General features: G+C 71.5%; 97 protein-coding genes, 1 tRNA gene and 1 pseudogene (1 of these 99 running past the window's edge). 54 read left to right on the forward strand and 45 right to left on the reverse strand.

The genetic code is table 11. The annotated features are described in order from the left end of the window. Window positions 1-81 precede the first annotated feature (81 nt). The 5 genes from ABZ624_RS13350 (at window position 82) to ABZ624_RS13370 (ending at window position 7,874) form a co-directional block, all read left to right on the forward strand. On the forward strand, window positions 82-1,137 hold the full coding sequence (locus ABZ624_RS13350) for a YncE family protein (RefSeq protein WP_360086498.1): 1,056 nt from the start codon (window positions 82-84) through the stop codon (window positions 1,135-1,137). Between the two features lie 402 nt (window positions 1,138-1,539). Then, window positions 1,540-2,463 (forward strand): serine hydrolase, encoded by a 924-nt coding sequence (locus tag ABZ624_RS13355; RefSeq protein WP_360086501.1) that lies wholly within the window; start codon window positions 1,540-1,542, stop codon window positions 2,461-2,463. 65 nt (window positions 2,464-2,528) lie between these two features. After that, entirely contained in the window at window positions 2,529-3,575 is a 1,047-nt protein-coding gene (locus ABZ624_RS13360) for an esterase-like activity of phytase family protein (protein ID WP_360086504.1), read from the forward strand. A gap of 60 nt (window positions 3,576-3,635) precedes the next feature. Further along, complete coding sequence (locus tag ABZ624_RS13365; protein WP_360086507.1) at window positions 3,636-7,355, forward strand: ABC transporter ATP-binding protein; 3,720 nt, start codon at window positions 3,636-3,638, stop codon at window positions 7,353-7,355. Between the two features lie 123 nt (window positions 7,356-7,478). Beyond that, a complete protein-coding gene (locus ABZ624_RS13370; protein WP_360086510.1) occupies window positions 7,479-7,874 on the forward strand; it encodes a hypothetical protein in 396 nt (131 codons plus the stop codon). 53 nt (window positions 7,875-7,927) lie between these two features. On the opposite strand, the gene ABZ624_RS13375 is transcribed toward ABZ624_RS13370, so the two are convergent. Beyond that, a complete protein-coding gene (locus ABZ624_RS13375; protein WP_360086513.1) occupies window positions 7,928-10,237 on the reverse strand; it encodes a DUF3376 domain-containing protein in 2,310 nt (769 codons plus the stop codon). A gap of 255 nt (window positions 10,238-10,492) precedes the next feature. Between ABZ624_RS13375 and ABZ624_RS13380 the strand changes: the two genes are divergently transcribed. Together ABZ624_RS13380 and ABZ624_RS13385 are read left to right on the forward strand one after the other, a co-directional pair. Continuing rightward, on the forward strand, window positions 10,493-12,343 hold the full coding sequence (locus tag ABZ624_RS13380; RefSeq protein WP_360086515.1) for a glycoside hydrolase family 3 protein: 1,851 nt from the start codon (window positions 10,493-10,495) through the stop codon (window positions 12,341-12,343). A gap of 111 nt (window positions 12,344-12,454) precedes the next feature. Continuing rightward, window positions 12,455-13,063, forward strand: coding sequence for a hypothetical protein (locus ABZ624_RS13385; RefSeq protein ID WP_360086517.1), 609 nt, complete (start codon window positions 12,455-12,457; stop codon window positions 13,061-13,063). A gap of 7 nt (window positions 13,064-13,070) precedes the next feature. Here ABZ624_RS13385 and ABZ624_RS13390 read toward each other — a convergent pair whose 3' ends face one another. From ABZ624_RS13390 to ABZ624_RS13405, 4 genes are all read right to left on the reverse strand, one after another. Beyond that, window positions 13,071-14,489, reverse strand: coding sequence for an aminopeptidase (locus ABZ624_RS13390; protein WP_360086520.1), 1,419 nt, complete (start codon window positions 14,487-14,489; stop codon window positions 13,071-13,073). Between the two features lie 127 nt (window positions 14,490-14,616). After that, window positions 14,617-15,861 (reverse strand): MFS transporter, encoded by a 1,245-nt coding sequence (locus tag ABZ624_RS13395; protein ID WP_360086946.1) that lies wholly within the window; start codon window positions 15,859-15,861, stop codon window positions 14,617-14,619. A 71-nt stretch (window positions 15,862-15,932) separates the two neighbouring features. Continuing rightward, a complete protein-coding gene (locus ABZ624_RS13400; protein WP_360086523.1) occupies window positions 15,933-16,733 on the reverse strand; it encodes a sugar phosphate isomerase/epimerase family protein in 801 nt (266 codons plus the stop codon). A gap of 17 nt (window positions 16,734-16,750) precedes the next feature. Beyond that, window positions 16,751-17,680, reverse strand: a complete 930-nt coding sequence (locus ABZ624_RS13405; protein WP_360086526.1) for a helix-turn-helix domain-containing GNAT family N-acetyltransferase — start codon at window positions 17,678-17,680, stop codon at window positions 16,751-16,753. Window positions 17,681-18,027: 347 nt separating this feature from the next. Here ABZ624_RS13405 and ABZ624_RS13410 point away from each other — a divergent pair, with 347 nt between their 5' ends. Continuing rightward, a complete protein-coding gene (locus ABZ624_RS13410) occupies window positions 18,028-18,357 on the forward strand; it encodes a hypothetical protein (protein ID WP_360086529.1) in 330 nt (109 codons plus the stop codon). 206 nt (window positions 18,358-18,563) lie between these two features. Here the strand turns inward: ABZ624_RS13410 and ABZ624_RS13415 are convergent, their stop codons facing one another. After that, the gene (locus ABZ624_RS13415) at window positions 18,564-19,622 is read right to left on the reverse strand and encodes a LacI family DNA-binding transcriptional regulator (RefSeq protein WP_360086532.1); all 1,059 of its coding nucleotides are present in this window, start codon (window positions 19,620-19,622) and stop codon (window positions 18,564-18,566) included. Window positions 19,623-19,855: 233 nt separating this feature from the next. On the opposite strand from ABZ624_RS13415, the gene ABZ624_RS13420 reads away from it, so the two are divergent. From ABZ624_RS13420 to ABZ624_RS13430, 3 genes are read left to right on the forward strand one after another with little or no spacing between them, the layout of a single operon-like run. Then, window positions 19,856-21,007: a Gfo/Idh/MocA family oxidoreductase gene (locus ABZ624_RS13420; RefSeq protein WP_360086536.1), complete on the forward strand. Its 1,152-nt coding sequence runs from the start codon at window positions 19,856-19,858 to the stop codon at window positions 21,005-21,007. Beyond that, a complete protein-coding gene (locus ABZ624_RS13425; RefSeq protein ID WP_360086539.1) occupies window positions 21,004-22,155 on the forward strand; it encodes a dihydrodipicolinate synthase family protein in 1,152 nt (383 codons plus the stop codon). The genes ABZ624_RS13420 and ABZ624_RS13425 overlap by 4 nt, the downstream gene beginning before the upstream one ends. Beyond that, window positions 22,152-22,994 (forward strand): sugar phosphate isomerase/epimerase family protein, encoded by an 843-nt coding sequence (locus ABZ624_RS13430; RefSeq protein ID WP_360086542.1) that lies wholly within the window; start codon window positions 22,152-22,154, stop codon window positions 22,992-22,994. The genes ABZ624_RS13425 and ABZ624_RS13430 overlap by 4 nt, the downstream gene beginning before the upstream one ends. Before the next feature lie 161 nt (window positions 22,995-23,155). Here ABZ624_RS13430 and ABZ624_RS13435 read toward each other — a convergent pair whose 3' ends face one another. Further along, window positions 23,156-24,058 (reverse strand): ribokinase, encoded by a 903-nt coding sequence (locus tag ABZ624_RS13435; protein WP_360086949.1) that lies wholly within the window; start codon window positions 24,056-24,058, stop codon window positions 23,156-23,158. A gap of 247 nt (window positions 24,059-24,305) precedes the next feature. Here ABZ624_RS13435 and ABZ624_RS13440 point away from each other — a divergent pair, with 247 nt between their 5' ends. Next, complete coding sequence (locus ABZ624_RS13440) at window positions 24,306-26,558, forward strand: ATP-dependent RecD-like DNA helicase (protein WP_360086545.1); 2,253 nt, start codon at window positions 24,306-24,308, stop codon at window positions 26,556-26,558. 235 nt (window positions 26,559-26,793) lie between these two features. After that, entirely contained in the window at window positions 26,794-28,083 is a 1,290-nt protein-coding gene (locus ABZ624_RS13445) for a citrate synthase (RefSeq protein ID WP_360086548.1), read from the forward strand. Window positions 28,084-28,867: 784 nt separating this feature from the next. Here the strand turns inward: ABZ624_RS13445 and ABZ624_RS13450 are convergent. The 4 genes from ABZ624_RS13450 to ABZ624_RS13465 all read right to left on the reverse strand — a co-directional run bounded on the left by ABZ624_RS13450 (window position 28,868) and on the right by ABZ624_RS13465 (window position 33,293). Beyond that, the gene (locus ABZ624_RS13450) at window positions 28,868-31,120 is read right to left on the reverse strand and encodes a heavy metal translocating P-type ATPase (RefSeq protein ID WP_360086551.1); all 2,253 of its coding nucleotides are present in this window, start codon (window positions 31,118-31,120) and stop codon (window positions 28,868-28,870) included. 82 nt (window positions 31,121-31,202) lie between these two features. After that, complete coding sequence (locus ABZ624_RS13455; RefSeq protein ID WP_360086554.1) at window positions 31,203-31,442, reverse strand: heavy-metal-associated domain-containing protein; 240 nt, start codon at window positions 31,440-31,442, stop codon at window positions 31,203-31,205. Window positions 31,443-31,516: 74 nt separating this feature from the next. Next, the gene (locus ABZ624_RS13460; protein ID WP_360086557.1) at window positions 31,517-32,467 is read right to left on the reverse strand and encodes a PrsW family intramembrane metalloprotease; all 951 of its coding nucleotides are present in this window, start codon (window positions 32,465-32,467) and stop codon (window positions 31,517-31,519) included. Between the two features lie 151 nt (window positions 32,468-32,618). Then, window positions 32,619-33,293: a TetR family transcriptional regulator gene (locus ABZ624_RS13465; RefSeq protein WP_360086560.1), complete on the reverse strand. Its 675-nt coding sequence runs from the start codon at window positions 33,291-33,293 to the stop codon at window positions 32,619-32,621. A 160-nt stretch (window positions 33,294-33,453) separates the two neighbouring features. Between ABZ624_RS13465 and ABZ624_RS13470 the strand changes: the two genes are divergently transcribed. Both ABZ624_RS13470 and ABZ624_RS13475 read left to right on the forward strand, forming a co-directional pair. After that, complete coding sequence (locus ABZ624_RS13470; RefSeq protein WP_360086563.1) at window positions 33,454-35,649, forward strand: MMPL family transporter; 2,196 nt, start codon at window positions 33,454-33,456, stop codon at window positions 35,647-35,649. Window positions 35,650-35,679: 30 nt separating this feature from the next. Next, window positions 35,680-36,756, forward strand: coding sequence for a zinc-dependent alcohol dehydrogenase family protein (locus tag ABZ624_RS13475; RefSeq protein WP_360086566.1), 1,077 nt, complete (start codon window positions 35,680-35,682; stop codon window positions 36,754-36,756). Here ABZ624_RS13475 and ABZ624_RS13480 read toward each other — a convergent pair. Next, window positions 36,704-37,267 carry a GNAT family protein gene (locus tag ABZ624_RS13480; RefSeq protein WP_360086569.1) on the reverse strand — a complete coding sequence of 188 codons (564 nt, stop codon included), beginning with the start codon at window positions 37,265-37,267 and terminating at the stop codon, window positions 36,704-36,706. The two genes, ABZ624_RS13475 and ABZ624_RS13480, sit on opposite strands and share 53 nt — an antisense overlap. Window positions 37,268-37,318: 51 nt before the next feature. After that, a complete protein-coding gene (locus ABZ624_RS13485; RefSeq protein WP_360086572.1) occupies window positions 37,319-37,519 on the reverse strand; it encodes a MerR family transcriptional regulator in 201 nt (66 codons plus the stop codon). Window positions 37,520-37,876: 357 nt separating this feature from the next. Between ABZ624_RS13485 and iolC the strand changes: the two genes are divergently transcribed. The 12 genes from iolC to ABZ624_RS13545 all read left to right on the forward strand — a co-directional run bounded on the left by iolC (window position 37,877) and on the right by ABZ624_RS13545 (window position 51,424). Continuing rightward, window positions 37,877-38,827, forward strand: coding sequence for a 5-dehydro-2-deoxygluconokinase (iolC, locus tag ABZ624_RS13490; RefSeq protein WP_360086575.1), 951 nt, complete (start codon window positions 37,877-37,879; stop codon window positions 38,825-38,827). Window positions 38,828-38,934: 107 nt separating this feature from the next. Beyond that, on the forward strand, window positions 38,935-39,804 hold the full coding sequence (locus tag ABZ624_RS13495; RefSeq protein ID WP_360086952.1) for a deoxyribose-phosphate aldolase: 870 nt from the start codon (window positions 38,935-38,937) through the stop codon (window positions 39,802-39,804). 7 nt (window positions 39,805-39,811) lie between these two features. Further along, the gene (gene iolB / locus ABZ624_RS13500) at window positions 39,812-40,636 is read left to right on the forward strand and encodes a 5-deoxy-glucuronate isomerase (protein ID WP_360086578.1); all 825 of its coding nucleotides are present in this window, start codon (window positions 39,812-39,814) and stop codon (window positions 40,634-40,636) included. Further along, window positions 40,633-42,510 (forward strand): 3D-(3,5/4)-trihydroxycyclohexane-1,2-dione acylhydrolase (decyclizing), encoded by a 1,878-nt coding sequence (gene iolD / locus ABZ624_RS13505; protein WP_360086581.1) that lies wholly within the window; start codon window positions 40,633-40,635, stop codon window positions 42,508-42,510. Before iolB ends, iolD begins: the two co-directional genes overlap by 4 nt. A gap of 16 nt (window positions 42,511-42,526) precedes the next feature. Continuing rightward, window positions 42,527-44,029, forward strand: coding sequence for a CoA-acylating methylmalonate-semialdehyde dehydrogenase (gene mmsA / locus ABZ624_RS13510; RefSeq protein WP_360086584.1), 1,503 nt, complete (start codon window positions 42,527-42,529; stop codon window positions 44,027-44,029). A 303-nt stretch (window positions 44,030-44,332) separates the two neighbouring features. Next, entirely contained in the window at window positions 44,333-45,745 is a 1,413-nt protein-coding gene (locus tag ABZ624_RS13515; RefSeq protein WP_360086587.1) for an APC family permease, read from the forward strand. A 115-nt stretch (window positions 45,746-45,860) separates the two neighbouring features. After that, window positions 45,861-48,509, forward strand: a complete 2,649-nt coding sequence (locus ABZ624_RS13520; RefSeq protein WP_360086590.1) for a CocE/NonD family hydrolase — start codon at window positions 45,861-45,863, stop codon at window positions 48,507-48,509. Beyond that, entirely contained in the window at window positions 48,506-49,360 is an 855-nt protein-coding gene (locus ABZ624_RS13525) for an ABC transporter permease (RefSeq protein WP_360086593.1), read from the forward strand. The genes ABZ624_RS13520 and ABZ624_RS13525 overlap by 4 nt, the downstream gene beginning before the upstream one ends. 206 nt (window positions 49,361-49,566) lie before the next feature. Beyond that, a complete protein-coding gene (locus ABZ624_RS13530) occupies window positions 49,567-49,986 on the forward strand; it encodes a hypothetical protein (protein WP_360086596.1) in 420 nt (139 codons plus the stop codon). A 346-nt stretch (window positions 49,987-50,332) separates the two neighbouring features. Next, window positions 50,333-50,653: a hypothetical protein gene (locus tag ABZ624_RS13535; RefSeq protein WP_360086599.1), complete on the forward strand. Its 321-nt coding sequence runs from the start codon at window positions 50,333-50,335 to the stop codon at window positions 50,651-50,653. A gap of 63 nt (window positions 50,654-50,716) precedes the next feature. Continuing rightward, on the forward strand, window positions 50,717-51,034 hold the full coding sequence (locus ABZ624_RS13540) for a hypothetical protein (RefSeq protein ID WP_360086602.1): 318 nt from the start codon (window positions 50,717-50,719) through the stop codon (window positions 51,032-51,034). Window positions 51,035-51,106: 72 nt separating this feature from the next. After that, entirely contained in the window at window positions 51,107-51,424 is a 318-nt protein-coding gene (locus tag ABZ624_RS13545; RefSeq protein WP_360086605.1) for a hypothetical protein, read from the forward strand. A 149-nt stretch (window positions 51,425-51,573) separates the two neighbouring features. On the opposite strand, the gene ABZ624_RS13550 is transcribed toward ABZ624_RS13545, so the two are convergent. Beyond that, the gene (locus tag ABZ624_RS13550) at window positions 51,574-51,903 is read right to left on the reverse strand and encodes a hypothetical protein (RefSeq protein ID WP_360086608.1); all 330 of its coding nucleotides are present in this window, start codon (window positions 51,901-51,903) and stop codon (window positions 51,574-51,576) included. Window positions 51,904-52,159: 256 nt separating this feature from the next. On the opposite strand from ABZ624_RS13550, the gene ABZ624_RS13555 reads away from it, so the two are divergent. Next, window positions 52,160-53,302, forward strand: coding sequence for a glycosyltransferase (locus ABZ624_RS13555; RefSeq protein ID WP_360086611.1), 1,143 nt, complete (start codon window positions 52,160-52,162; stop codon window positions 53,300-53,302). A 46-nt stretch (window positions 53,303-53,348) separates the two neighbouring features. Here the strand turns inward: ABZ624_RS13555 and ABZ624_RS13560 are convergent, their stop codons facing one another. Continuing rightward, window positions 53,349-54,866, reverse strand: coding sequence for a fibronectin type III domain-containing protein (locus tag ABZ624_RS13560; RefSeq protein WP_360086614.1), 1,518 nt, complete (start codon window positions 54,864-54,866; stop codon window positions 53,349-53,351). A gap of 628 nt (window positions 54,867-55,494) precedes the next feature. On the opposite strand from ABZ624_RS13560, the gene ABZ624_RS13565 reads away from it, so the two are divergent. Continuing rightward, window positions 55,495-55,797: a hypothetical protein gene (locus tag ABZ624_RS13565; RefSeq protein WP_360086617.1), complete on the forward strand. Its 303-nt coding sequence runs from the start codon at window positions 55,495-55,497 to the stop codon at window positions 55,795-55,797. A 113-nt stretch (window positions 55,798-55,910) separates the two neighbouring features. Here ABZ624_RS13565 and ABZ624_RS13570 read toward each other — a convergent pair whose 3' ends face one another. Next, window positions 55,911-57,278 (reverse strand): glycosyl hydrolase family 28-related protein, encoded by a 1,368-nt coding sequence (locus ABZ624_RS13570; protein ID WP_360086620.1) that lies wholly within the window; start codon window positions 57,276-57,278, stop codon window positions 55,911-55,913. Window positions 57,279-57,320: 42 nt separating this feature from the next. Between ABZ624_RS13570 and ABZ624_RS13575 the strand changes: the two are divergent. After that, window positions 57,321-58,025, forward strand: a pseudogene (locus ABZ624_RS13575) (CDP-alcohol phosphatidyltransferase family protein); the annotation flags it as partial. Here ABZ624_RS13575 and ABZ624_RS13580 read toward each other — a convergent pair. The 5 genes from ABZ624_RS13580 to ABZ624_RS13600 are packed head-to-tail and all read right to left on the reverse strand — an operon-like array spanning window position 57,912 to window position 64,635. Beyond that, window positions 57,912-58,433: an adenylyltransferase/cytidyltransferase family protein gene (locus ABZ624_RS13580; RefSeq protein ID WP_360086623.1), complete on the reverse strand. Its 522-nt coding sequence runs from the start codon at window positions 58,431-58,433 to the stop codon at window positions 57,912-57,914. The pseudogene ABZ624_RS13575 and the gene ABZ624_RS13580 overlap by 114 nt on opposite strands. A gap of 3 nt (window positions 58,434-58,436) precedes the next feature. Next, window positions 58,437-59,993, reverse strand: a complete 1,557-nt coding sequence (locus ABZ624_RS13585; protein WP_360086626.1) for a fibronectin type III domain-containing protein — start codon at window positions 59,991-59,993, stop codon at window positions 58,437-58,439. A 45-nt stretch (window positions 59,994-60,038) separates the two neighbouring features. Next, a complete protein-coding gene (locus ABZ624_RS13590) occupies window positions 60,039-61,580 on the reverse strand; it encodes an oligosaccharide flippase family protein (protein WP_360086629.1) in 1,542 nt (513 codons plus the stop codon). Beyond that, window positions 61,577-63,160, reverse strand: coding sequence for a hypothetical protein (locus ABZ624_RS13595; protein WP_360086632.1), 1,584 nt, complete (start codon window positions 63,158-63,160; stop codon window positions 61,577-61,579). The genes ABZ624_RS13590 and ABZ624_RS13595 overlap by 4 nt, the downstream gene beginning before the upstream one ends. Beyond that, complete coding sequence (locus tag ABZ624_RS13600; RefSeq protein WP_360086635.1) at window positions 63,157-64,635, reverse strand: hypothetical protein; 1,479 nt, start codon at window positions 64,633-64,635, stop codon at window positions 63,157-63,159. Before ABZ624_RS13600 ends, ABZ624_RS13595 begins: the two co-directional genes overlap by 4 nt. Before the next feature lie 194 nt (window positions 64,636-64,829). On the opposite strand from ABZ624_RS13600, the gene ABZ624_RS13605 reads away from it, so the two are divergent. Next, window positions 64,830-65,810 (forward strand): NAD-dependent epimerase/dehydratase family protein, encoded by a 981-nt coding sequence (locus ABZ624_RS13605; protein ID WP_360086638.1) that lies wholly within the window; start codon window positions 64,830-64,832, stop codon window positions 65,808-65,810. A 28-nt stretch (window positions 65,811-65,838) separates the two neighbouring features. Next, window positions 65,839-67,074, forward strand: coding sequence for a glycosyltransferase family 4 protein (locus ABZ624_RS13610; protein WP_360086641.1), 1,236 nt, complete (start codon window positions 65,839-65,841; stop codon window positions 67,072-67,074). Between the two features lie 171 nt (window positions 67,075-67,245). Here the strand turns inward: ABZ624_RS13610 and ABZ624_RS13615 are convergent, their stop codons facing one another. From ABZ624_RS13615 to ABZ624_RS13625, 3 genes are read right to left on the reverse strand one after another with little or no spacing between them, the layout of a single operon-like run. Then, on the reverse strand, window positions 67,246-68,367 hold the full coding sequence (locus tag ABZ624_RS13615) for a glycosyltransferase (protein WP_360086644.1): 1,122 nt from the start codon (window positions 68,365-68,367) through the stop codon (window positions 67,246-67,248). Further along, window positions 68,364-68,930 (reverse strand): DapH/DapD/GlmU-related protein, encoded by a 567-nt coding sequence (locus ABZ624_RS13620; protein WP_360086647.1) that lies wholly within the window; start codon window positions 68,928-68,930, stop codon window positions 68,364-68,366. Before ABZ624_RS13620 ends, ABZ624_RS13615 begins: the two co-directional genes overlap by 4 nt. Before the next feature lie 13 nt (window positions 68,931-68,943). Further along, complete coding sequence (locus ABZ624_RS13625; protein ID WP_360086650.1) at window positions 68,944-70,416, reverse strand: sugar transferase; 1,473 nt, start codon at window positions 70,414-70,416, stop codon at window positions 68,944-68,946. A gap of 201 nt (window positions 70,417-70,617) precedes the next feature. Between ABZ624_RS13625 and ABZ624_RS13630 the strand changes: the two genes are divergently transcribed. Continuing rightward, a complete protein-coding gene (locus ABZ624_RS13630; RefSeq protein ID WP_360086653.1) occupies window positions 70,618-71,238 on the forward strand; it encodes a PIG-L deacetylase family protein in 621 nt (206 codons plus the stop codon). A gap of 169 nt (window positions 71,239-71,407) precedes the next feature. Next, entirely contained in the window at window positions 71,408-72,280 is an 873-nt protein-coding gene (locus tag ABZ624_RS13635; protein WP_360086656.1) for a beta-1,6-N-acetylglucosaminyltransferase, read from the forward strand. A gap of 124 nt (window positions 72,281-72,404) precedes the next feature. On the opposite strand, the gene ABZ624_RS13640 is transcribed toward ABZ624_RS13635, so the two are convergent. Next, window positions 72,405-73,088, reverse strand: a complete 684-nt coding sequence (locus ABZ624_RS13640; RefSeq protein ID WP_360086659.1) for an LPXTG cell wall anchor domain-containing protein — start codon at window positions 73,086-73,088, stop codon at window positions 72,405-72,407. Window positions 73,089-74,021: 933 nt separating this feature from the next. Between ABZ624_RS13640 and ABZ624_RS13645 the strand changes: the two genes are divergently transcribed. The 7 genes from ABZ624_RS13645 to ABZ624_RS13675 all read left to right on the forward strand — a co-directional run bounded on the left by ABZ624_RS13645 (window position 74,022) and on the right by ABZ624_RS13675 (window position 79,120). Further along, complete coding sequence (locus tag ABZ624_RS13645) at window positions 74,022-74,519, forward strand: tyrosinase family oxidase copper chaperone (RefSeq protein WP_360086662.1); 498 nt, start codon at window positions 74,022-74,024, stop codon at window positions 74,517-74,519. After that, window positions 74,503-75,369: a tyrosinase family protein gene (locus tag ABZ624_RS13650; RefSeq protein ID WP_360086665.1), complete on the forward strand. Its 867-nt coding sequence runs from the start codon at window positions 74,503-74,505 to the stop codon at window positions 75,367-75,369. The genes ABZ624_RS13645 and ABZ624_RS13650 overlap by 17 nt, the downstream gene beginning before the upstream one ends. A gap of 225 nt (window positions 75,370-75,594) precedes the next feature. Next, complete coding sequence (locus tag ABZ624_RS13655; RefSeq protein WP_360086668.1) at window positions 75,595-77,007, forward strand: condensation domain-containing protein; 1,413 nt, start codon at window positions 75,595-75,597, stop codon at window positions 77,005-77,007. Window positions 77,008-77,225: 218 nt separating this feature from the next. After that, the gene (locus tag ABZ624_RS13660; protein WP_360086671.1) at window positions 77,226-77,471 is read left to right on the forward strand and encodes a hypothetical protein; all 246 of its coding nucleotides are present in this window, start codon (window positions 77,226-77,228) and stop codon (window positions 77,469-77,471) included. A gap of 172 nt (window positions 77,472-77,643) precedes the next feature. Beyond that, the gene (locus ABZ624_RS13665; protein ID WP_360086674.1) at window positions 77,644-77,973 is read left to right on the forward strand and encodes a hypothetical protein; all 330 of its coding nucleotides are present in this window, start codon (window positions 77,644-77,646) and stop codon (window positions 77,971-77,973) included. A gap of 149 nt (window positions 77,974-78,122) precedes the next feature. Then, window positions 78,123-78,389, forward strand: a complete 267-nt coding sequence (locus ABZ624_RS13670; protein ID WP_360086677.1) for a hypothetical protein — start codon at window positions 78,123-78,125, stop codon at window positions 78,387-78,389. 341 nt (window positions 78,390-78,730) lie between these two features. Beyond that, complete coding sequence (locus ABZ624_RS13675; protein WP_360086680.1) at window positions 78,731-79,120, forward strand: hypothetical protein; 390 nt, start codon at window positions 78,731-78,733, stop codon at window positions 79,118-79,120. 168 nt (window positions 79,121-79,288) lie between these two features. Here ABZ624_RS13675 and ABZ624_RS13680 read toward each other — a convergent pair whose 3' ends face one another. The 3 genes from ABZ624_RS13680 to ABZ624_RS13690 all read right to left on the reverse strand — a co-directional run bounded on the left by ABZ624_RS13680 (window position 79,289) and on the right by ABZ624_RS13690 (window position 80,846). After that, window positions 79,289-79,582 (reverse strand): hypothetical protein, encoded by a 294-nt coding sequence (locus ABZ624_RS13680; RefSeq protein WP_360086683.1) that lies wholly within the window; start codon window positions 79,580-79,582, stop codon window positions 79,289-79,291. A 222-nt stretch (window positions 79,583-79,804) separates the two neighbouring features. Then, window positions 79,805-80,104 (reverse strand): hypothetical protein, encoded by a 300-nt coding sequence (locus ABZ624_RS13685; protein WP_360086686.1) that lies wholly within the window; start codon window positions 80,102-80,104, stop codon window positions 79,805-79,807. 268 nt (window positions 80,105-80,372) lie between these two features. After that, entirely contained in the window at window positions 80,373-80,846 is a 474-nt protein-coding gene (locus tag ABZ624_RS13690) for a hypothetical protein (RefSeq protein WP_360086689.1), read from the reverse strand. Window positions 80,847-81,357: 511 nt separating this feature from the next. Between ABZ624_RS13690 and ABZ624_RS13695 the strand changes: the two genes are divergently transcribed. Continuing rightward, a complete protein-coding gene (locus ABZ624_RS13695; RefSeq protein ID WP_360086692.1) occupies window positions 81,358-82,128 on the forward strand; it encodes a hypothetical protein in 771 nt (256 codons plus the stop codon). Between the two features lie 71 nt (window positions 82,129-82,199). Continuing rightward, window positions 82,200-82,475, forward strand: coding sequence for a hypothetical protein (locus tag ABZ624_RS13700; protein ID WP_351245773.1), 276 nt, complete (start codon window positions 82,200-82,202; stop codon window positions 82,473-82,475). A gap of 186 nt (window positions 82,476-82,661) precedes the next feature. Here ABZ624_RS13700 and ABZ624_RS13705 read toward each other — a convergent pair. Further along, window positions 82,662-82,734, reverse strand: a tRNA-Arg gene (locus ABZ624_RS13705). Window positions 82,735-83,053: 319 nt separating this feature from the next. Between ABZ624_RS13705 and ABZ624_RS13710 the strand changes: the two genes are divergently transcribed. The 7 genes from ABZ624_RS13710 (at window position 83,054) to ABZ624_RS13740 (ending at window position 92,987) form a co-directional block, all read left to right on the forward strand. Beyond that, window positions 83,054-84,664 carry a dynamin family protein gene (locus tag ABZ624_RS13710; RefSeq protein WP_360086695.1) on the forward strand — a complete coding sequence of 537 codons (1,611 nt, stop codon included), beginning with the start codon at window positions 83,054-83,056 and terminating at the stop codon, window positions 84,662-84,664. 708 nt (window positions 84,665-85,372) lie between these two features. Beyond that, window positions 85,373-87,415: a YfjP family GTPase gene (locus tag ABZ624_RS13715; RefSeq protein WP_360086955.1), complete on the forward strand. Its 2,043-nt coding sequence runs from the start codon at window positions 85,373-85,375 to the stop codon at window positions 87,413-87,415. 345 nt (window positions 87,416-87,760) lie between these two features. After that, on the forward strand, window positions 87,761-88,240 hold the full coding sequence (locus tag ABZ624_RS13720) for a single-stranded DNA-binding protein (RefSeq protein WP_360086698.1): 480 nt from the start codon (window positions 87,761-87,763) through the stop codon (window positions 88,238-88,240). Window positions 88,241-88,555: 315 nt separating this feature from the next. Continuing rightward, window positions 88,556-89,914, forward strand: a complete 1,359-nt coding sequence (locus ABZ624_RS13725; RefSeq protein WP_360086701.1) for a Cys-Gln thioester bond-forming surface protein — start codon at window positions 88,556-88,558, stop codon at window positions 89,912-89,914. Window positions 89,915-90,228: 314 nt separating this feature from the next. Further along, window positions 90,229-91,893, forward strand: coding sequence for an energy-dependent translational throttle protein EttA (gene ettA, locus ABZ624_RS13730; protein WP_360086704.1), 1,665 nt, complete (start codon window positions 90,229-90,231; stop codon window positions 91,891-91,893). Between the two features lie 6 nt (window positions 91,894-91,899). Beyond that, window positions 91,900-92,313 carry a thioesterase family protein gene (locus ABZ624_RS13735; RefSeq protein WP_360086707.1) on the forward strand — a complete coding sequence of 138 codons (414 nt, stop codon included), beginning with the start codon at window positions 91,900-91,902 and terminating at the stop codon, window positions 92,311-92,313. After that, window positions 92,310-92,987 carry a hypothetical protein gene (locus tag ABZ624_RS13740; RefSeq protein WP_360086710.1) on the forward strand — a complete coding sequence of 226 codons (678 nt, stop codon included), beginning with the start codon at window positions 92,310-92,312 and terminating at the stop codon, window positions 92,985-92,987. The genes ABZ624_RS13735 and ABZ624_RS13740 overlap by 4 nt, the downstream gene beginning before the upstream one ends. Here ABZ624_RS13740 and ABZ624_RS13745 read toward each other — a convergent pair. Both ABZ624_RS13745 and ABZ624_RS13750 read right to left on the reverse strand, forming a co-directional pair. Next, entirely contained in the window at window positions 92,974-93,099 is a 126-nt protein-coding gene (locus tag ABZ624_RS13745) for a hypothetical protein (protein WP_360086713.1), read from the reverse strand. The two genes, ABZ624_RS13740 and ABZ624_RS13745, sit on opposite strands and share 14 nt — an antisense overlap. Window positions 93,100-93,238: 139 nt before the next feature. Then, window positions 93,239-93,643: a globin gene (locus tag ABZ624_RS13750; protein WP_360086716.1), complete on the reverse strand. Its 405-nt coding sequence runs from the start codon at window positions 93,641-93,643 to the stop codon at window positions 93,239-93,241. 79 nt (window positions 93,644-93,722) lie between these two features. Between ABZ624_RS13750 and ABZ624_RS13755 the strand changes: the two genes are divergently transcribed. Then, a complete protein-coding gene (locus ABZ624_RS13755; protein WP_360086719.1) occupies window positions 93,723-94,700 on the forward strand; it encodes a methyltransferase domain-containing protein in 978 nt (325 codons plus the stop codon). Window positions 94,701-94,730: 30 nt separating this feature from the next. Here ABZ624_RS13755 and ABZ624_RS13760 read toward each other — a convergent pair whose 3' ends face one another. From ABZ624_RS13760 to ABZ624_RS13825, 14 genes are all read right to left on the reverse strand, one after another. Next, the gene (locus ABZ624_RS13760) at window positions 94,731-96,275 is read right to left on the reverse strand and encodes an FHA domain-containing protein (RefSeq protein ID WP_360086722.1); all 1,545 of its coding nucleotides are present in this window, start codon (window positions 96,273-96,275) and stop codon (window positions 94,731-94,733) included. A 35-nt stretch (window positions 96,276-96,310) separates the two neighbouring features. Then, on the reverse strand, window positions 96,311-97,651 hold the full coding sequence (locus tag ABZ624_RS13765) for a VWA domain-containing protein (protein WP_360086725.1): 1,341 nt from the start codon (window positions 97,649-97,651) through the stop codon (window positions 96,311-96,313). Window positions 97,652-97,751: 100 nt separating this feature from the next. After that, a complete protein-coding gene (locus tag ABZ624_RS13770; protein WP_360086728.1) occupies window positions 97,752-99,113 on the reverse strand; it encodes a PP2C family serine/threonine-protein phosphatase in 1,362 nt (453 codons plus the stop codon). Window positions 99,114-99,116: 3 nt separating this feature from the next. Continuing rightward, window positions 99,117-101,858 carry a tetratricopeptide repeat protein gene (locus ABZ624_RS13775; RefSeq protein WP_360086731.1) on the reverse strand — a complete coding sequence of 914 codons (2,742 nt, stop codon included), beginning with the start codon at window positions 101,856-101,858 and terminating at the stop codon, window positions 99,117-99,119. Next, on the reverse strand, window positions 101,855-103,129 hold the full coding sequence (locus ABZ624_RS13780; protein ID WP_360086734.1) for a hypothetical protein: 1,275 nt from the start codon (window positions 103,127-103,129) through the stop codon (window positions 101,855-101,857). Before ABZ624_RS13780 ends, ABZ624_RS13775 begins: the two co-directional genes overlap by 4 nt. A gap of 51 nt (window positions 103,130-103,180) precedes the next feature. Next, the gene (locus ABZ624_RS13785) at window positions 103,181-104,212 is read right to left on the reverse strand and encodes a glutamate ABC transporter substrate-binding protein (RefSeq protein ID WP_360086737.1); all 1,032 of its coding nucleotides are present in this window, start codon (window positions 104,210-104,212) and stop codon (window positions 103,181-103,183) included. Between the two features lie 14 nt (window positions 104,213-104,226). Further along, the gene (locus ABZ624_RS13790; protein ID WP_360086740.1) at window positions 104,227-105,657 is read right to left on the reverse strand and encodes a hypothetical protein; all 1,431 of its coding nucleotides are present in this window, start codon (window positions 105,655-105,657) and stop codon (window positions 104,227-104,229) included. Window positions 105,658-105,876: 219 nt separating this feature from the next. Continuing rightward, window positions 105,877-106,872, reverse strand: a complete 996-nt coding sequence (locus ABZ624_RS13795) for a BadF/BadG/BcrA/BcrD ATPase family protein (RefSeq protein ID WP_360086743.1) — start codon at window positions 106,870-106,872, stop codon at window positions 105,877-105,879. After that, entirely contained in the window at window positions 106,863-108,128 is a 1,266-nt protein-coding gene (locus ABZ624_RS13800; RefSeq protein ID WP_360086746.1) for a 6-phospho-beta-glucosidase, read from the reverse strand. Before ABZ624_RS13800 ends, ABZ624_RS13795 begins: the two co-directional genes overlap by 10 nt. Before the next feature lie 7 nt (window positions 108,129-108,135). Next, window positions 108,136-108,969, reverse strand: a complete 834-nt coding sequence (locus ABZ624_RS13805; RefSeq protein ID WP_360086753.1) for a carbohydrate ABC transporter permease — start codon at window positions 108,967-108,969, stop codon at window positions 108,136-108,138. A gap of 3 nt (window positions 108,970-108,972) precedes the next feature. Then, window positions 108,973-109,914: a sugar ABC transporter permease gene (locus tag ABZ624_RS13810; protein ID WP_360086756.1), complete on the reverse strand. Its 942-nt coding sequence runs from the start codon at window positions 109,912-109,914 to the stop codon at window positions 108,973-108,975. Window positions 109,915-109,917: 3 nt separating this feature from the next. Then, window positions 109,918-111,261: an ABC transporter substrate-binding protein gene (locus ABZ624_RS13815; RefSeq protein ID WP_360086759.1), complete on the reverse strand. Its 1,344-nt coding sequence runs from the start codon at window positions 111,259-111,261 to the stop codon at window positions 109,918-109,920. Window positions 111,262-111,305: 44 nt separating this feature from the next. Continuing rightward, window positions 111,306-112,517 carry an ROK family transcriptional regulator gene (locus ABZ624_RS13820; RefSeq protein WP_360086762.1) on the reverse strand — a complete coding sequence of 404 codons (1,212 nt, stop codon included), beginning with the start codon at window positions 112,515-112,517 and terminating at the stop codon, window positions 111,306-111,308. A gap of 262 nt (window positions 112,518-112,779) precedes the next feature. Continuing rightward, window positions 112,780-113,892 carry a mechanosensitive ion channel family protein gene (locus tag ABZ624_RS13825; protein WP_360086765.1) on the reverse strand — a complete coding sequence of 371 codons (1,113 nt, stop codon included), beginning with the start codon at window positions 113,890-113,892 and terminating at the stop codon, window positions 112,780-112,782. Between the two features lie 325 nt (window positions 113,893-114,217). On the opposite strand from ABZ624_RS13825, the gene ABZ624_RS13830 reads away from it, so the two are divergent. The 3 genes from ABZ624_RS13830 to malQ all read left to right on the forward strand — a co-directional run. Continuing rightward, entirely contained in the window at window positions 114,218-114,754 is a 537-nt protein-coding gene (locus ABZ624_RS13830; RefSeq protein WP_360086768.1) for an HNH endonuclease, read from the forward strand. A 302-nt stretch (window positions 114,755-115,056) separates the two neighbouring features. Beyond that, window positions 115,057-115,302 (forward strand): hypothetical protein, encoded by a 246-nt coding sequence (locus ABZ624_RS13835; protein WP_360086771.1) that lies wholly within the window; start codon window positions 115,057-115,059, stop codon window positions 115,300-115,302. Next, window positions 115,303-115,343 carry the 5' end (the start) of a 4-alpha-glucanotransferase gene (gene malQ / locus ABZ624_RS13840; RefSeq protein WP_360086774.1) on the forward strand. The gene runs 2,056 nt beyond the window's last position, so only the first 41 of its 2,097 coding nucleotides appear in the window; its start codon is at window positions 115,303-115,305; the stop codon falls past the right edge of the window. It abuts the gene before it with no gap.

The raw sequence follows: 115,343 nt of genomic DNA on the forward strand, positions 1-115,343 counted from the left end.
TTGCATTGCCGCGGAACTCCCTGGTGCGGAGGGTGGGAGTGTCCACGAAAACCGGATGAGCCCAGTGACGAGGAGTCACCTGTGCATCAGCAGTCACCCCGTGCCGGTCGAGAAGGCGATGTGCTGGCCGTGGTCAGCCAGAGCGGCCCGGCGGTCGCGTTCTACGACGCCTCCTGCGACCGGCACCTCGGTACGACCGAAGTCCCGGCCGAGCCCCATGAGTTGTGCTTCGACCCGGCGCAGCGGCTGCTGTGGTGCAGCAGCACGTACCGCTCGGGCTACTACCACGCCAACACCGGCCGCAGCACCGAGCTGACCGCCATCGACCCCGGCACCCGCCGGATCGTGGAGGTCGTCGACCTCGCTCCCGAACACGCCCCGCACGGGCTGGCCCTGGACGCGGCACGCGGCCGTCTCTACGTCAGTGTGGAGGGCGGGGCGGACCGGCCCGGCGGCGTCGTGGTGATCGACACCGCCACCCGCCGGCCCCTGGGCAGGATCGACACCGGCGCGCCCGGACCCCACTGGTTCGCCGTCGATCCGACGGGGCGGACGGGCTACGCGGCCAACAAGGAGGCACCGTTCGTGTCGGTGGTCGACCTCGAACGCGGCGTACTCACGGGGAAGGTGGAGGTGCCGGGCAGCGAAGGGCTCGCCGTCTCCGCCGACGGGGCGCACGTCTTCGTCGCCGCCCCGTACGCCGGTGCCGCCGAGGGACAGACCCCCGGCATCCGGGTGGTCGACACCGGCACGCTGTCCGTGACCGCCACCCTGCCGACGGAGCACGTCGTCATGCCGGTGCACCTGACCTCGACGGGCAAACTGCTCACCGGCGAGGTACGCACACAGCCCGCCCCTGACTCCGGCCCTGACTCCGGCACCGGCCGCCAGATGCCGGGGCGCCTCACCGTGTTCTCGGCCGCCACCCACGAGCGCCTCGGTGAACTGGAGGTCGGAGTGATGCCGTTGACCGTCCGATCCTCCCCTGACGGCCGGCTCGCCTATGTGGCCTGCGTCGTCTCCTCCACCGTCCATGTGATCGACCTGGATACCCTGAGCACCCTGACCCGGCTCGACATCGCCAAGCGCGGCGTACCGGGAGCACACGGGCTGGCGTACATCCCGCGCCCGGCCTGAAGACGGCGTTCCCTCGTCCGCCGCCCGGAGATGCCCCGCAGCCTCGACGCCCGTCCCGACCGCCGGCCGCGTCCACGGGCTCATGGTCGACCTCGGCCCCACGCACGTGCCCCAAGAGCGACGACCTCCGGGGTCTGGACAACTTGTTGTTGCGGAGGGCAGGGCGCGAGTCCGAAGGGGTCGGGGGTGAGATACCGGGCGGCTTCGGGGTCGTAGTGACGGAAGTAGTTGCGGTATTACCGGTATTGCCCACCCCGGTTCCGGACGGAACCAATCATCGGCCCCCGCCGGACACGTGGAACTTGCGCCCTGGGAACATGCGTACAACTTCCGGCCGCCCCGGTGAGTCCACCCCACAGGCGCCGGTATCGCGCCCACACGACGTTCCCAGGGGGACCTTCCATGACCCACCGCATGACCCGACGCGCCAGAGTGCTGACGGCATTCCTCGGCGCGGGCGTGCTCATACCCACCGTGGCCGCCGCCACCCCGGCCGCCGCGACCACGCCCACCGTCAGCTGTACGTCCGCCAAGGCGGGCCTCGCCGCCAAGCTGCAGAAGGACATCACGGCCGCCCTCGCGAACCGCAAGGGCACGGTCGCCATCGGCCTGTACGACCGCAGCACCAGCACCACCTGCACCCTGCGCGCCACCAGCTCCTACGACTCGGCCAGCACCGTCAAGGTCACCGTGCTCGCCACGCTGCTGTGGGACGCCAAGAAGCACAACCGGTACCTGACCGACCGTGAGACCTCGCTCGCCAAGGCCATGATCACCCAGTCGGACAACGACGCGACGACCGCGCTGTGGAAGCAGCTGGGCGTGACGAAGATCAAGGGCTTCCTGGCCGCCGCCGGGATGACCAGGACCGTGCCGGGCGCGGACGGCTACTGGGGCCTGACCCAGGAGAACGTCACCGACGAGCAGAAGCTGCTGGGGCTCATCACCGCCAGGAACAGCGTGCTGAGCGACAACGCCCGCGCCTACATCCTGAAGCTGATGAGCCAGGTCGTCTCCGACCAGCGCTGGGGCACCCCGGCCGGCGCGCCGTCCACGGTCTCCGTGCACGTCAAGAACGGCTGGCTGCAGCGCGCGACGCACGGCTGGCGGGTGCACAGCCTCGGCACCTTCAACGGCGCCGGCCACGACTACATGATCTCGGTGCTCACGCAGGACGACAGCACCATGGACTACGGCGTCACCACCATCCAGAACGTCGCCAAGGCCATTCACAGGGACCTGGTGCCGACCACGTCCGGCACGGCCGTCTACACCCCGACCAGCAGGCCCAGCGAGGCGTTCGTCGCGGTGCCGCCGCAGGGCTGACGCCGCACGAGGTGGTTCACGGGGCGGAGTCCCGCAGGACACCCGTCCGCCCTACGGTGACCGGCATGCGCCTGAGAACCGTACTCGCCACCCTCACCGCCGGCCTGGCGGCGGCCACCTCCCTGACCGCCGCCGGGCCCGCGACCGCCGCCAACTCCGCGAGCGGGCATGCCTGTTCACCGGCCGTCTCCATCGACCACTTCTCCGACGCGCTCGACAAGACGACGTACGACGGCACCTTCGTCGGCAACTTCTCCGCCCTCGCGGTGGACCGGGACGGATCGCTCGCGGCCCTGGAGGACCGCTCGTCCCTGTTCGGCCTGGACCCGACGACCCTTCAGCCGAAGGCGGCCGTCCACCTCGCCGACGAGAAGGGCGCCGACCTCGACTCCGAGGGCCTGGCCGTCGACGGGGACGGCACCCGGCTGATCACCTCCGAGACGGAGCCGTCCGTCCGGCGGTACTCCGTCGACGGCAGGATCCTGGACCGGCTCCCGGTCCCCTCCTCCCTCCTCGTCGCCCCGGCCGGCCGTGCCACCCCCAACCAGACCTTCGAGGGCCTGACCCTGCTGCCCGGCGGCCACACCCTGCTGGCCTCCATGGAGGACGCGATCTCGGGCGACGCCGCCGGGATCGTCCGCTTCCAGACCTGGACCCGCCACCACGGCCGTTTCCGCCTCGCCGCCCAGTACGCCTACCGCACCGACGCCGGCCTCGGCGTCCCCGAGGTCCAGGCCACCCCCGACGGCCGCCTCCTCGTCCTGGAGCGCGGCTTCACCGCCGGCGTCGGCAACACCGTCCGCCTCTACCTGGCCGACCTGCGCCACGCGACCGACACCAGCGGTGTCGAGCACCTGACCGGCCGGCCGGACGTCCACCTGATCAGGAAGACCCTCCTGGCCGACATCGCCGCTTGCCCGAGCCTCGGCGCCACGGCCAGGCAGCCCCAGCCGAACCCGCTGCTGGACAACATCGAGGGCATGACGATCACCGGACGTGATCACTCCGGTCGCCTGAAGGTGCTGCTGGTGAGCGACGACAACCAGAACGCGGCCCAGACGACCCGCTTCTACTACCTGCGTGTACGCGTGCCCTTTGTTGCGGAGGGATGAAATCCGCATCCGCTGACGTTGGTGCCTTCCGGTAGAGCAGGTCGACAGGAAGGCACCGGCGTGACAGCGCAACGGGGATGGGCACGACGTCTGGCGGCATACGCCTGGCGGTATCCGAGGGACGTCGTCCTCGCCCTCGGCTCGTCCCTCGCCGGTATGGCGGTCATGGCCATGGTCCCGCTGATCACCAAGGTGATCATCGATGACGTCATCGGGAACCACACCCGCTCGATGGGCCCCTGGGCCGGCGCCCTCATAGCCGCCGCCCTGCTCGTCTACGTCCTCGCCTACATCCGCCGCTACTACGGCGGCCGGCTCGCCCTCGACGTCCAGCACGACCTGCGGACCGAGATGTACGGCACGATCACCCGCCTCGACGGCCGCCGCCAGGACGAGCTGTCCACGGGACAGGTGGTCGGCCGGGCCACCAGCGACCTGCAGCTGATCCAGGGCCTGCTCTTCATGCTCCCGATGACGCTCGGGAACGTCCTGCTCTTCCTGATCTCCCTGGTGATCATGGCGTGGCTGTCGCTGCCGCTGACCCTGGTCGCCCTCGCCGTGGCACCGGCCCTGTACGGGATCGCCAAGCGCAGCCGCAGCAGGCTCCACCCCGCCACCTGGTACGCCCAGGCCCAGGCCGCCGCCGTCGCGGGCGTGGTCGACGGCGCCGTCAGCGGCGTACGCGTGGTGAAGGGCTTCGGGCAGGAGGAGCAGGAGACCGGGAAGCTCCGGGAGGTCGGCCGCCGCCTCTTCGCGGGCCGCCTGCGCACCATCCGGCTGAACAGCAGGTACACCCCCGCCCTGCAGGCCGTCCCCGCCCTCGGCCAGGTCGCCATGCTGGCCCTCGGCGGCTGGCTGGCCGTACGCGGGCACATCACGCTCGGCACGTTCGTCGCCTTCTCCAGCTATCTCGCCCAGCTGGTCGGCCCGGTGCGCATGCTCGCGGTGGTCCTCACCGTCGGCCAGCAGGCCCGGGCCGGCACCGAGCGCGTCCTGGAGCTGATCGACACCGAGCCGACGATGCGGGACGGCACGAAGACGCTGCCCGCCGACGCGCCGGCGGCCGTCGAGTTCGACGACGTGGCCTTCGGGTACGACGACGGGTCCAAGGTCCTGGACGGGCTGAGCTTCGAGATCCGGCCGGGCGAGACCCTGGCCGTCGTCGGCTCCTCCGGCTCCGGCAAGTCCACCCTCTCCCTGCTGCTCCCGCGCTTCTACGACGTCACCCACGGCGCCGTCCTGATCGGCGGCCACGACGTCCGCGAGCTGACCCTGGACTCCCTGCGGGCCGCGATCGGGCTGGTGCCGGAGGACTCCTTCCTCTTCTCGGACACCGTCCGCGCCAACATCGCCTACGGCCGCCCGGACGCCACCCGGGAGGAGATCGAGGCCGCCGCCCGCGCCGCCCAGGCGGACCGTTTCATCGCCGAGCTTCCCGAGGGCTACGACACCAAGGTCGGCGAGCAGGGCCTGACCCTCTCCGGCGGCCAGCGCCAGCGCATCGCGCTCGCCCGCGCCCTGCTCACCGACCCGCGCCTGCTCGTCCTGGACGACGCCACCTCGGCCGTGGACGCCCGTGTCGAGCACGAGATCCACGAGGCGCTGAAGCACGTCATGGCGGGCCGTACGACCCTGCTCATCGCGCACCGCCGCTCCACCCTCAACCTCGCCGACCGCATCGCCGTACTCGACGGCGGCCGGCTCGCCGACCTCGGCACCCACGAGGAACTCCAGCAGCGGTCCGCGCTGTACCGGCGGCTGCTCACCGACCCGGACGAGCTGGGCGGGGTCTCCCCGGGCCACGCCGAGCCCGCCCTGCCACGCGAGGACACCTCCGTCCGCGAGGAGCTGGACGCCGAGTTCGACGCCGAGCGGGGCGTGACCCCCAGGCTGTGGACCGGTGACCGCACACCCAAGGACCAGGCGCTCAGCGGCACCCCCGCCACCCCGGAACTCCTCGCCCAGGTGGAGGCGCTGCCGCCGGCCACCGACACCCCGGACGTCGACGAGGCCCAGGCGGTGCGCCGCGAGGACTCCTACGGCCTGCGCCGCCTGCTGCACGGCTTCGGCGCGCCCCTCCTGGTCAGCCTGCTGCTGGTCGCCGTGGACGCGGGCGCGGGCCTGCTGCTGCCGGTGCTGATCCGGCACGGCATCGACTCGGGCGTCAGCAAGATGGCGCTCGGCGCGGTCTGGGCGGCCTCGCTGCTCGCGCTGCTGACCGTGGCGGTGCAGTGGACCGCGCAGATCGGCGAGACCCGGATGACCGGCCGTACCGGCGAGCGGGTGCTGTACACGCTGCGGCTGAAGATCTTCGCGCAGCTGCAGCGGCTGGGGCTCGACTACTACGAGCGCGAGCTGACCGGCCGGATCATGACACGGATGACGACGGACGTCGACGCCCTGTCGACCTTCCTGCAGACCGGGCTGGTCACGGCGTTCGTCTCGGTCGTCACCTTCTTCGGCATCATGGCCGTCCTGCTGGTCCTCGACCTGCGGCTCGCCCTCGTGGTCTTCGCGACGCTGCCCCCGCTGATCGTCGCGACCTTCTTCTTCCGCCGGGCCAGCGTGAAGGCGTACGAACTCGCCCGGGAACGCGTCTCGTCGGTCAACGCCGACCTGCAGGAGTCGGTCGCCGGGCTGCGGATCGTGCAGGCCTTCCGGCGCGAACGGGACGGCGGGCGGCGGTTCACCGAGCGCAGCGACAGCTACCGGCGCGCCCGCGTCCGCGGCCAGTGGCTGATATCCGTCTACTTCCCGTTCGTCCAGCTGCTGTCCTCGGTGGCGGCGGCGAGCGTGCTGATCGCCGGCGCGCACCGCATCGAGGCGGCCACGCTGACGACCGGCGCCCTGGTCGCGTACCTGCTCTACATCGACCTGTTCTTCGCCCCGGTCCAGCAGCTCTCCCAGGTCTTCGACGGCTACCAGCAGGCCACGGTGTCCCTGGGCCGCATCCAGGAGCTGCTGCGCGAGCCGACGTCGACGAAGCCGGCGGTCGAGCCCCTGGAGGTGCTGTCCCTGCGCGGTGACATCGCCTTCGAGGACGTGCACTTCGCCTACGGGGGCGAGGAAGAGGCGCTGACCGGCATAGACCTGACGATCCCCGCCGGCCAGACGGTGGCCTTCGTCGGCGAGACCGGCGCCGGCAAGTCGACCCTCGTCAAGCTGGTCGCGCGCTTCTACGACCCCACCGCGGGGCGGGTCACGGTCGACGGCACGGATCTGCGCGCCCTGGACCTGACCTCGTACCGGCACCGCCTCGGGGTCGTCCCGCAGGAGGCCTACCTCTTCCCGGGCACGATCAGGGACGCCATCGCCTACGGCCGTCCCGACGCCACCGACGCCGAGGTGGAGGCGGCGGCGCGGGCGGTCGGCGCGCACGACATGATCGCCACGCTGGACGGCGGCTATCTGCACGAGGTCGCCGAGCGCGGCCGCAACCTCTCGGCCGGCCAGCGCCAGCTGATCGCGCTCGCCCGCGCCGAACTGGTCGACCCCGACGTCCTGCTGCTGGACGAGGCCACGGCTGCCCTGGACCTGGCCACCGAGGCCCAGGTCAGCCAGGCCACCGACCGCCTGGCCGGCCGCCGTACGACGCTGGTGGTCGCCCACCGCCTGACCACGGCGGCCCGCGCGGACCGGGTGGTGGTGATGGACCACGGCCGGGTCGTGGAGGACGGCACCCACGACGAACTCCTCGCCCGCAACGGCCGGTACGCCGCACTGTGGCGCACCTTCGTCGGCCGCCCCGAACCGGAGGAGCCGGTCACCGCGTCCCGCTGAGGACATTCCCGGGACCCTGTCGACGCGTGGTGCTGACGGTCGTGCAACCATCCGACATACGTCGTGCGTCCGTACATCAGTACGGCATTCGGGGGTGCACGACCGCATGCGGGGAGGACGACAGTGGACAGTGGTGGGATACGCCGGCGTCTGGCGCTCGGCGCGGCAGTGCTGGCCGCGGCCGGAGTGCTCGGTTTCGTGGCATCCGGTACCGCCGAGGCGGGCACGGTCAGTGGCTGCGCCGGGAGCGAGGTGTGGACGCGGCAGTTCAGCAGCGGGGTCACACACGTCTACCGGCGCGACGGCTACATCTGTGCCGTCACCGTCGCCCGGCACTCCGGCCCTGCCCGGACGATGTCCGTCAGCGTCCAGGTCCGTGGCGGCCGCCCGGTCGTCGACAAGGGGCGCTACCAGCAGCTCGCGGGCCCGGTGACGGTCCACGCCGGCCACCGCTGCGTGTGGGTCAAGGGCTCGGTGGGATCGAGCGGATCGGTCGACTCGGGCTGGATCCTGTGCTGACGGCCGGCCCGCCGGGGTCGTCGTAGCCGGGGCCCGGGGTGCGCGGGCCCGTCTCAGCGGTGGCGGCACCGCCTTCTCACGTGCCACAGGTATCCCCGGGCCAGCACCTTGCCTGGGAGCCGCCAGCGGCCCAGCGGGCGCAGCAGGTTACGCACCGTCCTGGCGGGCAGGCCGTGCACCAGGATCTCGTCGTCGGTCATGTTCACGAGCTCCCTCAGGCGAGCCCTCATGTACTCGACGGGATCACCCTTCCCGGGCGGGGTCTCCGCCCGCAGGATCGCCTCCTGGAGCCGTCGTTCGGTCTCACCGCCGTCCGGCTGCCCGCCCAGGAGGCCGAGCAGGTGATGCGCGGCGTCGAGGCGGCCCCAGGTGAAGTCGTAATGGCGCCATTTCCTGCTCATGAACGCGGCGAAGTGGTAGCAGCGCAGCCCGTACAGCTTCCTGCCGCCCAGGTCCGCCGACCAGTCCTCGTCGAACAGGGGACCCATGTCGTCCGGGCCGAGCCGCAGGAACCGGAACGCGGGGGAGAGTTTCTCCATGGCCCGCGCGGGAGGGGCGAAGGCCTGGGTGAGGACCTCCACCGCCAGCATGGCGGCCACCACGTCCTCCGGCCGCTCCCATCGCCCGTAACGGCCCTCGGCGTGCGCCGTCTCCAGGAAGCAGCCCGCGGCCTCCCGCACCAGCCTCCCGGTCTGTGCCGGGACCGAGAGATCCGTGTACACCTTGTCGAGCCGCTGCGCCTCCTCCCAGGGGCCCGGCGGGCACCCGTCCCATCGCGTCCTCTCGCGTACGGCCTCGTTGACGGCGATGACCTTCAGCAGGCTGTCGTTGACGAGGCGGATCGCGGCGGCGGCCCTGTCCTCCTTCGTCCGCTCCCCGGCCCCGCGTGCCGCGTCGAGCAGCCGATGGAGCTGGAACAGCAGGCCCTGCAGCAGGCGTTCCGCGGGGGTGAGGCCCCAGCGCCACTCGTGGAGGCCGGGCTCGGTGAGGCTCGTCGCGTCGGCGGGCGGCAGCCACAGCAGGTTCTCCGCGAGGATGTCGCGCAGGGTGCGCTCGTCGGGAACCTCGGCGGTTCTCAGTGACGTCACCCGCGCATTGGTGACGGCGAGCCGTTTCCGCACGGCCATGACCCGGCCCCTGCGGTACTCGGCGTACAGCGCCTGTGCCGCCTCCCGCATGCCGCGCTCCTCCTCATGGCCCCGGCCGGGGTCGAGAAGCCGCTCCAGCAGTTCGTCCTGGGATCTCGGGCCGCTGAGCTCCAGCCGGAGCCGCACGTCGTCGATCCCCGAACGGAAGTCGACCTCCTGGGGGTAGTTGAGCGCACTCCAGGCCGCCGTCACGATGCCGGTGTCGGGGCACCGCTGGTTCTTGACCGCCTCGTCGGCCAGTGCTCCGCCGGAGGGGACCACGAACATGAGGACACGCTCGGCCGGGCCGCCGCGACGTTCGGTGATCTCGTCGAGCACGGGGGTGAACGGCGCGTTGTCGAGGACACCACCGTCCATCACACAGCTCGCGGGGACGTCGAGCCGTTTGTCCGGGTGGACCCGGTAGTCGAGGAGGGGATGTTCGCTGACCGGCTGGAAGGCGACCGGATAGCCCGCCGTGGCGCGCGCCGCCCTGGCCAGGACCTCGACGTTGGTGTCGGCGAAGTCGTCGAAGGCGGACTTCACGACCTTCCACGCGGTCCCCTTCTCCGCATAGGCGAACGTCTCGCGCTCGCTGCGGAACCGGTACATGCGGCGGTGGTCGCGCACGCCGAAGGCATTGCCGGCACTGTCCTCGTAGGCGCGGTGACGGCCGTCCAGCGCGGTGGCGGTGACGAAGAGAGTGACGCGTTCCGAGAGCGTCTGCCGTCCCGGAAGCAGGCCGGCGAGGGCCTCCGTCACCTTCTTCTCGAACCAGCTTCCGTCGAGCAGGGTCTTCCTGGGCGCCCGGCGCCCGGTCCGGCACAGCTTGTCCAGCGAGGCGGCCTCGAGCCACAGGTCGCGGAGGTTCACGAGCCGGGATCCACGGGCGATGGCCGTGGCCAGCAGCAGACCGTTGAGGCCGCCCGCCGACGTGCCGGAGATGATGTCGACCTTCACCTCGGCCCCGGCGTTCCTCGCCACCTCCCGCCAGATCCGGAAGACCTCGCGTTCCTCCGGCGGGACACTGCTCGCGGGGTCCCGCCCGGACGCCCGCCGGAGCAGGTCCAGTTCATGGGTGACGCCGCCCATCCACACGGCGAGACTGACGCCGCCGTTCATCACGAGGGCGATGCGGTGTTCGGTGCTCGGCGGGCCGGCGGAGCCGCGCCGTATCACCAGGGCGTGAGCGCGGTGCAGCCGCTCGGAGATCGGCGTGCGCTTCCGGTCGTGCATGCGACCTCCTCCAGCGGGCCGGACGCCCGGACCGGGCCGAGCCTCGCTCGGTGCCATGACGGCCCCAGCCTCACCCTCCCCCCGGGCAGGTGCCACCGAGGCGGTCCGTCCGGGCTACGGCGCGCCCCCCTGCGCGTGCGCCGGTGACGGCCCCTTCTGCGGTTACTGTGCATTCCCTTGACGGAAAGAAACTTCCTGGATATTGGTGACTCCTCGGAAGTTTCCTTCAGCGGTTCTCCTCCGGAAGGAGCGCACGTGCCCGACACCAGCACGGGAAGCGACACCACGGGAAGCACGGGAAACACCGCACGGCCGTCCAGACGCGCCGTCCTCACCGCCACCGCGGGCCTCACCGCCGCGCTGACCGTACCGACGGCCGCCCGCGCCGCCGCACCCGGCGAGGACCGCCGGCTGCGCGCCCTGATCTCCCGGATGACCCTGGAGGAGAAGGTCGGCCAGCTCTTCGTGATGCGGGTCTACGGCCACTCCGCCACCGCCCCCGACCAGGCCGACATCGACGCCAACCTCAAGGAGATCGGCGTCCGCACGGCCGCCGAGCTGATCGCGAAGTACCGCGTCGGCGGGATCATCTACTTCACCTGGGCCCACAACACCCGTGACCCGCACCAGATCGCGGACCTCTCCGCCGGCATCCAGCAGGCCTGTCTGGACCAGCCGCGCGGCCTGCCGGTGCTCATCGCCACCGACCAGGAGCACGGCGCGGTCTGCCGGGTCGGCAAGCCCGCCACCCTCTTCCCCGGCGCGATGGCCATCGGGGCCGGCCGCTCCCGCTCCGACGCGCACACCCTCGGCAGGATCTCCGGCGCCGAGCTGCGCGCGATGGGCATCAACCAGGACTACTCCCCGGACGCCGACGTCAACGTCAACCCGCTCAACCCCATCATCGGCGTACGGTCGTTCGGCGCCGACCCGGACGCGGTTGCCGCGCTGGTGGCCGCCGAGGTGAGGGGCTATCAGGAGTCCCGGGTCGCGGCCACCGCCAAGCACTTCCCGGGCCACGGCGACACCGCCGTCGACAGCCACACCGGCTTCCCGGTCATCACCCACAGCCGGGACCTGTGGGAGAAGCTGGACGCCGTACCGTTCCGGAGCGCGATCGACGCCGGCATCGACTCCGTCATGACCGCGCACATCCAGTTCCCGGCCCTCGACGACTCCGGCGACCCGGCCACCCTGTCCCGCCCGATCCTCAGCGGCATCCTGCGCGGTGAACTCGGCTACGACGGGGTCGTGATCACCGACTCCCTCGGCATGGAGGGCGTCCGCACCAAGTACGGCGACGACCGGGTGCCGGTGCTCGCGCTGAAGGCCGGCGTCGACCAGTTGCTCAACCCGCCGTACCTCGACGTGGCCTGGAACGCCGTACTGAAGGCCGTCCACGACGGCGAGCTGACCGAGTCCCGCCTGGACGAATCGATCCTGCGCATCCTGCGCCTCAAGGCCCGGCTCGGCCTCCTCGACGACCCGTACCCCGACCGGACCCGCATCGAGCGCACGGTGGGCACCAAGGCGCACCTGGCCGCCGCCGACCGGATCGCCGAGCGCACCACCACCCTGCTGGTCAACGAGGACCGCACGCTCCCCTTCGCCCCCCGGACCGAGCCCCGCCTCCTCGTCGTCGGCGCGGACCCCGCCTCTCCCTCCGGCACCACCGGCCCGCCCACCGCCGTGCTGGCGGCCGCCCTCACCGAGCTGGGCTTCACCGCCACGGCCCTGTCCACCGGCACCTCGCCCTCCGCCGCGACCATCGCCCAGGCGGTCGCGGCCGCGCAGGACGCGGACGCGGTGATCGTGGCGACGTACAACGTGACGGCAGGCAGTGCCCAGCAGACGCTGGTGGACCACCTGCTGGCCACCGGCAGCCCCCTGGTGGCCCTCGCCGTCCGCAACCCCTACGACGTGGCCCAACTCCCCGCCGTGAAGGCCTGCCTGGCGTCCTACGGCTGGACGGACGTCGAGGTGCGCGCCGCCGCACGCGTGATCGCCGGACGCGTGGCGCCGCGCGGCAGGCTGCCGGTGCCGGTGCAACGGGCCGACGATCCCACGCAGGTGCTGTACCCGATCGGGCACGGGCTGACGTACTAGCCGTACGCCACACACCGGGCGCAATACACCCAATGGGCGGAAACCCGCCCGCATGGCTGGCGTGGCCACGCCGCCAGGGGCCACGCTGGACCGGGGTGTCAGGGGGGTGCCATGCCTGGGAAGGGTGCTTCAGGACTCGCGTGCCTGCTGCTGGCCGCCCTGCTGGCCGGCTGCCGGGGCCCGGCGGGCGCCCCCGTCGGCGACGCCCGCCCCACCCCCGCCGCGACCAGCGGCTACGGCGCCGAGTTCCTCGCGGTCGGCGAGTGCAGCTCCTTCGGCACGACCAGCTTCACCGAGGTGCCCTGCACCAGCGAGCGGGCGGCGGCGAGGGTCGTCGCCCGCTACGACGGCGCGGCGAGCGACGGCCCCTCGTGCCCGGCGACGACCGACTTCGTGCTGCACATCAGCGCCCAGGCCGCGCCCGGCGACGAGGACGGCGACGGCACCGTCCCCCAGGGCTACGCCTGCATGCGCGACCTGGAGCCCCCGCACCCCGGCGACCCCGGCGGCGGGGGCGGCCCGCGCACGATCCCCGGCGACTGCGTGTACACCTCCGGCGAGGGCCAGGTCCGCGAGACGCCCTGCGACGGCTCCGGCGGACACCGGCCCCAGTACCGGATCACCAGGGCGGCGCCGGACCGCGAGGACTGCCCGGCGTCGACGGCGTTGTACGTCCAGCTGGGCGGGACCAGGCCGGTGGGTTGCGCCAGACGGGTGTGACCGCCCCCTACGGCCTCAACATGGGCTCGCGCTCGGCATCCCGGCCGTCCAGCTCGGCGTCGAACTTCGCCAACGGCCTGGCCCGGGCCACGTCGGCGGAGGAGACCCCGGCCCACTGCAGGACGCGCTCCGTGGCCAGGGACTTCTGATCCGGGACCAGGCCCGCCACGTTCGCGCCGTGGTTCATGCCGGGCGCCGTGAAGACATACGAGTCGCGCGCACCCGAGCCGAGCCGGAACCGCTCCGCACCCCAGGGGTCGTTCTGGCCGTATACGAAGAGCGTGTGCGCGGCGTGGTGCCGGACCCATGTGTCCACGTCCCGCATCGCGTGCGGCTGGAAGCGCATCGGGATGGAGCGGGGCACGAGGTTGCGCGGCGGCTGGTAGCCGTAGCGGATCAACTTCCGCTCGATGTACGGGAAGTGGATGGTCGGCGCGCCGAGCTGGGTGCCCGCCTGGTAGTAGTACGGCGTGAACTGCGCGAGGCCCTGGTCGGTGTAGGCGGAGAAACCGGAGATGGTGTCGACCGAGTTCCAGATCTGCTCGTCGCCCGCCTTGGCCGCGTCCGCCGGGACGGTGTCGCAGTCCTTCAGCAGGCTGTACTGCCAGAAGCCCCACACATAGTCCAGGACGACCGCCTCGTACGCCTTGTCCAGCCCGCCGATGGTGTCGAAGGTGTAGCCCTTGTCGGCGGCGAACCGCGCGTACCGCTGCTCCAGCGGCTCACGGCGCACCAGCGCCTCCCGCTGGACGGCGTCCAGCCGGTCCCGGCACTCCTTGGTGCCGACGTGCGCGAAGAAGCGGTCGTAGGCGGAGTCCTCGTCGTTGACGACGTCGTCGGGGGCGACGTAGGCCACCACGCCGTCCATGTCACGCGGATAGAACCGCTCGTAGTACGTCGCCGTCATACCGCCCTTGGAGCCGCCGGTGGCGAGCCAGTTGCCGCCGTAGACCGGCTTCAGCGCCTCATAGACCCGGTGCTGGTCGCCGGCGGCCTGCCAGATGTCCAGCTTGGACCAGTCGGCGGGATCGGGGCGGGACGGAGTGAAGAAGCGGTACTCCAGGGAGACCTGGTTGCCGTCCACGATCTGGGTGGGCTCGCGGCGCGAGGGGGTCGTGGAGACGTTGTAGCCGCTGGTGTAGAAGACCGTCGGGCGGCTGGTGTCCTTGTGCAGCACGGTGATCCGCTGCTGGAAGGTGCCGCGGTCCGGATGCCGGTGGTCGATCGGCTGGGTGTAGTTCAGGACGAAGAACCGGTAGCCGGGGTACGGCTTCTCCTCGATCAGGCTCATGCCCGGTATGGACAGCAGCCGGTCCTTGATGTCGGTGGGCTCGGACCGTGCGGCGGTGGCCGCGCCGGCCGCTGTGCCGCTCAGCGTTCCTATGAACACCGTGAGCGCCAGCAGCCATCTGAGCACCTTGCGCATGCGCACTCTCCCCTGTGTGACTGTTGTGAGACACATGTGCGCCGGAAGCTATCGGAGCAACTGGCGTCACGCCAGGCGGAATTGCGCGAGGAACCGGGAGGGTGGGTGCCCCGGCGGCTGCCGGTGGTCAGTCAGCTGCTGTCAGCCCCCTCGGGGACGCCGACCGCTCCCGCAGCTCGGGTGTCGTCGCGGCGACCGCCGCCACCGCCAGCAGGCACAGCAGACCGCCCGAGATCAGCGAGGCCGCGCCCGAGGTCCAGCCCGCGACCAGGCCGCCGCGCACATCGCCGAGGCTGGGGCCCGCCTGGCCGACGATCTGCTCGGCCGCGGTGACCCGGCCGAGCAGCGCGTCCGGGGTGCGGGTCTGCACGATCGTGGACCGGGACACGACCGAGAGGCTGTCTCCGGCGCCCGCGAGGACGAGCAGGGCGAGGCCGGTCCACGGGTTTGTCGTCAGCCCGAAGAGGACCAGCGCGGCGCCCCAGCCGGCCGCCGCGCCCAGCATGACCGCGCCCGGCCGGCCGAGCCGGGTCACGGCCCCCGACAGCGCCGTCGCCGCGATGCCGCCCACCGCCAGAGCCGACAGGAACAGGCCGAGGGTACGCGGGTCGTTGCCGAACCGTTCGGCGTTGACCAGCGGGAACACGCTGACCGGGAAGGACAGCGCGGTCGCGGCGAGGTCGGTGATCAGCGCGCCGCGCACCACCCGGTGCCCGGCCAGGAACCGCAGCCCGTCCAGCACCCCGTGCACGCCCGCACGCGAGGGCTCGCCCTGCGGCGGGAGCGCGGGCAGCCCGAAAGCGCCGTAGAAGGCGAGGCCGACGCTGAGGGCGTCCAGCAGATAGCAGGTGCCGAGACCCAGCCGGCCCAGCAGCACACCGGCCAGTGCCGGGCCGAGGAGCATCATCGACTGGCCGGCGATCTGGTGGAGGGCCAGACCTGCGGCCACCTGGTCCTTGGGCAGCAGCCGCGGCACGAAGACCCCGGCCGCCGGGGCACCCAGTGCGCCGAACGCCGACCGCGCGGCGACCAGCGCGAGGACGGCCACCACCGGGACATGCCCGGTGAAACCCTGCAGGGCCAGCAGCAGGGAACAGGCCACCTGGCCCACGGTCGCCGTCAGAAAGACCCGCCGCCGGTCCGCCCGGTCCACCCAGGCCCCCGCGAACAGCCCGAGCCCCACCAGCGGCAGCGCCTGCGCGAGCTCGACCGCGCCGGTCCAGGCGGTGCTGTGGGTCACGTCCCACACCTGGTACATGACCGTCACCACGGTCATGAACCCGCCCAGCGTGGACAGGGTCCGCCCGATCAGCAACCGCCGGAAGACGGGCGAGGTGCGCAGCGGCCGTACGTCGATGAGCGCGCCCTGAATCACCGCTGGAGGCTAACGGGGCACCCACACCCCGGCCACCGAATTACCAGCAGCCCGAGCTCGTAGCCGGACTACGCCGCCTCGTCCAGCAAGCGCAGCAAGTGCTCCCGACCCGCCCCCAACAAGCCCGCAAGCGGCGCAGCCGACTCGTACCACCGCTTCTCGTACTCCCAGCACAACCATCCGTCCCAGCCGTGCCGCAAGAGCACATCCACGCACTCGGTGAGCGGCAGCACCCCCGAGCCCAGCGGCAGCGGCACCGTGTCGTCGGCCGACGCGATGTCCTTGACCTGCACATACCCCAGGTGCGGAGCGAGCGCCGCGTATGTGTCGGAGGGCTGTTCGCCGCCCAGCCAGGTATGCATCACGTCCCACAGCGCGCCGACCTGCCGGTGTCCGACCGGTCCGAGGACCCGGATCGCGGCGGCGCCGGTGCGGTGCGAGTCGTGCGTCTCCAGCAGGATCCGGACCCCGAGCGCGGCGGCGTCCTCGGCCGCGGTGCCCAGCCGCCGGGCGGCGAGCGCGTCGGACTCCTCAGCGGGACGCTCGGGGTCGGCGCCGGGGAAGACCCGGACGAAGGGCGCGCCCAGGTCGTGGGCGAGGTGGAGGAGGTCCCGGATCTCCGCCAGTACGGGTGCGTCCGCACCGGGCGCGGCGACGCGCGCGTATCCGGCGAGGCCCAGCACCTCGACCCCGGCCGCCTTGAACAGGGCGGCCGTCTCGGCGCGTTCGGCGGGGGAGAGACCGGGATGCACCGGCTCCTCCGGGTGGGCGCGCAGTTCGACGCCGTGGTAGCCGTGCGCGGTCGCGAGCGCGAGGACCTCCGGGACGGGCAGGCCGGGGACACCGAGAGTGGAGAACGCCAGCTTCATGGGGCGGACCTTACTCGTCACGAGCCCGGTCCGCGCAGATCCAGTCGCCAGTCCTGGCCGATCAGGTCCTTGCCGAAGGAGCGGTGGGGTTTCTCGGTGGTGAGGGTGAAGCCGTGTCGCTGGTAGATGCGGCGGGCGCCGTGCAGCACGTCGTTGGTCCACAGCACCAGGTCGCGGTAGCCGGCCCCGCGCGCGAAGTCGATCACGGCCCGCACCAGCCGGTCCCCGATGCCGCGCCCGCGCGCCCCGGGCTCGACGAGCAGCAGCCGCAGCCGCGCGGTACCGGGCGCGTCGTCCCGTACGCACATCACACAGCCCACCGGCCGCCCGCCCTCCTCGGCGATCCACACCCGCTCCAGATGCGGGTCGTGATCCTCGGCGAAGTCGGCGACGATCCGGGCGACCAGCCCTTCGTAGCCGGCGTTCCAGCCGAACTCGGCCGCGTACAGCGCGGCGTTGCGCTGCACGATCCAGCCGAGGTCCCCCGGGAGCGGCTCACGCAGCTCCACCTCGCCGGACCGGGCGCGCCCCTCGCCGAGGAGGTCCCGGATGGTCCGCATGGCCTCCGCGAGCCGCGGCCGGTCGGCCGGGGCCACGGTGGCGAGCATGGCCCCGACCGTCTCCCGGGCCCGCTCGTCCAGCAGCCCGGCGGCCTCCCGCCCCCGCGCGGTGAGCCGCACCCGCCGCCGGCGCGGATCGCTCTCGGAGGGCCCGCGCTCGATCAGCCCGGCCTCCTCGAACCTGTTCAGGATCCGGCTCAGATACCCGGCGTCCAGGCCGAGCAGAGTGCGCAGGTCGGCCGCGTCCAGGTACGGGACCTGGGCGAGTTCGTACAGCACCCGGGATTCGGTGAGGGTGTACGGGGCGTAGAGATGGCGGCCGTGGTCGAGGGCGCCGATGACGCCCGTGTAGAAGCGGTTGAAGGCGCGGACGTCCTGGACGGTCATGATGCCCCCGGATGCTTGACTCCGTCAGAGATGCCGTCCCTCCGAGCGTAGGCCCCCGGCCCGCCCGCGTCCACGGCTGTGGAAACGGCTTGTCGGCACGGGAAGTTGAGCCTTCCTGCTGCTCTTTTCCCGCGCCGCCGCTTCTTTTGACTTCGTCGCATTCTCGTCGTAGTTTAAGAACAAACGTCACATTTATCCGTTTCGCACCGGAAGTGACGGTCCGCCGCCCGGGAGCGCATCGTGAGCGGCGAGACGACGCACGGAGCTATGCACAGGTTCCGCAGCGCAGACTGACGGCTCGTCACGGCCGCCGGAAATCAATCACACCCTCTTGAGAGGGGCTCATCATGCGCGCGCACACCACTCGCATCAAGAGAGTGGCCGTCGCGGTCTGCTCGGCACCGCTCCTGGCCATCGCCGCCGGAGCCGGAGCCGCCACCGCGGCCACCACCGCTGCCGCCCCCGTCCATGTCGCAGCCTCCGACCACGGTGGTGGTGGGGGCGGCGACCACGGCGGTGGGGGCGGCGACCACGGTGGTGGTGGGGGCGGCGACCACGGTGGCAACCGGGGCGGAGACGACCACGGCGGCAACCGGGGCGGAGACGACCATGGCGACAACGGAGGAGGGCACGACCACGGTGGCTGGGGCTGGGGCGATGACGACGACGAGTACTGAGTCGACAGTCGCGCTCGCCGCCCTCTGACAGCGACCGCGGGCCCGGGTGCCCCCGACCATGGGGCGCCCGGATCCATGTCAGGACATCTGCGGTGCCCGGCGGGCCCACGACACCGGGCAGCGCTGGTACCGGGACCGCCGCAGGGGCGAGGCCCCGCTGCCGCTGCTGGGCCGGTCACTTCCCGGCCGGCGGTGAACGGGACGTCTTACGGCACGTCAGAGCGGGGCACCCCGGAGGACCCCCGCACCATCAACTCCCCCTGGACGGCCGCGACACCCCCGGGCGGCGGCTCCTCCCGCCCCATGGCGATACGCCCGGCCCGCGCCCCCGCCTCGGCGAGAGGCAACCGCACCGTCGTCAGCGAAGGCACCGCGTCGATGCTGAACGGCAGGTCGTCGAACCCGGCCACCGACACGTCCTCCGGGATCCGCAGCCCCGACTCCCGCAACGCCGCACACGCCCCCAGCGCGACGGAGTCGTTCGCGGCCACGACCGCCGTCAGCGACGGATCCCGGCGCAACAGCTCCATCGTGGCCTCGTAACCGGACTGGCGGTCGTAGCGCCCGTGCACCGTCCGGCGCGGGTCCTCCTCGATGCCCGCCGCGGCCAGCGCCGCCCGGTGGCCCTCCAGGCGGTGCCGGGTGGTCGTACGCTCCTCGGGGCCCGCGATGTAGCCGAGGCGGCGGTGGCCGAGGCCGAGGAGGTGCTCGGTGAGCCGGCGGGCACCGCCCCGGTTGTCGAAGGTGAGCGCGACGGCGCCGGTGTCGGGCGCCGGCGGCCGCCCGCACAGCACCACCCGGGTCCCGGCCTCCGTGAGCTTGCGCAGCTTCGCCGCGACCGCCGCCGCGTGCGGCGCGTCCTCCACGGCCCCGCCGGTCAGCACCACGGCCGCCGCCCGCTGCCGCTGCAGCAGGGTCAGGTACGTCAGCTCCCGCTCGGGCGAGCCGCCGGTGTTGCAGACCACCGCGAGCCGTTCCCCGCCCGCCCGGCCGCCCCCGACGCCCCCGATCTCGGCCTGGATCGCGCTCGCCATGATGCCGAAGAACGGGTCGGCGATGTCGTTGACGAGAATGCCGACCAGATCGGAGGTGGCGGCGGCGAGGGAGCTCGCCGGGCCGTTGAGGACGTAGTCCAGCTCGTCCACCGCCCGCAGTACCCGTTCGCGCGTGGAGGCGGCCACCGGGTAGTTGCCGTTCAGCACGCGCGACACCGTCGCTGGGGAGACCTGGGCGCGGGCCGCCACATCCGCCAGGGTCACCGTCATGTCGTCGTCCTCCGGTCGCGCAGTGTGTCGTACGCCCTCGTAGACAGCCAGGTCCTGCTCCTGGTTCCGAGCGGACTTCCAGCAGACCTTAAAGCCGAGGACCGTTTTTGTTCGCCCCCTCGAACAACTCGAAGGGGACACGGCCTTGTACAGACACGGCCCAGAGGCTAGCTTCTCACCATGTAGAAAGCGCTTGCTGCATGGTGTGTCGATGCTGTGCGAAGGGAAGAGACGTGACACGCAAGACGGTGCGTATCGCCATGAACGGCGTGACCGGGCGCATGGGCCACCGCCAGCACCTCGTCCGGTCGGTCCTCGCCCTGCGTGATCAGGGCGGCCTCCATCTCGGCGACGGCACCGTGCTGTGGCCGGAGCCGGTCCTGCTCGGCCGCCGCGAGCACGCCCTGCGGGAGATCGCCGACCGGCACGGCCTGGAGCACGTGTCCACCGACGTGGACGCCGTCCTCTCGGACCCGGCCGTCGACATCTACTTCGACTCCCAGGTCACCTCCGCCCGCGAGGAGTCGATCAAGAAGGCGATCGCCGCGGGCAAGCACATCTACACCGAGAAGCCGACGGCGACGGGACTGGCGGGCGCCCTCGAACTCGCCCGCCTCGCCCACGGGAAGGGCATCAGGCACGGTGTCGTCCAGGACAAGATCTTCCTGCCGGGCCTGCTGAAGCTGAAGCGGCTGATCGACGGCGGCTTCTTCGGCCGGATCCTCTCCGTCCGCGGCGAGTTCGGCTACTGGGTGTTCGAGGGCGACTGGCAGCCCGCCCAGCGCCCCTCCTGGAACTACCGCGCCGAGGACGGCGGTGGCATCGTTGTCGACATGTTCCCGCACTGGGAATACGTCCTGCACGAGCTGTTCGGCCGGGTGACCGCCGTCCAGGCCCTGGCCACCACCCACATCCCGAAGCGCTGGGACGAGGACGGCAAGCCGTACGACGCGACGGCGGACGACGCGGCCTACGGCATATTCGAGCTGGAGGACGGCGTCATCGCCCAGATCAACTCCTCCTGGGCCGTGCGGGTCGACCGCGACGAACTGGTCGAGTTCCAGGTCGACGGCACCGAGGGCTCCGCGGTGGCGGGCCTGCGCACGTGCCGTGTCCAGCACCGCTCGGCGACCCCCAAGCCGGTCTGGAACCCGGACGTCCCCGCCACGGACGTCTTCCGTGACCAGTGGCAGGAGGTGCCGGACAACGGGGACTTCGACAACGGCTTCAAGGCCCAGTGGGAGCTGTTCCTCAAGCACGTCTACGCCGACGCCCCGTACCACTGGGACCTGCTGGCCGGCGCCCGCGGCGTGCAACTCGCCGAACTGGGCCTGAAGTCCTCGGCGGAGGGCCGCCGCATCGACGTACCGGAGATCGGACTGTGACGATCCAACTCCCCGGCTTCCAAGGGGGTCTTCGCGCCTACGAGCCCCGCACCGAACCCCTGACGGTGACACCGGGCACCCCCTTCACCTCCCGTACGGTGTTCTCGGCGGCCCACGTCGTGGCCGACCCGTACGCGGACACGACCCCCGACTCGCCGGCAGCCGTCGACTGGGACGCCACCCTCGCCTTCCGCCGCCACCTGTGGTCCCACGGACTCGGCGTCGCCGAGGCGATGGACACCGCCCAGCGCGGCATGGGCCTGGACTGGGCGGGCGCGGCCGAGCTGATCCGCCGGTCGGCGGCGGAGGCGAGGTCGGCCGGCGGCCGGATCGCCTGCGGAGCCGGCACCGACCAGCTCACGAGCGGTTCGCCGGCGGAGATCCGCGCGGCCTACGAGGAGCAGCTGTCCGTGGTGGAGGAGTCCGGCGCCCAGGCGATCCTGATGGCGTCACGGGCGCTCGCATCGGCGGCGAAAGGCCCCGAGGACTACCAGGAGATCTACGGCCATCTGCTCCGCCAGGCGGCCGGGCCGGTGATCCTGCACTGGCTGGGCCCGATGTTCGACCCGGCGCTGGAGGGCTACTGGGGCTCGTCCGACCTCGACGCGGCGACGGACACCTTCCTGGAGGTCATCGCCGCCCACCCCGACAAGGTCGACGGCATCAAGGTGTCCCTGCTGGACGCGCGGCGCGAGATCGACCTGCGCCGCCGCCTCCCGCAGGGCGTGCGCTGCTACACCGGCGACGACTTCGACTACCCCGAGCTGATCGCGGGCGACGACAAGGGCTTCAGCCACGCCCTGCTCGGCATCTTCGACCCGCTGGGCCCGCTGGCCGCGCAGGCGGTACGGGTCCTGGACACGGGCGACACGGCCGGCTTCCGGAACATGATGGACCCCACGGTGGAGCTGTCCCGCCACCTCTTCCAGCCGCCCACCCGCTTCTACAAGGCGGGTGTCGTCTTCCTGGCCTGGCTCGCGGGCCACCAGTCGCACTTCACCATGGTCGGCGGCCTCCAGTCGGCCCGCTCCCTCCCGCACTTCGTCCGGGCCTACGAACTCGCCGACGGACTGGGCCTGTTCCCGGACCCGGAACTCGCCGAGGAACGGATGAAGAACCTGCTGTCGCTGTACGGGGTGAACCAGTGAGCAACCCGGATCTGAGCCGCTTCTCCCTCAACCAGATGACGGTGAGGCAGCTGTCGATGCCCGAACTGGCCGACGCCTGCGTGGATTTCGGCATTCCGGGTGTGGGCCTGTGGCGCGAGCCGGTCCAGGCATATGGCGTGGAGGAGACGGCCAAGCTGGTCCGCGGGGCGGGCCTGACGGTGACGACACTGTGCCGGGGCGGCTTCCTCACGGCGATCGACCCGCACGAGCGTGCCCGGGCCCTGGCCGACAACCGCCGGGCGATCGAGGAAGCGGCCACGCTCGGCACCGACACACTGGTCCTGGTCTCGGGCGGCCTCCCGGCCGGCTCGAAGGACCTGCACGGCGCCCGGGAGCGGATCGCGGACGCGCTGGGCGAGCTGGGCCCGCACGCCGAATCCCACGGCGTACGCCTCGCCATCGAGGCGCTGCACCCCATGTACGCCTCCGACCGTTGCGTGGTCTCCACGCTGGCCCAGGCACTGGACCTCGCCGAGCGCTTCCCCGCGCACCAGGTGGGCGTCACCGTGGACACGTACCACATCTGGTGGGACGACCAGGCGCCCGCGCAGATCGCCCGCGCGGGCGCGACCGGCCGTATCCACAGCTTCCAGCTCGCGGACTGGGCGACTCCGTTGCCGGAGGGCGTATTGACCGGCCGTGCCCAGATCGGCGACGGCGTGATCGACATGCGGGAGTGGCGGGGTCACGTGGAGGCGGCCGGCTACACCGGCCCGATCGAGGTCGAGCTCTTCAACGACGGACTATGGGCCAGGGACGGCCGGGAGGTGCTGGCGGAGACGGCGGCGCGGTTCGTGGAGCAGGTGATCCGCCGGTAGTCCATCACCGTTGTGCTGCCCTTGCCGGTGACCTGCCGCGTCACGGTGCGGGTGGCCTTGTCGGCTGTGTTGGCCGCTGCCTCGGACGCCGCCGATCCGCCCCCGTGCCCCAACTGGGCCGGCGCCCCGGCGCGGCCGGCGGTTGAGGATCCCCGCCTTCTTCACAGGGCGCCGACCTCCTCCGCCGTGGGATACGACTCCTGCGCGCCCCGCTTCGTCACGGCCGCCGCGCCGACCCGCGCCGCATAGGCCGCCGCCTCGGCGAGAGGGAATCCCGACCCCAGCCTCCAGGCCAGCGCGGCCGTGAACGCGTCCCCGGCACCCGTGGTGTCCACAGCGTCCACCTTCACCGACTCGACCCGCGTCACCCCGGAGTCGTCGCACACCAGCGCCCCCCGCGCGCCCAGCGTCACCACCACCGAGCGCGGGCCCTTGGCCAGCAGCAGCCGCGCCCAGTGCGCCGGATCCTCGCTCACACAGGCCTCGCCGAGGACCACCCGCGCCTCGTGCTCGTTGACGATCAGTGGATCGCAGGCCGCGAGCACCTCCGTGGGCAGGGGCCGGGGCGGGGACGGGTTCAGTACGAAACGGCTGTCCGGGGACAGGTGCCGTACGACCTCCACGACCGTCTCCAGCGGAATCTCCAGCTGCGCCGACACCACCCGCGAGGCCAGGAACAGGCTCACCGCCGCCCGGACGTCCGCCGGGGCGAGCCGGGCGTTGGCACCCGGCGACACCACGATGCTGTTGTCCCCGGAAGGGTCCACGGTGATCAGCGCCACGCCGGTCGGCGCCCCGCCCACCAGCACACCGACCGTGTCGACGCCGGCCGCGCGCAGGGAGTCCAGGAGCAGCCGGCCGTGGCCGTCGTCACCGACCCGGGCCAGCAGGGCCGTACCGGCGCCGAGCCGGGCCGCGGCAACCGCCTGGTTGGCGCCCTTGCCGCCCGGGTGCACGGCCAGGTCGCCGCCGAGCACCGTCTCTCCGGCGGCCGGCCGCCGCTCGACGTCGATCACCAGGTCGGCGTTGGCCGAACCCACCACCAGCAGGTCGTAGCCGTACATCTCGTGACTCCCCATGACTCCCCCAGACTTCCTGGACAGCTGACCGGATGACCGGATCGGACCGGATGACGGAGGTGCCAATCGGCAGATCTGGACCACCTCCGGGGCCCATCCCAGCCTCCCACCCCGGGGTTTGCTCCCGCCGGACGGCTCGAATCTGCCGATCGTTCGCTTGCGGCCTCGGCCTTCAGGCCGCTCCTCATGTGGTCCAGGAGCCCTTGTCAGACGCCGCCGGTACTGTCGGATCATGGCTCAACAGGCGGAGACCCAGACCGGCGAGCGGCGGCTTGCCGTTGTCGACGGCGTGCTGGAGAGGATCACGTACGCCAATGAGGAGAACGGCTACACGGTCGCCCGGGTCGACACCGGAAGAGGCGCCGGCGATCTCCTCACGGTCGTCGGCGCGCTGCTCGGTGCCCAGGTCGGGGAGTCCCTGCGGATGGAGGGCCGCTGGGGGTCGCATCCGCAGTACGGCAAGCAGTTCCATGTCGAGAACTACACGACCGTCCTGCCCGCCACCGTCCAGGGCATCCGGCGCTATCTGGGCTCCGGGCTGGTCAAGGGGATCGGGCCGGTCTTCGCCGACCGGATCACGCAGCACTTCGGGCTGGACACGCTGCGGATCATCGAGGAGGAGCCCAAGCGGCTGATCGAGGTGCCCGGCCTCGGGCCCAAGCGGACCAAGAAGATCGCCGACGCCTGGGAGGAGCAGAAGGCGATCAAGGAGGTCATGCTCTTCCTCCAGACCGTCGAGGTGTCCACGTCCATCGCCGTGCGGATCTACAAGAAGTACGGCGACGCGTCGATCCAAGTCGTGAGGGAACAGCCGTACCGCCTGGCCGCCGACGTCTGGGGCATCGGCTTCCTGACCGCCGACAAGATCGCCCAGTCCGTCGGCATCCCGCACGACAGCCCGGAGCGGGTGAAAGCCGGGCTGCAGTACGCCCTGTCCCAGTCCGCCGACCAGGGGCACTGCTTCCTTCCCGAGGAGCGGCTGATCTCGGATGCGGTGAAGCTGCTCGCCGTCGACACCGGGCTTGTCATCGAGTGCCTCGCCGAGCTGGCCGAACCCCCGGAGGACGGCGGCGATCCCGGTGTCGTACGGGAGAAGGTGCCCGGACCGGACGGTGCCGCCGACGAGCCCGTCACCGCCGTCTACCTCGTCCCTTTCCACCGCGCCGAGCTGTCCCTCTCCGCCCAGCTGCTGCGCCTGCTGCGCACCGGCCAGGACCGGATGCCCGCCTTCCGGGAGGTGGACTGGGAGAAGGCCCTCGGCTGGCTGAAGGGCCGTACCGGCACGGATCTCGCCCCCGAGCAGGAAGCCGCCGTCAAGCTCGCGCTCAGCGAGAAGGTCGCCGTGCTCACCGGCGGGCCGGGCTGCGGCAAGTCCTTCACCGTCCGCTCGATCGTGGAGCTGGCCCGGGCCAAGCGGGCCAAGGTGCTGCTGGCCGCCCCGACCGGGCGTGCCGCCAAGCGGCTGGCCGAGCTGACCGGAGCCGAGGCCTCCACCGTGCACCGGCTGCTGGAGCTGAAACCGGGAGGGGATGCGGCGTACGACCGGGACCGGCCGCTCGACGCCGACCTCGTCGTCGTGGACGAGGCCTCCATGCTGGACCTCCTTCTCGCCAACAAGCTGGTCAAGGCCGTGCCGCCGGGTGCTCATCTGCTCTTCGTCGGGGATGTGGACCAGCTGCCCAGCGTCGGCGCCGGTGAAGTCCTCAGAGACCTCCTTGCCGACGGCAGCCCCGTCCCCGCCGTTCGGCTCACCCGGGTCTTCCGGCAGGCCCAGCAGTCCGGTGTCGTCACCAACGCGCACCGGATCAACGCCGGGCAGCATCCGCTCACCGACGGGATGAAGGACTTCTTCCTCTTCGTCGAGGACGACACCGAGGAGGCTGGGCGGCTCACCGTCGACGTGGCCGCGCGGCGGATTCCGGCCAGGTTCGGGCTGGACCCGCGCCGTGATGTGCAGGTGCTCGCGCCGATGCACCGGGGGCCGGCCGGGGCCGGTGTGCTCAACGGGCTGCTGCAGCAGGCCATCACGCCCGGGCGGCCCGATGTGCCGGAGAAGCGGTTCGGGGGCCGGGTGTTCCGCGTCGGCGACAAGGTGACCCAGATTCGCAACAATTACGAGAAAGGGAAGAACGGTGTCTTCAACGGCACCGTCGGCGTCGTCACCTCGCTCGACCCGGTCGACCAGCGCCTGACGGTGCTGACGGACGAGGACGAGGAGGTTCCGTATGAATTCGACGAACTGGACGAACTGGCACATGCGTACGCGGTGACCATCCACCGTTCGCAGGGGAGTGAATATCCCGCTGTGGTGATTCCCGTCACGACCGGAGCATGGATGATGCTGCAGCGGAATCTGCTCTACACGGCGGTCACCCGGGCCAAGCGGCTGGCCGTCCTCGTCGGCTCGCGCAAGGCGATCGGACAGGCGGTGCGCACGGTGTCGGCCGGACGGCGCTGCACGGCCCTGGACTTCAGGCTGGTGTAACCGGCCGTACGGACGGCGGACGGCATCACAAAAAATGATCGATCAAATGAGTCGTGAAGGTCACAGAGCACTTCCAGATGCCGTTCGGAGGGGGCAGGATGAGCAGGTTGGCGGCACTGAGTGCCGCCGATAGGCCCAATGGTCGACCCCGAGTGCACTCTCCTGAGCCAAATGGGGGATGGTAGAGACAGTCAGGGCACCTCGAAGATGAGGCACTACGTCGGTGAGGGAAGACGTGAGCGACAACTCTGTAGTACTGCGGTACGGCGACGGCGAGTACACCTACCCGGTGGTCGACAGCACCGTCGGCGACAAGGGCTTCGACATCGGGAAGCTCCGCGCCCAGACCGGTCTGGTGACTCTGGACAGCGGTTACGGCAACACGGCCGCCTATAAATCCGCGGTCACCTACCTCGACGGCGAGGCGGGCATCCTCCGCTACCGCGGCTACCCCATCGAGCAGCTGGCCGAGCGCTCCACCTTCCTCGAGGTGGCGTACCTGCTGATCAACGGCGAGCTGCCCACCGTCGACGAGCTGACGACGTTCAAGAACGACATCACGCGGCACACCCTGCTGCACGAGGACGTCAAGAACTTCTACAAGGGCTTCCCGCGCGACGCCCACCCGATGGCCATGCTGTCCTCGGTCGTCTCGGCGCTGTCCACCTTCTACCAGGACAGCCACAACCCGTTCGACGAGAAGCAGCGCGACCTCTCCACGATCCGGCTGCTCGCGAAGCTGCCGACGATCGCGGCGTACGCGTACAAGAAGTCGATCGGTCACCCGTTCGTCTACCCGCGCAACGACCTCGGCTACGTCGAGAACTTCCTGCGCATGACCTTCTCCGTCCCGGCGCAGGAGTTCGAGCTGGACCCGGTCGTCGTCTCGGCGCTGGACAAGCTGCTGATCCTGCACGCCGACCACGAGCAGAACTGTTCCACGTCGACGGTCCGCCTGGTCGGTTCCTCGCAGGCCAACATGTTCGCGTCGATCTCGGCCGGCATCAGCGCACTGTGGGGCCCGCTGCACGGCGGTGCCAACCAGTCCGTGCTGGAGATGCTGGAGGGCATCCGCGACTCCGGGTCCGACGTCGACACCTTCATCCGCAAGGTGAAGAACAAGGAGGACGGCGTCCGCCTGATGGGCTTCGGCCACCGGGTCTACAAGAACTTCGACCCGCGCGCCAAGATCATCAAGGCCGCCGCGCACGACGTGCTCTCCGCGCTGGGCAAGGAGGACGAGCTCCTCGACATCGCCCTGAAGCTGGAGGAGCACGCGCTGTCCGACGACTACTTCGTCGAGCGCAAGCTGTACCCGAACGTCGACTTCTACACCGGTCTGATCTACCGGGCCATGGGCTTCCCGACCGAGATGTTCACGGTCCTGTTCGCCCTCGGCCGCCTGCCGGGCTGGATCGCCCAGTGGACCGAGATGATCAAGGAGCCGGGTTCGCGCATCGGCCGCCCGCGCCAGATCTACACGGGCGTGGAGCTGCGCGACTTCGTACCGGTCGAGGAACGCTGACACCTGCCGGTGAGGGGCGCCATTTCGCTGGTGCCCCTTGTGGGCAGCTTGCCGTCGGCTCGGGGGTGCCGGCTGGTTTCCCGGGTGTCGCCGACGGCTGCGGGTGCGGCCCGGAGCCCGGGTGTCCCCCGGTCGGCACGGCCCCGGGCGTGGTCGAGCGTGACTTCGTACCGGTCGAGGAGCGCTGACACCTGCCGGTGAGGGGCGCCGTGTCCCGGCGCCCCGTTGCTGGAGTTGTTCGACGCACAAGCGGAAGGCGCCCTGGCGCCGGTCCCCCCACGGGCCGACGACCAGGGCGCCTTCCCATGTCCCGGTGCGGATTCCCCCCACGGGATCCGGCCGGGCGCTCGGAGAGGACAGCGCCTGAATCGCTGTCTGTGAGCAGAACGAGCAAAACTCGTCCTGCCCCAGTGATGCGGTGCGATCTGCCGGGACAACGCACGCGGGGAGGGCCGCTCAAAGCTTCCCGGTGTGCGTGCCCCGGCAACGCATCTCTGAGGAAGTCCCCCAAGACATCCTCAGATGCCGGCTGACGCCCCCCAAGACGCCGAACCGACATCGCCAACTTAGACCTTCGAACCCCTTCGATGGTTACGTTCGCATCACTGTGATCTGCGTCTCTTGCATATGTCCCTTAGGTACGCAAGAGCCCCGATACGGCGATCGAGGCTCAAGCGTAAGGATGATGCGCGAGCCTTGTGAAGAGCTTATGTGAGGCTCGCGCCGGACTCTAGAGGGTCTCTTACTTCGGCTATGGGCGAACCGCCGGTAACCCCGCGGTACTTCAGTGGAACCGGCGCAGTCGCAGACTGTTGGTCACCACGAAGACCGAGGAGAAGGCCATCGCCGCACCGGCGATCATCGGATTGAGCAGCCCGGCGGCAGCCAGCGGCAGCGCGGCCACGTTGTAGCCGAAGGCCCACACCAGGTTTCCCTTGATGGTGGCCAGCGTCCGCCGGGACAGCCGGATGGCGTCGGCGGCCACCCGCAGGTCCCCGCGCACCAGCGTCAGATCGCCGGCCTCGATCGCCGCGTCCGTGCCCGTACCCATGGCCAGTCCCAGGTCGGCGGTGGCGAGCGCGGCCGCGTCGTTGACGCCGTCGCCGACCATCGCCACGGTCCGCCCCTCGCGCTGCAGCCGCCGTACGACGTCCACCTTGTCCTCGGGCAGCACCTCGGCGAACACGTCCTCGGAGCCGATGCCGACGGTGCGCGCGACCGCCTCGGCGACCGTACGGTTGTCCCCGGTGAGCAGCACCGGCCGCAGACCCAGCGCGCGCAGCTGCCGTACCGCCTCGGCGCTGGTCTCCTTGACCGCGTCCGCGACGGCGAGCACCCCGCGGGCCCGTCCGTCCCAGCCGGCCACGACGGCCGTAAGGCCCTCCTGCTCGGCCTCGTGTGCCGCGCGGGCCAGCTCCTCGGGCAGCTCGTCGTACAGGCGCCCCACGGCCACCTGACGGCCGTCCACGCGCCCGCGTACGCCCCGCCCCGGGACGTTCTCGAAGTGCTCGACCTCGGGGAGTCGCCCGGCCCGCTCCTCGGCGCCCGCGGCGATCGCGCGGGCGACGGGGTGCTCGGAGGCGTGTTCGAGGGCGCCCGCGAGCCGCAGCAGTTCCTTCTCGCCCTCGCCGTCCGCGACGTACACCGCCTGCAGGGTCATCCGGCCGGTGGTGACGGTGCCGGTCTTGTCGAGGACGACCGTGTCGACGCGGCGCGTGGACTCCAGGACCTCGGGGCCCTTGATGAGGATGCCGAGCTGGGCGCCGCGGCCGGTGCCGACCATCAGCGCGGTCGGCGTGGCGAGGCCCAGCGCGCAGGGGCAGGCGATGATCAGGACGGCGACGGCTGCGGTGAACGCGGCGACCGTGTCACCGGTGACGCCCAGCCAGACGCCGAAGGTGGCGAGCGCGACGAGGATGACCACGGGCACGAAGACGGCGGAGATCCGGTCGGCGAGCCGCTGCACCTCGGCCTTGCCGTTCTGTGCGTCCTCGACCAGCTTCGCCATTCGCGCGAGCTGGGTGTCGGCGCCGACCCGGGTGGCCTCGACGACCAGCCGGCCGCCCGCGTTGACCGTGGCGCCGGTGACCCGGTCGCCGGGTGCCACGTCCACCGGCACCGACTCGCCGGTCAGCATGGACGCGTCGACGGCGGAGAGGCCCTCGACCACCGTGCCGTCGGTGGCGATCTTCTCGCCGGGCCGTACGACGAACCGGTCGCCGACGGCCAGGGACGACACCGGGACGCGCACCTCGCGGCCGTCCCGCAGTACCGCCACGTCCTTGGCGCCCAGCTCCATCAGCGCCTTCAGGGCCGCCCCGGCGCGCCGCTTGGAGCGGGTCTCCAGATAGCGGCCGAGCAGGATCAGCGCGACGACTCCGGCGGCGACCTCCAGGTAGATGGTGGAGGTCCCGTCCATCCGCGAGACGGTGAAGCGGAACTCGTCGTGCATGCCGGGCAGGCCCGCGTCGCCGAAGAACAGCGCCCACAGCGACCAGCCGAACGCGGCCAGCGTGCCGACCGAGACCAGGGTGTCCATGGTGGCGGCGCCGTGCCGGGCGTTGGTCCAGGCGGCCCGGTGGAAGGGCGCGCCGCCCCAGACGACGGCGGGTGCGGCGAGGGTCAGGGAGAGCCACTGCCAGTTCTCGAACTGCAGCGCCGGGATCATCGCGAGCAGGACCACGGGCGCGGCGAGCAGCGCGGAGACGAGCAGGCGGTGGCGCAGGGCGCCGAGTTCGCGGTCCTGCCCGGGGGTTTCCGGTGCCGCCTCGGGTTCGGGCTCGGGCGGCGCGGGCTCCTCGGCGGTGTAGCCCGTCTTCTCCACGGTGGCGATCAGGTCGGCCACCTGGACACCCTCGCCGAAGGCGATCTTCGCCTTCTCGGTGGCGAAGTTGACGGTGGCGCTGACGCCCTCCATCCGGTTGAGCTTCCTCTCCACCCGGGCGGCACAGGAGGCGCAGGTCATCCCGCCGATGAGCAGCTCGACCTCGGCGGCCGTACCCGTGGTTATGGCTGTCTCTGCGGTGGTGCTGGTCATGTCCGGACTCCAGACATCGGACCGGGCCGTACGGATCCAGTATCAGCTGGTCGGCGCGGCCCGGTCGGGGAAGGGGCGGTGTTCAGGCCTTGCCTGCCAGCTCGAAGCCGGCCTCGTCCACGGCGGCGCGTACGGCCTCGTCGTCCAGCGGGGCGTCGGAGACGACGGTCACCTCGCCGGTCGATGCGACGGCCTTCACCGAGCTGACGCCGGGGATCTGGGAGATCTCACCGGAGACGGAGCCCTCGCAGTGGCCGCAGCTCATGCCGGTCACCTTGTAGACGGCGGTGACGGAGCCCGGGGTGTCGGTGTGGGCGGTCATGTCGTTACTCCTCGTCGAGGCGTGTGGGGCCGGTGGGGTCCAGGGGGGAGCCCCACGCTTTCCACACTATACCCCTAGGGGGTATTTCTCCAAGGTGTGTCCCGGCGAACCAGTGAGCGCGCCCACCCGACGCCCGCCAGGGCCACCAGGGCCAGTCCGCCGACCGAGAACAGCGTGAAGAGGTGCCCTTGCTCGGGGCTCGGCCGGACGAGGTACCCCTGGGTGAACAGCCGTCCCTGTATGCCGGTGCCCGTCAGCCGGGCGACCATCCAGATCGCGATGCCCTGCGTGGAGTCCCACAGCGCGTGCAGCAGGGAGACGCCCAGGCCGGTGCCGACCATCGGCGCGGCGAACCGGAAGTGTCCGTTCAGGCGGCGCCGGGACAGCAGCACGCCCCCGGCGATCGCGGTCCACAGGCCGTGCCCGAAGGGGGCGAGCACCCCGCGCAGGAACTCCGTCTCCAGCAGTGCGCGCAGCTCGATGCCTTCGGCGGAGACGGCCGCGGTGAAGGCGTACCCGACGCTCTCCAGGGCCGCGAAGCCGAAGCCGACGGCCGCGCCGAGCACGAGCCCCGCCCGCAGTCCGCGGATGCCCGGCTGCCGGCGCAGCACGAACACCAGCGCCGCGACCTTGGCTCCCTCCTCGATCGGACCGGCCCCGGCGAACATCCCGAGGGAGGGGCGCAGCAGATACGACCCCGTCAGCGATGCTCCGAGCGCGCCGAGGGCCCCGCCGGCCAGGAAACAGCCGAGGATCGCGCTGACGCCCAGGTCACGGCCGTGCCGCTCGTATGCCCACAGCACGAAGGCGACCGGTACGAGAAAACCGCCGAGCAGGATCAGCGTCGGCAACAGCGTGCCGTTCCGCGTCTCGTACGTGACCCACGCGGTCAGCGCCCACAGGGCGAACCCGCCGCCGAGACAGCGCCGCCACAGGCCGGCGGGAATGCGCGGGTACGGCGGTGGCGGTTGCTGCGGGCCAGGTATGCGGGCCTTGGGTGTGCCGGGAGGCGGGGAGTGGCTCACGGGGGTCCCCTCGGGCAGCGGCTGGGCGATTTATCCGCACTCTAGGCAGATGTGCCGAGGGTTGCAGTCCGGGTGATTCCCGGGATCACCCCTCCGGGAGGGCACTCGGATCGCCCCTACGGCATCGCGTCCGGCTGCATCGCATCCGGCGTCATGTGCGGCCCGGCCGGTCGCCCACCAGCGGTTCCAGATAGCGGATCAGGACATCCTTGATCTCCTGCACATAGGCCGCCCGCTCGGCGCCCCCATGGGCGAGGACCAGCTCCAGACCGGCCTTGTAGACACCGAGGCAGACATGCGCCGTGCGGGTGACGTCGGCCGGGGCGGCGCCGGGCATGAGCGAGGCGAGCAGGCCCTCGATCCGGCCGAGCACGGTCGCGTGCAACTGGTCGTGCTGCTCGGCCATCCGGCCCGGGATGTCGGGGCCGTGCATCAGCGCGAAGAAGACCGGGTGCTCGGTGTTGAAGGTCATGAACCGGTCGATGGCGGACCCGATGGCCTGCTCCAGCGGGGTGGCCGGGTCGACGGGGCCCAGCGCCTCGCCGTAGGCCGCCCGCATCTCGTGCACGAGCCGGTCGCCCAGCTCGATCGCGATCGCCTCCTTGTTCGGGAAGAACTGGTAGAGCGTGCCCGGCGAGACGCCGGCCTCACGGGCGATGGCGTTGGTGCTGGCGGCGGTGTAGCCGGTGGTGCAGAAGACCCGGGCGGCAGCTTCGAGCAGCTGGGCGATACGGCGCTCCCCGCGGGCCTGCCGGCGGCGGGGCTGCTCCTTCTCCTGCGGCTGCCCTGTCTGCTGCGGTTGCTCCTTCTCCGAGGTGTCGGACACGCGTTATCCCCAGCTCTCCCAAGGTCATTGACAAACGCGAGCGGTCGCTCGCATTCTTGAGGAACGCGAGCGATGTCTCGTGTTTGCCAGTTTATGGCAACGACTCCTCCGTGCCGCCTGTCCGTGCGGGCACGGTTCGTGGTGAAGGGGACACCGCAAGATGACCGAAGTCAACACGCCACCGCGGACAGCGCAGGGGGCGCCGGAGGAGGCGCCGCCCCGCACCGGCCGCTACACCCGCCTGGTCACCGCGCGGCCACGCCTGTCGCTGCTGGTGGCCCTGCTGCTCACGGCGCTCGCCGTGCTGGCCGGCGGCGGGGTCGCGGACCGCCTCGGCAGTGGAGGCTGGGAGGACCCGGCCGCCGAGTCGACGTACGCGACCAAGGCGCTGGAGCGCGAGTTCCCCGCCTCCCAGCCGAATCTGCTGCTCCTGGTCGACTCGGGCCGCGCCTCGGTCGACGATCCGGCGGTCGCCGCCGAGGCCCGCGACCTGGCCGGCCGGCTGGCGGGGGAGAAGGGTGTGACCGGCGTCGGCTCCTACTGGCAGAGCAGGTCACCGGCCCTGCGCGCCAAGGACGGCCATGAGGCGCTGATCGCCGCGCACATCACCGGCGACGAGACCGCGATGGGCAGAACGCTCGACCGCATCGCACCCCACTACCGGGGCACGCACGGCCCGGTCCAGGTGAAGCTCGGCGGCATCGTCGCCGTCCGGCACGAGATGCAGACGATCATCAAGGAGGACCTGACCCGCGCCGAGCTGATCGCCCTGCCGATCACCCTCGTCCTGCTCGTGATGGTCTTCGGCAGCGCCGTCGCCGCCCTGCTGCCGCTCGGCATCGGCATCGTCGCCATTGTCGGCACCAATGCCGTCCTGCGCGGCATGACGGCCTTCACCGACGTCTCCGTCTTCGCGCTCAACCTCACCACGGCCCTCGGCCTCGGCCTGGCCATCGACTACGCCCTCTTCATCGTCCGCCGCTACCGCGAGGAACTGTCCACGGGCGCAGACCCGTTGACCGCGGTCGGTGCCACCCTGCGCACGGCCGGGCGCACGGTGCTCTTCTCCGCCCTCACCGTGGCGGTGTCCCTGGCCGCCATGATGGTCTTCCCGCAGTACTTCCTGCGGTCCTTCGCCTACGCCGGCATCGCCGTGGTCCTGCTCGCCGCGGCCGCCGCCCTGATCCTGCTCCCGGCCGCACTGGTCCTGCTGGGCCACCGGGTCAACTCCCTGGATCTGCGCCGCCTCCTGCGCCGACGCCGCGATCCGAAGCCCGCCGAGGGGACGGCCTGGGCACGGACCGCCGGTCTGGTGATGCGCCGCGCCCCGCTCTTCGCCCTCGGCACCACCGTCCTGCTGGTCACCCTCGGACTGCCCTTCCTGGGAGTGAGGTTCGGCACCGCCGACGACCGCCAGCTTCCCTCGACCGCCGAGTCCCACGTGGTGCAGGAGCACATCAGGGAAGGCTTCCCCGGCAGCCCCGGCGGCGGCCTGGAGGTCCTCGCTGAGGGCAGGGCCACCGAGTCCCAGTACGCCGCGTACAAGCAGCGGATGGCCGCCCTGCCCGAGGTGGCCCGGGTCGACGGCCCGCTGGTCAAGGGGAACTCCGCCTACTTCGCGGTGCGGCCGAAGGGAGAGGCCGTGGACGAGGCGGCCCAGCGCCTGGTCGGCGACCTGCGCGCCCTGCACGCCCCCTTCAAGGCCGAAGTGACCGGCACGGCTGCCGTCCTCGTCGACACCAGGCACGCGATAGCCCAGCGCCTGCCCTGGGCGGCGGCGTTCATCGCCGTCGTCACCCTCCTGCTGGTCTTCCTGCTCACCGGAAGCGTGCTGATACCCGTGCAGGCCGTGGTGCTCAACGCGCTCAGCCTGACCGCGATGTTCGGCGCCGTGGTCTGGGTCTTCCAGGACGGCCATCTGTCCGACGCCCTAGGCTTCACCAGCTCCGGCTCCATCGAGACCACCCTGCCCGTGCTGATGTTCTGCGTGGCCTTCGGGCTCTCCATGGACTACGGCGTGTTCCTGCTCTCCCGCATCAAGGAGGAGTACGACCGCACGGGCGACCACGACGCGGCGGTACGGCACGGACTCCAGCGCACCGGCGGGCTGATCACCGCGGCGGCGGTCATCCTCGCGGTGGTGATGGTCGCGATCGGCACGTCCCGGGTGACCAACACGAAGATGCTCGGCCTGGGCATCGCGCTCGCCGTTCTGATGGACGCGATGGTCGTCCGGAGTCTGCTGGTACCGGCGATCATGCGGCTCACGGGGAGGGCCACTTGGTGGGCGCCGGCGCCGTTGCGGCGCTTCCACGAGCGGTTCGGTGTCAGCGAGGGTGACCCTCGAAGGACCTAGTCTTCGCGGAGGTTCCCGAAAGGAGCGCGCATGCGAGCCGTCGTCTTCGAACGACACGGCGCCCCCGCCGAGGTGCGAGAGGTGCCCGACCCCCGACCGGCCGACCACGGAGTTGTCGTGCGGGTCGAGGCGACGGGCCTCTGCCGAAGCGACTGGCACGGCTGGATGGGCCACGACCCCGACATCACGCTGCCGCACGTGCCGGGGCATGAACTTGCCGGTGTCATCGAGGCGGTGGGCTCCCGGGTGACCGGATGGCGGCCCGGCGACCGGGTCACCGTACCGTTCGTCTGCGCCTGCGGCACCTGCCCGGCCTGCGCCGCGGGCGACCAGCAGGTGTGCGAACGCCAGACCCAGCCCGGCTTCCACCACTGGGGCTCCTTCGCCGAGTACGTCGCGCTCGACCACGCCGACGTCAATCTGGTGGCGATCCCGGACGGCATGGCGTACTCCACCGCCGCCGCCCTCGGCTGCCGCTTCGCCACCGCCTTCCGTGCGGTGGTGCAGCAGGGCCGGGTGGCGGCGGGGGAGTGGGTCGCGGTGTACGGCTGCGGCGGGGTCGGGCTGTCGGCCGTGATGATCGCGGCGGCGTCGGGGGCACACGTGGCCGCCGTCGACGTGTCACCCGAAGCCCTCGCCCTGGCGCGGAGGTTCGGCGCCGCGGAGTGCGTGGACGCGACCGATGCCGCCGACCCGGCCGCCGCCGTCCGCGAGCTGACCGAGGGCGGTGCCCATCTCTCCCTGGACGCCCTCGGCTCGGTCGCCACCTGCGCGGCCTCCGTGAACGGCCTGCGCAGACGCGGCCGGCACGTCCAGGTGGGGCTGCTGCCCTCGGCCGACGGCACCACCCCCGTTCCGCTGGCCCGCGCCATCGCCCTGGAGCTGGAACTGCTCGGCAGTCACGGCATGGCCGCCCACACCTACCCCGGCATGCTCGGTCTGGTCCGCTCCGGCGTCCTGCGCCCCGACCTCCTGGTGACGTCCACCATCACGCTCGACGCGACACCCGCGGCCCTCGCCGCGATGGGTACGGCACCGGGAGCGGGGGTCACGGTCATCGCCCCGTGGAACCGAGAGCGGCCCACTCCCGGTCCAGGATCGACATGATCACCTCGTCGGCCCAGGCGCCGTCCCGCTGCTGGACCTCCCGCCGTACGCCCTCGACCACGAAACCGGCCTTCTCGTAGACCCGCCGGGCCCGCGCGTTGTGGCCGTACACGTCCAACTGGACACGGTGCAGGCCGAGTTGCTCGAAGCCGTACCCGACGATCAGCCGGGTCGCCTCGGTGCCGATGCCCCGGCCGCGGCCCCGGGGGCCTATGAGGGTGCGGAAGGTGCAGTTCCGGGCGGCCGGATCGTAGTCGTACAGGACGACCTCGCCCAGGACCTCGCCGGTCTCGGGGTCGGTGACGGCCAGGTCGAGACGGTCGGGGGCGGTGGCCCGGGAGCCGTACCAGGACTGCAGCCGCTCCCGGGTGAGTTCGGTGGACGGCTCGAAGGTGAAGCGGATGACCTCGGGGTCGGCGATGATCTCCCACATGATGTCGGCATCGGCCTCGGCGAAGGGCCGCAGGACGGTCTTCCGGCCGGTCAGGGTGGGTTTGACGGAGAAGCTCATGGCATGACTGTGCCCCACCCGGCAGATGGGGCGCAGTCGAATGACGAGCAGTCAGTCCGGCCGGCGGCCGCGGTTGCGGGGCCGGGAGGCGACCCAGGCGCGGACGGTGTCGGCGTACCAGTAGGGCTTGCCGCCCTCCACATGGTCGGGCGGGGGCAGCAGCCCGTGCTTGCGATAGGACCGTACGGTGTCCGGCTGCACTCTGATGTGCGCCGCGATCTCCTTGTAGGACCAGAGCCTTTGGTCGGTCATGAGTTGCACCTCCCTGCGCGCGCCGCAGCGGCGACCGGGAGCGGTCGTCGGGGGAGCCGGGCACTGCGCTGGCGATCACCAAGCCTGTGTCCGGTGAACGACGCAGAGTGACCGGAGGACAGTGCCTGTCGAGAAGGTGTGACGCACAACCGGCGTACATGTGACATGTGTGACGCGGACGGGGTGTTTGTGACACAGCCGCCGCAAAGGCGTACGCCGGGGGCACTGGCCGCGCCGATGCGGGACAGCGAGGAGGAGGGTGACAATGACATCTGGTCCGAATGTCTGGACAAAACATTGACAGGGCTCGGCGTGCGGGACTAGAAAGCCGGGGAGAGCCACGACGAAGGGAAGCCGATGGCCTACGACCTGATCACCATGGGGCGGATCGGAGTTGACCTCTACCCGCTGCAGACCGGTGTCCCGCTCGCCCAGGTGTCGTCCTTCGGCAAGTTCCTCGGCGGGTCGGCGACGAACGTCGCGGTCGCCGCGGCCCGGCTCGGCCGGCACACGGCCGTGATCACCCGTACCGGCGACGACCCGTTCGGCGCCTATCTGCACGAGGCGCTGCGCGGCTTCGGCGTCGACGACCGCTGGGTGACCCCGGTCCCCGGGCTGCCGACCCCGGTCACCTTCTGCGAGGTCTTCCCGCCGGACGACTTCCCGCTCTACTTCTACCGGCAGCCCAAGGCGCCCGACCTGGAGATCGACGCCCATGAGCTGGACCTCGACGCCATCCGTGCGGCCCGTATCTTCTGGGTCACCGGTACCGGCCTGAGCGAGGAGCCCAGTCGTACGGCCACCCTCGCGGCGCTCGCCCACCGGGCGAAGGCGGGCACGACGGTCTTCGATCTCGACTGGCGGCCCATGTTCTGGACCCACCCCGACGAGGCCCGCCCCTTCTACGCCGAGGCCCTGAAGCACACGACCGTCGCCGTCGGAAACCTGGACGAGGTGGAGGTCGCGACCGGCGTGCGCGACCCGCATGCGGCGGCCCGGGCGCTCCTCCAGGCCGGCGTCGAGATCGCCGTCGTCAAACAGGGGCCGAAGGGTGTGCTCGCCGTCAGCCGCGACGGCGACTCGGCCGAGGTACCGCCCCTGCCCGTCCATGTCCTCAACGGCCTCGGCGCCGGGGACGCCTTCGGCGGCTCCCTCTGCCACGGCCTCCTCGAAGGCCGGGACCTGGAGACGATCATGCGGCACGCCAACGCGGCCGGTGCCATCGTCGCCTCCCGCCTGGAGTGCTCCTCCGCGATGCCCACCCCGGACGAGGTGGCCGCCGCGCTCGACGCCGGAGCGGTGCTGTGAGGGCCGGCCGGGTCGCGGGCACGCACACCGAGGGCGGAGCGGGCACCGACGCTCCCACGGCCCCCCGCCGCGAGGGCGCCGCCGGCTCCTCGCGCTTCCGGGTCGACGTGGCCGAACTCGTCCGCGTCCGCACCCACCACCCGGAGGCGATCGCCGAGGCCGCCGTCCGCCGCGCCCGGCGCCCGCTGCTGAACGACCGCGGCCGGCTGATGATCGTCGCCGCCGACCACCCGGCCCGCGGCGCGCTCGGCGTCGGCGACCGCAAACTCGCCATGGCCAACCGTGCCGACCTGCTGGAACGGCTCTGCCTGGCACTGTCCCGGCCCGGCGTCGACGGGGTGCTCGCCACCGCCGACATCCTGGACGACCTGCTGCTGCTCGGCGCCCTCGACCACAAGGTGGTCATGGGCTCCATGAACCGCGGCGGACTGCAGGGGGCCAGCTTCGAGCTGGACGACCGTTTCACCGGGCACCGCCCCGAGGACCTCCAGCGGCTCGGCTTCGACGCGGGCAAGCTGCTGCTGCGCATCGACTACGACGACCCCGGCTCACTGACCACCCTGGAGTCCACCGCCCGCGCCATCGACGAGATGGCCGCGCGCCGGCTGCCGGTCTTCGTCGAGCCGTTCATAAGCCGCCGCACCCCCGAGGGAAAGGTGCGCAACGACCTGTCCGCCGACGCGGTCACCAAGTCCATCGCCATCGCCTCCGGCCTCGGCGGGTCCTCCGCCTACACCTGGCTGAAGGTCCCTGTCACCGAGAACCCCGACGACATGGCCCGCGTGATGGAGACCTCCACCCTCCCGGCCGTGCTCCTCGGAGGCGATGTCGCAGACGACCAGGAGAAGGCGTACGAGAAGTGGCGCGGCGCGCTGCAACTTCCCACTGTGCGCGGCCTGGTGGTCGGCCGCTCACTGCTGTACCCGGCGGACGGCGACGTGGCCGCCGCCGTGGACACCGCCGTAGGACTGCTGTGAGGGCCGTATGACCAGCACCGACCTGCACCTGCCCCGGGGTGCCACCGCGAACGCCCAGTACGCCGTCGACATCGACCCCAAGGCGGCCGGCTGGACGCACAGCAGCCTGCGCGTCGTCGAGTTGGCGCCCGGCGGCAGCCATACGTTCACCACCGGGGACAGCGAGTGGATCGTGCTTCCGCTGCAAGGCGGATGTACCGTACAAATTGAGCAGAGCGAGTTCCAACTCCTGGGACGGGGCAGCGTGTTCGCGGACGTGACCGACTTCGCGTACGCGCCCCGGGACACCCGGGTCCAGATCGCCTCCGGCGCGGGAGGCCGCTTCGCCCTGGCAGGAGCGAAGTGCGAGCGACGACTCCCCGCCCGCTACGGCCCCGCGCCGGAGGTCCCCGTCGAGGAGCGCGGCAGCGGCACGTGCGCCCGCCGGGTGCGCAACTTCGCCTCCGCCGACTCCTTCGACTGCGACAAGCTGATCGCCGTCGAGGTGATCACGCCGGGCGGCAACTGGTCCTCGTACCCGCCGCACAAGCACGACGAGCACCGGCCCGGCGAGGAGTCCGAGCTGGAGGAGATCTACTACTTCGAGATCGACGGCCCGAACGGTCTCGGCTATCAGCGCGTGTTCCCCTCGCGCGAGGGCGGCGCGGACGTCCTCGCCGAGGTCCGCTCCGGCGACGCCGTCCTCGTCCCCGACGGATGGCACGGCCCGTCCATCGCCCAGCCCGGCCACGACATGTACTACCTGAACGTCATGGCGGGTCCGGGCGAGACCCGGGAGTGGCGGATCTGCTTCCACCCCGACCACGTAGAAAGCACAGGGGGCTACCGATGACGATCAGGCTGACCGTCGCCCAGGCACTCGTCCGTTTCCTCGCCGCCCAGTACACCGAACGCGACGGCGAACGGCGGCGGCTGATCGGCGCGACCTGGGGCATCTTCGGCCACGGCAATGTCGCGGGGATCGGCCAGGCACTGATCGAGTACGCCGATGTGATGCCGTACCACCAGGGCCGCAACGAGCAGTCCATGGTGCACGCGGCCGTCGGCTACGCCCGCCAGTCGAACCGCCTGTCCACGCACGCGGTGACCACGTCGATCGGCCCGGGTGCGACCAACCTGGTCACGGGCGCCGCCCTGGCCACCGTCAACCACCTCCCGGTGCTGCTCCTGCCCGGCGACGTCTTCGCCACCCGCCCCGCCGACCCGGTCCTGCAGCAGCTGGAGGTGCCGTACGCGGGTGATGTGTCGGTCAACGACACCCTGCGCCCGGTGTCGAAGTACTTCGACCGCATCGCCCGGCCGGAGGCGCTGATCCCGTCGGCCCTCCAGGCGATGCGGGTCCTGACCGACCCGGTGGAGACGGGCGCGGTCACGCTCGCGATGCCGCAGGACGTGCAGGCGGAGGCCTTCGACTGGCCGGAGGCGTTCTTCGCCGAGCGCGTGTGGACCGTACGACGGCCGGGCGCGGACCCGACCGAGCTGGCCGAGGCGGTCCGCGCGATCCGCACGTCGAGCAGGCCGCTGGTCATCGCGGGCGGCGGCGTCCACCACAGCCGCGCCGAGGCGGCCCTCGCCGAGTTCGCCGCCGCCACCCGCATCCCGGTCGCCTCCACCCAGGCCGGCAAGGGCTCCCTGCGCTACGACCATCCGCAGGACGTCGGCGGCATCGGTCACACCGGCACCGCGACCGCCGACGAACTGGCCCGTACCACGGACCTGGTGATCGGCGTCGGCACCCGGTACACCGACTTCACCACGGCCTCCGGCACCCTCTTCGAGAACCCGGACGTCCGCTTCCTCAACCTCAACATCGCGCCCTTCGACGGCCACAAGCTGGCCGGACTCCCGCTGATCGCGGACGCCCGCAGCGGCCTGGGCGAGCTGACCGAGGCGCTGGCGATGCACGGGCACAAGGTGCCGGACGCGTACGTCGCCGAGTACAGCGAGGACAAGGAGCGCTGGGAGCAGCGCGTCGACGCCTGCTTCGAGGCCGAGGAGATCGACGTACGGCCGACCCAGCCGCAGGTCGTCGGCGCCCTGGACGCCCTGGTGGACGAGTCCGACATCATCATCAACGCGGCCGGCTCGCTCCCGGGTGACCTGCACAAGCTGTGGCGGGCGCGGTCGGCGGACCAGTACCACCTGGAGTACGGCTACTCCTGCATGGGCTACGAGATCCCGGCCGCGCTCGGCGTGAAGCTCGCCGCGCCCGAGCGGAACGTATGGGCGCTGGTCGGCGACGGCACGTATCTGATGATGCCGACGGAGATCGTGACCGCCGTGCAGGAGGGGATCGCGATCAAGGTCCTGCTGGTGCAGAACCACGGGTACGCGTCCATCGGCGGGCTGTCGGAGGCGGTGGGCGGCGAGCGGTTCGGCACCGCCTACCGCTACACCTCGGACGACGGCACCTTCACCGGCGCCCCGCTGCCCGTGGACCTGGCCGCGAACGCGGCCAGCCTGGGCATGCGGGTGCTGCGCGCGAAGACCGTACGCGACCTGCGCGAGGCGCTCGCCGAGGCGCGGGCCGCCGACACTCCCACATGTGTCTACGTGGAGACCGAAACGTCCGACACTGTGTCGGGCGCGCCTCCGGCGCAGGCCTGGTGGGATGTTCCTGTGGCCGAGACCGCGACCCGACCGTCCGCGGTCAAGGCACGTGAGCTGTACGAACGGCACGTCTCGACCCGACGCCGCCATCTGTGAGAAGGAGTCTCTGGGCATGACGAAGATCGTCAACCACTGGATCGGCGGGAAGACCGTCGAAGGCGCGTCGGGCACGTACGGGCCGGTCACCGACCCGGCGACCGGCGCGGTCACCACGAAGGTCGCGTTCGCGTCGGTCGAGGAGGTGGACGCGGCGGTAGCGGCCGCCAAGGACGCCTTCACGACCTGGGGTCAGTCCTCGCTGGCCCAGCGGACCAACATCCTCTTCACGTTCCGCGCGCTGCTCGACGCCCACCGCGACGAGATCGCCGAGCTGATCACCGCCGAGCACGGCAAGGTGCATTCGGACGCGCTCGGCGAGGTGGCGCGCGGCCTGGAGATCGTGGACCTGGCCTGCGGTATCAACGTCCAGCTGAAGGGCGAGCTGTCGATGCAGGTCGCGAGCCGCGTGGACGTCTCCTCCCTCCGCCAGCCGCTCGGTGTCGTCGCCGGCATCACGCCGTTCAACTTCCCGGCGATGGTCCCGATGTGGATGTTCCCGATCGCCATCGCGTGCGGCAACACGTTCGTGCTGAAGCCGAGCGAGAAGGACCCGTCGGCGTCGGTCCGGATCGCCGAGCTGCTGGCCGAGGCCGGGCTGCCGGACGGCGTGTTCAACGTCGTGCACGGCGACAAGGTGGCCGTCGACCGCCTCCTGGAGCACCCGGACGTCAAGGCCGTCTCCTTCGTCGGCTCGACCCCGATCGCCCGCTACATCCACACCACGGCCTCCGCCGCCGGCAAGCGCGTGCAGGCCCTCGGCGGCGCCAAGAACCACATGCTGGTGCTGCCCGACGCCGACCTGGACGCGGCGGCGGCCGCGGCGGTCTCGGCGGCGTACGGCTCGGCGGGCGAGCGCTGCATGGCCATCTCGGCCGTCGTGGCGGTCGGCGCGATCGGCGACACGCTGGTGGAGAAGATCCGCGAGCGCGCCGAGAAGATCAAGATCGGTCCGGGCAACGACCCGGCGTCCGAGATGGGCCCGCTGATCACCAAGGCGCACCGCGACAAGGTGGCGTCGTACGTCTCCGGGGCCGCGGACGAGGGTGCCGAGGTGGTCCTGGACGGTACCGGCCACACCGTCGAGGGCTTCGAGGACGGCCACTGGATCGGCATCTCGCTGCTGGACAAGGTGCCGACCAGCGCCAAGGCCTACCAGGACGAGATCTTCGGCCCGGTGCTGTGCGTCCTGCGCGTCGACACGTACGAGGAGGGCGTGGCCCTCATCAACGCCTCGCCGTTCGGCAACGGCACCGCGATCTTCACCCGGGACGGCGGCGCGGCCCGGCGCTTCCAGCTGGAGATCGAGGCGGGCATGGTCGGCGTGAACGTCCCGATCCCGGTCCCCGTCGGCTACCACTCCTTCGGTGGCTGGAAGGACTCGCTCTTCGGCGACCACCACATCTACGGCAACGACGGCACGCACTTCTACACCCGCGGCAAGGTCGTCACCACCCGCTGGCCCGACCCGGCCGACGCCCCGGCGGGCGTGGACCTGGGCTTCCCGCGCAACCACTGAGTGGCGTCGCGAGCGCCGCCGAGGCCGTCCGTTATACGGACGGCCTCATTTTTTTACGGCGGGGTGCTGCGGTTCCCGTACGCCCGGAAAAGGCACGGCACCCGGAGCAATTGGCGCGTGATTCGGTTTGTAGATCGCGATTTTGCTGCGGATTCCGTAGGTGAACACCCATTGACGCGGCGGTTTTCGTGGGGGTTCTCTATTCAGCGCCGGGAGCGGACGAGTGAGCGTACGACGATCCGCCGGAGGCGATAGCGCTCCCGGGCCCCACCCTCAGTCACACGAGTCGATCGGAACCGCCGCATGACCGACACGCTCCGCCCTGTCGACACAGCCGTCGTAGACGCTTCTGACAGCCCACAGAAGCTCAAGCGTTCGATCGGCATCGTCGGCGGCACCCTGCTCACGCTCTCGTGCGTCACGCCCGCCTCCACGCTCTTCGTGATCGTGCCCGACCTGTTCTCCAGCCTGGGCACCGCGACGGCGCTCTGTATCGCCATCGGCGCGCTGCTCTGTATCCCCGTGGCGTTCTGCTATTCGGAGCTGGGCACCCTCATCCCCAGCGCGGGCGGCGAGTACGCCATCGTCTCCACCCTGGCCGGGCGGCTCGCCGGCTGGCTGGCCTTCGTGATGTCACTGCTCGTCGTGATGATCGTCCCTCCGGTCATCGCGATGGGCACCGCGGACTACCTCGCCCCGGTCATCCACCTCGACCCGTCCTGGACGGGCGCCGGCGTGATGATCGCGGCCACCCTCGCCGGCCTGCTGGACCTGCGCGCCAACGCCTGGATCACCGGCATCTTCCTGGTGCTGGAGGTCGTCGCCGCCGGTGTGGTGGCCGTGCTCGGCTTCAGTCACCCGCACCGCGGGGTGAGCAGCCTCGGCTCGCTGCAGGTCGCCGGTGAGCACGCGCACGTCAACCCCGTCACGGCCATGATGGTCGTCTCCGGGCTCGCCATCGCCCTCTTCGTCACCCAGGGCTTCTCCACCGCCGTCTACCTCTCCGAGGAACTGGAGAACCCGCGCCGCAACGTCGCCCGTACCGTCCTCGCGACGCTCGCCATCTCCAGTGTGGTCATCCTGGTGCCGGTCGCCGCGATCACCGTGGGCGCCGGTGACCTGAAGAGCCTGACCGGCGGCGACATCAGCAGCATGGTCATCGCCTGGAGCAACTCGGCCGTCGGCACCTTCGTCAGCCTGTGCGTCGCCCTCGCGATCATCAACGCGGGCATCGTCATGGTCATCCAGAACTCCCGCGTCCTGTTCGCCTCCGCCCGCGACAAGGCCTGGCCCGCGCCGGTCAACAAGGCCCTTTCCAAGCTGGGCCGGTTCGGCTCCCCGTGGGTCGCCACCCTCGTCGTCGGCGTCCCCGGCGCCTTCCTCTGCTTCGTCAACCTCGACACGCTCTACGGCGTCACCGGGGTCGCCGTCACCGGCCTGTACCTGCTGGTCGCGGTGGCGGCGCTGCTCGCCCGGCGCGGGGCGCACGGCGGCAGGCAGGCGTGGCGGATGCCGCTGTGGCCGGCCATGCCGGTCCTGCTGATCGCGGTCCTCGTCTACATCCTGGCCGAGCAGGACCCGTCGTACCTGTGGTGGACCGGCGGCATCACCGCCGTCGCCACCCTCTACTGGGCCTTCTACCTCCGCCCGCGCCGCGAGACCCGCTGGCTGGTGTCCCTGCCGGAGGACATGCAGACAGAGGAGGCGGTGGCGTAAGGCTGCCGTACCGCGCCTGCTGTACGCCGGGCCCGCCCCGTAGTCCCCGGGGAGGGCCCGGCATTCAGCCCACCGGCTGCCCCGGTTGTCGGTGGCCGCCCGTACCGTTGAGTGCATGGATCTTCGGGTGCCTTCCGTGCGGGGGCTGCTCAAGGGGCCGCGCCGGCTGTTCGCCGCCGCGGCCGCCGTCGTGGTGCTCGCCGGTGCCGGCACCTGGACGGCCGCCGCATCCGGTGACGCGCCCCCGGTGCACAGGACCGACCAGCTCATGGCGGTGGACGGCGTCCGCCTGGACACGTCGTTCTTCACCCCGGCCACCGCCGGCCGGCACCCCGCGGTCCTGCTGGCGCACGGCTTCGGCGGCAGCAAGGACGACCTGCGCGAGCAGGCCGAGGACCTCGCCCGGGACGGCTACGCGGTCCTGACCTGGTCCGCGCGCGGCTTCGGCAGGTCCACCGGAAGGATCGGGCTCAACGACCCGAAGGGCGAGGTCGCCGACGTCTCCCGGCTCATCGACTGGCTGGCGAAGCAGCCCCAGGTCCGGCTCGACAAGCCGGGCGACCCGCGCGTGGGCATGGCCGGCGGCTCCTACGGCGGCGCGGTCTCGCTGCTCGCCGCGGGATACGACCACCGGGTCGACGCCATCGCCCCGGCCATCACCTACTGGAACCTCGCCGACGCCCTGTTCCCGAACGGCGTCTTCAAGAAGCTGTGGGCCGGTGTCTTCGTCAACACCGGCGGCGGCTGCGACCGCTTCGAGCCGGCGCTGTGCCGGATGTACGACAGGGTCGCCGAGTCCGGCACCCCGGACGCGGCGGCCCGCCAGATACTCGAGGCCCGCTCACCGTCCGCCGTCGGCTCCCGCATCAAGGTGCCCACGCTGCTCATGCAGGGCCAGACGGACTCCCTGTTCACCCTCGCCCAGTCCGACGCGGCGCAGAAGGCGATCCGGGCGAACGGCGCCCCCGTGGACGTCGACTGGATCGCGGGCGGCCATGACGGCGGCGACATGGAGACCGGCCGGGACCAGGCACGCGTGCGTGCGTGGTTCGACCGGTATCTGAAGGGCGACGAGAACACCGGCACCGGCCCGGCCTTCCGGATCACCCGCACCGGAGGCGTGAACTCCACCGACGGCACGGCCCAGCTGCGCGGCGCGAGCGCCGCCGCCTACCCCGGCCTGCGCGACCACCCGCGCGGCATCGCCCTGACCGGCGGCACCCAGCACCTCGCCAACCCGGCCGGCGCCGGCCCGCCCGGCGTCTCCGCGCTGCCCGGTCTCGGCGGCACGGGCGGCCTGAGCCGGCTGTCCGCGCTCGGTCTCGGCGTCTCCCTGGACTTCCCCGGTCAGTACGCGAAGTTCGACTCCGCGCCGCTCACCCGCGACCTGCAGATCACCGGCACCCCGACCGCGACCGTCCACCTCACCTCGACCAGCGACGACGCCGTCCTGTTCGGCAAGGTCTACGACGTCGGCCCCGACGGCACCCAGCAGGTGCTGCCCGCCCAGCTCGTCGCCCCCTTCCGGGTGGCCGGCGCCAAGGCCGGCAAGGACGTCACGCTCACCCTCCCGGCGATCGACCACGAGGTGCAGAAGGGCCACCGGCTCCGCCTGGTCCTCGCCTCCACCGACCTCGGCTACGCCTCACCGGCCGCCCCGGCCACCTACACCGTCTCCCTCAGGAGCGACCTGAGCGTGCCGACGGCCCCGTCCGTCACCACCGCCGCGGCGCCCCTGCCCGCCTGGGTGTGGTGGCTGCCGGTGGCCGCGGCGGGAGCCGCGCTCGCCCTGCTGCTCACCGCCCGCCGCCGTACGGCCGGCCCCGCGCCCGATCCCGAGCTGGCCGAAGTCCCGCTGCTGATCAGGGACTTGAGCAAGCGGTACGCGAAGTCCGCCGACCGGTACGCGGTGCGGGAGCTGTCCTTCCGCGTCGAGAAGGGCCAGGTGCTCGGCCTGCTCGGGCCCAACGGCGCGGGCAAGACCACCACCCTGCGCATGCTGATGGGCCTGATCACCCCGGACGCCGGCGAGATCCGCGTCTTCGGTCACGCCATCCGGCCCGGCGCGCCCGTGCTGTCCAGGGTCGGCGCCTTCGTGGAGGGCGCGGGCTTCCTGCCGCATCTGTCCGGCCGGGCCAACCTGGAGCTGTACTGGCAGGCCACCGGCCGCCCGCCCGAGGACGCCCACCTGGACGAGGCCCTGCAGATCGCCGGGCTCGGCGACGCGCTCGCCCGCGCGGTGCGCACCTACTCCCAGGGCATGCGCCAGCGCCTCGCCATCGCCCAGGCCATGCTCGGCCTGCCCGATCTGCTCATCCTCGACGAGCCCACCAACGGCCTCGACCCGCCCCAGATCCGCGAGATGCGCGAGGTGATGATCCGCTACGCGGCCGGCGGCCGTACGGTGATCGTCTCCAGCCATCTCCTCGCCGAGGTGGAGCAGTCCTGCACCCACCTGGTCGTCATGGACCGCGGCCGGCTCGTCCAGGCCGGCCCGGTCGGCGAGATCGTCGGCTCCGGCGACACCCTGCTCGTCGGCACCGCCGGCCCGGTGGAGGAGCCGGTCGTGGAGAAGGTGGCCGCGCTGCCCGGCGTCGCCTCCGCGGTGCGCACCGACGACGGACTGCTGATCCGGCTCGATCCCGGCGGCACGGCCGAGCGGCTGGTCGTGGAGCTGGTGCGGCTGGAGGTGCCCGTCGCCTCGGTCGGTGCGCACCGCCGCCTGGAAGACGCCTTCCTCACCCTGATCGGAGGTTCCGCATGAGCACGCTCACCGAGGTCGCCTCCGGTTACCGGACGCGGCACACCCTGCCCCTCCGGGTCGAGCTGGTCCGCCAGCTCAAGCGGCGCCGCACCCTGGTCATGGGCGCGATTCTCGCGCTCCTGCCGTTCGTGCTGCTGATCGCCTTCGCCGTCGGCGGTGACCCGGGCGGCCGGAACAACCAGATCACCCTGATGGACACGGCCACCGCGTCCGGCGCCAACTTCGCCGCGGTGAACCTGTTCGTCTCGGCCGGCTTCCTGCTCGTCATCCCGGTCGCCCTGTTCTGCGGGGACACGGTCGCCTCGGAGGCGAGCTGGTCCTCCCTGCGCTATCTGCTCGCCGCGCCCGTGCCGCGGGCCCGGCTGCTGTGGTCCAAGCTGGTCGTGGCGCTCGGGCTGAGTCTCGCCGCGATGCTCCTGCTCCCGGTGATCGCCCTCGCCGCCGGTACGGCGGCCTACGGCTGGGGCCCGCTGCAGATCCCCACCGGAGGCGCGCTGGACCCCGGTACGGCGCTGCAGCGCCTGGCGGTGACCGTGGCGTACATCTTCGTGTCCCAGCTGGTCACCGCGGGGCTCGCGTTCTGGCTGTCGACGAAGACCGACGCCCCGCTCGGCGCGGTCGGCGGCGCGGTCGGCCTGACCATCGTCGGCAATGTCCTGGACGCCGTCACCGCCCTCGGCCACTGGCGTGACTTTCTGCCCGCGCACTGGCAGTTCGCCTGGGCCGACACCGTCCAGCCGCACCCCGAGTGGACCGGCATGATCCAGGGGACGGCGATCTCCCTGAGCTATGCACTCGTGCTCTTCGCCCTGGCCTTCCGCGGGTTCGCCCGAAAGGACGTGGTGTCGTAGCTTTCCCGCGGAATTCCCACACTAGAAGCACCATACGATCAATCGATTCGCCGACCAGATGTGAATACCTCTGTGTAAAACCCGGGAATGCGCTCCTTCACTCCCATGGCATTCATGCGTATGGAGTAGTGCGTCGCTTCGGGCGGACTGCGGACTGCTATGTTCTGCGTCTGTCGGATCAGAGGTAACTTCAAGTGAGGTGAATCATGAAGAAAGCAGTTTTCACAACTGCGGCGTTGGCGATCGGCGCGAGTCTCGTGGGTGGCTCCGCCGTCGCGGCCTCGGCCGCCGGTAAGACGCCGGCCCACGAGACCGGTCCGCTCGGCCTCATGTCCCAGACCGAGGTGACTCCGGCGCTCGTACCCGCGGCCGACACCGTGATGCGGGTGGCCAAGCAGGGCAACCTCACCAAGGGCAGCGCGTTCGACACGAACCAGGCGTCGTCGGTCACCGGCAAGAACAAGGCCGCGAAAATCTCCGGCGTATATCTGGACGGTATGGGGCGCAGCACCAACAAGAAGCCCGCAATTCCGGTGAAAAACCCGCTCGGAACCGGATCCGTTCAGCTCCACCCGCTGAATGGGCCGACCAGTGCCGGGGTCGGTAGCCTGCTCAATCAGGGGTGACGCGGAAACCGTCAGGAGTCGGCGTGACCGGGATTCTGAGACTCTGATCCGGTTCCCTCGCCAGAGACCCGACACCGCAGTGCCGCGCACCCACCCCGGCGCCGATGTCGTGCCGCACACACGCCACAAACCTGTCCGGCCCACTGGATTCCTCCTTGCCAGTGGGCCGGACGCATGTCGGCGTTCACTTCGGGCCCGGGCAGCTCCCTATGAATCGGTGCACGGCCCCGTTCCGCCATCCGGTGGAATCCGCCCGGTATGCCCGGTGTCCGCGTGACTTTTCGCCGCATATTTCGGTTTCTTGCTATGTAAGCGCGGCTTACCGTGAATCCAGGAAGGAACCGAGTTGACCAGGAAGTTCGCGGTCATCACTGCACTCGCCCTCAGCGCCGTCTGCGGCAGCGCTGGCGTTGCCTCCGCCCACTCGAACACGACCAACGCCACTGGTGGCAACGGCTTCTCGGAGTCTCCGGTCGTCGTGAACGCCCCTCAGCAGGGTGTGCTTGTCGTCAACGGCACCCTCATCGATGGTCGCTGCATCGCGCCGTGGTCGAACGGTGCCGTCCTCGGCGGCGTCGTTCCGCCGAACTCGCACTACGCCGCCTGCAACACGGCTGCGGTCGACCAGTCGCAGCGCGCCGCATACCAGGGCGGCCTGCTCTTCTGACCCCTGCTTCGAGCAATTCCGAGCAGGTGAACCCCCCGAAACGCAGTCCGGAAAGGACATCACATGCGTAACAAGGTTACGGCCATCTCCGCCCTCGCCGCGGGTGTCGTCCTGGCGGCCGCCGGTACCGCCGCAGCCGACAACTGCACCACTGTCACGGGCGGCAAGGGCTTTTCCTCCTCCCCGGTCGTCGTGAACGCCCCCCAGCAGGGTGTTGCCGTCGTCAACGGCAACGCCGTCGACCTGCGCTGCGTCGCGCCGTGGTCGAACGGTGCCGTCCTCGGCGGGGTCGTCGCGCCGAACTCGCACTACGCCGCATGCAACACGGCCGCGGTCGACCAGTCGCAGCGCGCCGGCTACGCGGGCGGCCTGCTCTTCTGAACTCCCCACGCTCCGAACGGTTCGGAGCAGGGCAGACGTCCCTCCCCGTCACTCACCCGAAAGGCGCAACTCATGCGTAAGAAGGTTACGGCCCTCAGCGTCCTGGCTGCGGGCATCGTCCTGGCGGCCGGCGGTACCGCTGCTGCCGACAACAGCACCACCGTCACCGGCGGCGACGGCTTCTCGGAGTCGCCGATCGTCGTGAACGCTCCGCAGCAGGGCATCGCCGTCGTCAACGGCTCCCTGGTCGACGGCCGCTGCATCGCGCCGTGGTCGAACGGTGCCGTCCTCGGCGGGGTCGCGGCGCCGAACTCGCACTACGCCGCATGCAACACGGCCGCGGTCGACCAGACGCAGCTGGCACCCTACGTCGGTGGCTTCCTGTTCTGAGCGGTCTAAGCCTGGCGGCCCGCCGAGTCTCGGCGGGCCGCTGTCGGCTTTTCTGTTCGTGTATCTGTTTCGTGTATCTGTTCCGCGTACAAGGAAAGGCCGGCTCCGAGGACAACGGAGCCGACCCGAAAGCCCGGTGGGCGCGTCTTCTACTTGAGGACCGGAAGCGCGGCGGCCGCCTTGCCGTTCTTGAGAACCGGAAGTGCGGCGGGCGCCTTGCCGTTGATGGGGTTCGGCAGGGTGCCGCCGAAGACGGGGGTCTTGACGACACCCGACCTCTTCACGCCCTCCGTCGTGCTCTTGACGTCGCTGGCCAGTTCGCCCGTCGGGAGGTCGGCTGCGTGAGGGAGAGTGCGGGCAACCGTCTTCCCGTCATCGATGAGGCCCTGCGCCGGTACGTCCGCCGCGAAAGCCGGCGCCGCGGCGCCCGCCATGGCCAGGGTGCCGACAACGATGGCGGCAGCCTTCAGACTCTTCATTGTGTTCCTTTCTCTCGCTTCCGCTGGGCTAACGAGAGAGGGGCGCCACGGGAAACTCCGTTGACCACAAGTTCCCCGGAACTCATACATCCTGAACGACATCACAGAGATTCTTATCGGATTATCCGTGCATTACGCCGGTCTGTCGCACCCCCAAGCAGGTGAATTCCTCCGACACGGTTGACGGCTCCGCGGAAAAAGGGACTAGATGCTTTGCGCTGGTCCCAAGTGTTTCTTCGGAAGGGAAGCCTCGGTCATGCGCATTCCCCGTCAGCCGCACGTCCTGCACGTCACTCAGCCGGTCGAGGGCGGTGTCGCACGGTTCGTGACGGACCTGGTGGTGGCGCAGCTCGCCGCGGGGCTGCAGGTCAGTGTCGCCTGCCCGCGCGGGGGCACCCTGACGGACGCACTGCGCGCGGAGGGCTGCAGGGTGCTTCCGTGGAACGCGACCCGCTCATCCGGACCCCGACTCCCCGGCGAAGTGACCTTGTTGGCCCGGGTGCTGCGCGAGGCACGTCCCGACGTGGTGCACGTGCACGGCGCGAAGGCGGGGCTCGCCACCCGGCTCGCGGTGCGCGGCCGGCTCCCCACCGTCTTCCAGCCGCACGCGTGGTCGTTCGAGGCCGTGGACGGCGTCAAGGCACACGCCGCTGTGCGCTGGGAGCAGTTCGGGGCGCGGTGGGCGGCGCGCGTCCTCTGGGTGAGCGAGGCGGAACGGCGTACCGGGGAACAGCACGGCATCACCGCCCAGTGGCTCATGGTCCCCGACGGCATCGACACCCGCAGGTTCCGGCCGGAGGGGAGCATCGCCCGGTCCGCGGCGGGCCCCCTTGTCGTGTGCGTGGGACGGCTGTGCCGGCAGAAGGGCCAGGACGTGCTCCTGCGGGCCTGGCCCGCCGTCGTACGGCAGCTGCCGGACGCCCGGCTGGTGCTGGTCGGCGACGGTCCGGACGCGGGACGGCTGCGCGCGGCGGCGCCCGCGTCGGTGGAGTTCGCCGGCCCGGCGGCCGACGCCGCCCCCTGGTACCGGGCCGCCGATGTGGTGGTCCTGCCGTCCCGCCGGGAGGGCCGGGCGCTCGTCCTCCTGGAGGCCATGGCGTGCGCACGGCCGGTCCTCGTGACGGACGTGGACGGCGTGCGCGAGAGCCTGCCGCCCGGCCATCTGCCGCACTGCCTGGTGCCGCCGGAGGACGCCGACGCGCTGGCGCGGGCGCTGACGGCACTGCTGCGCCGTACGCCGCTGCGCGCGGCACTGGGTGCACAGGGCCGCGCGCATGTGATCGCCGCCCACGACGTCCAGCAGACCCGGGACGCGGTGAGCGAGGTGTACCGCGAACTGCTCGGCAGCGGCAGCACGCCGTTCGTGCCCAGCCAGAGCAGGGAGTCCATCACCACGTGAGGGCACCGTCCCCTCGGCGTCGTCGCCCTCACCGCGCCCCGGCCGGTCACTTGGCGGCGAAGGCGGTCACGTCGAGCGGCGCCGACCGGGGCGTTGTGTTCGTTCCGTCGGTGACGGCGATCGTGTAGCGGTGGTGAGTGCCGGGGGAGACGGAATCCGTGTACGTCATCTCCGGCCGGTCCCACTCGGCCGACCGCTGCTTCCGCGTGGCCACGAGCACCCCGTCCCGGTAGATCCGGTAGGTCAGCTCCGCGTCGTCCCGGTCCCATGCGGCGCGCCAGGTGAGCGTGACCTTTCCGGTGCGGGAGATGTCGCTCGTGAGCCGGGGAGCATCCTGCGGAGCCGCGTCGCGGGGGCCGGTCCCGAAGCGCGTCAGGCCCTGCTGCGGTGTGCCGTTGACCGTGGTGAACTCGCCGCCCGCCCAGAGGATGTCGCCGGCCAGCGCGAGCGCCCGCGGGCCGACCCCCTCACCGATGCCGTCGTCGGTGTCGGGGAACCAGTGCAGGATGCGCTTGTCGCCGGCCGATTGCGCGAGGAAGTGCCTGCGCGGCCCGTCGGGGAAGCCCCCCGGTGTCAGCCCGCAGTAGTGGGCGTGGGAAGCGCTGTACAGGATGCCGTTTCGCACCACGAGATCCTGGGTGGCGCCCAGGCAGGTGTCCTTCCAGACCATCGTGCCGTCGGACAGCCGGCCGGCGATACGGCCGTCGAAGATGCCCGTGCCCGAGCCCTCGGCTCCCAGATAGAAGTGGTCGCCGTTGCGTGCCAGCGACGTCACCGCGGACCGTTCCGGAATCCAGTCCGGAAAGGACCGCACGGTCGCACCGGTTGTGGGGTCCAGGGAGACCAGCGCCTGCTCGGGACGGCCGTTGACGTTGTGGAAGGCGCCGCCGACGAGCACCTGTCCGCGGTCGGGCACCGCCAGGACGGCGCGGACCGGCTCGTCGATGTCCGCACTGAACGGCAGCAGCGAGCCGCTCCGGCTGAACGCCGCGAGGCGCTTCCTGGGCAGGCCGTTGACGACGGTGAACTCACCGCCCAGGTACACCGTTTTGTCCGTGGTCTCGATGGTGCGCACGGTCGCGGCCACGGCGGGGCGGAAGTCCTTGCGCAGCGAGCAGTCGGCCGTGTTCAGCGCGACCGCACTGGCCACGCCGGTGCGGTCGACCCTGCCGAACGATCCGCCGACGTAGAGCACCTTGCCGTCGCGCGATGCCTTCAGCGCCCGTACGGTACCGGCGCCCCCGGTGAAGGAGTGGGCACAGGGCAGCAGTTTGCCGGTGACGGCGTCGAACGCCGCGAAGCTCTTCCGGGCGACCTCCTTCTCACCGCGCTTCGCGCCGGGCGGGCGGACCCTGTCGAAGGTGCCGCCCACGTACACGACACCCCGTGCGTACTCGACCGACCAGACGACACCGTCGGTCTGCCATGTCGCCAACGGGGCGGCCGTCAGGGTCTTTTCGTGGTCGGCCTGCGCGCCGGAAGCGGTCGTGAGTGAGGCGGCTGCAAGGAGGACCACTGCGGAAGCCGTGGTGGCGGTCCTGGAGGTGCTTTTCCTTAGACGCATGGAACATCCCGGGTCGAGGGATACGGGGGCGAGAAGCTTTCCGAAAGTAGACACCCGGCCGCGTATCACCGGATTCGACAAGCGGGCGCTCCACCCTTCAGGCCCTTACTGAAGCTCAAATGGCCTAGGAAAAGGAGTCGTAATGCATAACGGCAGTCCACTCGTGCGAGTGTGGGGGACGCCCGGCGGCGGACACTCGGTCAATCTCGATCTGCCAATGCAAATGGCGTGAGAGTTCGCAGGGCGAGATCAGGTACCCGAGACAGGTACCCGAGGTCAGGTACCCAGGCATTGAGGAGGAGTACTCGTTATGCGAGTAGCTGCCCGAGCGAAGACGCAGTCACGATGGTCGGGTTGGGGGGCGGGGCTCGTCGGCGCCGGCCTGACCGCGACCGTGGCGTTCGGTATCGCCGCCGGCCCCGCGTCGGCCCACGCGGTTCCCCGCGTCATGCAGGCGTGCAAGTCGTGCCCGACGACCGGCACGTCGTCGTGCACGGCGTGCCAGTCGAGCGGCACATCGGGGTGCTCGGCGTGCCAGCCGTCGACGCCGCCCCCGTCCGGCTGCACTCCGTGCCAGACCCCGCCTCCGCCCCCTCCGGTCTGCCCGGCGGGCGCGACCGGGTTCAGCGTGACCAATCCGACGAGCGGACCGGTGGCGATCCCCGGTGACGGAAGCCTCCAGCTCACCGTCAGCAGCGGTACTCAGGGAGAGGTGTTCGGCTTCAGCATCCCCTCGTCCGCTCACCGTGCCGCTGTCCAGGTCACGGCCACGGGCAGCACCGGCGCCAAGGTCTACAAGTACGACAGCTCGACGGGCTTCCCCGACGGCACGGCGGCCGACGCGGGACTCCACGCCCCGGCCAACTCGACCGGGAAGTTCCCGGACGTCACCCGCATCGACTTCTGCGTCAAGCCCACCAAGTACGTCTGACGCGGCGGTGCCCGGCATCGCCTGACCCTGCCGCACCGCCGCACCGTACCCAGATGTGGGGGCCCGGGACACCCCGGGCCCCCACACGCCGGAGGCAGTCGGACGGCTGGGGTTCAGTCCGTGGGGGAGGTGTCACCGGGGGGCACGGGCGGCGTGGCGGGCGTGGCCGGTGCGGGCCTGGCGCCGGCGGGGTCGGCGTCGATGCAGTCGGTGAAGCGTACGAAGGGGGCGGGGGTCGCGCGGGGGCCGTCGGTGACGGCGAACTCGCCCTGCGGCTGGCTCCGCAGCAGGCACATGTCGTAGCGGACGACGGTCGGCTGGCTGTCCTGCCGGCCGGTTGTCCGGTACTGGTGCCGGCCCACGAGCTGGCAGGAGTCGTAGCGGATCAGCGGCCCCCGCGGGCCCACGCTGTACTGGTGCGGACGGATTTCGGCGGAGAACTCCCTGAAGGCGTTCGCGGTGTCGTCGCAGTCGGTGAAGTGGACCGTTCCGCTGCTCCACACGCAGTCGATGATCCGCACATCCGGGTCGCGTACCTCGAAGCGGATGTCCTGGGCGTGGAAGCGCTGCACCGAATCGTGGTGCTCGCTGACCGGGAAGCGGAAGAAGGTGCTGGTGGTGCCGTACTCCGCGGTGCTCGCGGGGCGTTTTCCGGTGATGATGTAGGAGCCGCCCCGGCAGGAAATGGATCCCCCGTAGGGGAACTCCAGGAAGTTGCCCCACTCGTATTCGACCTTCATGTCGGTGAACCAGTAGTTCAGGAACTGGTCCTGGTCGTTCGGTGTGGCCTGTCTGCGTCCCGTGAGCCCCGAGTAGAGAAACGCCTTGCGGTAGCTGCCGGCGACCGTGCAGGCCTGCCACAGCATCTCCGAGTTGGTGTTGGTGCCGTCGAGGGCCAGCCCGTACTCCCATTCCCCGAGCCATTCGCACTCCGAGAACCGGTAGTCCTGGGCCTGTCCGGTGGAGTACGAACGGAAGAAGGAAGCGCCCGGGGTGGCGGAGCGGAACTGCATGCGCTCGAAGGAGAGGTTGGACCACCTGTCCTCGTTCCGGCACAGGTAGGAGCCGGGGCCGGTTTCCGGGCGGAAGACGAGGGCGGTCATGTTCTTGCCCGCCCCGACAAAACGCAGACCGTTCGCGGGCCGTGGCGGGGCGACCCCGTTCAACAGGGCGTACGGACGCGTGATGAGGAAGTCGCCGGCGGGGATCTCCACCACCAGCCGGCCGACACCGTCGCGGACGCGGGCGGCGGCGAGCGTGTACGCGGTCTCGAATGCCTGTGTGTCGTCGGTGCGCCCGTCGCCCACGGCACCGAGATCGGTGACGTTGACCGAGGACATCGGCCCGATGTCCGCACGTCTGGAGGACGCACTTTTGGCGGTCGCACTGTTGGCGGGCAGGGCTGCCGCGACCAGCAGTGATGTTCCGCCGCGCAGAATACGCCGACGATTGCGGGCCATCTCGCCACCCTGTTCTGTCATAGTTGCCTTCCTTTCTCACGTGGTGTGTCACCAAGGAGGGTTATGGCCGAGTTCGCGGAGATGCTGAGGCAACTGTCGACGGCGCAGAAACCGGCGAAGGGGGTGTCGGTCTACAGCCGGTTCGTCAATCGCCCGGCCGGCCGTGTGATGGCGGCGCTGGCCTCCCGGTTCGGTGCGACCCCTGATCAGCTGACGCTACTCGGTGCCTTTTTCACTTTTCCGGCCCTGGCCGCGGTGGCCCTGCTGCGGCCCGAGCCCTTGATGTCGGTGTGTGTCGGCGTGGCCCTTGCCGTGGGTTTCGCCCTGGATGCCGCGGACGGTCAGCTCGCGCGGAGCCAGTGCTCCGCGACCTTGTCGGGTGAATGGCTGGACCATGTGCTGGACTGTGTCAGGGTCGTCACCCTGCACCTGGTGGTGCTGGTGGCGTTCTACCGTTTCTTCGCCCTGCCCAGTCCGCTCTTTCTGCTGGCGCCCATGCTGTTCCAGCTCGCCGCGGTGGTGATCTTTTTCGCCGGAATTCTCACGCAGCAGCTCAAGGGGCGTGTGGTGGAAGGAAGGGGCGGTGGTCCCGCTTCGGTGTGGGGGTCCGTCCTGCTCCTGCCGGTCGACTACGGCACGACCTGCCTCTGCTTTCTATTTCTGGGCAGTCCGGACCTCTTCCTTGCCCTGTACTGTCTGCTCCTCGTCGCTCATGTCCTGTTCATGGGGGCCTTCTTGGTGAAGTGGTTCCGCGAGCTGCATCAGCTCCAGCGCCCGGCGCAGTAGCGTGCTGGACGTGTGCACGGTGTAGGGGAAGTAGACGACGTCGACACCGACCTTCGCGAAACGGCGTTCGAGGATGTCCCATTTGGGGGTGCCCTTCCAGTCGTCGCCCTTGAACACGACGTCGAATCCGACCTGCTTCCAGATCTGCAGTTTGTCCCCGTGCGTCTCCACGACGACGTCGTCGACGTGCCGCACGCTGCGGACGATCTCCAGGCGCTCGGCCAGCGGGATCACCGGTGGCCTGCCTTTGAGGCGCCTGGTCAGCTCGTCGGACGCCAGCCCCGCCACGAGCCGGTCGCAGTGCCGGCGCGCCTCGCGCAGGATGCTGAGGTGCCCGATGTGGAACAGGTCCCAGACGCCGGGCGCGTACCCGATGCGTGTCGCTGTCACAGCTCACGCTCCGCTCGTCCGGCCACTGAGCGCGGGCACCGTCACGGACAGCGCGGCAGAGCGGGGCGAGGTGCGGGCGCCGTTCGTCACCTCGATCGCGTACCGGTGGCGGGAACCGGCGGGCACGGAGTCGGTGTAGCGCATGGCCGGAAGGTCCCAGGACGCGGAGGACGCGGCCTGCCGGGAGACGAGCTTTCCGTCCCGGTAGAGCCGGTACGTCAGGACGGCGGTGTTGCGGTCCCACGCGGCCTGCCAGCCGAGGGTGACCTTGCCCGGGAGCGCGGCCAGGAGCGTGAGAGCGGGAGGCTGGGGCGCGCTTGTGGGGGCGGTGCCGCCGAAGCGGGTGAGCCCCTGCTGCGGGCGGTCGTTGACCTGGGTGAACTCACCTCCGACCCACAGGACGCCCCCGGCCATGGCCAGGGTGCGGGGGCCCACTCCCTCCCCCAGTCCGCCGTCGGTGTCGGGGAACCAGTGCAGGATCCTCCTGTCGGTGACCGACTGGGCCAGGAGGGTGTGCCGGACGCCCCGCTCGGGGAAACCGCCGGGTGTCCGGGAGCAGTCGTGCGCGTGGGAGGCGCTGTAGAGGACGCCGTCGTGGGGCAGCACGGCCTGGGTGGCGCCGAGGCAGGTGTCCTTCCACAGCATGGCGCCGTCGCGGAGCCGGCCCGCGATACGTCCGTCGAACACGCCCAGGCCCTTGCCTTCGGCGCCGAGGTAGAAGCGGGAGCCGTCCTGTGCGATCGACTTGACCGTCGAACCGGACGGCAGCCAGCCCGCAAAGGTGCGGGCCGTCGCCCCGGTGGTGAGGTCCAGCGCGGCCAGGGCGTGGACCCCCCTGCCGTTGACCGACCCGAAGTCCCCTCCGACCAGGAGGGTGCGCTGCGCGGGCACGGCCGACAGGGCGCGGACGGGAAGGTCCACGTTCGCCTTGAAGGGCAGGAGGGAGCCCGCGGGGGTCAAGGCGGCGACGCCGGTCCTGCTCTGGCCGTAGACCTGGTCGAAGTCGCCGCCCAGATACACCGCTCGGCCGGTGGTCTCGATGGCCCGTACGGTCGCGGACACCGCGGGCCGGAAATCCGTGCGCAGGGTGCAGTCGGCGGTGTTCAGGGCCACCGCGTTGGCCACCCCCGTGGACCCGACGTGGCCGAAGGAGCCGCCCACGTACAGCACCCGTCCGTCGGGGGAGGCCTTCATGGCCCGCACCGTGCCGGCACTGTACGGGCCGGCACCGTCGCTGAAGGACGGGGCGCAGGGCAGCAGGGCGCCGGTCGCGGCGTCGAACGCGGCGAAGTTGTGCCGCGGGACCTGCCGGGTGCCGGGGGCGGCACCGGGTGGGCGGACCGCGTCGAAGGTGCCCGCGGCGTAGACGACACCGCGGGCGTAGGCCAGGGACCAGACGATTCCGTCCGTCTGCCAGGTGGCCAGGGGGTCGGCGGTGAGCGTTGCCGTATCGTGCCGCGTGACCGCGGCGGCGGGGGAGCAGAGCAGGGCGCCTGCGCACATGAGGGCTGCGGCGGCCGGACCTGTGACCGCCTTCTTGCGGAGCTTGCTGTGGCGCAAGGGACACCTCGAAGGAAAGGGGCGGGCAGGTTGAGGGGCAATGCCTCATACGGTGCGACGGCGCAGCACCTGGACCAGCTCGCTTACTCCCAGAGGCGTACGGTATCGCCACAAAAAAGTACCAAATACGGACATTCCGACAGTCAGGCTGAGTGCGAGTCCTGACGGGGTGTCACCCGACAGGGTGTGCACGCCTGCCGGCACCACCGAGACGGCCACGGCGATTCCGAAGGCGCGTGTGTAACCGGCGGCCACGGTCCTGAAGCCGAGGCGCAGCCGGACCAGCAGGGCGGCCGAGAGGTTCTCCACCACGATGGCCGTACCCCAGGAGACGGCCGCGCCGAGGATGCCCCACCGGGGCACGGCGAGCAGGCCCACGGTGAGCTGCACCGTGAACGCCGCGGCGGTGCAGGCCAGGTGCCACGAGCTCTTCCCGGCCATGAGCAGCACGGTCTGCGCGTTGCCGACCGCCACGTTGACGACGGCGGCGGCACACAGCATGACCAGCGCGGGCGCCCCCTGGGTGAACTCCGGCCCGAACACCGCGAGAACGGTGCGGGGAAAGCCGGCGATCAGAACGAACAGCGGCCAGGAGAACAGGACGATCCAGCAGGTCGAGGTGCGGTGCAGATGCTGCGCCTCGGCGAACTCGCCGACCGCGAGGAGCCGGCTGAGCTGGGGCGCCACGGCCAGCCGGACGGCGAGCTGGAGGAGGGTGCCCGCGGTGACGACACGGCCGATGGCGGTGTAGATGCCCGCCTCGGCGTCCGTGGCCAGCGCCGACAGCAGCAGGACCCCGACCCATACCGCGCTGATGTCGAAGACGGAGGAGACCGCGCGGGGGGCGGAGAAGGCCCAGAACTCCCGCCAGGAAACGGACGCTCCGCCCGCGAGGGCGGTCCTGGGGCGGGGGGCCCGGCAGCGGCGCAGGCCCAGCCATGCGGCGGCGAGGCCGGCCAGCGCCGGCAGCAGCCACGCCGCCGCCAGGGACAGCATCCCGGGCGCCCAGTACGCCACGGGCACCGCGATCAGCACCCGCAGCACGGGCTTGCCGATCTGCTCCACGGAGACGAACGGCACCACGGTGCTGTACCCCTGGGTGGCGCCGAGCAGGATCAGGCTGACGGTGGCGGCCGGCAGGACCAGTCCGAAGAACCGGATCAGCTGGAGCGCGTCGGCGCGCGGCAGATGCGGCAGCAGCGTGGTCGCCACCGCGGGGCACCACAGCAGCACCAGGGCCGCCGCGGTGGAGGCCGCCAGGGCCGGCAGCACCGCCATGCGCAGCAGGGAGCCCACCGAGCGGCCGTCGTTGAGGGCGAGATCACCGGGGATGTAGCGGACGAGCCCGGTGTCGGCGCCGAGCTTGCAGACATTGCTGGCAATGGTGAACAGGGCGACGCCGGCGAAGATCGCTCCGGCCCCGTGGGCTCCGACCGCCCGGGTGATCAGGCCGACCAGGAGGAAGGCGAACACGGCGTTCGTACCGGAACCCACCGCACCCCACACCCCGCCCCGCGCGGCGGCGGCGACCGTGCTGCGGGCGCCGGCCCCGGCGGTGGCGGGAGGGGCCGTCCCGGGCGCCGTCATCCCCGGGTGACCGTGAGGGTGTCGTGCTGGCCCGCACGCTGCGTGGCCGGCAGGACGCCCTCGGCCCGGGAACGGGGCCTGACCCGGCGGAGCACAGCGGCGGTGAGGCCTCGCCGCGCGCGCCCGGCGTCCACCACGGCGCCCAGCAGGCGTCCGCCGGAGCAGCCGATGAGTTCGCTCACCTGCCGGAGGTCCTCCCGCCGGGTGTCCCGTCCGGTGACGACCAGGACACCGCCGAAGTCCTCGGCGACGGCCAGCGCGTTCGGGTGCTCCAGCAGGGGCCTGGCGGCGACGACCGTGACGGGCGAACCGGTGCCGGATGCCATCTGCTCCATCGTCCGGGACACCTCGGCCTGGAGGGGCACGCCGGTGCTGCCGCTGGAGCAGAGGGCGAACCGTCCCGCGGACCCCGCGTCGACGAGGACACCCCCCTCGGGCAGCGGCGTCTCCTGCCCGGCGCGCTCCGCCTCCGGCACCAGCGGCAGGCGCGCCGCGAGAGCGGGCGCGTCGGGGTCGGCGTCCACCAGCACCGCCTGCCGTCCGCACTCCGCGAAGGCCGCGGCCAGGTTCGCGGCGACCGTCCCGGCGGCGTCATGGCGCCGCGGGGCCACCACGAGGAGGCAGCCGCCACCCCCGGAAAGCCCGGTCCGCGCCAGGCGGTAGGCCACCGAGCGGAAGGCCTGGGCACGGGCGCCGCCCGTACGGCCGACCGTCAGCGAAACGCCCCCCGAGCGGCGCTCGTGGGGCAGGACGCCCAGCACGGGTGCGCGCAGGACGGCCTGCACCTCGCGGGCCGACCGGACCCGGCGGTCGAAGGCCGAGCACAGCCAGGCCAGCAGGATGCCCAGTACGACGCCGCCGGCCAGGCCGGCGACGACCAGGGCCGGTACCCCCGGGCCCGAGGGCCTGGCGGGCGCGGCGGCCCTGCGGACGATGTCGCCGCCGTCGGTGTCACGGGAGCTGATCTCTGACACGCGCTTGCGCAGGCTGTTGATCTCGCTCTTCGCGGGGGAGGTGCCGGCATCGTCGGCCGCTTCCTTCTTCGCCTGCCGGGTCAGCGCCGTGATCTGCTCGTTCATACCGGCGACGGCCCGCTGTACGGCCGCGTCGCCACGGCTCTCGCGGTCGGCGAGGTAGGCCTCGGCGAAGGCGTTGGCGCCGCGCGCCGCGCGCCCCGGAGCGCCGGCGGTGAACTCGAAGCGGAGCACCTGGGACTTGCCCGGGTTGGTGACCCGCAGATGCTTCTGGAGTGCGGCGGCCCGGCTGTCGGGCTGGCCCAGGGTGTGCGCCGCACGGACGGCGACGGTGGCACCGGCGGCGATCTGCTGCTCGGTGCTCATGCTGATCTGGTTGTCGGCGGGCGCGCTGACCGAGCCGAACGGGTCGGCGCCGGCGCGGACGAGGACCTCACTGGCGGAGCTGTAGGTGCCGGCGCCGTACCACGCCACGGCCAGCCCGCCGAGCAGGCCCAGGGCGACTCCCAGCGCCAACGCGACGCGGTGGCGAAGGAGCAGGCGCAGTTGCTCGCGGAGCTGTTCCGGTTCGTCGAAACGGTCGTCGAAGGGGATGGGGCCGGTCACAGGTGTCCTCCTGCGTGCGAGGGTGAGGTGTGCGGGGTGGGGGCGGATGGCAGCGCCGGTGAGGCGAGTCCAACGGCCCGGCGGGCCGGCGTGGAGATCAGCAGCGGGACGGTCAGCAGCAGCAGCATCGGGCCGCTGATGCCGAGCAGGCTGCCGCGCAGGAACATCAACTGGTAGAAGGCGAAGGCGGGTACCAGCAGGACGGCCAGGGTGCCGGGCCGGCCGAGCAGGCGGTCGCGCACCTCGTCCATACGGCGTCCTGCCGCGCCCAGCAGCAGGAACACAAGGGCGACCGCGGGCGGGCCGGCCCACAGGTAACTCTCGATCCACAGGGGCGCCGACAGGTTGAGGAAGTCGTAACCCGCGTACTGCGCCAGCGCGATACCGGTGTCGTCGGGTTTGTCCGGCCATACCGAGCGCGGCACCATGAAGAGGAGCGGGCCGAGCGCCTTTCGGGGCGAGATCCCCTTGTCGTGCGCGTAGTCGAGGCCGGTCTGCACCTGCTGGAAGGCGTCGTAGTCGCCCTTGGTGGTGAACTGCTCGGACAGCGAGACGACGGAGACCGCGTGCCGGTCGTCGTAGCGGAAGTAGTCGCTGTAGGGGAAGACGACGAGCACCGTGGCGAGTACGGCGACGGCGAGCGCGCGGGTGGCCCGGGGCCGGCTCAGCCGGGGCACGTTGAACAGCAGTGTGAGCAACACCGTGCCGGCCCAGAACCTCGGCTTGCTGATGGGGTTGTTGACGATGACGTTCACCGCGGCGAGCAGGGGCAGCAGCAGCCACCGCAGGCCGCGCAGCAGGCGGTCGCCGTCCGGCAGGCGCGGCAGGCGCAGCAGGCTCAGCAGGCCCCAGAACGCGGGCACGGACAGGGACCAGCTGCGCAGCGGCTGCAGGAAGGCGTCCGGTGCCTCGTCCAGGGCGCCGGTTTCGTTGATGGCCTCGCGGCTGGTGAAGTAGGCGCCGATTCCGCCTGGTTGGCCGTGCAGCAGCAGCGCTGCCAGTGCCAGGGCGCATCCGCACAGCACCAGGACGCGCCAGGGGGCCAGGCGGCGGGTCAGCAGCCGTTCCAGCAGGCCGGGCCGGGCGGCGTGCAGGTGTGCACGCCGGGCGGCGAGGGCGGTTCCGGCGCTGTAGGCGAGCAGCCCCAGCTCGACCACCGCCACGGCCCGCAGGGAGGTTTGCGCGTCGGCCCGGTACGGCCAGGGGTAGGTGTCCGAGGTGAGCATCGGCAGGGGGGCCAGCCCGAACCAGATGTAGGAGAACATCCAGAAGCCGAGGCCGACGAGCCGGACCCTGGGTGCGGTGAGCACGCGGGTGAGGGCGCCACCGGTGTGCGCCACGACGACAGCCTGCAGCGCGAGCGCCGTCGGAACAGGTCCGTTGTGCGGTCGCAGGACCAGCACCGGCAGCAGGACGGTCAGGACGACGGCCCAGACGCAGACCGCGGGCACACTGCGCACGCCCGTGTCCCGCATCGGGACTTTCGTGGTCGACGACTGCTGCTGCGGAAACCTCACTGGCCGATATATAGCGCCGTTATGCCGTAAATCATCCAGGGCGCGCCAATGCGGGGCAAATAGGACAGAAATGAATACTCTGGGCGAGCGGAAGCCGGGTGCCGGCACGGCCGGCCCTCCCTCAGGTCCCCCCTTCACCAGAGGAGTTGTCCATGAACAAGCAGGTCGACGCCGTCGTTGCCGGTGGCGGGGGATTCATCGGCGGGCACCTCGTGGGCGCCCTCCTGGCCCAGGGACTGACGGTCCGCTCCATCGACATCAAGCCCCTGCGCGCCTGGTACCAGGTCCACGAGGACGCCGAGAACGTGATCGCGGACCTCTCGCTTCTCGACGGCGCACGCAGCGGCGTCCAGGGCGCCCGGTGCGTGTACATGCTGGCCGCGGACATGGGCGGCATGGGCTTCATCGAGAACAACAAGGCCGCGTGCATGATGTCGGTGCTCACCAGCACCCACATGCTGCAGGCCGCGCACGAGGCCGGTGCCGAGCGCTACTTCTACTCCTCCTCCGCCTGCGTCTACGCCGCCGGCAAGCAGACGGACCCGAACGTCACCGCGCTGAAGGAGCAGGACGCCTATCCGGCACAGCCGGAGGACGGCTACGGCTGGGAGAAGCTCTTCTCGGAGCGCATGTGCCGGCACTACGCGGAGGACTACGGGTTCACCACCCGCGTCGCCCGCTACCACAACGTCTACGGCCCGCACGGCACATGGGCGGGTGGCCGCGAGAAGGCCCCGGCCGCGGTGTGCCGCAAGGTGGCCCAGGCCGTGCTCAGCGGTGACCACCGGATCGAGATCTGGGGCGACGGACAGCAGACCCGCTCGTTCATGTACATCGACGACTGTCTGCACGGCACCCAGATGATCATGCGTGGGGACAGCGGCGTACCGGTCAACCTCGGCTCCTCGGAACTCGTGACCATCAACCAGCTCGTCGACCTCGCCGAGCAGATCGCGGGCATCCGCTGCGAGCGCAGCTACCGGCTCGACGCCCCGCAGGGCGTGCGTGGCCGCAACTCCGACAACACCCTGATCCGCGAGATCTACGGCTGGGAACCCTCGGTCCCCTTGCTCAACGGCCTGGAGCGGACCTACGCCTGGGTCTACGACCAGGTGAAGCGCTCGCACGGCTGAGCCGACGGTGCGAGGACGCGACAGGCCCATGAGGATCTTCGTTCACGACTACAGCGGTCATCCCTTCCAGGCCCAGCTCAGCCGGGAGCTGGCACGCCGCGGGCACGCGGTGGTCCACTCGACCTGCGCGGCCTATCTCAGCGGCAAGGGCGACCTCGGGGCGGACGTGGCCGGCCTGCGCTTCACCACCATCGGGGAGCGCACGGTGCTGAGGAAACAGGCCTATGCGCACCGGCTCTGCCAGGAGACCCGGCTGGGCGTCGAGCTGGCCCGGCAGGTCGCACGGGCCAGGCCCGAGGTGGCGCTGCTGTCCAACCTGCCGATCCCGGTCCTCGTGGTGACCGCGGCGGTCCTGAAGCGGCTGCGTGTCCCCTGGGTGCTGTGGCACCAGGACATCACCGCGGTCGCGCTCCAGCGCTTCGCCGCCGCCGATGTGGCGGGCGCGATGGGTGTCGCGGCGAAGGTGTTCGGCGCCGGCGAGAAGTGGGCGGCACGGCAGGCCGCGGCCATCGTGGTGATCGCCGACTCCTTCCTGCGGGTGCACCGGCAGTGGGGCACCGCCGACAAGGCCACGGTGATCCCCAACTGGGCGCCGCTGGACGAGATCGTCCCGGTGGCCAGGGCCAACGCATGGTCGGACGAGCAGCGGTTGAGCGATGTGAAAACCCTGCTCTACGCCGGCACGCTGGGCCTGAAGCACAACCCCGTGCTGTTGGTGCGGCTGGCGGAGCGTCTGCGGCAGCGGGGCGAGCGGGTGCGTCTCGTGGTCGTCAACGAAGGCCCGGCGGTGCCCGTCCTCAAGGAGGCCGCCGCCGCGCGCGGGGTCGAGCTGACGCTGCTGCCCTTCCAGCCGTACCGGCGGCTGCCCGAAGTCCTGGGCACCGGCGACGTACTCGTCGTCCTCCTCGAAGGGGACGCCGGGATGTTCTCGGTCCCGTCGAAGACTCTGTCGTACCTGTGTGCCGGGCGGCCGGTGCTCGGTCTGATGCCCGCGGACAATCTGGCCGCCCAGCTGCTGCGTGAGGCCGGCTCGGCGGTCTTCCCACCGGACGAGTCCTCGTTGGAGGGTGCCGCCGCATGGGTCCGGGACGTCCTGTCCGACCCCGAACACGCCGCGTCCCTGGGCAAGCGGAGCCGCGTCCTGGCCGAGCGGGAGTTCGCCCTGGATGCCTCCGCCTCCCGCTTCGAGCACATCCTCAGAACGGCAGCCACCACCTCCGGCCGGCGCGGCGGGGCACCCGGCACCGTCCCATCGGACGGATGATCCCAGGGGTCAGGGGACCCCGCCCCGGCAGCCCGCGCAGGCAGTACCGCCCTGCCGTCAGCAACCCTGCCGTCAGCAACCCCGCCGGCAGAGCCCCGGCCGAGCGCCCCCCGGCAAGCAGCCCCCCCGCAAGCCCCCGGCCGCGCGATCCTCCCACCAGCAGCGACGTCTCTACCGGGATGGGTCCCGGTAGAGACCCTCCAAGCGGTCCGTCACCGCGTGGATGGAGAAGGTCTCCTCGATGGCCCGGTGGCCGGCGTGGGTCAGGCGGTGGCGCAGGGCTTCGTCGGTGAGGAGGGTGCTCACCGCCTCGGCCAGGGCCTCCGGGGTGCCGTCGGTGACCATCGCGGCCTGCCGGTGCGCCAGTTCCTCGGCGATGCCGCAGCTGCTCGTGCACACGACGGGCGTTCCTTCGGCCAGTGCTTCCAGAACCGTCATGGGGAAGGGCTCGTGCACACTGGGCAGGACGTACACGGCCGCCCCGCGGTAGGCCTCCAGCGCCGCGGAGTGTTCCAGCGGGCCGCCGTAGCGGACCACGTCGGTCAGCCCCCGGTCGGCGATGAGCTGGTGCACCTGCCCCAGCGATCCCTCGTCGGCGCCGTAGAGGGTGAACCGCGCCTCCGGGATCTCCTTGTGGACCAGGGCCGCCATTTCCACGAACGCCTCGGGGCGTTTGCGCGGGTGCAGCCGGGCCAGGAAGATCACCTCGTGGGTGTCGCGTGGCTGCTCGTGGCGGGCGTGCGGGGATACCCGCATACCGTTGGCCAGCGTCACCAGCGGCGGGTGCCCGGTGCCGAGGACCGTGGACAGGGACCGCCGTTCCCGCTCGGTGAGGATGAGACAGCGGCGCGCCCGCCGCAGCAGGGGGACGTAGACGCTGTCGAAGACGCGCGCGACCACACCGGTCCGGGGCTCGACCATGCCATGCGTCTGGACGACGAAGTCGACGCGCCGCAGCCGGGCGACGGCGAGCGCGGCCAGGGACACGAGGTCCCTTCCCACATGGAGGTGCACGGCGTCGGCGCGTCCCATGGCCCGCCACAGGTCCCACGGCAGCAGGGGGTGCATGAGGCCGAGGCACCCCTGACCGGGGACGAGGGTCCGCGCCCGGCGGGAGACGAAGGGGACGGTGCCGATGCGCGGCGGAGCCGGCGCCGCACCCCGCCACAACGACACCAGCCGTACGTCGTGACCGCGTCCGGCCAGCTCCTGGAGCTGGGCGAGCGCCACGCTCGGCGGGCCGCCGAAGGTCCCGTCGTCGCTGACGAGCGTGACCACCTGGACCACTCTCATGCCCTGACCTCCTTCATGGATGCGGACGCGGTCGCCCCCTGCGTGCCGCCCGCCGTCAGGACGGTGCCCGGCGCCAGGTCCCGGTGGGCCACGGCGCCGGCGCCCACCACGGCGCCCCGGCCCACGGTGACGCCGCGCAGGACGACCGCCCGCGCGGCGACCCAGCTGCCCGGCTCCAGGCGGACGGGGCCGTTGTCGTACTCGAACGTGGGGGAACGGCGCAGATGACTGCCCGTGCACAGCAGCGCGTCCTGCGAGACGCAGCAGTCGCTGCCGATGGTGACGGGCTCCAGGTTGATGATCCAGGCCGAGTCGCCGATCCACACGTCGTCGCCGATCTCCAGTTTCCAGGGCCAGTGCACTCGCACCCCCTGCCGGATCAGCACCCGCTGTCCGATGCGGGCGCCGAAGGCCCGCAGCAGCGGCGGCCGCCAGCGGTCCGGGCACCACCACTTGACGAAGACGAGGTGCTGGACGGCGAACCAGGCGGCCTGGACGAGCAGGGGCCGCCCCTTGTCGTATCCGGCACCGGTGAAGCCGCGCAGAGACCATGTCGCTGCCATGACGCTGTACCTTTCAGTAGGCGCCCTGGCCGTCCAGTACCGCTCGCACGGTGCGGGCCATCACGTTGACGTCCCCGGCCAGGGACCAGTTGTCGATGTACCGCAGATCGAGCGCGACGGTCTCGTTCCAGGAGAGGTCCGCTCGTCCGCTCACCTGCCACAGCCCCGTCAGACCCGGTTTGACGGTGAGCCGGCGCCGCTCCACCGGGTTGTACTTGACGACCTCTTCGGGCAGCGGAGGGCGCGGCCCGACCAGGGACATATGGCCGAGCAGGACGTTGAACAGCTGGGGCAGCTCGTCGAGCGAGTAACGGCGCAGGACGCGCCCGACGGGGGTGATCCGCGGGTCACGACGCAACTTGAACATGTGCCCGTCGTTCTCGTTCGCCTCTTCCAGCTCGCTCTTGAGCCGGTCCGCGCCCACCACCATCGTGCGGAACTTCCACATGGAGAAGTGCGTGTTGCACCGGCCCACGCGCGTCTGCCGGTACAGGGCGGGACCGGGTGAGCCGAGCCGCACCGCCAGGGCCACGCCCAGCAGCAGGGGGGAGAGCAGGACGATCAGCAGCAGCGCGCCCACCCGGTCCACGACGGCCTTGAACAGGGCCGCGATCCCGCGGCGCGCGGGCGGTGCGATGTGCAGCATCGTCAGCCCGGCGGCAGAGGTCGCCCGCAGCCGGCGCCGTGCGACGTCGACGATGCCGGGCAGCACGACGAGGGGACAGCCCCGGTCGTGCAGCGCCCAGGACAGCCGGCGCAGCCGCTCGCCCGACATATGGCGGCTCACCGCCACGAAGACCAGGTCGGCCGCCAGTTCGTCGACGGCGCCGAGCACCCCCGCCGCGTCCGTCTCCGGTGGCTGCGGCGCTTCGCCGGTCAGCCGTACGCACACGGCGACACCCGAGGACACCGGATGCTCGCCCACCGCACAGGCGCCGACGATGACGTATCCGTGGTCGGTGCGCTGGGCGAGCTGCGCGACCACGGCGTCCACCAGGGGGCCTTCGCCGATGACCAGCACGCGGTGCAGTACGCGGGCGTCCCTGCGTGCGGCCCGCAGCCGGCGGCGGATCACCTTCTGGCAGGTCGCGGTGAGCACCAGCGCGGGCAGCAGTGCGGTGAAGGCCTCGAGGGGGCCGTTGTCCGGTCCGCACAGCACCCGCAGCACGGCCAGGGCGCCGACCAGGATCAGCCAGTCCCTCAGGACGGCCCGCAGATCGGCCGCGTCGGCCCCGACCCCGGACGCGTAGCGCTTGCTCGCCACCCCGATCAGCGGCCACAACGCGGCGGTGGCAGCGGCCAGGAGCAGCGCACGCGGCTCGCGGCCCTGGAGGATCGCCGCCGGCACGGGCAGTGCCGCCCCGACGAGATCCACACAGACGGAGAGCGCGCCGTACCCATGAACCCGTGTGCCTTCGCGGTGAAGCGTCTTGTACGGCGTGGAGAAGGGCGCCTGCCCAGACACCGCGTTGGTGGACCGCCCCATGGCTCTCCTTCAGAAGCCCCCAGTCGCTCTCATCGGCCACTACTTATATCAGGCATTCTTCACAAAACAATGTCATTCGGTACGAGGTTGTGGTCGGTGACGGAGGTGCGCGAGAGGCGTGTGTGAGGACAGTGTGAGAAGCGGATCATATGTGTACGATCAGGACATTGAGGAACCATCAGCCGCATCTGAGGGGCGCTTATGTGGAACAGAGTGCTGGCGGTCGGAGCTCACCCGGACGACATCGAGTTCGGCTGTGGAGGTGCCCTCCTGCGGCACGCGGCGCATGGCGCCTCGATCACCCTGGTCGTCGTCAGTGACGGAGCCCTCGCCGGGAACGCCGTGGTGCGCGCCGCCGAACAGGACCACGCCGCACAGCTCCTGGGCGCCAAGGCGGTGATGCTGCACCGGCCCGACGGCGAACTCGGGCCGTTGCGCGAGCTGGTGAGCCGCCTCGAGGAGGAGATCGCGAACGCGGCCCCCGACCTGGTCTACGCGCATCTGCCGGAGGACATCCACCAGGACCACGTCAGGACGCACCAGGCCCTCAGGATCGCCGCTCGGCGCCTGGACAACGTACTGCTGTACGAGTCTCCCCGGTCCCCCCTGCTGTCGTCGGGCATCAGTGTGGACATCAGCCCGGTGATCGAGCGGAAGACCGCCCTCCTCGCAGCGCACGCCTCCCAGGTCGACAGCCGTACCGAGCTGGGGGCCGAGGCGGTCCGTGCGCGGGCCGTCCTGCACGGCAGCAGGGTCGGCTGCGCCCACGCCGAGATGTTCCAGCCCCTGCGCTTCACCATGCCGCTCGGCCACGCCGTGTGACGACGTCGGGGGTCCTCCCTCGCCGGCTTCACCGGGCGGCGCCGGTGCGGCCTTCGGCGACGCGCCATTCGGGGGACATCCCCTCCGCGCGCCAGCGAGCCCGCACCGCGTCCCATGGCCTCGCGATCACCGTGGGGGAGAAGCCGGTGGACCGAGGGAGGAGAGAACGATGCCGGTATTTGCCGTGCTCGCCCACACCGAGCCGCAGCTGTTCGCGCGGCTGGCCGAGCGGCTGGCGCCGTACCCGGTGGTCGTCCACGTGGACGCACGGTCGCGCGCCGCCGACTTCGCGGGGGTGCCGCGCACCACGTACGTCCGTGACCGCGTCGCCGTCCGGTGGGGAGGTTTCTCGGTGGTCCGCGCGACGCTCGCCCTGTACCGCACGGCACTGGAGCTCGCGCAGCCCTGCGACCACATCGTTCTGCTGTCCGGGCAGTGCTACCCCGCCCGGCCGGTGCACGCGTTCGCCGCACACCTCGCCTCGGCGCCGTTCCGGCAGCACTGCCGGGCGGCCGCGGTGCTCGACGACAGGACCACCGCGGGCCGTGTCCTCAAGCGCTGGTGTCTCGACGCCGTGCCGACCGGACCGGGGCTCACCTATCTCCCCCGCGCCCTGCTGCGCAGGGGGATCTCGGAGCTGACCCCCCGGCGCAGGCCCTCCGTGTTCGGTGACATCGAGCCGGTGGCGGGCAGCCAGTGGACGGCGTTGACCGCCGACTGCGTCGCGGACCTGCTCGGCAAGGCGGAGGACCCCCGCTGGGAGAACCTGTTCCGTACGACGCACGCGCCCGACGAGATGTTCTTCCACACGCTCGTCTGGAACAGTGGCTGGCGCGAGGAGGTGGAGGACCCGGTCCTGCGGCCGAGGGCCGGGCGCGGCACCGCCGACTTCACCAACTTCCACCACCTGGACCGGCTGCTCAAGGGCACGCGGACCCTCGCCGATCTCCCGGCGATCGAAGCCTCCCGGATGTTCTTCACCCGCAAGGTCGCGTCACCCCGGTCGGCGGAGCTGCTCGACGCCCTCGACGGACGAGCGTGAGCCGAGGCCCACCGGCAGGCTCGTCCGTCCGCCGCGCTCCCCGACCGGGCGGCGCAGCGGACGGAAGTGCAGCCGGCGGGTCCGGGCACGGGTGCCGGGCACGAGGTGTCCGGCACCCGGTGCGCTACCGACGGGCCGCGGCCCGGCCTCGCCGGTACAGGACGGTTCCGGCGGCCAGCAGCGCACCGCTGGCGGCCATGGCTCCGGAGGTGGTCTCCGTACCGGTCTTGGCCAGCTCCGGGGGCGGCGGAGTCCGCTTCACGGGCGGCGCCTTCACCGGGACGGGCTTGGGGGCCGGGGTGTGCTTGCGGGGTGGTGGCGGGACCGCCTTGGTGGGGGGAGGCGTGGGCGTGTCCTCGCCGTAGCAGGCGCACGAGGACCCGTACCCCGGCTCGTCGTCGCCGTATCCGGAGTTGGAGCCGGCGCTGTTGGAGCCGGCGGCGGTGGAGCCGGCGGCGGTGGAGCCGGCGGCGGTGGAGCCGGCGGCGGTGGAGCCGGCACTGGAGTCGTCGTCGGAGCCGTAGCCCTGGTCGCTCGCCTTCGTCGTGGGGCTGTCGGAGGCCGGGGCCGTGTACCCCGCCTCCCTGTGCGTCTGCCGCAGGGCGGCCTGTGCGCGAGCGATCGCCCTCAGGGCACTTGACTCACCGGGGATGGCCTGCTGGGGAGCCGTATCGCCCGACAGCACCGTGTGTGAGTCTGCCCCTGTCGCCTGCGGACCGGAGTCCGCGAACGCCCATGTGCCGGACAGAGTCAGGGCGCTTGTCGCGGCGGCGGCCACGACCAATCCCTTGGTCAGGGTCTGTCGCACTCTCGTTGTCTTTCTCTCAGGCGGGAAGGGGAAGCCGGCGTCGGCCGCTGATCCGGCCTTCTTCGATTGCCGGGTTCCGCAGGTCGCCGCAGGGGACCGTGATGCCGCACGTTCACACTCGCCACGACCTGCGAACTGTGAACGAGATATGAAGGCCCGAAGATACCGAGAGGCGTGGAATGCCGGAGAATTCACCCGATTGCCCGCCCCTGCCCGTCCCTGCCCGCCCTTCCCGACCGTGAGCGGCCTCGGCCGTCGTGCGGACGCCGTGCCCCGAACGGACGGGGCGTTCACCGGAATGAGCCCGACCGGTTGCCGAAGCCGACGGGTGATCTCACGGTGGGCTCAGGAACCGACGCATCAGCGATCCGACGCACCGGTGAAAGGAAGGTCCATGGGCGGCCCACCCGCACGACCGGCAACGGCCTGCTCCCCACCGATCAGGCCACCACCCGCGTCCGGCCCGCCGGGGACACCGTCGCCAAGGTGATCTGCCGGCCTGCTGACGAGGCACCGACCTGGGCCGTACCGCAGCGGCGGCCCAGGGGCGAGGGTCGAGGGGCGCCCCCCGATACCAGGGTCGAGGGGCGCCCCTGCGACGCCCGGTCGGGAGAGGCCCGCACGTCCCTCGATCGTGTGGAGCGCGGGCCGCCGTCCTCCGACCGGGTGAGCGCGCACCGGGCCGTCCCGTCCGGTGCGGATAAGGTCGCGCGGTGACTTCGGCCGCCGCCGACACGCGCCTGTTGTGCCGCGCCGCCCTGGGCCGTCCCGCCCGGCCGGTCCCGCCGACGGCGGTTCTCCGCGGCCCTGCGGCAAGGCCCCCGCGGCAGGCCCGGCCCGGCGCCCGGGTCACCGGTCCGGCCGCACGTCGGTGACCGGCCGGGCCGTCCGTCGGTTACGGCATCGACAACCGAACCGGACGAGGAGTGAACGATGGTTCTTGGCGTCGGCGGAGTGCCGGGGGGCGGGCAGCGCGGGACGCCGGTCGCGGGCGGAGCGCGGCCCCGGGACAGAACGCGGCGGGACGTGACGCGGAGGCTGCTCGCCTCGGCCGTCGGCGTGGCGCTCGCCCCCGTGGTCACGGCCTGCGGACGGCCCGCGCACACCCCGGACGACGGCCGGCAGGCCGGCGCCTTCGACGAGACCTACCGGGGGCGCCACATCCGCGGCGCCGAGGTCCGCGCCCCCGGCCGGGCCGCCGGCGCCCAGTGGACGGTCACGATCGACGGCCGCCCCCTGCACCTGATGCGCCGTGCCGACGGCAGCTGGCTGAGCATGGTCGACCACTACCGCTCGTACGCGACCCCGCTCGCCGCGGCCCGGGGAGCGGTCGACGAGCTGGGCCCCGACGAGCAGGTGCGCGACCTGGCACCGGGACCGATGGGCGGCGGACCGGAGCACGGGGGAGGCGGGCATGGTGTACACGCGTAAGAACATCAGCGCGCTGACCCGCAGCGAGCGGCGCCGGTTCGTGGAAGCCCTGCTGGAGGTCAAACGGCGCGGTGAGTACGACGAGTTCGTACGGATGCACATCAAGTACAACACCCCCGACGGTGAACGCGGGCTGCGCACCGCCCACATGACGCCCTCCTTCCTGCCCTGGCACCGCAAGCTCGTGCTGGAACTGGAGCGGGCGCTGCGCCGGGTGGACGCGTCGGTGACGGTGCCGTACTGGGACTGGACCCGCGACCGCACGGCCATGTCGCTGCCGTGGACCGACGACCTGATGGGCGGCAACGGGCGGCGCTCGGACCGGCAGGTGATGACCGGTCCGTTCGCCTACCGGGCGGGCCACTGGAAGATCACCGAGGGGGTGACCGACCGGCAGTACCTCACCCGCGACCTCGGCCGCGCCCGCAACCCGATCCAGCTGCCGACCGCCCGTGACCTGGAGTCGGCGCTGGCCGACCCGGTCTACGACACGGCGCCCTGGGACTCGACGGTCACCAGGGGGTTCCGCAACAGGCTGGAGGGGTGGGGGCAGGGCCGGGGCAGCGTCTCCTGGCACAACCACAACCGGGTGCACCGCTGGGTGGGCGGAGTGATGGTCGGCGGCGCCTCCGTCAACGACCCCGTCTTCTGGCTGCACCACTCCTTCGTCGACCTGCAGTGGACCCGCTGGCAGCAGCGGCACCGCGAGCACCGCTACCTCCCGGCCGAGCCGCCCGGCGCGCGCGACGCCCAGCACGGCCGGATCGTGGCCCGGCATGAGCGGCTGCCGCCGTGGGACGTGACGCCGGACCAGCTGGAGGACTTGAGCGGGATCTACCGGTACGAGTGAGGCCGCGTTCCGGTGGACGTCACACGGGAGGAGCGCCGGTGCCTGAGTCACCGGTGCTCCTCTCCGGACTTCCGGGAGTCTGCCAACTCGCCGCGCACGAGCATGCGTTCGCTTTGCCGTTCGAGGTGTCACACGTCCCGCTGAAAAGCCGACGACACGGCAACCCACCCCCCGATCCCGGCTGCCCTTGATCAAGTCTGTGTCTTCTGCGAAGGAGACGCTCCCGTGCGAATTTCTGACATTCAGCGCTGCGAAGTCCGGCCCGGCCGGCTCGTCGAGTGGACGTTCAGCCCGGCGACCGTCGCCGCCGCGGCAGCGCTGCCGCCGGATCCGCGGCCGCCGGCGTACATCCAGGAGTCACACATCAGAACCGCCCGGTCGGTGCGCGAGGACGGACTGTTCGTGCCGACCTGGATCGGCGCGGCGTTCGATCTGCCGGGCCGAGCCGAACTCGGCGCGCTGGAAGGGGCGTTGCGCGGCTGGACGCTGCGGCACGAGACGCTGCGCAGCGGCTTCCGATGGGCCGGCGACGACATGCACCGGTTCACGCTCGACGAGGACGACGTGTCGCTGCGCCGCGAGGTGGTGGGCGACTTCGCCGACGCGGCCACCCTGGCCCGGTATCTGCAGGACCGGTTCGATGCCGAGGCGGACGCGCTCGGCTGGCCGAACCTCATCTACGCGGCGGTCGTCCGGGACGATTCCACCAGTGTGTACCTGGCCTTCGACCACACCAACGTCGACGCCTACTCCGTCCAGCGCATCCCGGACGAGATCAGCGAGTTGTACCTGGCGGGCCTCGCGGGCCGGCCGGTGGCCGATCATGCCGTGAGCAGTTACGTCGACTTCTGCGAGCAGGAGCGGGCGAACGCGGACGGCATCGACGACACCCACACGATCGTCGCCCGCTGGCGGGAGTTCATCGCCCGGTGCGGCGGACGACTCCCGGCCCTGCCCGTCGGCCTGGGGCTGCGGCCCGGTGGCGCACTGCCCGCCCAGCAACTGCTGCGTGAGCCGCTCGTCGACGCGGACACCGCCGCCGCGTTCGAGGCGTACTGCCGGCCCTACGGCGGCACCATGGTGGGCGTACTCGCCGCGACCAGCCTCATCGTGCACCAGCTCGGCGGGCAGCCGGTCTACCGCACGGTCATGCCGTTCCACACCCGGGCGAAATCCGCGTGGTCCGACTCCGTGGGCTGGTACGTCGGCGGCGCGCCCATCGAGGTGCCCGCGGCACGGGACTTCGACACCGCGCTCGCCACGGTCCGCGCCGAACTGCAGGCCAATCGTTCGCTGGCGCGGATTCCGCTGGCCCGGGTACTGCGCCTGCTCGGCACGGACTTCCGCCCGACCTCGCCCGACCTGTACTCGATCGTCTCGTACGTCGACGCCCGCGTCGTCCCGGGCTCGGCCCGCTGGACCGAGCAGAAGGCATACGGGCTGATCCGGGTGTCGTACGGCGACCAGGTGTGCGTCTGGGTCAACCGGCTGCACGAAGGCCTGTGGCTCGCCTGCCGTTACCCCGACACCGACCTCGCGTACAAGAACATCCGGCGGTACACCGAGGCGCTGCGGGAGCTCGTCGTGTCCGTGCCCGCACCCGATCGCGTCCGGGCCGCGGAGCCGACCTTCTCGTAATACAACTGCCTTTTCCTGCATTCGTGTTGGTGTATTCGGCGGCAATCCGCCGTAGTGCGGCGGTAGTTGTCATCACCGGGGAATGCATTCGCGCTCATGTCCCCTTTTGGACACGGATATCCGCCAAAGTGGAATACCGAGTATCGCTACTGCTAGTGTTCAGCCAGTCACGGTAGGCAATCAGCCTCGACGTACAAGCAAGAAGAGCCGAGGGTTCCATGCGCAAGCTTCAGCAGGTCGTGATCGCAGCAGTGGCGGCCGGCGGTCTGTCCGCCGTCGGCGGTGTCGCCGGTACCGCCTACGCTCACGGCGGCGGCGGGCTGGAGGTGAACGACCTCTACCGCCCCTACCAGGAGTGCAGCCCGCAGACGGTGGCCGACGGCAACCTCCCGGTCGGCGTTCTGGGTTTCGCCCAGACCCTGGACACCACCTGCGGTCAGTTCAACAACGCTTTCACTGGCTGAGGTCGACGGCGTCATCGCGTGCGACGCCTTCCGCGGAACCCTTCGGGTCGCCCCCCGAAGGGTTCCGTGCACGCCGGGCCGGTTGCCTGGATCTCGAGACGAAGACAGAGCCCGGCGTGGCCGGTTCGCGGCACACGGCGCCCGGGCACCCCTCACAAAGGAAACGCATCACATGCTCAGTAGAAAGAAGATCGCGGCCGTTTCGGGGCTTGTCGGCGGCCTCGCGGTGACCTGCGCCGGTCTCGCCCAGCCCTACGCCATGGCCGGCCCGGGCGTCTGCACGCGCGACCTCCAGGGCAACGTCAGCTGCATCCAGCGGATCCAGGGCGAACTGCCCGAGGGTGCGACCATCCCCCACCAGGAGAACTGCATGCCGATGCAGCCCCTGCTGCTGCCGGCGGCCCTCGGCAACGGGACGATGCGGATCGGACCCGAGGTGACCTGTAAGGGTGTGACGCCCGACAGGGGTGACAAGCCGGAGGTGTCCGACCTGTTGGGCTGAGGCTGCTGCGGGCGGAACCTTCCGGCGGCATTCTCCCCGTAATCCGACACGACGAATGGAAAGATCCCAAATTGCTACCGACGGTGTGTATATGCTCACACTAAGTAGTCAAGCCAGGGCTTCCTGCCCGGGTAAGAAAGGGTCAAACCATGCGTAAGTTTCAGCGCGCCGCAGTCGTAGCCGCGGCGGTTGCGGGACTGTCCACCCTCGGCGTCGGCGTCAGCTTCGCCGGCGGCTACGACGACACCCCTCCGCAGATCAACGCGGTGGCCAACTCGTCGGCCAACGCCGTGGCCACGTGGGGCGGTTACTTCACTCCCCAGCCGGGTGACGGTGGCCACAAGGACGCCCCCGCGCCCGAGGAAGGTTACGGCCAGTACTCCGCTCCGGCCGACGGTGGCCAGCAGCAGCAGTAAAGGAGACCCCCAAGGTCTCGATGCGCACGTTGAGCGCGCTGCGGTCGTAGCGCATCGACGCCCCTTTGGAGCACGACATGCACATCGCACGAACAGAACGTCCCTGTCCTGGATCAACTCGGACTGTTCGCCGGTGTGCTGAGTAATACCCCATGGCGAAGGCAGCCCGGACGCGCGGCAGACACCTCAGGGTGCGCGTCCGGGCTGCGGCCGTGTCGTCGCCGGACGCGCCCGACAAGGCGTCAAGGCGCTGGGTCCCACGTTCGGCTTTCTCCAAGGCCCGGGTGCGCGCCGTTCCATGGCGTCGGCGCCCGGGCCTCCAGTGCAAAGGAACACGAGCCATGTTCACTCGGCAGAAGATCGCGACCGTCTCGGGACTCGTCGGAAGTCTCGCCGTGATCTGCGTCGGCGCCGCGCACGCGCACGCCGATGAACCCAAGAGCGAGTGCCGGAACACCGTTCTGGGCGACACCATCTGCATGCGCAAGAGCGAGACCCAGGACGACAAGCGCGGCACCCACGCCGTCAAGCAGACGCGGGACTGCTCGGTCAACGACCGGCCGCGCGTGCTGTTCACTGACGACGACCTGCTGGGCGGCGGAACCAAGAACGTCGGGCCGGCTGTGGACTGCTCCAACAACATGGAGCTGCCCAAGGGCTTCAAGAAGCCTCAGGTCAGGAAGCCCCAGGCTCCGAAGCTGAAGTTCAAGAAGCCGCACATCAGGTTCTGATGGGCGATCAGGAAATGCCGGTCCGGGAGCACTCCCGGACCGGCATTTCGGCTTTATGGACCGCACGGGCCTTCTGCTGACATGGAATTCCCCGGCGCCCACGGCCTGCGGCCGGGACACCGGGGAATATCCCTACGGGCTTTTCTGCTTACTTTCCGACTTTTCTACTTACTTTCCGACGGCGTTGTTGCAGCCCATGCTCGAGCCGAGGGACGACTGCTGCGCCCCCGCGTTGCCCTCGCCGTTCAGCAGGTTGCCGCCCAGACCGTTGGCGATGCCGACCTCGCCGAGGACGTCGACGTTGCCGTCGTGCGACCTGCAGGTGGTGCTCTGCAGAACGCTGAAGCGGTCGCCGTCGCCGCCCTTGCGCCAGCCCTGGTCGGCATGGGCGGCGCCGGCGCTCAGGAGCCCGATGCTCCCGAGGGCGGCGACCAGGACGGCAGCCTTGCGGAGCTTGTGCATGTCATCTCCGGTGGGGTGATGAAGTGGATGCGATCCGTGACAGATCGACTTCGTACGGTTATGGAGGCTAATACGAAATAACCAAGGCCAATCGGCGACGCGCCGAATTCAGAATTCCTGTCACTCTGAATGCCCATACATGCACAAAAAGGAACCGGCCCCGAGCCTGAGGCTCGGGGCCGGTATTATTTCCCGCTTTTAGTCGCCCGTGCGACCGTGCGCTCAGAAGGCGCTGTTGTTGCAGCCCATGGTCGAGCCGATGTGGGTCGACTGGGCACCCGGGTCGCCCTCGCCGTTGAGCGCGTTGCCCAGGAGGCCGTTGAGGATGCCGACCTCGCCGAGGACGTCCAGGTTCAGGTCGTGGGACTTGCAGTTGGAGCTCTGCAGGACGCTGAACTTGTCGCTGCGTTCCCCGCCGCCCTTGCCTCCCCAGCCGTCCTGGCCGGCGTGGGCGGTGCCGCTCATGAGGGCGATGCTGCCGACGGCCGCGACCAGGACGGCAGCCTTGCGAAGCTTGTGCATGTCATCTCCGGTGGAGTGAAGTGGGTTGCGATCTGTGCTAGATCGACTTCTTACAGTTACGGGAGGTTAATCAGAAATATCTCAAAACGGACAGCGACGCGCCGATTTGATGATCTCTGGGCAAAAGCACCCGAAAGCCGCAATGCATGCGAACGGGCCCCTCGGGGCGATTCCCGAAGGGCCCGTGCTGGGCGTCGGCGTGCGGAACGACCGGTGTTTCCCGGCCTGTTGGCCTGGTGCGCGGAGCCGGTCCGAGGGCGGAAGGGTCCTAGTGCGCGGTCGCGTGGGCGAGGGCGTTCGACTGCATGTTGGACTGGCCGCAGTCGATGCCGTGAGTGTCGGCGGCGGCGAGCACGGCGACCGGCACGGCCGCGTTGAGCAGGGACTGCGGGCTGCACTCCTGGGACGGGCGGAAGAGGTTGCTCTGCAGGGACGAGGAGTCGCCCTGCCCCGGGGTGGCCTGCGGGCTGATCTGCGGGCTGATCGACGGGCTCAGCGTCGGGTTGACCTGCGGCGTGACCTCGGCGCCACGCTGCGGGGCCTGCGGGGCTCCGTAGGACTGCGTGCTGGCCTGGGCGGAAGTGGCCGAGTCGGCCTGGGCGTCCAGCTGCGAAACGGGGGGCGGAGCGGCACCGTTGTAGCCGTTGTAGGCGGGAGCCGCGGCGGAGCTGGGGCCGGCGCCGACGGCGGACAGACCCCCGGCTGCTGCGACGACGAGCGCGACTTGCTGAAGCTTGCGCATGGAACCCTCGGCCCTTCATTGACCTGTGCACGGAACGTGTCGGAATACTGATGTCTCAATGCAGCTGTTGCTGTTCTCGCTGCCCTGGGCGGCGGCGATGGACCATCGCTCTGTCCCCGTGGGGAACGACACAAGTGCGCAGCCGGATACGGGTGTCGGGCCCTGGTCACCCATTTGCCCCAGGGGTGTGCGCGCCTCGGTGTCGCGTTTTGAACTCCCCTGCAATCCTGACCTGAAGCGTCCGTCCGTCAATGGCAAACGGGTGACGGAGTTCTGGGTCCCGTGACCGGGGCGGGGGAAATGTCGTTGCCAGCTGGGAGAGGGCAGCGATCATGGATCACGGAGGGGTAAAGGGAGTTCGCTGCCAGCTCTGGCGTAAGTCCGTGTGCAGCCCGGGAGTTACCCCCGTAACGGTGCAGTACGACGATACGAACATCGGGCTGAGTGCAACACGAGACCGCACCGAATACAACGGATTTCCCTGTTCAGGTATTGAAGGGCCGAGGGTTCCATGCGCAAGATTCACAAGGCCGCGCTCGTCGTAGCGGCGGCCGGCGGCTTGTCCGCCATCGGCGCCGGCGTCAGCCATGCCGACACTCCCGTCGGATACGGCGGTGGTGCCGCTCCAGCGCCGGCTCCCGAGTACCCCGCACCGTACGCGGCTCCCCAGTACGCGCCACCGCAGTACGCGCCGCCCCAGTACGCACCCCCGCAGTACGCCGTGCCCCAGTACGCACCCCCGCAGTACGCGGTTCCTCAGTACCCACCGCCTCCGCCGAGCGGTCCGCAGGCCGCGGCGACGGCCAACTCGCGGGGCGTGGCACAGGTCGCCGCTCCGCAGCCGTACGTCCAGCCGGTGATGCCGCCTCCGCCCGCGCCGCCCGCACCACCCGCGCCGCCGCAGCAGACCGGTTACGCCTCCGCGACGGCCACGTCGGGCGGCTCCGCGCAGGCCTCCAATGCGCCGTACGCCCCGCAGGCAGCTCCCCAGCAGGTCGCCGCGCCGCAGCCGGCGGCGCAGGTCATGCCCCAGGTCAGCCCACAGTCCGCGCCGGAGGTCATGCCGCGGGTCGCCCCGCAGGTCTCCGTACCCCAGACGTTCGGCGCGACGGAGGCCCCGCCGCGGGTCGCCCCTCAGGTGAACCCTCAGGTGAACCCCCAGGTGAACCCGCTCGTCAACCCGCTGGTCGCAGGGGCCGGCACGCCGCAGGTTCCCGGGCTCGGCCTCGGACAGGTCGCGGCGCCGCCCGTCGGCCAGCTGGGTCTTCCCCGCCTCGGCTGATCGCCCAGCCGCGCTCCGCCGCCCCCTCTCGATCTGCCGCAGATCGCATCAGTCAGACCATCGGAGAAGTAATGCGCACGTTTCACAAGGCCGTCCTCGTGGGCGCCGTCCTCGGCAGCGTCGGCACCTTCGGCGTCAACCCCGCCTCCGCGCACGGTGAGCCGGGCCACGACCTGGATGTCACCCAGGGCATCGAGTGCCGCTCGCACGACATGAACATCGATGTGCTCGGCAGCGTCGGCGCCGTCAACGGCCTGGCGGGCAACCTGCTGAACGGCGAAGGCAACCCGGGCGCGCAGCAGAGCCACCTCGGCTCGGACATGGGCTGCAACAGCAAGGCGCTCTGACTCAGCCGTACAGCGCCGGACCCTCCCCGCGAACGCCGGGAGGGTCCGGCGCTTTTCTGTGTGCGGCCGTGTCGCCGCTGTGTGCGGCGTGTGGCCTCTGTGCGGCCGTGTCGCCTTGATGCGGCCCTGAACGGATGTCGCCCTGAACGACGAGAACGCCCTCCCGGAGGGGAGGGCGGAAAACGGCGCCCCCGGCAGGACTCGAACCTGCGGCCAAGCGCTTAGAAGGCGCCTGCTCTATCCACTGAGCTACGGGGGCCTGGTGTGGTGGCCTCGTGCCGGGTGCCCCGAGGAGCTGATCCCTGACGTTGCCCGGGACAAGGATAGGGCTCCCGGTTCCCTGACCCTGCCGCTTCCCCTCCGTGGCTCGATGTGGAGGTTCGGTGAAGCGGTCCTGATAATCGCAGGCAGGTGCGATTCGTGCATCGCTTTTGGCCTCCGACGCACCGGGTGTTGTGCACTCGTTATGCCTCGACTGTGCCCGTGTCCCAATGGTTCCGTCCGTCCGTTCCGTCCTCTCGGCGCGCAGACATGTCTATATGCTTCAGAATTCCCCTAAAATTGGGCATTCTTCGCATGTGGTGACCTTGGACGTACGGCCTCAGCTGCTCGACACACTCTCCGCTCTGCGCGACAGTGTCGCCGCCACACGCTTTCCGCTGCCCCTGCCCGGGGCCGCACGCGCGCGTGCCAACCGCGACGAACTCCTCGCGCAGCTCGACGACTATCTCGTACCCCGCCTGCGCGAGCCCGAGGCGCCGTTGCTCGCCGTCGTCGGCGGATCCACCGGCGCGGGCAAGTCGACGCTCGTCAACTCCCTCGTCGGGCGCCGCGTCAGCGAGGCGGGAGTGCTGCGGCCGACGACCCGGACGCCGGTCCTCGTCTGCCACCCGGACGATCATCACTGGTTCAGCGGGATGCGGGTGCTCCCCGAGCTCACGCGCGTGTGGGCGCACCAGCAGGACCCCGTCGACGAGCTGCTGCTGCCCGATCGCGAGACCCCCGCGCGCCAGCTGCGCATCGAGACCACCGAAACCGTCCCGCGCGGGCTCGCCCTCCTCGACGCCCCCGACATCGACTCGCTGATCGCCGACAACCGGGTCCTCGCCGCCGAGCTGATCTGCGCCGCCGACGTCTGGATCATGGTCACGACGGCGACCCGCTACGCCGACGCCGTCCCCTGGCACCTGCTGCGCACGGCCAAGGAGTACGACGCCACCCTCGTCACCGTCCTGGACCGGGTGCCCCACCAGGTGGTCTCCGAGGTCTCCCGGCAGTACGGCGCCCTGCTCACCAAGGCCGGGCTCGGCGACGTACCCCGCTTCACCGTGCCCGAGCTGCCCGAGTCGGCGTGGGGCGCCGGGCTGCTGCCCGCCACCGCCGTCGCGCCCCTGAGGACCTGGCTGGTGCACCACGCCCAGGACCCCGCCTCCCGGCAGCAGGTGATCGCCCGTACGGTGCACGGCCTCCTCGACTCGCTCAAGTCGCGCATGCCGGAGCTGGCCAGTGCCGTCGCCGCCCAGTACGCGGCCACCCTGCGGCTCACCGCCGCTGTGGAGACCGCCTACGACGGCGAGCACGCGCGCGTGCGCGGCCGTCTGCAGGCCGGCGCCGTACTCGCCGGGGACGCGCTCAAGCGCTGGCGGGCCTTCCCCCTGGACTGCACCCCCGGGGAACTGCTCGACGCGCTCGTAGAGAGCCTGGCCGCCCTGCTGCTGTGCTCCGTCACCGCCGCCGACGAGCGGGTCGACGAGGCCTGGCGGCACGAGCCCGCGGCGGGCGCCCCGGGCCTCGTCGGCCGTGACCACTCCCCGGAGAGCGCCGAGCACCGCATCGGCATCGCCGTACGGCGCTGGCGGCGGGAGCTGGAGGAGTACGCGGAGGACGAGGTGCGGGTACTGGAGCGCACCTCCGCACCCGACCCCGAGGTCGTCGCCGCCGTCGTCGCCACCTCGCTGCTGGGCGGGCGCCGGACGCGCAACGTGGGCGAGGGACTCGCCGACAAGCTCGGCGCCCATGGCGCCCTGCGGCTGCGTGACCGGGCGGCGCGCCTGCTGGCCGACTACGTGGACCGGGTCATGCACGCCGAACGCGAGCGGCGCCTTGCGCCGCTGGACGCCCTCGGCGTCAACCCCGGTCCCCAGGCCGAACTCATCGCCGCGCTGTCCGTACTGCAGAAGGAGAGGTGACCGGTGACGGCCGCCACTGATCAGGACCACAGGGAGCACACCGACCGCACGGCGCGTACCGAGCACAGCGGTCACATGGACGCCGAGGTCAGGAGACCAATGGAGCGTGGCGACCTGCTCGGGGAGCTTCCGCCCCCGAGCCCGGGCGTGCCCGGCGACGCCGGCGCCGGGCCGGAGAACGGCACCCCTGAGCATCGGCCCGAGAGCGCGGGCGGGGATTCCGAACCGCCCGCCTCGACGGCGGACGCGGACGCGGCGCAGAACCCGGCCGAGGCCGACGACCGGGGCGGCGACGCGGACGCGGCCCAGACCGAGGGCGAGAACCGCGAGCGGGGGCCGCACGCACGCGTGAGGGGGGCGGACGCGGGCCCCGACCCACAGATCCACCCGACGCCGACGGAACCGGCCCCCGATCGCGACGCCCGCCCGACGGACCAGAGCGCGGGCAGGCCTGGGCTGGGGCAGGAGGCGGACGCGCGCGTGCCGGACGGGCCGCCGGGCAGGTCTGTGTTGGGCAAGGGTGCGGATGCGGGGTTGGGGGAGCGGGGCGCGGGGCGGGACGGGGCTGTGTCGGGGAAGGGCGCGGACGCGCGCGTGGGGGACGGGGGGCCGGGCAGGTCTGTGTTGGGCAAGGGTGCGGATGCGGGGTTGGGGGAGCGGGGCGCGGGGCGGGACGGGGCTGTGTCGGGGAAGGGCGCGGACGCGCGCGTGGGGGACAGGGGGCCGGGCAGGCCTGGGCTCGGCAAGGGGGCCGAGGCGGAGGGCCCGGGGCGGGACAGGGCTGTGCTCGGGAAGGGGGCCGAGGCGCGGGTGGCGGACCAGGGTGTGGGCCGGGACAGGGCCGCCCTTGGCCAGAGTGCCGACGCGGGTGGCGGTCAGCGCTCCCGCCCGCCGCACCGTACGCCCCGGCAGCCCGGCCCCAGCGACGAGGCGGCCCCCCGACGCACACCCGGCACCGGCACCGACGCCGACCCCGGCACCCACGCCGATCCCGGCATCCACGCCGAAGCCGGTGCCGGCGCCGGCACCGACTCCACGGAGACGTGGGACGACGGCCTCATCGCCCGGCGTGTCACGGACGCCGCGGCCGCCGCCCTCGCCGCCGAACGCGAGACCACCACCCGGGTCCTGGGCAGCAACCCGCCGGCCCCACTGGCGTACGACGGCCCGCTGCGCTCCCGACTCGACGCCCTGCGTGAACTCGTCGGCCTGTCCCGCGCCCGGCTGGACAAGCGCACCCTCGCCGAGGCCGGCCGGGTCCTGGACGAGGCGGCCGCCCGCCGCAAGCTCTCCGGCCGGCACACCGTCATCGCCATCGCGGGCGCCACGGGCAGCGGCAAGTCGCAGCTGTTCAACGCCCTCGCCGGCGTGGCCATCTCGGAGACCGGCGTACGGCGCCCGACCACGGCCGCCCCCATCGCGTGCAGCTGGAGCGACGGCGCGGCGGGCCTGATCGACCGGCTGGGCATCCCGGGCCGGCTGCGCCGCCGCCCCGTGCACAACCCGGAAACCGAGGCTGAGCTGCGCGGCCTGGTCCTGGTCGACCTGCCCGACCACGACTCCGCCGCGGTACAGCACCGCGAACAGGTCGACCGGATCCTGAAGCTGGTCGACGCGGTGATCTGGGTGGTCGACCCGGAGAAGTACGCCGACGCCATCCTGCACGAGCGCTATCTGCGGCCCATGGCCGGCCACGCCGAGGTCATGTTCGTCGTCCTCAACCAGGTGGACCGGCTGCCCGGGGAGGCCGCCGACCAGGTCCTGGACGACATGCGGCGGCTGCTGGACGAGGACGGCGTCGCGCTCGGCGAGCACGGCGAGCCGGGCGCGACCGTGCTCGCGCTGTCCGCGCTCACCGGCGAGGGCGTCGGTGAACTGCGCGAGGCGCTCGGCCAGTTCGTCGCGGAGCGTGGCGCGGCGGCGCGCCGGGTCGCGGCCGACGTGGACGCCGCCGCGACCGAACTACGGTCCGTCTACGCCGCCGAACGGCGGGTCGGCCTCAGCGAGGAGGCACGCGAGGAGTTCGGGGCGCGGCTCGCGGACGCGGTGGGCGCCACCGCGGCGGGCGAGGCCGCCGAGCGGGCCTGGCTGCGCAACGCCAACCGTGCCTGCGGCACGCCCTGGCTGCGGCTGTGGCGCTGGTACCAGGGTCGCGGCGACGCCACGACGGGCCGCCACGCGGTGCGCGCGCAGGCCGACGAGGAGGCCACGGCACGGCAGCGTGTCGAGCAGGCGGTCCGTACGGTGGCCGACCGCGCCTCGGCCGGGTTGCCGGGGCCGTGGGCGCAGGCGGTGCGCGAGGCGGCCGTACGCGGCTCACAGGGGCTCTCGGAGGCGCTGGACGAGCTGGCGGCGCGGGCCGGGCTGCCGCCGGGCCGCCCGCCGCGGCCGGGCTGGTGGCCGGCCGCGGTGCTGGTCCAGGCGGCCATGACCCTGCTGCAGATCGTGGGCGGCCTGTGGCTAGCGGGCCAGATCGCCGGCGTCATGGCACCCAACCTCGGGGTCCCGGTGCTGCTGATGCTGTGCGGGATCATCGGCGGGCCGCTGGTGGAGTGGGGCTGCCGGATGGCGGCCAGAGGACCGGCCCGGCGCTACGGCCAGGAGGCGGAACGGCGCCTGCGGGAGGCGGCCGCCGGCTGCGGCCGGGCCCGGGTGCTCGACCCCGTGGCGGCGGAACTGCTGCGTTACCGGGAGGTGCGGGAGCAGTACGCACGGGTCGCGCGCACCGGCTCGGGGGTGCGGGTCGGCTGAAGGGCCGGCTGTCGGGCCGATTGACGGGCTGATCGAAGAGCGGATGCGGTCACGGGGGGAAGGTGGTGGCGGGGGACGGGGGGTCACCCGTGCGGGTGGCGGGGTTTTCCACAGGTGGATGGTCGTCCACAGCGCTCAGCGGGCCCGGCCCGGCGGAGGCAGTCTGGGGTCGCGGCGATCGCACGGCGGGTCCGGCCGGAAGGGACGGCGGACGCGGTGCGCGATCGGCGGGACGTGCGGGCACGTACGGCAGTCGTACGTGCCGGCGCGGCAGACGCAGCCGTACGGGACGGGCCCGTACGTGTGTCCGCCCGGCCGGGCCGGGCGGGGGAGGGGAGCGAGGACATGAACGAGACGATCGTCTGTGTGGTGGGCAACGTGGCGACCGCGCCGGCGTACCGGGAGACGCCGGCGGGTCAGTCGGCCCGGTTCCGGCTGGCGGTGACCGCGCGGTACTGGGACCGGGAGAAGAGCGTCTGGACGGACGGGCACACCAACTTCTTCACGGTGTGGGCCAACCGCCAGCTCGCGGTCAACGTGGCGGCGTGCGTGGAGGTGGGCCAGCCGGTCGTCGTACAGGGCCGGCTGAAGGTGCGCACGGAGGTGCGCGACGGGCAGCAGCAGTGGGCCTCCGCCGACATCGACGCCGTGGCGATCGGCCACGACCTCTCCCGCGGTACGGCCGTCTTCCAGCGCGCGGCCAGGCCGGACGCACCGGCGACGGCGAACCGGCCGGAGCCGAACTGGGAGACACCACCCGGGGCCGCCGGTGCACCGGACGGGAGTACGGCCCAAAGGGCGCCCGAGCCCTTGGCGGTGACATGACGTCAGCAGCCGCGCAGGTGACCGCCGCCCGTTCACCGCCTCCCGGTTGCCCAACGCCCGGTGCGAACCGGTTGATTTGTCGATATGCCCAGCTCATGGACGGTCCCGGCGATAACGATTACGGATCGGATCGCCCATCGGATCATCCGACCGGCCGGAGAGGCTCCGCCTGATCCATAGGATGCCGGGCGTGCCCCTAGGGGCTGCCGATTCTGCTGGTGGGACCCGTCCCCCACGTCCAACGGGTCCTGCTCGAAGGGGAATTCTGTGCTTGCTGCGTTCTCTGGGTTCCGCCGTTCCGCCCAGACGGCCCGCGTGGCCGCCGCCGCGTCGGCGTCCGGTCTGGTGGCGGCCGGTGTGCTGTCCGGGGCCGGTACGGCCGCGGCCGACGAGACACCGCAGACCCAGGGCGGGGCGACGGCCACGATCAACGGTCTGAAGACCTACGGCGAGGCCGTGATCCACGAGGACGGCGGCGACCAGCGCGTGGAGGCCGGTCTGTTCGAGATGTCCGTCGACGGCGGCGGCACCCTGCAGACGTACTGTGTCGACCTCCACAACCCCACCCAGCGTGACGCCCACTACCAGGAGACGCCCTGGAACGGCACCTCGCTGGGCGCCAACAAGGACGCCGGCCGGATCCGCTGGATCCTGCAGCACTCCTATCCCCAGGTCAACGACCTCGCCGCGCTCGCCCGTCAGGCGGGCGCCGGCACCCTGACCGAGCAGGACGCGGCGGCCGGCACCCAGGTGGCCATCTGGCGTTACTCCGACGGCGCGAAGGCCGACGCCGTCGACCCGCAGGCCGAGAAGCTCGCCGACTACCTGCAGAAGAGCGCCCGCGACCTCGGCGAACCGCAGGCCTCGCTCACCCTGGACCCGCCCGCGGTCTCCGGCCGGCCGGGCGGCCTGCTCGGACCGGTGACCGTGCACACCAACGCGGGCACGGTCGCGGTGAGCCCGCCGGCGGACGCGACCACCAGCGGGGTGCGGATCACCGACAAGACCGGCAAGGCGATCACCTCCGCGAAGGACGGCAGCCGGCTGTACTTCGACATCCCCGAGGACGCCTCCGCCGGCACGGCCCAGCTGACCGTACAGGCGTCGACCACCGTGCCGGTGGGCCGTGCCTTCGCCTCCGACAGCCGCAGCCAGACCCAGATCCTGGCCGGCTCCAGCGAGTCCACGGTCTCCGCGAACGCGACCGCCACCTGGGCGGCCGAGGGCGCCATACCGGAGGTGTCGGCCCACAAGGACTGCGCCAGGAGCGGCGTCGACATCGTCGCGGCCAACAAGGGCGACAGACCCTTCACCTTCGAGCTGATGGGCGCCGAGCACACCATCCCCGCGGGCACCTCCCGCACGGTGACCGTCCCGCTCCAGGAGGACCAGGCCTACGACTTCACGATCACCGGGCCGCACGGCTTCAGCCACCGCTTCACCGGCGTCCTCGACTGCAGGACGCAGGGCGCGATCACGACACAGACGGCCAAGGGCCCCAATGAGCCCAGCCCCGCCACCGTGGGAGGCGGCACCACGGCACCCGACACCGACCTCGCCGCGACGGGCGGCTCCGCGATCACCCCGCTGATCGCCGGCGTGGCCATCGGGTTCGTGGTGATCGGCGGGGCGGTACTGGTGGTGCTGCGCAAGCGCGAGCAGCCGGGCGACTGAGCGAGCACGGCGACAGCGGCTTCGAACAACACCGGAACAGGTCTTCTGGCACGCCCACAACCATCAGGTGAGAGTCCGCGGCTCGATGAGTGGCTGACAGCTGACGAGTGATCGCTCCCGGCCGTCCCCGGGCCGTGCGAGGGTGCCCGAGGCCACCCAACGGCGACCGACAGTGACAGACGAGCCACCGCCGTCACCAGCGAAACCCCAGGTCAGAGCCCCCGTACCAAACGGGTTAACACCCAAGGCTGGCGTTCAGGCAAGATGGGGTGTATCTGCCCACTGCCAGATTTCAAGCTGCCGGACGGTTTCTCTTGGCTGAGTTCATTTACACCATGCGCAAGGCGCGCAAAGCGCACGGCGACAAGGTGATCCTCGACGACGTCACCCTGAACTTCCTGCCGGGGGCGAAGATCGGCGTCGTCGGTCCGAACGGTGCCGGTAAGTCGACCGTGCTGAAGATCATGGCGGGGATCGAGCAGCCGTCGAACGGCGACGCGTTCCTGTCCCCGGGCTACACCGTCGGCATCCTGCTGCAGGAGCCCCCGCTGAACGAGGAGAAGACCGTCCTGGAGAACGTCCAGGAGGGTGTCGCCGAGGTCAAGGGCAAGCTCGACCGGTTCAACGAGATCGCCGAGCTGATGGCGACCGACTACTCCGACGCGCTGCTCGACGAGATGGGCAAGCTGCAGGAGGAGCTGGACCACGCCGAGGCCTGGGACCTGGACGCTCAGCTGGAGCAGGCCATGGACGCTCTGGGCTGCCCGCCCGGCGACTGGCCCGTCACCAACCTCTCCGGTGGTGAGAAGCGCCGGGTCGCGCTCTGCAAGCTGCTGCTGGAGCAGCCCGACCTGCTGCTCCTCGACGAGCCCACCAACCACCTCGACGCCGAGTCGGTGAACTGGCTGGAGCAGCACCTGGCCAAGTACCCGGGGACCGTCGTGGCCGTCACCCACGACCGGTACTTCCTCGACAACGTGGCCGGGTGGATCTGTGAGGTCGACCGAGGCCGCCTGCACGGCTACGAGGGCAACTACTCCAAGTACCTGGAGACCAAGGCCGCCCGTCTGAAGGTCGAGGGCCAGAAGGACGCCAAGCGGCAGAAGCGGCTCAAGGAAGAGCTGGAGTGGGTGCGGTCGAACGCCAAGGGGCGGCAGGCCAAGTCCAAGGCGCGTCTGGCCCGGTACGAGGAGATGGCCGCCGAGGCCGACAAGATGCGGAAGCTGGACTTCGAGGAGATCCAGATCCCGCCGGGCCCGCGGCTGGGCAACGTGGTCGTCGAGGTGAACGCGCTCAACAAGGCCTTCGGAGAGAAGGTGCTCGTCGAGGACCTCAGCTTCACGCTGCCGCGCAACGGCATCGTGGGTGTGATCGGTCCGAACGGCGCCGGCAAGACGACCCTCTTCAAGATGATCCAGGGGCTCGAGACGCCGGACACCGGTGACATCAAGGTCGGCGAGACCGTCAAGATCTCCTACGTCGACCAGAGCCGCGAGAACCTCGACCCGAAGAAGACGCTGTGGGAGGTCGTGTCCGACGGGCTCGACTACATCAACGTCGGCCAGGTCGAGATGCCGAGCCGGGCGTACGTGTCGGCATTCGGCTTCAAGGGCCCGGACCAGCAGAAGCCGACCGGCGTCCTGTCCGGCGGTGAGCGCAACCGCCTCAACCTGGCGCTGACCCTCAAGCAGGGCGGCAACCTGCTGCTCCTCGACGAGCCCACCAACGACCTGGACGTCGAGACCCTCTCCAGCCTGGAGAACGCGCTGCTGGAGTTCCCCGGCTGCGCCGTGGTCGTCTCCCACGACCGGTGGTTCCTCGACCGCGTCGCCACGCACATCCTCGCCTACGAGGGTGAGTCGAAGTGGTTCTGGTTCGAGGGCAACTTCGAGTCGTACGAGAAGAACAAGATCGAGCGGCTCGGGCCGGACGCCGCGCGTCCGCACCGCGCCACCTACAAGAAGCTGACCCGGGGCTGATCGATCTTGCGCCACATCTACCGCTGCCCGCTGCGCTGGTCCGACATGGACGCGTACGGACATGTCAACAACGCGATTTTCCTCCGCTATCTGGAGGAGGCTCGTATCGACTTCCTGTCCCGCCGCGGCAAGGAGTCCAAGCAGGGGTCCGTGGTGGCGCGCCATGAGATCGACTACAAGCGGCAGCTCGTCCACCGGCCCACGCCCGTGGACATCGAGCTGTGGGTCACGGAGATCAAGGCCGCGTCCTTCACCGTCTCCTACGAGGTGAAGGACGAGGAGGCCGTGTACGTGCGCGCCCGCACCGTCGTGGTGCCGTTCGACTTCGAGGGGCAGCGGCCGCGCCGGATCACCGCCGAGGAGCGGGAGTTCCTCCAGGAGTACCAGGACGACGCCGACGAGGAGGCCGTCGCCGCATGACGGTGCTGCACCTGGCCGACGAGACGGAGGCGGCCGACCTCGCCGCCTTCCTCTCCCGGCTGCTCCACTACGACCGTGGAGCCGCGGTGCGCCTGCAGGCGGCCGGCACGGCGCTCGCCGTCTTCGGCCGCCCGCCGTCCTTCGAGGTGCTGGCTGTACGCGCGGTACGGCTGGCGAAGCCGTACGAGAACGGGCTCGACGTCACCCTCGACGTGACCGTCTCCGCCGGTGAGTTCCTGGAGTCCGTGGACGAGCACGCGGCCACGGCCGCCGTACCGGCCGCGGTCACCGGTCCGCCGTGGGCCGGGGTACTGCCGCCACGCGGCGGCTGGCAGGCCGAGCCGGGGCTGCCCGCCCCGGACGCGCTGCGGGCGACCGTCGCCGCGGCGGTCGCCGAGTTCCGGTCCCGTACGGAGGAACTGGCACCGGACGACCGTACGCGTGCGGAGCTGGACCGGATCGGGCGGGACATCTGGTCCCGCGAGGTGGCGCGGACCGGGCTTCCGGTGCGCGCCGTGCACGCCGCCCAGTCCCTGGGCTTCCTGCGGCCGGGCGCCGATCCGGCCGACACCGGGCTGTTCTCCTCGGGGCCGTGGCTTCGGCTGCGCACTCCCTACGGGTCCGTCGCGGTACGGCGGGCCGGGCTGGGGTCCCTCGGCGTCAGCGTGCGCTGAACCACCCGGTGATCCGCACCCCTACCGGCGGGCCGTCCAGCCGGTCGGCCACGGTGAGCCGGTCACCGCGTGCCGGCCGCAGCGCCCGGGCGGCGGTCTGCGGGAACGCCACCTGGACCGTGCCCCCGGTACGGCGCGGCCGGCGGCTGCAGCGAGCGGGGGAGGGCCGAGCCCCGTGTGTCCGGAAGTCCAGACCCTGACCTTCGGCCGATGCTGACAGAGCGGACCGGGTGCGGGTAAGCGGCTGTTCGTCATTCCAGTGTGTTGATCATCGACGCGGCGGCGTATGTCAGGTAGTTCCACAGCGTCGTCTCATGCTCCTCGGACAGGCCGAGTTCGGCGACGGCCACCCGCATGTGCCGCAACCAGGCGTCGTGCGCCGCCCGGTCCACGGTGAAGGGGGCGTGCCGCATGCGGAGCCGGGGGTGGCCGCGGTTGTCGCTGTAGGTGGTGGGGCCGCCCCAGTACTGCATCAGGAACAGGGCGAGGCGCTCCTCGGCCGGGCCCAGGTCCTCCTCCGGGTACATCGGCCGCAGGAACGGGTCCTCGGCGACTCCCTCGTAGAAACGGTGGACCAGCCGACGGAAGGTCTCCTCCCCACCGACCTGCTCGTAGAAGGTCTGCTCCTGAAGCGTGCCGCGCCGAATCTCATTCACCCGTCCATCGTCTCAGACCGGGTGACCCAGGACTCAAGGCCTAGGACCCAGGGGCCCGGCTCGCCCCTACTGTGGAGCCATGGGCGCCTACGACACCGAGACCGACCGTCTGGCCGCCGTCGCGCGGGCCGCGCTGGTGCGGGAGATCGACGCCGACGGGGCCTTCGCCGGGGACCCGGTGTGGCGGGAGACGTTCGCGGCGGTGCCCCGGCACCTGTTCGTGCCGTACTACTACGTCGCCGGTGCCCGCGGCTATGAGCGCCGCTGGGGCGAGAGCCCCGATCCCGAGGCCCGCGCCCGCTGGGTGCGCGGCGCCTATGCGGACGTACCGCTCGCGACCCGGCTGCGCGACGGCGAGCTGCTCTCCTCCAGCAGCCAGCCCTCCCTGATGGCCCGGATGCTGGTCGCGCTGGAGGTCGAGGACGGCGACCGGGTCCTGGAGGTGGGCGCCGGCACCGGCTACAACGCCGCCCTGCTCGCCCACCGGCTCGGCGACGACGACCTCGTGACCACCATCGACCTGGAACCGGAGATCACCGAGTCGGCCCGCCGGCACCTGGCCGCGGCCGGACACCGCCCGGCCGTCGTCACCGGCGACGGCGCGCGCGGAGTGCCCGAACGTGCCCCCTTCGACCGGATCATCGCCACCTGCGAGCTGTCCACGGTCCCGCGCGCCTGGCTCGCCCAGTGCCGCCCCGGCGGCCGGATCCTGACCCCGCTGGCCACCGGTCTGCTCGCGCTCACGGTGCGGGACGCGGCACACGCCGAGGGCCGTTTCCTGCCCTCGGCCGCCTACTTCGTACCGCTGCGCGGCCAGGGCAGGGCACAGCCGGAGGGGGTGTCGCTCGCCGGGCTGCCGGCCCGGGCCCGCGAGCAGGAGACGTTCCGCTTCCTGCTCGCCCTGACCGGGGGCACCCTCGATCCGCAGGAGGCCTACGCGCTGTGGGAGCGCGAGGGCATGCCGGAGCGCGAACGGTACGGCGTCACGGTCGCCGGCGAGCACACCTGGGCGTGGCTGGACGAGCCGGAGGGGCCGTACGCCTGGCCCCTGCCCTGACTCCCGCCGGCCCCTGGTGCCCGCTGGGGCCTAACCGCGGCGGATGGTGATCGTCGTCCAGGCGCCCACGTGCACCCGGTCGCCGTCCTGCAGCGGGACCGGCACGAACGGCTGGATCGGTTCCTCGGACATGTTGACCGTGGTGCCGTTGGTCGAGTTCTGGTCGACGACCGCCCAGGTGCCGTCCGGCTGCTGCACCAGCACCGCGTGCTGGTGCGAGACGCCCGGGTCCTCCGGCGGCACCGCCAGGTCGACGTCGGGGGTGTCGCCGGTGGAGTGCCGGCGCCGGCCGATGGTGATCTGGTTGCCGCTGAGCGTGCGCTGCTGCTCGGGCGAGTACGCGGGCAGGTTCAGACCCGCGGCCTCGGGGCCCGAGCGCTGCATCATCGCCATGAAGTACGCGCGGTCCGGGCCGATGGTCGCCGTCCAGGTGGCCGGTCCCGCGGGCTGGTGCGGGAAGCCGGGGCCGCCGGGCGGTGCCTGCGTGGCGCCGGGCTGCGGGTAGCCGTACCCGCCGGCCGGACCGCCGCCGGGACCCTGCGGCTGCCCCGGCCCCGCAGGGCCGGCGGACGACGGCGGGGAGATCACCCAGTCGTCCTCACGGCCGCCGAAGGACGGGCCGCCGGGGGGCGGACCGCCGGCCGGGGGCCGGCCGGTCTGGTGCGGGAACGCGGGCGGCGCGGGCGGACCGGACTGCTGGTACGCCTGCGGGGCGCCGCCGGGACCGGGGCCGGCGGGCGGGGTGGGGCCGGGCGGCGGGGGCATCGGACGCGAGGGGTCGCCGCCGAAGCCGGAGGGGCCGGGCGCGCCGGGGCCGCCCTGGGTCGGCGCGGGGCCACCGGGGCCGGAGGGCGCACCGCCGAACGGGCCGCCCGGACCGGACGGCTCACGGCCGAAGGACGGCGGACCGGCGGGACCGCCGGGTCCCGGGCCCTGCCCTTGTCCCTGGCCGGGACCCCGGCCCTGACCACCGCCGAAGCCGGAGGGACCACCGAAGCCACCGGGCCCACCGTGTCCACCGTGTCCACCGGGACCCTGACCCTGACTCTGCCCCGGGCCGCCGCCGAAACCGGCGGGACCGGACGGGCCGGGCGGGGCCGGCGGTGCCGACGGGCCGCGGTCGCCGGCGAACGGCGTCGGGCCCGACGGCTCGCTGCCGAAGGACGGGATCGGCTCGGCGGGCCGGTTGATCTGCGAGGGCCGCGAGCCCTGGTACTCGTACCCGTCACCGCCGCCGTACGTCGCGCTCGGCGGCTGGAACCGCGGCTGCGGCGAGTGCGGCGCTGCCGGGGTATACGAGGTGGCCGTGTTGGTCAGGAAGTTCCACCGGCACTCCTCGCAGAACGGCGCGCCGCCCTCGCGGGGCGTACGGCACTGCGGGCACAGCTCCGGCTCCGGGGCCGACGCGCCCGGCGGGCGTCCGCCGGCCGGGCCGCCCTGCGGGGGCGGGAAGCCGTAACCGCCCGCGGGCGGGGGCGGCGGAGGGGGCGGAGGTACGGCACCGGCCATGCGGTGACCGCAGACCTCGCACCAGTCGTCGGAACCCGACTGGTGTCCGTTCGGGCAGGTCGGCATGTCGGCGCTTCCCCTTCTCCGGATGTCCTACTGGATCACTTCTTTACACGAACAGTCTTTGTGGACCGGGTCTCCAGAGTCATCGCATCCGCCTCCGCGACCTTCGTCTTCAACCGCACAGTACCTGTCGCGGCGTCGACCACGTCCACCACCTTCGCAAGCAGTTTCGCAGTATCTGCGTTCCCGGAGGCGCTGGCGAGCTGAACAGCGCGCCCCAGTTTGGCGGTTGCTCCATCGAAATCGCCCGCTTTGCGAAGGTCCAGCCCTTGTTGGATGGCCTGTGCCAGTTCGGCCTGCCCGGTGTAGTGGGCGACCTGGGGGTTGATCGAGGTCGAGGCCGTCATGTCGTCGGTCCATACCGCGCGTACCAGACCTTGTGTGCCCAGGTTCTGTGCCGATCCGTCCGGTTGTGGCACGACCAGGGAGACCCGGGCGGCGAGCATCTCCTGGCCGAGTCCGGCCGGCGGGACCTGAACGCACAGGTGGTAGTCGCGTGACTCGTCGCCCCAGGACCCCGTCGGGTAGTCCCCGGCGCGCGGCCCGGCCTCGGTGCGGCGGGCGGTCAAGTCCGTGACGGTGGGCGCCACTTGCTTGACGAACCGGATGGTCGTGCCGACCGGCGTCCACACCCTGAGCGAGACGTCGGCGACCTCCTTGCCCATCGCGGTCTCCATCATCCGCGTGAAGTCGGCGGCGAGGCCGGCCGGGTCGGCGACGATGTCGGCCGTGCCGAGCAGCGCCGAGGCGATCCCTGTGACTTCTTTCACTTCCCAGTCGGTGCCCACGCCCCGCGCGTCACAGGTGAACCGTCCGGCACAGGCCTCCAGCGCGGCCCTCAGATCCTCCGGCGACTCGTGCTCGTTGCGGCCGTCGGTGAGCAGGATGCCGTGCCGGATGGTGACGTCCGCCGAGTTCAGCAGCCGGTCCGCCAGGCGCAGCCAGGTGCCGATGGCCGTACCGCCGCCCGCGCTGAGCCGTCGTAGCGCCTGCTTGGCCTGCTCGCGGGTGGTGGCGTCGGCGACCGCGAGCCGTCCGCCGCCCGGATAGACCTCCTTGGCCACATGCGTGCCGCCGATCACCGAGAAGTGCGTGCCGTCCCGCAGGGCGTCGATCGCGGCGGCCGTGGCGTCCCGGGCGCCCCGCATCTTGGTCGGCGGGTAGTCCATGGAGCCGGAGCAGTCCACCATGACCGCCACCGCGGCGGCCGGGCCGTGGCCCTGCGGGTACACCGGAGCCACGGTGCTGCCGACGGTGCCGCCGCCGGTCGCCGTCACGGTGACGATGGCGTTGACCTCGCGGCCGCCCTCGGGCAGGTACTCGTTCTGGTAGACGTCCATCGAGAACTGCGGCACCTGCGACTTCGCGAAATTGGCCATGCGTACTCACATCCCCCTCGACCGCCCCGCCGGCGCAGGGCGATGACTGTGAACGGACCGGTCCCCTCCGGTCCTTTGAGGCTTCCCCGCGTCCGCGGCCTCAGGCCGATCCTGCCCCCTGGGGCGATGCCGGGAACGGCACGACGGCCACTGTTACGTTGTCGTGGCCCCCGCCGTCCAGGGCATGGCCGACCAGCACCCGGGCGCTGTGCAGCGGGCGCGTGGCCGCGTCCGGGGGGACGACCTCGGACATCTCCTCGGCCGTCTCGGCGTAGTTCCACAGGCCGTCGGTGCACACCACCACGACACCTGACCGGTCCGGCTTGAAGGACGCGGTGTGCGGCTCCAGTTCGTAGGCGTCCGCGCCGAGCCAGCCGGTGATCGCGTGGGCGCGCTCGTCGGCGTACGCCTCGGCCTCGCTCATCAGGCCGGCGGCGACCATCTGCGCGGCCCAGGAGTCGTCCTCGGTCAGCCGGGCGGCCGGTGCGCCGCGGTCGTCCGGCACCCAGTAGACGCGGCTGTCGCCGACCCAGCCGACGACCAGCAGCCCGGCGGTGACCACCGCGCCGACGATCGTGCAGGCCGGGGCGTTCTGGTGCGGGGCGTGCTCGCGGGCCGTGGCGGGTTCCTCGGCGAGCTCGTTGACGGCCTGCGCGGCGGCGACGATCGCCTCGTGCATGGCCGTCTGCGGATGCGTGCCGCGCGGCAGCGCGGCCAGCAGGGTGTCACCGGCCGCCCGGGACGCGGCGGTTGACGCGTCGTCGGGGCGGGTCGCGGAGGACACGCCGTCGCAGACGATCGCGAGGACGGCCGGGGTGCCGTCGGGCAGCGTGGTCCGGCCGACGGTGAAGGCGTCCTCGTTGCGGTGGTGGCGCAGGCCCCGGTCGCTGACGGCGGCCACCGGACCGGACTCGCGCTCGACGTGGTCGCGTTCACGGGGCTGGGCGTGCCCGCAGTTCTCGCAGTAGCCGTCGCTGTCCACCCGGCCCGCCCGGCAGGCCACGCACACCTGCGCGGGCTCCTCGGGTGCGGCGGTGTTCTCGGGGATCTCGGCCACGCGCGGGTCGGGCGCCTGCAGCGGGTACTCCTCGGGCTCGGCGGGCCGGTCGAAGCTCACCCCGGAACCGGCTTGCTGCCCCGCGCCCCCCTGAGGGCCGGCCTCGTGCTCGGACAGCGGTGAGCCGCCGGAGTCGGTGCCGGGCAGATCGGCCGGCAGATGCGCCGCCGGCGGGGTGCCGGAGCCCTCCGGCTCGGGGGCGGGCCAGCCCACGCCGTCCCCGGCGGAACCGGTCGCGGAACCGGTCGCGGAGCTGGTCATGGTGAGCGTCGGATGGTCCTGCGGCGGCGCGGGTACGACGGACAGGTCGTATCCGCACGCTCCGCAGAAGAGGTCACCCGACTCGACGGGCTCCGCGCAGCTCGGGCACTTCGACAGTGCGGCCTGCTGGGGCATCTGCGACATCAACTACACCCACGTCCGGGGGCGGTAACGGTTCGCCCGTTCCACCAGTTCGATCCTCTCCTCGCCGCCGGGCGCCAGCCGGGCCAGCGTGCGGTAGGCGCGCTCCAGGCCGAAGCGGAGGCCCCGCTCGTCCAGACCGCTGCCCAGCAGCACCCGTCCGCCGGCGGCCAGCCGGGTGCCCTGGCCCCCGGAGAGTATCCAGTCCAGCGCCGAGCCGAGCACTTCCGCGGCCAACTGTTCGCGCCGCGCCGGGTCCAGGCCGTACGCGTCCAGCGCCTCGACCTGCCCGGCGGCGGCCGTCAGGTCGTCCAGGAACGGTACGTCACCGGCGACCGCGGTGCGCTGTCTGAGCCGCGCCCGGACGGCGGCGACCCGGGCGGCCGTGTAGTGGATGGAGGACTCCGGCACCGACTCCAGGGTCCGCACGGCGCCCTGCCGGTTCCCGGCCGCGAACTGCACCCGGGCCAGCCCGAAGGCGGCGCTCACATAACTCGGGTCGGTCGCCCACACCAGGTGGTAGTACTCGGCCGCGTTGTCCAACTGGCCCAGCACCTCCGCGCACAGGCCGAGCGCGAGCTTGGGCGCGGCCTCGCCGGGGAAGGCGTCGTAGACCGCGTCGAAGGCGAGCGCGGCGCCCTCGAAGTCGCCGGTGACCAGGGCGGCCACGCCCCGGCACCACACCACCCGCCAGTCGTCGGGCCGTTCCTCGTCCAGTGTGGCCAGGCTCATCAGCGCGGCCTGGTGGTCGCCGCTCTCCAGCCGGGCGCGGATCTGCCGGAGCCGGGTCTCCACGGTCCGCGCGGGCGCGGCGTCGAGCGCGCTGATCAGCTCGGCCGGCGCGGAGGCCAGCAGACCGGCCAGGAAACCCGCGTTGGGGTCACCCGGGTCGACCAGCGGGACCGGCAGGGCGAGTGCGGTGGCGGGGGTGTCGACGGGCTTGACGGGAGCCGCCGGGAGCGGGGCCGGGACGCCGGGCGACACGGACGCCGCGACGGCTCCGCCGACTCCGGGACCGGGTGCGCCGGCCGTGGGACCGGCTGGGCCGAGCGTGGCTGCGGCGGCGCCGGAACCGGCCGTCCCCGGCGCGGGCAGGCTTCCGTGGCCGGCCGCCCCTGGCGCGAGCCCAGCGGCGCCGGGGCCGGGCGTCCCCGGCGCGGGCGCACCGGTACCGGCGGCCGTGCCCAGGCCGGCGGGAGGGGCGCCGGCCGTCGACCCCCGCGCGCCCGCGGCCCTCCGCTTCCGGCCCCGCACCTCGCGCGCCCCCAGCCGGGACACGTCCCCGTCCAGCCGGGGGAACACCTCCCGGTCCATGACCTTGACCTCGGGACCGAACAGGGTGGAGAGAGCGGGCCGCGCGTGCCCGGTCTGCAGCGAGACCACCTCGCGCAGCACACCGGTCAGCTGCTCGGCCATCTCCTGCGCGGAGGCGAACCGGCGGGCGGGGTCGGGGTCGGTGGCGCGGACCAGGAGCCGGTAGAAGGACTCGTAGCGGCGGAAGACGTCGATGGTGTCGGGATCGGGCAGGGAGTCGACGTAGACGTTGGTGTAGCCCTGGAAGTCGAAGGTGAGCACCGCGAGCGTACGGCCCACCGTGTACAGGTCGCTCGCCACCGACGGGCCCACCTCGGCGACCTCCGGCCCCTGGTAGCCGACCGTGCCGTAGATCGCCGACTCCTCGTCGTCCATGCGGCGCACCGCGCCCATGTCGATCAGCTTGAGCTGGTCCTCGGTCTGGATGGCGTTGTCGACCTTGAAGTCGCAGTAGAGGAGGTTACGGCTGTGCAGGTGGCCGAGGGCCTCCAGCGCCTCGATGCCGTACGCGCAGGCCTGCTCCACCGGCAGCGGATCGCGCCGGCCGTCCGGGCTGCGGCGGGCGTTGGCGATCTCCTTCAGGGACTTGCCGCCGACGTACTCCATGACGATGTAGCCGTCGAGGGAGCCGGTGCGCTGGTCGAGGTGCTCGACGAAGTTGTAGATCCGCACGATGTTGGCGTGCTCGATCTCCGCGAGGAAGCGCCGCTCGGAGATCGCCGCCGCCATCGCGTCCTGGTCACCGGTGTCCAGCAGACCCTTGAGCACCACCCACCGGTCGGAGACGGCCCGGTCCACGGCGAGATAGACCCAGCCGAGCCCGCCGTGCGCGAGACAGCCGGCGACCTCGTACTGCCCGTGCACCACGTCCCCGGCCTTCAGCTTCGGCACGAAGGAGTACGGGTGCCCGCACTTGGTGCAGAACCCCTCCGTGCGCCCCGGCCGGTCGCCCCGGGCCCGGCCCACCGGCGCCCCGCAGGCCGAGCGCGAGCAGAACCGCTTCCGCTCGGGCACCTCCGGGTTCTCCAGCACCATCGCGCGCGGGTCGGGCCGGGGCACCTGCGGCACGTTCACCAGCCCGGCGCCGAGCCGCCCGCGCGTGGACGTGCCGGAGGAGGAGCCGGAGCTGCGCACCGACACCGAGCGCCCGGTGGACCGGCCCGACAGGGACCGGGAGAGCCGGCCGGACACCGAGCGGCGCGACTTCGACGACTGCGAGGACGTACGCGAGCTGCTGCGGGAACTGCCGCTGTCCGCCGCGCTCCTGGTCAGTCCGGTGGGCGGCGAGCCGACCATGCCTCCCCCGGAGGGGGAACCCCCAGCCGACACCACCGGTGCCAGTCCGCAGGTGCCGCAGTACAGCTCACCGCCGCCGACGTCCTCGTACGCCCCCTCGCAGCCCGGCCGCTGACAGGACTGCCCCGGCTGACTCATGACTGCTCCCCCTTACGGTCCTCGGGCGCGCCGGCGCCGCCGAGCAGCTCGGCCACCAGCTGCTGGTAGCGCAGCACGGCCTGCTCGGCCACCCGCAGGTCGCAGGGCGCGCTCCACAGCATCCGCCGGGCCGCGTCGTACCGCTCGACCAGGAACGGGTCCTCGGCGAGCCCGTGCCGGGCCACCTTCGCCCTGTACGCGTCGAGCCGGCCGCGCAGCTCGGCGCGGACCGCGAGCGGTGCGGTGACCGCGGTCAACGACTCGCGGGCGCGCAGCAGTTCGTCCTCGGCTTTCTGCTCCAGGGATTCGAGGAGCGGGGAGAGCCGGTGCCACTGGGCCTGCCGCCGGTACTCGGCCGCCGTCGCCAGCTGCTCCTGCAGCACCGTCGGCGGGCCGCTGACCACCGGCACCTCGGTCGCCGCGATCTTCGCCAGCACCTCGCCGCGCGCGGTGCGGGCCTCGGCGAGGGTGCGGTCCGCGCGCGAGAGCACGTCCCGCAGCCGGATCAGCCGCGCCTCCGCGTCCTGCCGGACCGTCAGCACGGCGTCGATCTCCCGGCGCACGTCCTCCAGGGCGCGCGCCTCACGGTCGTACACCAGGGTGTCCGGACGGCCGCCGCCCGGTGCCGAACTGCCCTCGGCCGGCACCCAGAAGGCGAGCGGGTCCGAGACGACGTCCTCCCGCAGCCTGGTCAGGGTGCGTGTGATCCGCTCCAGGTCGTCACCCGCCGGGTGCTCGCCGGGGCGTACGCCGACGGAGTGCGCGAGCGCGCGGGTGCGCTGGAGTTCCGCGGCGAGCAGATCGATCCGTGCGGGCAGCGCCGACCACACCGCGTCGGCGGCGACGACCAGGTCCAGGCTCGTCGCGTACAGCTCGTTCATCCGGTCCACCAGCGCGGCCAGCGAGAAGGACTCGCTGAGCCGGCCGTTCCCGGCGACGGTGACGGACGGCCCGCGCAGCAGCTCGGTCAGCTCCTGCAGGTCCTCACGGCTGGACCAGCGGCGCCGGGCGCGGATCTCGCGGGCGGCGCGCAGCGCGTCCGCGTAGGCGTCGAAGTACCCCCACAGCAGGGTGATCCGCGCCTCCGTGACCTGCCAGCGTTCCTTGGTCACGCCGGCCAGTTCGGCGCCTTCGAGGAGTCTGCGGCCCGCGTGGTCCTGCAGCGCCAGCAGCGAGGTCTCGATCGCCTCGTGCTCCTGGCCGAGCCGCGCCAGCGCACGGTCCACCTCGTCCCGGTCCATCACCGGCCCGGCGGGGTCCGTGACGCCCATCGATCACCTCTCGCTGCGTTTCAGTGTTCCGGTCTCCCGGTCGGATGTGGCTCAACTCGTCCGCAGATACCGCGGCGCGGGCGGCTTGGACGCGTTCGGGTCCTTCCCCAGTGTCGCCGACAGCCATGTGTCGTACGACGCCTGCCAGCCGCTGGCGCGGTAGTCCACCAGAACCCGGTTGACCCGGCGTACCAGATCGGAGGCGTCCTTCTTCATCGCCACGCCGTAGTACTCGGTGGTGAACGCCCCGCCCTTCAGTTCGACGGTCGGGTCCTGCGCGGCCTGGCTGGCGGCGAGCGCGCCGTCGGTCACCACCGCGTCCACTTCGCCGAGTTGCAGCCGGACCAGGCAGTCCAGCTGGTTCGGGACGGTGGTGGAGATGTCCGTGGAGGCGGGCAGGGTGCCGCTCTTCCGGTCGGCCTCCAGCTTGGTGTACGCCGTCGAACCGGCCGCCGTGCAGACCCGCTTGTGCGCCAGGGTGTCGTTGTAGCCGGTGATGGACGACGACTTGGGCGCCAGTACCTGCTGGCCGGTCCTGAAGTACGGCGCGGAGAACGCCACTTGCTGGAGGCGTTCACAGGTGATCGTCATGGTCCGTACGACCATGTCCACCCGCCCGTCCTGGATCGCGGAGATCCGCTGGCTGGTCGGTATCGCCTTGAACTGCACCGCGTCCGGGTCGCCGAGGAGGTCCTGCGCGATCCGGTGCACCAGGTCGATGTCGAAGCCCTCCAGCTCCGCGCCCTCGGTGTTCGGGTTGCGGTAGCCCCAGTGGTAGCTGTTCTGGTCGACACCGACGATCAGCTTGCGCCTGGCGCCCGTACGGGCCTTGATCGCGTCGATGGTGGGCCCGTCCGCGCCGGACGGCGACAGTGTCTGGTTCTGCGCCTCGGAGGGGTTGCAGTCCCCGGCGCGGGCCTGGATGCCGGCGGCCACCCGCTGCCCGGCGGCCCTGCCCTCGGCCGGTGCCTTCTGGGTGCACGGCAGCAGCAGGGCGAACGCGAGGGCGAGCGCGCACAGCACTGCCATCGCGCCGACCCCTCCCCAGCCCCGCAGGGAGGCCCGTACACGTGCCGCGTACATCGTCATGCCCCCTGTCACCGGTACTCCGAGAGTCTGCGGCCGATGCCGGCCAGCGCGACGGCCGCGCCGAGCACCGCGAGCACGGCCGCGCCCACCGGCAGCCCCGCCATCGCGTCCCGTCCGTCACCGGCGGCCCGCTGGAACTCGCCCTGCTCATGGTCGATGGCCTGGGCGAGATTGCGGTCGACGCTGTCGAAGCACTCACCGGTGGCGCCCTTGGCGCCGATGACCTTGTCCAGCGCCTGCTGGTAGTTGCCGTCCTCGTCCTCGGCGCGGGCGGAGGCGTGGCGCTGCTTCCACACCGCCATGTTCCCCTCGGCCGCCTTCACCGGCGTACGTCCGCCCTGGTCGTCGGCGAGGTTCTCCGCCCCGGTCAGGCCCTTGCCGAGCACGGCCATGTCCTTGTCGAAGTCGTGGTAGTAGGCGTCGTACGTCTTTCCGCCCACCGTGACCGTCTCGGCGCCGCGCGCGACCAGGCTCAGGTTCTCGTTCCCACGCGCCTTCAGGGAGGCGATCCGGGCGTCGTGCAGCACGGTCAGCGAGCGGACGCCGTGGTCGTAGGAGCCGTTCAGCTCCGAGCGGGCCACCGCATGACCGACGACCAGCCACAGCAGGGCGACCGCGGTGGCGGCGCCGGCGGCGACCAGACCGTGGTTGAGCACGCGGTTCGTCCGCCGGTACGAGCGGTGCTGGGCCCAGCCGAGCGCGGCCAGCGCGAGCACGCCGAGCGCGATGGCGATCCACGGATACGGCGTCGCGTCCGCGTAGTCGGCGTCGAGCCGGGCGTTCTCCTTGGTGTAGAGATCCTCCGCCGCCGGGAGCATCTCCTTCTGCATCTTCTCGTTGGCGTAGCGCAGATAGGCGCCGCCGACCGGATACCCCTGCCGGTTGTACGTCCGGGCGCGCTCGACGAGCCCCTTGTACACGGGCAGCAGCGTGTTCAGCTTGGCGATCGTCGCCTCGGAGGCCGAGCCCGGCTCGGCGTTGGCGGCGGCGGTCACCAGGCCCGCGGCGGCGGTCCGGATGTCCTTCTCGTACCGGTCCCGGGAGGCGGCCGGCTCCTGGCCGCCCGCGAGGAAGCCGCTGGAGGCGGCCGTGTTGGCGTCGGCCAGCGACCGGTAGATGTCAGCGGCACCCGAACTGAGCGGCTGGCTGCGGTGCAGCACGTCGTCGGCGGCGGCCGCCCGCTCACTGGCCTGCCAGGCGGTGACCGCGCCGAACGTCACGACCAGCAGCGCGAGGACGGCTCCGATGATCCGCAGCCGCCCCGGCTCGGTGGTCGCCGCGGCCCGCAGCCGGTCGACACCCTCGGCGAACGCGGTCCGCCGGGCGGGCGGCAGGGAGCCCACGGGGGCCGGCCGGGCGGGCTGCGCGGGGATGCCGGGGGTGGCGGGCACGCCGGGGCCCGTCACCGGCGGTGCCGCGCTCTTCGGCGGGTGTGTCACTTGACCTCCCCCATGGTCATCCGTTCGCCGCCAAGTATCACCGCACGGACTGACATCCGCACCGGCCTTCACTGGATCTTGATCGGATCGCAGTGTGTCCGACGGCGCGCAGTGCCCGGCGCACCACCCCCTGCGAATGAACACGCCGGTCGTGGTGGATCGGTTCCCCGGTCCGCGGTCGCGTGCCGGACCGGGGCACCGTTTCGCCGTGCCGGTGGTTCAGCCGGCGCCGGCGCAGCTGGTGAAGTGCTCCCAGTACCCCCGCGCCCGCTCCCGCGCCGCCGCCCCCGCGCCCAGCCGGTCCAGGCCCAGCAGGGCCGCGCCCAGGACCGGGCGCGCCGTCACCACGCGGACGCCGGCCTTCGGGGCGCGGGCCGTCAGCAGGGCGTGGATGCCGTCGTCGAGCAGGGCGTGGCCGGCCGTCAGGACGCTGCCGCCGAGCAGGACCGGCGTCTCCTCGTCGAGCAGCTCCAGACGGGTCAGCGCCACCGTGGCCATCACCGCCACCTCCTGCGCGAGCCGGTCGACGATCGCGCGGGCCACCGCATCGCCCCCGGCGGCCGTCGCGAACAGCACCGGAGTCAGCTCGTGCCGCCGGCCGTGGTCGATGTGCTCCAGGTGCAGCGCCTCGATCAGCGCGTACATCGTCGGCAGGCCGAAGTGCGCGGGCAGGGTGCGGGCCAGGGCCGTCGGGCCGCCCCGGCCGTCCGCCGCGCGGGCCGCGTGCCACAGCGCCTCCTCGGTCAGCGCCCAGCCTCCGCCCCAGTCACCGGAGATACGGCCGAGGGCGGGGAAACGCGCGGTACGGCCGTCGGGGCGCATGCCGACGCAGTTGATGCCCGCCCCGCACACCACGGCCACCCCGCGCGGCTCGGCGACGCCCGCCCGCAGGATCGCGAAGGTGTCGTTGCGGACCTCCACCGACGCACCCCAGCCGCGTTCCTCCAGCGCGGTCGCCAACCGCTCCTCCTCCACGGGCAGATCCGCGTTGGCCAGGCAGGCCGACACATGCGCCACCGATGTGACGCCCGCGTCCGCGAAGGCCCGCGCGACCGGTTCGCCCAGCGCGTCCAGCGCCGCCGGCACACCCACCGCGGGCGGGCGGAAGCCGCCGCCGCGGGCCGTGGCCAGGACCTCCCCGGCGGCGGTGACCACGGCCACGTCGGTCTTGCTGTTGCCCGCGTCCACCGCGAGTAGGGTCGAGGTCAGGCCCACGCGAGGTGCTCCCGGTTGTGTGCGATCAACTGGTCGGTCAGGGCGTCGGCGTACGCGTACTGGCCGATCAGCGGGTGGGCGAGCAGGGCGCGGAAGACACGGTCGCGGCCGCCGCGCAGCGCCGCCTGCAGCGCCAGGTCCTCGTACGCCGTCACGTTCGCGATCAGTCCGGCGCACAGCGGGTCCGGCTCCGGGACCGGCAGCGGGGCCGGACCGTTCGGGCCGACCGCCGCCTGCACCTCGATCACCGCGTCGTCGGGCAGGAAGGGCAGCGTGCCCCGGTTGAACGCGTTCACCACCTGGTACGGGCTGCCACCACCGGCGAGCAGCGCCGCCGCCAGGTCCACGGCCGCCTCCGAGTAGTAGGCGCCGCCGCGCCTGGCGAGCAGCGCCGGCTTCTCGGCCAGCGACGGGTCGCCGTACATCGTCAGCAACTCGCGTTCCATGGCGGCCACTTCGGCGGCGCGGGACGGCTTGGTGCGCAGTTCGCGGACGACCTCGTCATGGGCGTAGTAGTAGCGCAGGTAGTAGGAGGGGACCACGCCCAGGTGGTCCAGCAGGGGGCGCGGGAGGCGGAGGTCCTCGGCGATCGCGTCGCCGTGGTCGGCGAGGAGCTTCGGCAGGACGTCGTCGCCTTCGGGGCCGCCCAGGCGCACACCGGTTTCCCACGTGAGGTGGTTGAGCCCCACATGGGCGAGGTGCACATCCGCCGGGGTCACGCCGAGCAGCCCCGCGAACTTCCGCTGGAAGCCGATCGCCACGTTGCACAGCCCGACCGCCCGGTGCCCCGCCTGGAGCAGGGCGCGGGTGACGATGCCGACCGGATTGGTGAAGTCGATGATCCAGGCGCGCGGGTTGGTACGGCGGACCCGCTCGGCGATGTCCAGGACCACCGGGACCGTGCGGAGCGCCTTGGCGAGGCCGCCCGCGCCGGTGGTCTCCTGGCCGATGCAGCCGCACTCCAGCGGCCAGGTCTCGTCCTGCTGCCGGGCCGCCTGTCCGCCGACGCGCAGCTGGAGCAGCACGGCGTCGGCGCCGTCGACGCCCGCGTCGAGGTCGGCGGTGGTGACGATCCGGCCGCCGTGGCCCTGCCTGGCGAAGATGCGCCGGGCCAGGCCGCCGACCAGCTCCAGGCGTTCGGCGGCCGGGTCCACGAGGACCAGTTCCTCGATGGGCAGGGTGTCCCTGAGACGTGCGAAGCCGTCGACGAGTTCGGGGGTGTAGGTCGAGCCTCCGCCGACCACGGTGAGTTTCATATACGGGTTAACCCTTCACTCCGGTGAGCGTGACGCCTTCCACGAACGCCTTCTGGGCGAAGAAGAACACGAGGATCACGGGGGCCATGACCAGCACCGTCGCGGCCATGGTGAGGTTCCAGTCGGTGTGGTGGGCGCCCTTGAAGGACTCCAGGCCGTAGGACAGGGTCCAGGCGCCGGGGTTCTCGGACGCGTAGATCTGTGGACCGAAGTAGTCGTTCCAGGCGTAGAAGAACTGGAAGAGGGCGACGGCGGAGATGCCCGGCCTGGCCATCGGCAGCACGACCCTGAGCAGGGTCCTGAGGTCTCCGCAGCCGTCGACCTTCGCCGCGTCCAGGTACTCGTTCGGGATCGTCATCAGGAACTGGCGCAGCAGGAAGACGGAGAACGCGTCGCCGAACGCCATCGGGACGATCAGCGGCCACAGCGTTCCGGAAAGGTCCAGTTGCCTCGCCCAGAACAGGTACATCGGGATGACGACCACCTGCGGGGGCAGCATCATCATCGAGATCACCAGCATGAGCGACAGATCGCGGCCCCGGAAGCGGAACTTGGCGAGCGCGTACGCCACCGGGATCGAGGAGACGACGGTGAGCACGGTGCCGAGCCCGGCGTAGATCAGTGTGTTCTTCCACCAGGTCAGAAAGCCGGGTGTGTCGAGGACCTTCGTGTAGTTGCCCCACTCCCAGGTGTGCGGGACCAGATCGCGGCTGAGCGCCTGGGTGTCGCTCATCAGCGAGGTCAGGAAGACGAACACGAAGGGGAGGGTGAAGAACAGGGCGGCGGCGACGCCGAGGGAGTGGACCGCTATCCATTCGAGATGCGCCTTGCGGCGGGTCATACGTCAGTCACCTGCCTGGATGAGACCGCCCCGGCGCCGCATCAGCAGTGCGGTGAACACCATCGACAGTGCGAAGAGCACCAGGGCCACCACACAGGCCGAGCCGTAGTCGAAGCGCTGGAAGCCGAGGTTGTAGACGAGCTGGGGGAGGGTGAGCGTGGACTTGTCGGGGTAGCCGGGTTCGAACTGGGCGCCCGCGCCCTGGATCACGCCGGAGGCGACCTTCCCGGCGATCAGCGGCTGGGTGTAGTACTGCATGGTCTGGATCACGCCGGTGACGACCGCGAACATCACGATCGGTGAGATGTTCGGCAGCGTGACGTACCGGAACCGCTGCCACGCCGACGCCCCGTCCAACTCGGCCGCCTCGTACTGCTCGGCCGGCACGTCCAGCAGCGCGGCCATGAAGATGACCATCAGGTCGCCGATGCCCCACAACGCCAGCAGGGTGAGGGCCGGCTTGGACCAGGCGGGGTCGCTGAACCAGCCCGGCGCCGGGATGCCGGCCTTGTCCAGGACGGCGTCGACCGGTCCCGTGCCGGGGTTGAGGAGAAAGGCGAAGGCCATGGTCGCCGCGACCGGCGGGGCGAGATACGGCAGGTAGAACAGGGTGCGGAAGACACCCGTACCGGTCTTGATCCTGGTGATGAGCAGTCCGATGCCCAGCCCGAAGACGACCCGGAGGGTCACCATGACCAGGACCAGCCAGAGGGTGTTGCGCAGGGCCGGCCAGAAGAGCGGGTAGTGCGCGAAGACGTACGTCCAGTTCTTGCCCCCGCTCCACGTCGGCGGCCGGAACCCGTCGTAGTGCATGAACGAGAAATAGACCGTCGAGATCAGCGGATACGCGAAGAACACCGCGAAACCGATCAGCCAGGGCGACATGAAGGCGGCCGTGCGAAGCGCCGAGCGGCGGCGTTTCGACGCCGGAGTGACCGTACTCATCGGCTACTTCGCCTGCGCTATGTCCGTGTCGATCTGCGCGGCCGTCTTCTGCAGACCGGCCTTCAGATCCTTCACCTTGCCGCTCTCGTAGTCGTAACCGAACTGCTGGATCGTCACCAGGTACACACCGCCGTTGAGGGAGGCGGGAGTGGTGGTGGAGTTCGGGTTGGCGGCGATGTCGAGGAAGGTCTTGAAACGCGGGTCGTAGGTCAGTTTCGGCGACTTCAACGCGGCCAGGGTCGAGGGCACGTTGTGGATGTCGTTGGCGAAGCCGACCACGGCGTCGGTGTCCGTGGTGATGTACTTGACGAACTCCCAGGCCGCGTTCTGCTTGTGACTGGTGGCGGCGATGCCCGCGATGGTGCCGGTGATGTAGCCCTTGCCGTACTGGCTCACCTGGTCGTCGGGGACGGGCAGCGGGGCGACGCCGATCTCGAACTTCGGCCTGGCCTGCTCGGCCATGCCGAGCCGCCATTCGCCGTCGAGCTGCATGGCGACCTGACCGGTGTGGAAGGGGTGCCTGGGACCCCACTCGTCACCGAGCGTCGACCGGAACGTCTCCAGCTTCTGGAATCCGCCGAGTTCGTCCACGAGCCGCTTCTGCAGCTCGAAGCCCTTCTGGAACGCCGGGTCCCTGGCGAGGTTCGACTTGCCGTCCTTGTCGAAGTACGTCGGCGAGAACTGCCCGAAGTAGTGCTCGGTGGTGGTCTCCCAGCCGTGGTAGTCCGGCATGAAGCCCAGCTGCTGGTAGGAGTCACCCTGGGAGACGGTCAGCTTCTTGGCGTCGGACTCGAACTCCGACCAGGTCTTCGGAGGCGCGGCGATACCCGCCTTCTTGAACGCCGTCTTGTTGTAGTAGAGCCCGTACGCGTCACCGAGCAGCGGCGCCGTACAGCGCTTGCCGTCGAACCGGGTGTACTCGTTCATCGGCTTCGGGAAGGTCGTCTGCGGATCGATGCCCGACTTCTTGAAGAAGGGGTTGAGGTCAACCAGGGCTCCGGAGGAACAGAACCTGCCGACGTTGTTGGTCGTGAAGGAGGAGATCACATCCGGCGCTTTGTCACCCCCCGACCGCAGCGCCTGGTTGATCTTGTCGTCGGTCATGTTGCCGACGACGTTCACGTGGATGTTGGGGTGCGCCTTCTCGAAGCCGGCGACCAGCGACTTGACGGCCTGCATCTCGTTCGGCGCGCTCCAGGCGTGCCAGAAGTTGATCGTCGTGTCCTTCGAGGCGTCGTCCATGGCACCGGAGCCCGACTGCCCGGTACAGGCGGTGGCGAGCAGCGCGAGGGACGCAGTTGCGGCAAAAGCTGCTTTTCGGGCAGCGGAAGGTATGACTTCGGGCATGGCGAGGTCTCCCGGGGGGACGGGTGGGTGGAAGAGGGGACGCTCTAGCGCGAGGTGTCGAAGACCTCGTCGCGGGTGGTGACGAGCGCGGACTCCAGCGCGCCGCGCAGTACGGGGTGTTCCTGGACGTCGCCGACGACCAGCCGGGGGCGGGCCGCGGCCAGCTCCTCCAGCTCGGCCTGGACGAGGGCGCGCAGCACCTCGCCGCCGGCCGTCAGCGCGGAGCCGCTGAGGACGACGAGTTCGGGGTCGAGGACGGAGACGAGCGAGGCGAGACCGATGGCGAGCCGTGTCGCGTAGCTCTGGAGCAGCTTGCGGTAGGGGCCGCTCGCATGGTCGGCAGCGCGGGCGACGAGTGCGGCGGCGACCTCCGTGCACGGCCCCGACGGCACGTCCTCGATGCCGAGTTCGCGGGCCAGCTCCGGCACGGCCTGGGAGCCGGCCAGCTCCTGGTAGCCGCCGCTGTTGGCCTTGGCCACCTGGCGCACCAGGGGCGTGCCCGGCACCGGCAGGTAGCCGACCTCGCCGGCGCCGCCGGTCCAGCCGCGGTGCAGCCGGCCGCCGAGGACCAGGGCGGCGCCGAGCCCTTCCTCGTTCCACAGCAGCACGAAGTCACCGTGGCCCCGGGCCGCCCCGAGCCGCTGTTCGGCCAGGGCGACGAGGTTGACGTCGTTCTCGTACTCCACCGGCATCGGCAGGGCGGCGGCGAGTTCCCCGAGCAGGGTGGGGGAGTGCCAGCCCGGCAGATGGGAGGCGTAGCGCAGGCGCCCGGTGTTCGGGTCGAAGGCGCCGGGGGTGCCGATGACCAGCCGGTGCACGTCGGACCGGGCGAGCCCGGCGGCCTTCACGGCGCCGTCGAGCGCGCCGGTGACCTGCTGTACGACGGGCTGCGCCGGACGCCGCCCCGGTGTGGGCAGCTCGAACTCGCCCACCGTGCGGCCGGTGATGTCGGCGACGGCGGCGCGGATGCGGTCCGGGGTGACGTCGAGTCCGGCGGCGTGCGCGGCTGTGGGGTTGACGGCGTACAGCTGGGCGTTGGGGCCCGGCCGGCCCTCGCTGGTGCCGGTCACCCGGACCAGACCGGCCGCCTCCAGGCGGCCCAGCAACTGCGAGGCGGTGGGCTTGGACAGGCCGGTGAGCTTGCCGATCCGGGTGCGCGAGAGCGGTCCGTGCTCCAGCAGGAGGTCCAGCGCGGCACGGTCGTTCATGGCGCGCAGCACGCGCGGGGTGCCCGGCGTACCGGCGGTTCCTGCCATGGAGTTCGACACCTGCCTTTCCAGCCACCCAGCTTTTCAGTGACCCGGGCGTGGCGTCCAGCCTTGATCACCGGCCGCGGGGGGATCACTGTTAGGAAAGTTTCCTATCGCGTTGCGAGGAACGTAAGCCCAGGACGAAGGGGGCGTCAATAGACAACGGCCCCGAGGCAACGGAGTCGTTACCTCGGGGCCGGTCAGTCCTTGGGGAAGGGGGTGGTGTTGCCCCTCCCGTTCACTCGAACCTGTGTGCCGAACCGTTCCGCTACTTCGCCGGAGGCGCCGGCCGCTGGGATGCGATCGGTGCCGTCGCCGCCGACTGCGGTGAGTCCGCGTTGGCGTACACCGAAGGCGCCGCCACCGCCGCCGCCGCCGGGTCCGGGGCGTCCTCCGCGTCCTCCGTCGCCGTCGCGCCGCCCATGATGCGGATGCTCGCCCGGTCGAACGCGCGCTTGATCCGCCAGCGCAGCTCCCGCTCGACCGTCAGCGCCTTGCCCGGCATCGTCCTGGCCGAGACCCGCACCACCATGGAGTCGATCAGGACGGAGTCCAGACCGAGCACCTCGACCGGGCCCCACAGCAGCTCGTTCCAGGGCTCTTCCTTGCTCATGTGCTCGGCGACGTCGTCCAGCGTGGCCTTGACCCGGTCCAGGTCCTCGCTCGCCTTCACCGTCACGTCGACCCCGGCCGTCGCCCAGCCCTGCGAGAGGTTGCCGATCCGCTTGACCTCGCCGTTGCGGACGTACCAGATCTCGCCGTCGGACCCGCGCAGCTTGGTCACCCGCAGCCCGACCTCGATCACCTCACCGGTGGCCACCCCCGCGTCGATCACGTCACCGACGCCGTACTGGTCCTCCAGGATCATGAACACGCCGGAGAGGAAGTCCGTGACCAGGTTCCGCGCGCCGAAACCGATCGCCACACCGGCCACACCGGCCGACGCCAGCAGCGGCGCCAGGTTGATCTTGAAGGTGGACAGCACCATCAGCGCGGCCGTGCCCATGATCAGGAAGCTCGCCACCGACCGCAGTACGGAACCGATCGCCGCCGACCGCTGGCGCCGCCGCTCGGCGTTGACCAGCAGCCCGCCCAGCGCCGTGCCGTCCACGGCCTGCGCGGTGCGGCCCATCCGGTCTATCAGCTTGGTTATCGCCCGGCGCACCGCCGCGCGCAGCGCCACCGCCACGACCACGACCAGCAGGATCTGCAGTCCCATCGCGAGCCACGTCGACCAGTTCTGCTCGACCCAGCTCGCCGCGTTCGTCGCGCTGTCCTGGGCGTCCTGGAACGACGGCACGGCCGGCGTCGACCTCGACGGGGATGGGGACGGGGTCGGCGACGCACCGGCGGCCAGCAGGACGGCGGGCAAGGACGACACGGCAGGTACCTCCAAGGTGCTGCGCGGTCCGTACCGGCGGGGCGGTCACGGTCTTCAAGGTCACGAAAAGGTCACCGGACGGACAGGACCACCACACTAACGGGGCATTGTGTGTGCCCCGTGCGGATCCGCCAAGGAGGGCGCAGGAGAGACAGGGCTCACCCTGGCTTGAACCGGCCATGATCCGGGGGATGAATCGGATGTGGTCGAAAACACTCCCAGCCCGTTACCGGGACATGGTGGCGCTTCCACCAGGCCTGAGGGGAGACTGACTGCAGATCGTCCCGGCGCGAGCCACGCGCCGCCGACGCCCAAGGAGGCACCCGTGCCGCATGTCCTGGTCCTCAACGCGTCGTACGAGCCGCTCGGCGTCGTACCGCTTCGACGCGCCCTCGTCCTCGTTCTGGAGAACAAGGCCGTCTCCCTCGAGGAATCCGGCGCCTATATGCACAGCGCGACCGTCACAGTCCCCGCACCCAGCGTGGTCCGGCTCAAGCGATTCGTACGGGTTCCCTACCGGGGGCCCGTTCCTCTCACCCGGCGCGCGCTCTTCGCCCGCGACGGGGGCCGGTGCATGTACTGCGGTGGCGTCGCAACCAGCGTCGACCACGTCATCCCGCGCAGCCGCGGGGGCCAACACCGCTGGGACAACGTGGTGGCCTCCTGCCGCCGCTGCAACCATGTCAAGGCCGACCGTCACCTCGTAGAGCTGGGCTGGCGGCTGCGGCACAAACCGGCTCCGCCGACGGGACTGGCCTGGCGCATCATCGGCACCGGGCACAGGGATCCGCGCTGGCTGCCCTACTTGCAGCCGTACGGCGCGGATGACGCCTTGGCTCGGATCGACGGCATCTCCGCCTAGTCGGTCCGGGCCTTCGCGTGCGTGCCGTCGGGGCCGGTCTCACATCCGGCCCCGGAACGTCAGGCAGCGACGCCCCGACTTCCGAGCAGGGCGGTGTACGCCGCGAGTGAGACCGCCGACGGGACGAGCTGCCCGATTTGGGCTTGTTTTACCGCCTGGAATGTGCCGAGCGGCCCGTGTTGCCCTGATGCTCGATGCTCCGAATGTGACGAGTGGCATGTTGTTCCCTTCTGTACGTCTGCCGCAGCGCTCACGGGGTAGGGCTGCGGTAACCCCGTCGCCGTACACGACAAGGAGACCCCGTGGCCGCACCGGCTCGACTCTCGATCCCGGCCCAGTGGAAACCCGTGGCGGAGCCGTCCGCCACGACCGCCGAGTCATCGCTGTGCGTCTTCAGCGCGGAGAGCGCCTGCGCCCAGGCCCCGCTGACCAGCGAACCGCCCCTGCCCGACGCCGAGCCGCTGACCAGCGAGCCGCCGCTCGCCGAGACCGCCGCGCTGACCAGCGAGTCCGACCCCGTTCCGGACTCCTTCGGCCCGGGGTTGTAGATGACCGAGGCGTACGACGAGCCCGTAGAGCCGGAGCTGGC

The organism is Streptomyces sp. NPDC007205 (genome assembly GCF_040634095.1).
Lineage (GTDB): Bacteria > Actinomycetota > Actinomycetes > Streptomycetales > Streptomycetaceae > Streptomyces.

What these genes read in the sequence shown, in the direction of transcription:
- ABZ624_RS13355 (WP_360086501.1), top strand. Translation starts at nt 1,540, where the DNA reads ATGACCCACCGCATGACCCGACGCGCCAGAGTGCTGACGGCATTCCTC.
- ABZ624_RS13360 (WP_360086504.1), top strand. Translation starts at nt 2,529, where the DNA reads ATGCGCCTGAGAACCGTACTCGCCACCCTCACCGCCGGCCTGGCGGCG.
- ABZ624_RS13375 (WP_360086513.1), bottom strand. Translation starts at nt 10,237, where the DNA reads ATGCACGACCGGAAGCGCACGCCGATCTCCGAGCGGCTGCACCGCGCT.
- ABZ624_RS13385 (WP_360086517.1), top strand. Translation starts at nt 12,455, where the DNA reads ATGCCTGGGAAGGGTGCTTCAGGACTCGCGTGCCTGCTGCTGGCCGCC.
- ABZ624_RS13390 (WP_360086520.1), bottom strand. Translation starts at nt 14,489, where the DNA reads ATGCGCAAGGTGCTCAGATGGCTGCTGGCGCTCACGGTGTTCATAGGA.
- ABZ624_RS13400 (WP_360086523.1), bottom strand. Translation starts at nt 16,733, where the DNA reads ATGAAGCTGGCGTTCTCCACTCTCGGTGTCCCCGGCCTGCCCGTCCCG.
- ABZ624_RS13405 (WP_360086526.1), bottom strand. Translation starts at nt 17,680, where the DNA reads ATGACCGTCCAGGACGTCCGCGCCTTCAACCGCTTCTACACGGGCGTC.
- ABZ624_RS13410 (WP_360086529.1), top strand. Translation starts at nt 18,028, where the DNA reads ATGCGCGCGCACACCACTCGCATCAAGAGAGTGGCCGTCGCGGTCTGC.
- ABZ624_RS13415 (WP_360086532.1), bottom strand. Translation starts at nt 19,622, where the DNA reads ATGACGGTGACCCTGGCGGATGTGGCGGCCCGCGCCCAGGTCTCCCCA.
- ABZ624_RS13435 (WP_360086949.1), bottom strand. Translation starts at nt 24,058, where the DNA reads ATGTACGGCTACGACCTGCTGGTGGTGGGTTCGGCCAACGCCGACCTG.
- ABZ624_RS13440 (WP_360086545.1), top strand. Translation starts at nt 24,306, where the DNA reads ATGGCTCAACAGGCGGAGACCCAGACCGGCGAGCGGCGGCTTGCCGTT.
- ABZ624_RS13450 (WP_360086551.1), bottom strand. Translation starts at nt 31,120, where the DNA reads ATGACCAGCACCACCGCAGAGACAGCCATAACCACGGGTACGGCCGCC.
- ABZ624_RS13455 (WP_360086554.1), bottom strand. Translation starts at nt 31,442, where the DNA reads ATGACCGCCCACACCGACACCCCGGGCTCCGTCACCGCCGTCTACAAG.
- ABZ624_RS13470 (WP_360086563.1), top strand. Translation starts at nt 33,454, where the DNA reads ATGACCGAAGTCAACACGCCACCGCGGACAGCGCAGGGGGCGCCGGAG.
- ABZ624_RS13475 (WP_360086566.1), top strand. Translation starts at nt 35,680, where the DNA reads ATGCGAGCCGTCGTCTTCGAACGACACGGCGCCCCCGCCGAGGTGCGA.
- ABZ624_RS13480 (WP_360086569.1), bottom strand. Translation starts at nt 37,267, where the DNA reads ATGAGCTTCTCCGTCAAACCCACCCTGACCGGCCGGAAGACCGTCCTG.
- ABZ624_RS13485 (WP_360086572.1), bottom strand. Translation starts at nt 37,519, where the DNA reads ATGACCGACCAAAGGCTCTGGTCCTACAAGGAGATCGCGGCGCACATC.
- iolC (WP_360086575.1), top strand. Translation starts at nt 37,877, where the DNA reads ATGGCCTACGACCTGATCACCATGGGGCGGATCGGAGTTGACCTCTAC.
- iolB (WP_360086578.1), top strand. Translation starts at nt 39,812, where the DNA reads ATGACCAGCACCGACCTGCACCTGCCCCGGGGTGCCACCGCGAACGCC.
- iolD (WP_360086581.1), top strand. Translation starts at nt 40,633, where the DNA reads ATGACGATCAGGCTGACCGTCGCCCAGGCACTCGTCCGTTTCCTCGCC.
- mmsA (WP_360086584.1), top strand. Translation starts at nt 42,527, where the DNA reads ATGACGAAGATCGTCAACCACTGGATCGGCGGGAAGACCGTCGAAGGC.
- ABZ624_RS13515 (WP_360086587.1), top strand. Translation starts at nt 44,333, where the DNA reads ATGACCGACACGCTCCGCCCTGTCGACACAGCCGTCGTAGACGCTTCT.
- ABZ624_RS13520 (WP_360086590.1), top strand. Translation starts at nt 45,861, where the DNA reads ATGGATCTTCGGGTGCCTTCCGTGCGGGGGCTGCTCAAGGGGCCGCGC.
- ABZ624_RS13525 (WP_360086593.1), top strand. Translation starts at nt 48,506, where the DNA reads ATGAGCACGCTCACCGAGGTCGCCTCCGGTTACCGGACGCGGCACACC.
- ABZ624_RS13530 (WP_360086596.1), top strand. Translation starts at nt 49,567, where the DNA reads ATGAAGAAAGCAGTTTTCACAACTGCGGCGTTGGCGATCGGCGCGAGT.
- ABZ624_RS13540 (WP_360086602.1), top strand. Translation starts at nt 50,717, where the DNA reads ATGCGTAACAAGGTTACGGCCATCTCCGCCCTCGCCGCGGGTGTCGTC.
- ABZ624_RS13545 (WP_360086605.1), top strand. Translation starts at nt 51,107, where the DNA reads ATGCGTAAGAAGGTTACGGCCCTCAGCGTCCTGGCTGCGGGCATCGTC.
- ABZ624_RS13550 (WP_360086608.1), bottom strand. Translation starts at nt 51,903, where the DNA reads ATGAAGAGTCTGAAGGCTGCCGCCATCGTTGTCGGCACCCTGGCCATG.
- ABZ624_RS13555 (WP_360086611.1), top strand. Translation starts at nt 52,160, where the DNA reads ATGCGCATTCCCCGTCAGCCGCACGTCCTGCACGTCACTCAGCCGGTC.
- ABZ624_RS13560 (WP_360086614.1), bottom strand. Translation starts at nt 54,866, where the DNA reads ATGCGTCTAAGGAAAAGCACCTCCAGGACCGCCACCACGGCTTCCGCA.
- ABZ624_RS13570 (WP_360086620.1), bottom strand. Translation starts at nt 57,278, where the DNA reads ATGACAGAACAGGGTGGCGAGATGGCCCGCAATCGTCGGCGTATTCTG.
- ABZ624_RS13590 (WP_360086629.1), bottom strand. Translation starts at nt 61,580, where the DNA reads ATGACGGCGCCCGGGACGGCCCCTCCCGCCACCGCCGGGGCCGGCGCC.
- ABZ624_RS13600 (WP_360086635.1), bottom strand. Translation starts at nt 64,635, where the DNA reads ATGCGGGACACGGGCGTGCGCAGTGTGCCCGCGGTCTGCGTCTGGGCC.
- ABZ624_RS13605 (WP_360086638.1), top strand. Translation starts at nt 64,830, where the DNA reads ATGAACAAGCAGGTCGACGCCGTCGTTGCCGGTGGCGGGGGATTCATC.
- ABZ624_RS13610 (WP_360086641.1), top strand. Translation starts at nt 65,839, where the DNA reads ATGAGGATCTTCGTTCACGACTACAGCGGTCATCCCTTCCAGGCCCAG.
- ABZ624_RS13615 (WP_360086644.1), bottom strand. Translation starts at nt 68,367, where the DNA reads ATGAGAGTGGTCCAGGTGGTCACGCTCGTCAGCGACGACGGGACCTTC.
- ABZ624_RS13620 (WP_360086647.1), bottom strand. Translation starts at nt 68,930, where the DNA reads ATGGCAGCGACATGGTCTCTGCGCGGCTTCACCGGTGCCGGATACGAC.
- ABZ624_RS13625 (WP_360086650.1), bottom strand. Translation starts at nt 70,416, where the DNA reads ATGGGGCGGTCCACCAACGCGGTGTCTGGGCAGGCGCCCTTCTCCACG.
- ABZ624_RS13630 (WP_360086653.1), top strand. Translation starts at nt 70,618, where the DNA reads ATGTGGAACAGAGTGCTGGCGGTCGGAGCTCACCCGGACGACATCGAG.
- ABZ624_RS13635 (WP_360086656.1), top strand. Translation starts at nt 71,408, where the DNA reads ATGCCGGTATTTGCCGTGCTCGCCCACACCGAGCCGCAGCTGTTCGCG.
- ABZ624_RS13645 (WP_360086662.1), top strand. Translation starts at nt 74,022, where the DNA reads ATGGTTCTTGGCGTCGGCGGAGTGCCGGGGGGCGGGCAGCGCGGGACG.
- ABZ624_RS13650 (WP_360086665.1), top strand. Translation starts at nt 74,503, where the DNA reads ATGGTGTACACGCGTAAGAACATCAGCGCGCTGACCCGCAGCGAGCGG.
- ABZ624_RS13660 (WP_360086671.1), top strand. Translation starts at nt 77,226, where the DNA reads ATGCGCAAGCTTCAGCAGGTCGTGATCGCAGCAGTGGCGGCCGGCGGT.
- ABZ624_RS13665 (WP_360086674.1), top strand. Translation starts at nt 77,644, where the DNA reads ATGCTCAGTAGAAAGAAGATCGCGGCCGTTTCGGGGCTTGTCGGCGGC.
- ABZ624_RS13670 (WP_360086677.1), top strand. Translation starts at nt 78,123, where the DNA reads ATGCGTAAGTTTCAGCGCGCCGCAGTCGTAGCCGCGGCGGTTGCGGGA.
- ABZ624_RS13675 (WP_360086680.1), top strand. Translation starts at nt 78,731, where the DNA reads ATGTTCACTCGGCAGAAGATCGCGACCGTCTCGGGACTCGTCGGAAGT.
- ABZ624_RS13680 (WP_360086683.1), bottom strand. Translation starts at nt 79,582, where the DNA reads ATGCACAAGCTCCGCAAGGCTGCCGTCCTGGTCGCCGCCCTCGGGAGC.
- ABZ624_RS13685 (WP_360086686.1), bottom strand. Translation starts at nt 80,104, where the DNA reads ATGCACAAGCTTCGCAAGGCTGCCGTCCTGGTCGCGGCCGTCGGCAGC.
- ABZ624_RS13690 (WP_360086689.1), bottom strand. Translation starts at nt 80,846, where the DNA reads ATGCGCAAGCTTCAGCAAGTCGCGCTCGTCGTCGCAGCAGCCGGGGGT.
- ABZ624_RS13695 (WP_360086692.1), top strand. Translation starts at nt 81,358, where the DNA reads ATGCGCAAGATTCACAAGGCCGCGCTCGTCGTAGCGGCGGCCGGCGGC.
- ABZ624_RS13700 (WP_351245773.1), top strand. Translation starts at nt 82,200, where the DNA reads ATGCGCACGTTTCACAAGGCCGTCCTCGTGGGCGCCGTCCTCGGCAGC.
- ABZ624_RS13720 (WP_360086698.1), top strand. Translation starts at nt 87,761, where the DNA reads ATGAACGAGACGATCGTCTGTGTGGTGGGCAACGTGGCGACCGCGCCG.
- ABZ624_RS13740 (WP_360086710.1), top strand. Translation starts at nt 92,310, where the DNA reads ATGACGGTGCTGCACCTGGCCGACGAGACGGAGGCGGCCGACCTCGCC.
- ABZ624_RS13755 (WP_360086719.1), top strand. Translation starts at nt 93,723, where the DNA reads ATGGGCGCCTACGACACCGAGACCGACCGTCTGGCCGCCGTCGCGCGG.
- ABZ624_RS13760 (WP_360086722.1), bottom strand. Translation starts at nt 96,275, where the DNA reads ATGCCGACCTGCCCGAACGGACACCAGTCGGGTTCCGACGACTGGTGC.
- ABZ624_RS13765 (WP_360086725.1), bottom strand. Translation starts at nt 97,651, where the DNA reads ATGGCCAATTTCGCGAAGTCGCAGGTGCCGCAGTTCTCGATGGACGTC.
- ABZ624_RS13770 (WP_360086728.1), bottom strand. Translation starts at nt 99,113, where the DNA reads ATGTCGCAGATGCCCCAGCAGGCCGCACTGTCGAAGTGCCCGAGCTGC.
- ABZ624_RS13775 (WP_360086731.1), bottom strand. Translation starts at nt 101,858, where the DNA reads ATGAGTCAGCCGGGGCAGTCCTGTCAGCGGCCGGGCTGCGAGGGGGCG.
- ABZ624_RS13780 (WP_360086734.1), bottom strand. Translation starts at nt 103,129, where the DNA reads ATGGGCGTCACGGACCCCGCCGGGCCGGTGATGGACCGGGACGAGGTG.
- ABZ624_RS13785 (WP_360086737.1), bottom strand. Translation starts at nt 104,212, where the DNA reads ATGTACGCGGCACGTGTACGGGCCTCCCTGCGGGGCTGGGGAGGGGTC.
- ABZ624_RS13800 (WP_360086746.1), bottom strand. Translation starts at nt 108,128, where the DNA reads ATGAAACTCACCGTGGTCGGCGGAGGCTCGACCTACACCCCCGAACTC.
- ABZ624_RS13805 (WP_360086753.1), bottom strand. Translation starts at nt 108,969, where the DNA reads ATGACCCGCCGCAAGGCGCATCTCGAATGGATAGCGGTCCACTCCCTC.
- ABZ624_RS13810 (WP_360086756.1), bottom strand. Translation starts at nt 109,914, where the DNA reads ATGAGTACGGTCACTCCGGCGTCGAAACGCCGCCGCTCGGCGCTTCGC.
- ABZ624_RS13815 (WP_360086759.1), bottom strand. Translation starts at nt 111,261, where the DNA reads ATGCCCGAAGTCATACCTTCCGCTGCCCGAAAAGCAGCTTTTGCCGCA.
- ABZ624_RS13820 (WP_360086762.1), bottom strand. Translation starts at nt 112,517, where the DNA reads ATGGCAGGAACCGCCGGTACGCCGGGCACCCCGCGCGTGCTGCGCGCC.